The following is a 113,338-nucleotide window of genomic DNA, read 5'->3' as shown; positions in this document are numbered from 1 at the left end:
CTCCTCGACCGTGAAGCCGGCCGTGTTGCCCAGCATCCGGGAGGCCACGTCGTCGCCCGGCTCCGCCGCCTTCGCGGCGAGCAGGGCGAACATGGACTCCGCCAGGTGGCGCTGGCCCTCCAGCGCGCCCTCCTGGCCGTTGATCATGTCGTTCAGGGCGGTGACGAGCCCAGGCCCCTGCTCTTCGGAGAAGCCGTAGACGCTGGCGAGGACGCGTACCGGCAGCAGCATCGCGTACTCGGCGATGATGTCGCAGGACCCCTTGCCGCACAGTGCGTCGATCAGCTCGTCGGCGAAGCGCTCGGCCCGCTCCTTCAGCACGAACGGGTCGACCCCCTCCAAGGCCGTGGAGATGACGTTCGCGCGCTCGCGGTGCCGCTCCCCGACGGTGTAGAGGATGGATGGCTGCTTGCGGCCGATCATCGGCAGCAGCGGCCAGTCCGCCGGTATGGAGTCCCACTGGTTCCACAGGTCGGAATCGCGGGAGAAGAGGACCGGGTCGCTGGTGACCTGGTGGAGCTCGCGGTAGCCGAGGACCAGCCAGGCCGGTACGTCGCCGTCCAGCACGACGGGGGCGACGGCCCCGTGATCGCGCCGGATCTGCCGGTACAGCTCGGTGGGGTCGGTCTGGAAGCGCGGCCCGCTCAGGGGGACGGGCGGGTGCTCGGGGAGGGTCACGGGGCGGGCTCCGGGATCGGCTGCGGGTCCGGCCGCGTGGCCGGGGCGACGACGGTCCGCAGGTGCTCGACGAGCGAGATGAGGACCTGCTTGCTGGACTCCCGCGACCGGGCGTCGCAGAAGACCAGCGGAACCTCGTCGGCGAGGTCGAGGGCCCCGCGGATCTGGGCGGGGGTGTGGGCGGGACCGCCGAAGTCGTTGCAGGCGACGACGAACGGCGTCCCGTGGTGCTCCAGACGGTCGATGGCGTACCAGGAGTCGGCGAGCCGACGGGTGTCGACGAGCACCACCGCGCCGAGCGTCCCGGAGAACAGCCGGTCCCACAGGAACCAGAACCGCTCCTGGCCGGGCGCCCCGAACAGGTACAGGACGTTGTGGGTGTCGATCGAGATCCTGCCGAAGTCGAAGGCCACCGTGGTGGCCGACTTGGCGGCGACCCCGGCGGTGTCGTCGACGTCCTCGCCCGCCTGCGTCATCGTCTCCTCGGTGTTCAGCGGACGGATCTCGCTGACCGAGCGGACGAGGGTGGTCTTGCCGACTCCGAATCCGCCGACGACGACGATCTTCAGTCCGTTGTCGGCGGTGCTCTGCAGGGTCTGGCGCTGTTCAGAGGTTACGGAGTCCAACGAGCACCTGCTCCAGGATGTCGTGATCGGGAAGGCGGTACGACGCACGGGGATGCCGGGCGCTGATCCGGCCGGTGTCGTGCAGATCGGCCAGGAGGATCCGGGTGATCGACACAGGCAGGCCGAGCCCGGCCGCGACCTCCACCACCGCGGTGGGGAACCGGCACATGCGCAGGATCGCGGTGTGCTCGGACTGCATGCCGGGGACCGGGTCGCTCTCGGAGACCACCAGGGTCACCAGGTCGAAGGCGTCGGACCCGGCGCGGCTGCGGCCGCCGGTCAGGGTGTAGAGCCGGTCGGGGGAGTCGTCCCGGCCCGGCCTGCCGCGGCTCATCCCCGGGGCCTCGCGACCAGGTGCTCGCCCAACTGCTCCACCAGCTCGCTCATGTTGTGGCCCACGAGGCCGGCGTCGGCGTCCTCGTCGGCGACGACCGCGAGGTGGGCGCCCTCGCCGGCCTCCACGATGAAGAGGATGCCGCCGTAGAACTCGGCGATCGCGGAGCGGACCCCGCCGGTGCCGTCCCCGAACTCCACGGAGGCACCGTGCGACAGGCTCTGGATGCCGGCGGCGATCGCGGCGAGCTGGTCGGCCTGGTCGACGGAGAGCTCGGGGGTGCGGCAGAGCTTGAGGCCGTCACGGGAGAGCACCAGGGCGTGCCGGGTGCCCGGGGTGCGTTCCAGCAGGCCCTCCAGGAGCCAGCTGAGCTTCTCGTCGGTGGTGGAGCCGGTCATTACGAGGTGCCTTCCGGGTACGGGGGGTTCGAGGTCGGCGGCGGTGTCCGCGGAGCGGACGTCGGGCCGGCCGGATCGGTGGGTACGGAGGGGGAGCCGGGACGATCGGCGCCGGCGGTCGCGCCGGACACGGCGGGGTCGGACGCCGTCGCGGTCTCCGGCACGGGGCCGCCCTCGGGCTCGCCGTCCGGCCGGGCGGTGGTGCCGCGGACCGCGCGGCGGAACGAGCCGAACCGGTTCGCCGCACCCGCGGCCGCGCCCGTGCGCGGCCCCTCGGCGGGCGCCTTCTCGGCGGCCTGCGGCCCCTCGGGGTGGGCGGCGGCCATGGCCCGGCCGCGGCGGCGCTGGGGCAGGCCGCTCTCGCCGAACCGCGGGTGCTCGCCGGTGCTCTCGGCCGCGCTGTCGTGCTCGGTCTCGGGCTCGGGGGCCGTGGCCGGGGTGCCGGTCGTGGCGGGCGCGGACAGGCCGCGGCCCGAGACCGGCGGCAGAGTGTCCTCGGGCGTGGCCGCCGGCTCCGCGGGGGCGTGGCTGATGAGTTCCTGAGGCAGCATCAGGAGAGCGCCGGTCCCGCCGCGCGCGGAGGGGCGGAACGACACGGTGAGGCCGTGCTTGCGCGCCAGCCGGCCGACGACCGCGAGGCCGAGGCGGGTGCCGGAGAGGCCGGCCAGGTCCTGCGGTGCGGAGCCGACGGCGGCTTCCGCGCGGCGCTGCTGCACGTCGCTCATCACGAGGCCGCTGTCCTCGACGGCGATGATGACGCCGGCCGGGACCTCCTCGACGTAGACGTGCACCTCCGCGGTGGGCGGCGAGAAGTTCGCCGCGTTGTCCATGAGTTCGGCCAGGGCGTGCATGACGCCCTCGGCCGCGTGCCCGGCGACGGCCGCGTCGCTGCTGGAGTGCAGTCGCACCCGCTGGTAGCCGCTGATACGGCCCATGGCGCCGCGGAGTATCGACTCCATGACGATGGGGCGGGCCCAGCGGCGGCCGGACCTGGCCCCGCTGAGCACGGCGACGGAGTCGGCGAGCCGGCCCGCCTGCGCGGTGCGGTGGTCGAGGTGGAGCAGGTCGGTCAGGACGTCCTCGTCGGCGTGCCGGTGCTCCATCTCCCGGAGGTCGGCGAGCATGCTCGTCGCGAGGGCCTGCATGCGGCCGGCGGCGTTGGCCGCGGCGGCCATGGCGGCGGACCGGCCGGACTCGGCGCGACGCAGCCGGGTTTCGAGCCGCGCGGTCTCGGCGGCGCGTTCCCGGCCCAGCTCGGCGATCTCGGCCGCGTGGGACCGGGCGAGTTCCTGGGCCTGGGCAGCGTGGGCCGCTCGGGCGGCGGCTGTCTCCGCCTCCTGGCGGTCCTTGAGGGTGGCCGTCTCGCGCTCGGCGGTGGCCGCGAACCGGGCGACGTACGCGTCCTTGGAGGCGAGTTCGGCGGCGAGGGTCTCGGCCCGCCGGGCCAGTACGCGCGAGGTCCGCCCGTACCAGGTCACGGCGAAGGCCGCGGCCGAGAGCAGCAGGACGCCACAGGCGGCGAACCAGCCGAGCGGGGCACGGACTCCGCCCGGTGCCGCGGCGACGGCGGCCACGGCGAGCGCACCGCCCGCGGCGGCGGTCAGGAGCGAGGCGGTCAGGGCAGGACGGAAGGGGGTGGGTGACGCCGACATCAACCAGACTCTCGGGAGCGGGCACGCGGGGAAGGGAGTCGCAACGACGGCACTATAGATGCGTTGTTGATCAGTTCGGAACTCTTGTGATCGGATCGGCATTCAATGAGGGGAATATTCTTCCGGTACCGCGCCCAAGAAGCTCCGAACTTGGTGACCCCGCAGGAAGTACCGGTCGGCAAGCGCTTCCTGAGTGCCCCTCGGTTCCACGCTCCGTGGGGAACCCGCCGGTCGGCCGCAGCCCTCGACGGGGAACTCGACGGGGAACCCGACGGGGGAGACGAACGCCCGCAGGGCAGGCCGCTGGAACCGCTCGCGGCCTCCGACCCCCGTCCCGCCGTTCCGGCGCGGGAAATCGGTTTGTGCTCGGGCTGCGCCGCCGACAGGATCGGGAGCACCGATGAGTTCTTCCCGGCGCCGCCGTCTGCCAGTGTGAGCTGCCACGTGCGGAAGACACTCACATGACGGAAGGCGCCATGCCCGCACCACACACAACGCCCACCCTCCCGCCCACCCACGTCACCGCCGTGCTGCGGATTCTCGTCCTGTCCACGTTCGTCGTCCTCCTCAACGAGACGATCATGGTCAACGCGATCCCGCGGCTCATGCGCGAGTTCGAGGTCACCGCGGCAGCCGCTGGATGGCTGTCCACGGCCTTCATGCTCACCATGGCTGTCGTCATCCCCGTGACGGGCTGGTTCCTGCAGCGCGTGACGACCCGGACCGCCTTCAGCCTGGCCATGGCACTGTTCCTGGCCGGTACGGCGCTGGCCGCGGCCGCGCCCGCCTTCCCCGTGCTGCTGGCCGCCCGCGTCATCCAGGCCAGCGGCACCGCCGTCATGATGCCGCTGCTCATGACGACACTGATGACCCTCGTGCCCCCGCACGACCGCGGCCGTGTGATGGGCAACATCACCCTCGTCATCTCCGTCGCACCCGCGCTCGGCCCCGCGGTCTCCGGCGTGCTGCTGGAGCTGGGGACTTGGCGCCTGCTGTTCCTGGCCGTGCTGCCCATCGCCGGAGCGATGGCCATCTTCGGTCGGCGCAAACTGGTCAATATCGGCGAGCCGCAGGCCGGCCCGATCGACTGGTTGTCCGTCCCCCTGGCGGCAGCGGGCTTCGGCTCCCTGATCTACGGCCTGAGCGAGCTCGGAGCCGGAAAGGCGTCCCAGGCCCCCATGTCCCCGGTGGCCATGACCCTGACCGGCGCCGTGCTGGTCGGCCTGTTCGTATGGCGACAGCTGGCACTTCAGCGCACGTCCACGCCGCTGCTGGACCTGCGCGCCCTGGCGTTTCGTCACTTCTCCGTGGCCCTCGGCCTGATGTGCCTGTCCTTCATGGCCCTCATGGGTGCGTTCATCCTGCTGCCGATCTATCTGCAGGAGGTGCGCGGCCTGACCTCACTGCAGACCGGGCTGCTCCTCATCCCGGGCGGCTTGACCATGGGCCTGCTGGGACCACAGGTCGGCAAGCTCTACGACCGACTCGGCGCACCACGCCTGGTCGTACCCGGAGCCGCACTCACGGCGCTGTGCCTCGCGCTGTTCGCCCTCACGGACCAACACACCTCGCCGTGGCTGGTGCTCGCCCTTCACGTGGTCCTGAGCGCCGGTATGGCGTTCGTCTTCACCCCCGTGTTCACCTCGGGCCTGTCCGTGCTGCCGCCGCACCTCTACCCTCACGGCTCCGCCATCCTCGGCTCGCTCCAACAGGTGGCTGCCGCCGCCGGCACCGCCCTGGTCATCAGCGTCATGTCGGGACACACCGCCACGGCAGCCGCCGACGGCGCCGACCCGACCGGTGCCCTGGCCACGGGCATCCGATGGGGGTTCGGCGTCGGCGCCGTGATCGGCGCCCTGGCCGTACTGGTCGCGCTGCTCGTCCGCACCCCGCCCACTCCGCAACAGCCTCCTGTGTCGGAGGCCCAGGACGACGGCGGCACCACGACGAGCAAAACCGCCCCCACACCCACCTGACACCTGGACGGGAGGCCGCCCGCCCCTCGCTCCCGTACGGCGGGAACGGCGGGCGGCAGCCCGTCTTCAGGCGCCGGCGGGGCGGGGCGGGTCGTGGGCCTTGTACGGGTCCTCGGACCGCCGCCCCTTCCCCCGCCTGGACCCGCTCACTGGGCCGCTCCGTGGCCGTCGCCCTAGGGTCGAGACATGCGACGCCGACAGATGCACATGTCCCGCGAGGCCCAGGACACCCTGATCAAGGCACTGCAGCAGCTCCGGGCAGAGTTGAAGGCCTCTACGGAATTTCCCGCGCATGTGCTCGAAGCGGCGGAGGCCGCCAAGGCCGCGGTCCAGATGCCGGCCAAGGACGCCACTCATCTGCCGTTGTTCACCATCGACCCGCCGGCGTCGAAGGACCTCGACCAGGCCATGTACCTGGAGCGGCGGCCCGGTGGCGGGTACCGCGTGCACTACGCCATCGCCGACGTGGCGGCCTTCGTCAGGCCAGGTAGCCCGCTGGACGCCGAGGCGCACGACCGGATCGAGACGCTGTACTTCCCCGACCTCAAGGTGCCCCTGTACCCGCCCTCGATCTCCGAGGGACCGGCCAGCCTGCTTCCGAACCAGGTCGTACCCGCCCTGCTGTGGCAGCACGACCTCGACGCCGACGGCAACGTGACCGACTCGACCGTGAGCAGGGCCAAGGTCCGCAGCTTGGCCAAACTCAACTACAAGCAGGTCCAACAGGACATCGAGGCCGGAACCGCCGAGGAGTCCGTCGCCCTGCTGCGCGAGATCGGCAAGCTGCGGGAAGCCGTCGAGGCCGCGCGCGGCGGGGTGGCGGTGAACCTGCCGGACCAGGAGGTCGACACCCTGGAGGACGGATCGTTCCGGCTGAGCTACGTGGCGGCACTGCCCGCGGAGGGCTGGAACGAGCAGATCTCCCTCATGACCGGAATGGCTGCGGCCCGGATCATGCTGGACAGCGGTACCGGGATCCTGCGGACCCAGAAGGAGCAGGCCGACCCGGACGTGGTCCGGCGCGTTCACGACATCGCCAAGCTCCTGGGCATCGACTGGAAGTCCGGCGTCTCGTACGCCGCGCTGGTCAACTCCCTCGATCCGGCTGACCGCAAGCACATGGCCTTCCTCAGCGAGGCGACCGCCATGTTGCTCAAGGCGGAGTACACCACCTTCCGTGACCACCACATCCCGGAGCACACGACGCACGCGGCGATCGCGGCTCCGTACACCTACTGCACGGCCCCGTTGCGGCGCCTGATCGACCGATACACGGGTGAACTGTGCGTGGCCGCGTGCGCCGGCCAGGCCCCGCCGAACTGGGTGCTCGACGCCCTGTACTGCCTGCCGTGCGACATGGCGCGGGGGAAGGGGAAGGTGGCGGACCGGCGCGCGGTGGACCTGGCGGAGGCCGCGGTGCTGAAGAACCGGGTGGGCGAGGTCTTCGGCGGCATGGTCATCAACACCGACGCGGAGTTCGACGAACCGAAGAAGGGCACGGTGCACCTGGCGGAACCCGCCGTGATGGGCAGGATCACGTCCGGCGTCCCACTCGATCTGGGGGCGAGTGTCCAGGCCAAGCTCACACGGGCCGACCCCTTCTTCACCGGCCAGCACAAGATCCTCTTCAATACGGTGTAGCGGCCCGTCGCCTCCGGCGGGCCGGGCGCCCGCGCGGCCCGCACCACCGCGGCGAGGGCCGCCGACCACTTCTAGGATCTACGGCATGGCGACACGACTTGTGCAGATCAACATGAAGGCCCAGGACGACTCTGCGCTCGGCCGGTTCTGGGCGGAGGCACTGGGTTGGGGTGTCGACAGCGAGGGGCCGGGGGTGACCAACCTCGAACCGGTGGGTTTCGCCTATCCCGACCCCGTGGCCGTCTGCATCGACATCGTCGCCCGCCCGGAACCCAAAACGGTGAAGAACCGGGTACACCTTGATCTGGCCACCACCTCGACCGCGCATCAGGCGGAGTTGGTGGCGCGGCTGAAGGATCTCGGCGCGACGCTCGCCGACGTGGGTCAGGGCGACGTCCCCTGGACGGTCATGGCCGACCCGGAGGGCAACGAGTTCTGCGTCCTGGAGCCCCGTGCGATCTACCGGGACACCGGGCCGATCGCCGCGGTGGTGGTCGACTGCACCGACCCACGGGCGATGGCCCGGTTCTGGGGCGAGGCGATGGACTGGACGCTGCACGAGGTGGCCGACGACCACGCGTCCATGCGCTCCTCTCAAGGCGTCGGCCCCTACCTGGAGTTCATTCGCACCTCCGACACCAAGACCGTGTGGAACCGTGTCCACCTCGACGTCCGCCCCTACCCCGGTGACGACATGGCGGCAGAGGAAGCCCGACTGCGTGCCCTGGGTGCCACCGACCCCGGCATCGACCGGTCCGCCATCTCCTGGACGGTTCTGGCCGACCCAGAAGGCAACGAGTTCTGCCTCCTCACCCCCAGCTGACCTCGAGCAACGACTCCGGCCGCTTTCGGGCCGGCGGCGAAGACCGTGTCTCATGACCTTCACGGGAGCCCCCCGGCCGCCGGCGAGCCAGCCGCCTGCCGCGGAGGTCCATGGCTCGGGCACAATCAGGAGCCGTGCCTACGCCTCCCGATCCCGCTGTCCTGTACTCCGATGTCGCGGCCTCCGGCAGCCTCGCCGCAGCACTCCGGGCCGAGTGGGAGGGCTGCCTCGACGCCGTCCCCGTCACGGCCTCAGCCTTTGCCCCGCTGCTCGAAGCGACCGTCGCAACCACCTTGCCGCACCGCAAGCCACTGGAGATCAGCGCTTGGAGGCACGAAAGGCGGTGGTCGATCCGCGGCACGGAGCCGTTCCAGAACCTGGCCCTCATCGGCGGTCAGACGGACGACCTGGCGCAGGTCGCCAGGGCCGCCCGGGCCTGGCACGACGGAAAGTCCCTGGACGACATCCGCCGGGCGGCACCGTTCGTACACCCGACCGGCCGGTTCGAGGTACCGGACAACGATCCCGCGCGCCTGACGGATTCAGAATGGCAGCACCTGCGCCAGGAGGCGGGCGAACTGGACTACGCCTGGCAGGAGACCTACGAGGCCCTGATCGAGGCGGCGCACTCCGAGCCGGCGCTACGAGCCCTCTACCCGTTCACGAGCCACTGGACGCTGCGCTTCGCGACCAGCACCCGTCCGAGCCTGACCATCGTCGGACCGTGCCTGACCGCCCACAGCGACGGCACGTACGGGGTGGGCGCGGGCATGAGCAGCGATGACCTCGGCCGGTTCGCCACGGCACAAGACGCCGTGGCTGTGGCCCTGCGCAACCTGCCGTCCGACGTGGGCCCGCCCACGCTCGGCTGATGACTTCAGGCGGCAGGTACCAGGTGTATTGATCACGAGCCTTGCCAACGCTGTCTGGCCTTGATGATGGTGACCGCAGGCCGGCGCGGGGAGTCGCCGCAGTTCGAACCCGTGCTGGAGAAGGTCCGCGTGCCTCGCATCGGGCCGGGTCGGCCACGCGTCCGTCCCGATCGCGTGCGAGCTGACAAGGCGTACGCCTGGGGCCGGCAGCCCGGGGCGGAGTCTTCTGCGGGTGTGGCCCGGCGTCAGAGGGTGCCGTCCCCGGTCTCAGTGCGTAGAGCCCGCGCCACGCGCTCCTCGACGACGCGGGCGACGGCCCAGCAGGCCGCCGCGTCGAGCTGCTTGTACGTGGCCGCCGGACGCGCCTCCACGACGGCGGCCGTCTCCTTTGGTCCGGTCGTGACGCGGACACGCACGAAGACCGTCGAGGCCGACGGTCCGCGCAGGGTCAGGTCCAGGATGCCGTGCCCGAACGCGGTGACCTCGTCCACCCGCAGGACGGGGTCCTCCTCGACCACGTGCCGCACGCTGTCCGTCAGCTGGAAGGCGGTTCTGCCCTCGATGGTGGGCATCCGCACTTCGCGGACGGACGGCAGGGCCACGGCTTCGGGGCCGAGCGTGAGCCCGTACCGGCGAGCCGTGCGGGCGGCGCCCAGCACTGTGGTGACGGTCAGTACGGCGGCGAAGGCGAAGGCGACCGCCGCGCCCGCGGCCAGGGCCTCGGGAGCGGCCCCGCTCCACGGTGTGCCGTCGACCAGGACCAGCGCGGCGGTCATGGCTGCCGCGAGCACCGTGCCGGTCGCCAGCGCGGGCAGGGCCAGTCGGCGGACGACCGCCAGGCAGTAGCCGAGCATCGCATCGTTCCTCTCACAGGGGGTCGAACCACAGGTGCAGGGGCTGCCGCCGCGTCCACACCTGCGGACGACCCGGCTTGATGCCCCGCGGCAGCAGCGGCTCAAGCCGGGCCCGCCGGCCGTTCGTCAGATCCCCACGTCCCACAAGTGATCATCAAAGAACAAGATCCACTTTCGCAACAGACCTTAGTGGCGCAGGAGCGGACCGAGCACCTGACATGGCGAGCGGTGCCAATTGGGGTGCTCAGCCGCCCCGCGACGGACCTGAGCCTGGGCTGCCATCACACCCTCAGACGGAGCTGCGGGCCTCTTCGTGGTCCGGCTCCGGTGTCGACGCCTTCTTCCTTCCGGCAGCAGGCAGGGCAATCAGCAGCACAGCTGCTCCGAGGAGCGCGATGACCGCGATCCAGCCCGCGCCGACGTGCATGGCATGGATGAAGGCGTCATCAGCAGCCTGAGCAAGAGCGGGCCGGTGGATGGTGGTGGCGACGTGGCGGGCCTGTTCGGCGGACACTCGCGCCTGATCCTGCACGGGACCGGGTGCACCCTCCAGCGAAGGTTCGATCGCACGTCGGTACATGATCGACATGATCGTGCCGCCCACCGCGATTCCGATCACACTGCCGGTTTGTCGCACGGTGTTGGTGACGGCCGATCCTGCACCGGCCTGCTCCAACGGCAGGTTGCTGATCAGTGCGGCCGTGACGGGGCCGATCACCATGCCGATCGAGAGACCCTGTACCAACAACAGGATCTCGATCCAGACGAGTGGAGTCTGGAGTCCGAGGAACCCGTATCCGCCCATGGTCAGCGCAGCCACGGTGAGGGCGGGCACGGTGACAAGACGGAGCGGCAAGCGGCGAACCAGGCGTGAGGCAAGGGGCGCCCCCGCGAGCGCGCCGAATGCGGTCGGAATATTGGCCAAACCCGCCTTCATCGGCGAAAGCCCGAGCGCGCCTTGCAGGTAGAACGCATTGTAGAAGGTGATGGCGGCCACGCCGAAGAGCAGCAATCCAAGCGCTATATTGCCGCCACCGAATGTGCGCTGTGCGAACAGTCGCGGATCAAAGCTGGGCGCCTTGAGGCGGAGTTCGACGAGCACGAAAACAGTCAGCAGGACCAGACCGACAGCGATCGGCGCCCAGACGTCGATACGACTCCAGACCGCCACCTGCCCCGCCCGGATCAGCCCGAAGGCCAACGCCACGAGGCCACTGATCGACAGCAACATTCCAGCGGGGTCCAAGGAGCGCGGAGTGGGGCTGCGGAAATTCGGAATCAGCACGGCAAGCCCGACCAACGCCAATGCCGCGACCGGGACATTGATCAGAAAGACCGAGCCCCACCAGAAACGGTCGAGCAAGAACCCCGCCAGCACCGGGCCGGCAGCCATTCCGACACCGGCCGACGTCGAGAAAATGCCGATCGCGGCAGCCCGCGCGGGGCCGGTAAAGGTCCACATGAGGATGGCCATCATGGCGGGCGTGATCAGCGCACTGCCCACCCCCATCGCAGCTCGAGCCGTAATCAGCTGGCCCGTATCGCCTGCGTACGCCGCCCACAGCGAGGACCCGGCGAAGACCACCAGCCCGATGGAAAACACGGTCCGGTGGCCGAACCGATCGCCCAATGAGCCCGCGGTGAACATCAATGTGGCGAAGGCCAGCGTGTACGAACCCGTCGCCCATTGCAGCTGACCGGGATTGGCCCCCAGCCCGCGGACCGGGTCCGCAAGGGTCTCCAGGGTCGTGCTCAGGACGGTATTTTCCAGCCAAATCAGCAACGAACACAACATAAGAACGGCAAGAATCAACTGCTGCCTGAACTTCGGCAACGTTGGAGGCGTGGTCATGAATACCTTCGGCTATCGAGCGGCGGGAACCTGAACGACTGGACCATAAGCAAACTCCGCGACGCCGTCAAGCTTTAATTTTCCCGCCGATACTGTTGCGACTGGACGAGTCGTATGCCCTCCACCGGATTTGTAAACAGAACAATTTTGTGCCCTCGGGCGGATTTGCGAGTCGAAGGAATTCCTGACTTCAGGCGGGTTGCGACCGGACGGATTTCATGCCCTCCAATGAGCCGTCGCATCGCGCCCTGCGCCCCCGGCTCGGTGTGGCCACGCCACACCGCAGCTCCTGTCCGCCCAAGACCGCCGGAACACGGACGCCTACCCGAAGCTCTACCGCCACCATTTCCCCGACTCCGAGCTCGAGTGGCAGGAACGCAGGATCCTGGAGAGATGGGTGCGTCGATGGCCGTCCGCGGCTCCAGCCCGACCAGTAGACGTCAAGGCACCGCAGGCGGAGGGATCCTCGGCGTGGCGGCAGCGCTCGACCCCGCCTGCATCGCAGCGGCAAGCGGGGTCGTGGCGGATCCCCCCGACGGGGGTGGCGGGGAGGCCGTGGCCACAGCATGCACCTGGTATCAGCCACGGGGCTAGAGGTCTGGCGGAAAACGGCCGAGCGGCCCTGCCTGCTCATGGGGGCGCACCTGACACACAAGGGCGCCGACCGGTCGGCGCACCTGACCCACAAGGGCGCCGACCGATTCGTCACGACCTGGTGAAGACCGCTCACGCACTGTCCACGCGTGGTCTACCGTGACCTGCCTGTACCGGCACCACTCGGGGGGAACCCGTGCGTACCCGCGTCATCACCACCACCTTGCTCTGCGTCATGCTGGGCGGAGCCGTCGCCTGCCAGCCTGCCGACGACGCCAAGTCACCCGCCGTGAGCGGCCCGTCGGCAGCCCCGTCGCCGTCGACGCCCAAGGCTCCGGCGAGCAGTAAGCCGGCCAAGGGCGCGAAGGCCACCGTGCCGAACTTCGTCGGCATGGGCCTGCAGTCCGCCCAAGACGCCGCGCAGGAGCTGGGCTTCTACGCTCTCACCTCCCATGACGCGCTTGGTCGCGGCCGCGTGCAGGCGCTCGACCGGAACTGGAAGGTCTGCAACCAGAGCCTCCCTGCCGGTGCGTCCACGGCGGTCACCACCAGGCTCGACTTCGGAGCGGTGAAGCTGGAAGAGGCGTGCCCGGCGAAGGAAGCCGAGGCACCGTCCACCGCAGGCGGGAAGATGCCCGATTTCACAGGGAAGTCGGTGAAGGCCGCCCGCGGCGCGCTCGACGCGAGCACGTCGATCACCGTCACCGACGCTACAGCGGACGGTCGCATGGTCCTGATGGAGTCCAACTGGCAGGTGTGCGGCCAGACGCCCTCACCCGGGGCTGCACTGAACGGGCAACCCGTCGAGTTCACGGCCGTCAAGTTCGGTGAAGACTGCCCGTAGTTCCGAGCGCAGTCCCCGCAGGTCCCGCAGTCCCCGCCCCCGCAGGCCGCGCAGTCCCCGAAGACCGCGCAGTCCGCGCAAGCCATGAAGCCCAGACGCCCGGCAGCCCGGAATGAGACCAGGGCTGCCGGGCGGACGGGGGCCGAGCGTCGGCTTTAGCAGGGGGCCGGTGCCGCGGTCTGCGCCTTTTCGGCCGTACGAATTTCTCGACGGATCACCGGCTTGGGGCCGGCATCCACCTCTCCGGGGCGACAAGGTCACACGGGCGCGACCACCGGCCATGCGTCAACCAGGAGGCAGGGCGCGGACTTCAGTACCGGAAGGGACGAGTGCCCGTCAGGGACCAGGCGCGTGCGCACCGGTCGGAGCGCACCGTCAGGAGGTCGACGCCGCCGACGGAGGCACCGTCAGCCCTGGTTTCGGCCGTCCAGAGAAGCGCTACGTACCCCCGCGTGGGGTCGACGACGGGCTGCCGGTGGAACGTGATGGTGGGCGGGTCGTCGGTTTCGGCCTGTCGCTCGATCAAGTCGGCCAATTCGGAGGGGCCGTGCGCGTCGCCACCCGGCCCGGCGCCCGAGAACAGGGTGAAGTCGCCCGTGACCACGTCCGTGGCCAGCTCGGCCCGGCCGTTGCGAAGCTGAACCCAGCGGTGGCACAAGTCCTCGATCGTGGCCGCGTCGCTCCGACCGGCAGCCTGAGGTTCGGGATCGGATTGCTCACAAAGCCGCTCCGCCACGAAGGTCCAGTTCTCCCGTATGCGGTCGTCCTTGAGAATGTTGACGTCGATGCCGGTCAGTACCTGACCGTCGGCCTTTCTCACATCCCAGAGGTAGGCGAACCGATCACCGGCGTCGACGAGTACCCGCGGGCTGAAGATGTTCACATGCCGCGCGCGGTACCCGGCGACGAACCGTTCCTGCTCGTCCGGGCCGACCACCGAGTCCAGGCTGTCCACGTGATTCGACCACTGCACGCAGTCGTCGGACATCAGGTCGTACGCCAGGGAGGGGTCCTCGTTCCACATGCGGCACCACGTGATCATGCGCTTCTCGTTGTCCATGGTGAGAAGCATCGCGGCCCCTCGCGACACCGTCCTGTCGGTGTTTCAGATCACAGAGCGAACGGTTCGGCATCCAAGCGCTTCAGCTCGGCCCGCCACTGCGGCTCCCGGGGCGCCACTTGTTCGTCCGACGGTTTCAACGAGGTGATCCGGTCGAGCTGGAAGCCCCGGACAGCTGACCGCAGCCGACACCAGGCAGCCAGATACCATCCCTCCGGTCCCCACAGGAGCCCCAACGGCTCGACATCGCGCGTTGTCGCCGCACCTTCCCGGTCCGTATACGTGAGGTGCAGGACATGTCCGGAGACCACCGCCCCGACGATGATCTCGCTCAACTTGCCGCTTCCGACAGGGGTGTGGTCCCCGACTCGGTACACCAGCCGCGCGAGCGCCTCCTCCCGCTGTCTTACGTCGGCGGGCAGCACTGCCAGCACCTTCTGAGCGGCGCGGTGCGCTGCTGCCGCGAACGGCGTGGACGCCGCCGTGCGGAGCGCGACGCTGACGGCGAGGGCCTCAGCGGCGCTGAGCGTCACGGGCGGCAGCGTACGGTCCCGGTCAAGGCTGTAGCCACCAGCCCGACCGGCGTCACTGCGGATCGGCAGGCCCGACTGCCTCAACGCCTCGAGATCCCGCTCCACGGTGCGCACGCTGACCTCGAACCGCCGTGCCAGCCACGGAGCACTGCGTGGCCGGGGCGCCACCGCTCGAAGCTCCTCGACCAGCGCATACAGGCGATCGGTGCGGTTCATCGAACCAGCCTAAGGGCTGTCCGGCAATGATCGCGGCTCCGAGCACGTAGCTACCGGAGGAGCCCATGGGGTGCTCGGCCGGTGCTTGGTGGAGTGTCCAGGGATCGGGCGAATGCGGCCGCGTCGGCGCGGCCCGGTCTCGTCGCGGAGCCCCCGCCCCGGCTCTTCGAGTGCGGTGGCTGGGACGTTGGGGTGGCCTGGGGTCGGGCGGGCGGCGTGGTTCCTGTATCGGTCGGTGCTGATTCCTATGGTCGGGGAAGGTGCGGCACTGGGTCGGCCGCTCAGATCTGATGGGGAGTCATGGTACGTACGACGGCCGGGTCCGCAGCGGTGACGTTCGCGCTTTCGAAGGGGCGTGCCTCGCGCCGATGGGCCCGCCGGCTCGCCGCCGCGGTGGGTCTCGTGGCGCTGTGCACGCTGCCCACGACGACGGCAGGCGCGGCCCCGTCCCAGGACGGTCGGCCCTCCGCGCATGCGCCTCTGTACGTGTCCGACTACGGCAACAACCGCGTCGTCGCCCTGCCCGCGAGGGGTGGTGATCAGACGACCGTGCCCTTTGAGGGTCTCGTACGGCCGACGGGCATGGCCGGGGACGCAGCGGGTCGGCTCTACGTGTCGGACACCGGCAACAACCGCGTGGTCGTGATGGCGGCGCACGGGAGCGCCCAGTCCACCGTCCCCACCGACGGCCTGTCGCGCCCCCTGGGGCTCGCTCTGGACCGGGCGGGGAACCTCTACGTCGCCGACAGCTTCAACGACCGGGTCGTGAAGGTGTCCGTGGCCGACGGTACCCAGACGACCGTACCGACCGCAGGACTGCTGCACCCCTGGGGGCTGGCGCTCGATGCGGCCGGGAACCTGTACATCTCCGACTTCGTCAACGACCGCGTCGTCAAGGTGGCCGGTGACGGGAGCGGCCAGTCCACGATCCCCACCGTCGGGCTCTCCCAGCCGACCGGACTGGCACTCAACGCGAAGGGGGACCTCTACATCGCCGACAGTGGCAACAACCGCGTGGTGAAGATCCCGGAGGGCGGCGGCCAGACCACCGTCCCCACCAGCGGTCTCAGCAGCCCGCTCGGTCTCGCCCTCGACGGCTGCGGCGGCCTGTACATCGCCGACGGCTTCAACAACCGGGTGGTCCGCGTCCAGGAGACAGGCGGTGGCCAGACCACCCTCCAGGCCACCGGCCTGAACACGCCGACGGGCCTCGCCTTCCCGCCGATGGGCACGCGCCCCTGAAACACCACGATCCGGCGTCCCCGAGCCGAGCGCAGGAGCGGGCCCGGCGGGGCGGCGCGGACGCCGTGCCCGCCGGCCGATCAGGCGGGAACGACCGGCGGCTGCGTGCCGATGGATTCGGGCGGGGCCGTGAGGTCATGAAGACCGTTCGTGCGAGCCTTGGAGGGCTCACGAGGCGGCGGTGCCGCCGCCGAGCGGGTGGGTGCCGGACTCATCGCTCGCAGCGGTGCTCACGGCCGTGGTCGTGTCGGTGCGCCTGTCGAACCACGGGCTTTCGCCCGCTTCTCCGATACTCCCGACCTGCCGTCTAACCCCGCGCTCGGGAGCGTCGGTTCGGGCATGGCCGACCGCCAGGTCGGAGGACCGTACGAGAACACCTTCTTCGCCCCCACCGACCGGCGCATGCAGGCTGGCGACGACACCACCGGGGAACGCGCCCTGGCCCGTGCGTACTCCGCCTGCATGAAGCCGGTCGAAGGCGTCCGGCCGGAGCTGTGGAAGGCGTTCGGGAAACGCCTCCGTGCCGACCGCTGCCAGACGATCGACCCGACCCGCTGAGCACCGTGTTGCGGGTCAAGATCCGCGAGTACGAGCGCCGCTGGGGCGTGTGTCGAAAGTGCTCGTCATACGGTGGCGGTGGGCGGCCCCTCACCGGTTCCCCGTCATCTACCTGGGGAAACGACGTCTTCCAGCGTCCGTGGCAGGGGGTAGGTGCGCTCGACAGGAAACAGCCGATGAGCCTTGGCGGCGTGCCCGGTTCGTATCAAAGTCAAGGCTTTGCGGACCTGGGGGGTGAGGTCGGTGAGACTGACGATCCAGTCGTCGGTGAACGTGCGGATCAGGTGGCGACCGATGCCGACCTGGATGCTGTAGTGATTCAGTGCCGCTCCGCGCGGCGAGCGCTCCGGGTCCCACTGGACGTGGACGGCTGCCTGGGCCACCGCCGTCGGGTCGGCGGTCGTCAGCACGGCCTGGGACAGTGCCTCCTCCCAGCCCTCCCGAGCAATGCGCACCGCGAGAACACGTTCCTGGCCGGGCTTGCGGGCCCAGTTGCTGCGGTGCATCAGCCACATGAACGACGGCTTGATCCACGTCATCCGGTGGAACGAGAACGGCGCAACGAAGCGGCCCGCCCGCAGTGCCGCGTCAGCGATGGCAGGCGAGTACGCCTGATAGACCACGATCGTGCGAGCGTCGTAGTCGGCACGAATCTGATGCTGGGGCGTCATGCGCCGCACCCTGCCATCTGGTCCGCCGGCGCGGCGAGCCGATTTCGCCTTACCGCCCCGGGGTCGGTTCGAATGTGCCGCTCAAGGTCACTCGTTGAAGGCCGCGACGAGGACGGTCGCCGCGTAGCGAGCCGCGAGCTTGTCGTAGCGCATGGCCACGGCCCGGTGTCTCATGAGGCGGTTGATGCCGCACGCGACCGCGTGACGAGCCTGGTGATCCTGCGGGTCGAAGGTCAGACAGGACTCACAAACCGCCCGGCCGCCCCGTACGTACCGGAAGACGTCGCGACAGGTATTCCTGTCGCATTCATCTTTCGACAGGTAGACTTGTCGCATGAGTGATGTGAGTGTGGTTCCGACTCCCGACAGGAACGACGAGAATTTCTGGGCCGCTGCCTCGGTCCTGGTGGAGCCTCCCTGGAGCGAACCCGCTCAGGGCGACGCATTCACCATGGATGAGAGCGTCTATGAAGCTGTCCGCGCCCTGGCTGAAGGGATCTCGACCCGCGCATCGGCCTACCGTGCCGCCGGCAAGACCCTCGACCCCGTACTCATGGCAGCGCCCGATGTGCAGCTGGCACTCCTGCGCGCCCTGTACGAGGCCAAGCAGTCCGTCGAACGGCTGGCGGACAGCGCCGCCACCGTCGCCGGCCGCGGCGGAGCCAACTACGCCCAGCTGGGTGCCGCCTGGGGTGGCATCAAGCGTCAGTCCGCTCGTCTCAAGTGGCCCCACGCCGTCGTCAAGAAATCCACCAGCGAGTCCATCCCGCTCCACTACGCCGGTGGCACCGCCATGGTGCACCACGATGCCGACAGTGACGCCTGGTGGTACACCGCCACCGCCGCGGACCATCAGGACACGGAGTCCGAGCCTGTCCACCGCACGTACGCCGAGGCCATCGCCGGAGCGACCGAATACCTGCTCGCGCACTCGCTGCCCGGCCGGCAATCACCCGCGTGAGACTCACTGACCGCCAGCCGGTGAGAGGTGGCCCGCCGTTCCTCCGGGGCGCGGCATGCGCCTTTCGGGCGGCAGGGTAGGAGTGGACCAGAGGGGCAGAAGGGTGCTGTGGATCGCTCCGGAGGTCCGCCCCTGACCTTGCGCGAGCCTGCATCGCCAGGCACAGCGAGCAGCTCCCGGCCCCATGTCTCTCTACGCCCCGTCGCCCCCGTAGAGGCGGCTGGTGGAGCCCGCTCGTCGTGGCGGTGTGCCCCCTTCAGGCCCGGCGAGAGAGCAACCGTCAGGTCGCCGAATGCATCGTGGCGGCGGCCCAAGGGTGGCCCTCCAGCCTGCAGGCGCATGGAGAGCAAAGTCTGCTCTCCGCACAGGGATCGGAGGGCGCAGTGGATCACATCCAGTCGACGCCGGGGGACGACCGAGCAAGCATCACCACAGCCCAGGGACGCTCCGGCCAGGGCCGGTTCGGCCGGTCTGTCGCGGCCGGCAAGGCGCTGTCCAGGCGCTACGCCACGGGGGTCGTCTACGGTGCCGGCACGGCCACCGGGAGCATTCTGATCACCCTCATTGCGTGGTGGATCACGAACCGCTAGCGGCGTAGATCATTTGGGGCTCCGGGTGCACACGGATCCCCGTCGCTGTCTTCGGTATGTGGCCGGTCTTCCCCACCGTTGTTACGTCTCGGCCCCGAGAGTTCCGGCACCATGAGGTCAGTTGCTGATCCAGGGGGTACCGGTGGCGGAGCAAGAGTCTCCTCGAGTCCTGCGCATCACGATCGAGCTGCGAGTGCCCGTCGGCCTGCGCAAGAACGTTCGCTTCGAGCGTGTGAAGACCGCCGCGGAGGCGTTCAAGAGCGCCATCCAGGCCCTCGCGGGGCAGGTGTTCCCTTGGGCGAACGAGATGCGAGTACGTACGGAGTGGTCGTACGCCTGGTACGACGACCAGCCTGAGCCGATCCAGTTGCCGGCGACCGCGGAGAACTCACTGCCGACTCAAAGCGAAGGCGCACCGAAGTAGGCGACTGCTGGCGTCCCGATGCGGTGCTCCGCCGCCCGCGCGCTGACCACCAGGTCACCCGGGCAGGAGGCGCACGTAACGGGCGGAGAAGCCCGAGGCGGATATGCGGATGCACCCAACGACCCATGACACCCCGCCTGTGAGCCCCGAACCCGCCCGAACCCGCAGGACACGCTCATGACCACCCCAGCCCCACAGGACCTGGCGCAGTTGCTGCATGTGTGGCCGTTACGCCTCAACCCGTGGTCCTGAGAACCTGACCCGGCCTCACCGCAGCTCACTCGCGGGGCGGCCATCCAGGCTGCCGGAGTAGGCACAGTGACACGATGGCATCCCACAGTCGGCTGGTTGGTGGTTGGCATGATGGGGCGGCGGCAAGTTCTCAGGTTTTCGCGGGTGTTCGCAGGTGTTTCTGGAGGAGCGACCGTGGCGTTCGAGACCGAAACCGACTTCGACGTCGCCGAACGGGGTGAGTGGTCTTACTCGCCGGCGGTCGGCGTCGGACCGCTCCGGTTCGGTATGACCGTCGACGAAGTGGTCGAGGCGGCTGGGATGCTCGGCCAGACGGAGGTCAGCGATTGTGCACGGGACTACGCGGTCTTCTCGCCGACTTGGAAGATCGAAGTCCACCGTCGCGGGGTGGCTTCTGCTCCGCCTGCTGTCACGGCCTATGTGAGCCAGGCCGTGGGGCTGTTCTGCGTCGCTGCCGATGCGGTGCAGGGTCCCCAGGTCGCTCTCGACGGACTCCCGCTGGTCGGGAGAGACCTGCCGGAGCTGGAAAGCGAGGCAATCGCGTATGCCGAGGCGATGGATGTGCACCTTCGTTACACACCCGAGGGCTACGCAGGACCGGATGACCCCGGGGTTCTCATGCGCGGGCAACTGGTCGGGCAGGTTCTCCGCTCGCGTCCGCTGTTCATGGTGACGCGCGACGGCGCGAACACGGAATGGGACTCGATGCCCTCCGACGAGTATGAAGTCAAGGACAGGTCGTCCATGGTCTGACCGGGCAGTTCTGCCAGGACATCGGGAGCGGCTTCTCGCGTCGGCGCGGCCGCGTTGCTTCAGGTGGGTCCTGGCCGGGCTGGAACGTGACACACGGGCACTGATATCGGGCGCGCCTGAGGCCTCCCGTGGGGAGCCGGGAGGGAGGCGCGGGCCCGCCCACGCGAGAGCGGCGCGGGGCGGGTCCGGTGCGGATCGGGCGCTGCCGAACCGCGTGCCGTCACCCTGCCACCGTGCCGGGCAGGCGCACCAGAGGCGTGCGTGAACCAGTCTCCGGCATACGCGTTGGGGTGAGCGGCGACCTGCGAGTCCCCGGTCGTCGTACGAGCCGGCGCCGGTGGACACTGCGGTCGGGACGGCGAGTTCGTTGAGGGCGGGCACGAGCGCGTCGATCCGGTCTGGGGAGTCCATACCCGGGATCCAGGCGACGAGATGACCCTCCAGCCGCGGGTGCGCTGACCGGTGCCTGCCGGTGCCGCTTGGAGGGGTGGCTGCGCCATCCACATCACGTCGATACGCGATCACGTCGATGGGTGATCGCGTCGATACCGCGCCGGACCGTTACGCCGACGAATCCGGACAGGAGCGTCGCGCCTCCGGCGCCGCCCGGGCCCATCAGCAGATCGCCGAGCGCCTCGGTGGCGTTGTCGCCGCGCCGGGGCATGGCCCTGCAAGGCAGCGGGTCGTTCGGCACCGAGACCGTCGGCCCACGCCACCAGGCGCCGGTGATCCGATCCGCCTCCTCGTCGCGCAGCTGCCCTTCGTACGAGCCGAGCTCGGATTCGGGTTCGAGTTCGGGCTCGAATTCCTGCCTCTGCCACGATCAGCTGCACCCGCTCATCGAGGGCCCCCAGGACCACGGGCTGGCAAGCCGTCGGCACGCGCAGCCAGGCGATCCCGGGTGGCTGGCCGGTTGCTCCCTGCGGCAGCGGGGTGCCCGTGTAGCGGGCTACGGCGATGCTGATGGCGGAATCAGCCTGCTCCGGGGTTCCGACAGTGAGGACCTCGACATTGTCACCGGCTGCCACGCGCGTTCGAAGGTGGATGGTGGTCCCCTTCACCTCGATCGTTCCGTTGACATTGCCGGGGCCGCCTGGAGCGGAACCGAGTCGGATGCTGACCTCGTTGCCGCCTGCGGTTCCATCGGTGCATGCCCGGAACTCTTCCAGCGTCTGGGTGTCGTCTCCGTTCTCCACCACGAACTCCGCGATCTGCTCGCCTTCGTCAGACACGTAGCCGATGCGCTGGTCGGGCTCAGTGCTCACACGTGCGTAGGCCGGACACCCGGGAAATTCAGGCACAGCCTCAGGCCTGAACTCCGCCGGCGTGACCGGGCTTCCGAGGATCTGCTCGGCGTCTGCGTCCGAGATCAGCCCGCGCGGTGGCGGGCCTGTCACGGATGCCGAGGGAGAGGCCCGCGTTGTCGGCGAAAGCCCAGTGGCGCTTCCGCCATCACCACAGGCGGCTGCGAGTGAGACCGCACCTGCCACCGCAACAACCGCCACGAACCGACGTACCTGGCAGCGGCCGGGACCGGGAGGCGCGCTGGGGTGTTCATCCCTTCAGGATGGGCCGCTCCGGCGTGTCGAGCATTTCGCGAGGTCGGCGCTGTTCCGGTAAACCGCTGCCCGGGGGCAGCCTGGTCAGCCAGTTTCTTCGGCCGTACCTGCCAGGTTCTGCCAGGGCCGGGCTTGAACGCCCGCAGGAGGTCGCCGCGGCGGACGCGCTGCTGCGCCGGTCAGGCATCGGGCGAGGAGTGGGGCTGACGAAAGAGGCTCGGGATCTGCTGGGCGCGATGAACACCGTCCAGCGGTCCCGGGCCCGCACCACGACGCCCGGGCGCGGACAGCCGGGACCTCTGCAAGCAGAGTGCCTGGCAGTTCTGCCGGCATCGCGCCCTGCCGGCATCGCGCCCTGCCGACATTGCGCCCTGTCGGCATTGCATAGCCAGTCGACGTGCGACCGCCGAAACCGACGCCCTTTCTGCCTCTGGCCACCCTAGGTACCTACTAGGTACCATGCGGGATATGCCGTCTTTGAACGTCACCTTCACCGATGAGGAGCTGGAGGAAGTCCGCGCCGCCGCGGCCGCCGAAGGCAAGTCCCTCAAGCAGTACGTGCACGACCTGCCGTTGCGTGAGCGCCAGCGCCGCCAGTTCGTCCGCTACGCCGTCTCATGGGGCGATACCCACCGGACCGAGTTCGACGACGCCTTCCCCGACGAAATCCCGCCCGCCACCCGGGAACGCGGGGCGGACGCCGCCTGATGATCCTCCACATCGACGTCCCCTGGCTCCTGGACGTCCAGGAACAGGCTGTCCCCGAGGACGTCAGCGTCGCCGACTACTCCGCCCTCGTCGCCGCCGTCGCCCGCCACAAGACCCGCATCCCGCGCCCCACCACGGCCGACCCTGATCCGGCCTGGCGCGCCGCCGCGCTCCTGCACACACTGATCCGCCTGCAGCCGCTGCCGTACCGCAACAGCCTGTACGCCTGCCAGGTCACCGCCGCATACATGCACGCCTCAGGGGAGGGCATCGACCCTCCTTACGGCGCCATGGTCGATCTTGTCCGCGACGTCCAGTCCGGCAAGGCCACCGTGTACCAGGCCGCCGACCGCATTCGGACCTGGCGCATCTGACGCGGTTGTGCACGTTGGCACGTTGCGGAGGGGCACGGATGCCAGGGATGCATGGGGGTCTGCCCTAGTTCGTAGATACCTCCTGGCCGGAGTTCCGGCTAGCGTCCGCGAAGACGCTTGTGTCTGGCACTGTCATCCGGCGGGGCCGTTCCACGGACGGTGTCGGGTGGCTCCGATACCCGGGCCAGTTGCTTGGCGGGGCGGACCGGCCCTCGGACAGCAGCAGCTGGCCGGGAAGAGAGTTCTCGAGGGCATGGCGATGCCCGGATCACCGGGCACGGGGGGCCTGCTCGTCTCATGGACCTGTTGGTAGGCCGAAAGCGGCACTGGCAGCCGGCGGCGCCCGCCATCAGGCTTGTCCCGACCGCGAGCAGCAATGCCAGACCGCGCCCCGGCGCACCGCGCCGCACTGCCGAGCGATGGGCATGGAGCACCCGGGTGCTCACGTCGAGGGCTGGCAGACGGGCCCGCCTCGGGCATCACGTGGAGTCTCCCGATCCGCAAGACACCCTTAGCCTGGTGGTATGGCAGTGGTGCGGGTCGGTGGCGTCGATGTCGCGTATACGCGGAAGGGGCAGGGGCCGGTCGTGGTCCTCGCTCACGGGGCCGGGCTCGACGGGCGGATGTGGCAGCCGCAAGTCGAAGCGCTGGCGGACGAGTTCACAGTGGTGGCCTGGGACGAGCCGGGGTCCGGGCGGTCCGGTGCGCTGCCGACGGGCTACGGGCTGGAGGATTTCGCGCGTGCCCTGGCCGGCGTGATCGAGGACGTGGGGCTCGGGCCTGCACAGGTCGCAGGGCTGTCCTGGGGCGGGACGGTGGTTCTGGAGCTGTACCGGTGGCGGCCGGACCTGGTGCGATCCCTGCTGATGGTGGACACGTACGCCGGCTGGAAGGGCTCGCTGCCGCCCGGGGAGGTCGCGGCACGAGTCGAGGGGGCGCAGCGGATGCTCGCGGTGCCTCGGGAGGAGTTCGACCCGACGCTGCCCGGGCTCTACGCCGCCGGCCCGCCGGAGCGCTTCACGGTGATGCTGGACGCCATGAATCGGGACGTGCGACCGGAGACCATGGCCGCGCAGCTCTCCCTGATGGCCGAGGCCGACGAGACGGACCTGCTGCCCCGTATCACGCTGCCGACTCTGCTGCTGTGGGGCGAGGAAGACGCCCGCTCCCCGCTGGACGTCGCCTACGCCTTCCAGGACGCCATCCCGCATGCCGAGCTGGTTGTGATCCCCGCGGTGGGCCACATGAGCAACCTGGAGGCGCCGGAAGCCTTCACGGCAGCGGTTCGCGCCTTCTGCCGTGCGCACGCCTAGGGCTGCGTGCGACCGGCCGCAGACGAGACCACCATCGAGCTGAAGATCCTCACAGCCGCCGCACCGACCTCGTCCGCGACCGCACTCGTGCGATCAACCGTCTGCGCTTCGCGCCGACCGGCAATTTCCCCGCCCTGGAACGCGTCCTCGTCCTCACCGGCGCCGGCCCCTCATCCTCCTCGACGGTTATCCAGACTCCGGCCGCTATACGGCGCATGGGCACCGCCCGGTTGACCCGCTGGCTCCGGGCGGCTCCGGGCCCGGGGCGTCCGCACCCCGGAGGAGCACGCGGTCAAGCGGTCGAGGCCGCCGATCAGCAGCAGGCCGCAGTCCCGGTGAGTCGTTCATCGCTCAGGTAGTGCGGACCCTCGTCGCCGACGTGGGAGTGTCGAACGAGGTTCCGACTACCGTGCCCCGTCAGGTGGTGACCGGTCGTGGTGTCTGCCGCTGGCCACACTCACGCGACGACCCAGACGCGCGATGAGGGGCCCGTTGGGGGCGCGGCAGTGTCGTCCCTGGCCCGTTCCATCTCACGGCGACCTGACACCGGTCGTCACGAGGCGCCACACCGAACCCCATCGCGCAGCGCAGCGTCACGTGGGCATGATCCGCCCTGTCATTCCGCTGCGAGCCGCACGATTAAGGCCTAGTGCGGACGCGCCTTGCCGAAGCCTTGGGCCCGGGGTCCCGACCACGAACCCAGGCGCACCGTCCCGGGCGGGCAGGCTCGACTCGTCCACGCCAAGGAGCACTTGATGCAACTGACCCTCCGCACCCGCCCCGGCCTAGGTAGGAGCGGCTACGACCGGAGAGGGAGGAGCTCTCCGGCCCCGCGCAGCTGCTCCCTCATCGTCACCGCCGCGCTGGCCCTCGTCGCCGCCGTCGTCCCGTCGCTGGCCGCGCCCCAGGACGCGGCGGCCCTCGGGCCCTGTGGTGAGCGGCACGGCTGGGTGCCCCAGGGGGAGATCGCCCCCGCGATCCCGGGGATCACCGACCCTCACCTGATCCGCTTCGCCGATCTGGACGGCGACGGTGACGACGATCGCCTGCTACTGGGTCAAGATCGCTCGCAATGGCGCCCTCGATGCGTGGATCAACAAGGGCGGTGACTAGCGAGTGTCTCTTTGATGGGTTGGTCAGTCGATCGGATGTGTCTGTCCGATGAGTGATCACTGATGCGAGGTGGGACCGGATCGCGCCGTTGGTGCCGGCCGATCCGGTCCGCGGACGACGGTGGACCATTCCGGCCGTTGGTCGTGTCGGCCGACCGGGCCTTCTCCTCCCGCGCGATCCGCAGCCACCTGCGGCGCAGGGGAATCCGGGCCGAAGAGGTTCAGTCGGGCAGCGCCACGGTGAGGTCCACCTCGATGAGCTGCCCCGTGAAGCCGAGTTGCGCAACGCCCAACAGCGTGCTGGCGGTGGTGAACGCGAGCCCGAGAGCTGAGTCGGTGAGCCGACTCCAAGCGACGCCCAGAACGTCTCTGTCGTCGCTCCGCACGTAGATCACCGAGCGCACCACGTGTTGCGGCTCGGCATCCACCGCAGCCAGGGCGGCGAGTGCGTTCGCGACGACCTGGTCGACTTGCACCTCAAGCGATCCGGAACCGACGAGGGAACCGCTCCGATCGAGCGGGCACTGTCCCGCCAGGTAGGCCGTACGACCGGTCTCCACCACGGTGATGTGGTGATAGCCGGGCGTCTCATGCAGCTGCTCGGGGTTGATACGAGTGATCTTCGCAGTCATGCCTGCGAGTTTGACCGGCATGCTGCCGGTGCGCATCGCAATTTGTTCCACCGAGCAACACTCGCAGCAGCCAGAAGGTCAAAGAACAAGCTCAGCCCCCGCGTGCCGAGAGGCGGCACAGCCAACCAGTCGCCGAGCCGCCGTCCGAACCGGGAATCGTGGGGCCCACGGGCGGCGGCAGCGGCGCGATCACCGCCCACGCAGCGTCAAGAACGGTGGGTTCACGTGGGACCTGAGCGTCGACTCCACGGTGCGCCACCGCGCCTAGCTGCGCCGCCCCGGGATCCGCTGCACCATCCCGGACAAGGCCGACCAAGCGCGCAACCGCGGAAAACCAGGTTGCCGTGGCGGCCGACCGCCGCATTGCGACCCGGCCGACTATCGCGAGCGCCACGCGGTCGAGTGCGGGCATCGCCTCGGGCGGCAACCGGAGGGCGGCCCGCACGTCGGGTCTTGTCAGCGCCGGCAGAGCGGCGCAGTCTTGCGCCTCTGGCTGTCAGATGAGCCTGGCGTCCCGAACGGGGCCCGGGAGGGGGAGGATCGTATGAGGAAGCGTGATCTGGTCGGCTTAGTGGGCCGTCGGGCAGCACTCCGGTACCTGCTGGCGGGGATCGCCGCTTCCGCGGTGTCGGGGTGCGGGAGTCCGGTGGAGAAGGCGGTCACCGCGTTCGCCGAGGGCTCCTGGAGGTTCACGACCAACACGGGCATCGAAGGGATCCTGACCATCACCAGCGACGGACAGTGGTCGGAGACCCGGTTGGGACTCTCGGGCCGGTGGGAGTACGACGCCTCCCGCCTCACGGTCACCATGGACGGCGTCGACAGTGAGGGCGCGGAGCCCTACCGCATCCCGTCGGTTCCGGAGCCCGCCAAGGAGGCTCTGTCCCGGGAGTACTCCATGCAGGGCGGCTGGGCGGTCGGCCTCGGCGAGAAGGTGAAGGCTCGCAGGGACAAGGACGACGTGGTCCTGGAGTTCGCGGACTTCTCGGACGGCAGCGAGGGCTCACCCGAGCACGTCGAGTCCTTGGTCTTCACCCTCACCCGCCTGAAAGAGGCGCCCTGACCCTGGCTCACCGGCGGCTCGCAGTCGAACGACCGCTGCCTCTCAAGATCCATATTCGATACACGACCGAGGAGCTGACCGGCCGATCACTCCTGGCGCGTCAGGTCGAGAGACCGCTCAGGCCCTGGGCTCAGGCCTCGCTCCGTACGACTGGTACCTGGAGCTGACAGGGCTCAAGCAGGTCGACCGCGCTGTTGGGAGACGTTTCATCGTCCGGATCACGGGCGGCCTCAGCCCGCTTGAGAGCTGGGCTTCTCCGTCGCTCCGCTCTTGCGCCGGTCTAGGCTTCGGCTCGAACACGAGAGTGAGGGGCAGACGGATCAATGGGCGGCAATTGTTGGTGGCAGACGGGACCGTACGACGTTGACCTAGAGGTCGCGTTCCGCCGGACCCAGGAGGCGGAACTGGCCAAGGACGACCACGGCTTCCCGGGCCGCACCGTGACGGAGCTATGGGAGAGCGAGGACTGGGCCGAGTTCATCTTCACCGGTGGCACTGCCACCGTCCTGGACCAGGTCCACACGGTCGATGCGACGGAGCCCGAAAACGGCCCCTACATGCGCCCGGTGACGGAGGAAGAGCTTCACACCTGGTGTCCTCACGGCAGGCCCACCGTTGCGGAGTGGGAGGCTTCCCTGCAGGCCGACCACGAGCTCTTCCCTCGTCGTGGCCTCGGCCGTTGCACCGTCCTGTACGAGGACGGCGAGCCGTCGGCGATCGGCTACTGGGGGGTGACGGCGGACTGAGCGCTGTCCCACAAGGGGCCGCTCATGACTTCGGGCGCGGCAGGGTGCCGTCCATCACCTGCAGCAACTTCCGAGCCGGCGTCGCGTCCTCCGGCCGGACCGAGGAGGCGACGCCCTCGATGATTGACCGGCCTGCGTACACGGCTGTCCTTGCGGCTGCCTCCCAGCCGGATTGCCGCTGGCGACCAGCGTCGTGGTCACGGACCTGGGCCGCCCCAGCGGCGGAGTGCCATGGGTCGGTTTGGTAGATGCTTCCCAGCAGGTCCAGCAGCTCGGCCTTGCAGGCCACGTGCGGGGACCCGGCCAGTTCGAGAAGGAAGGGGACCGTGGGAGCTGTTGCCTCGCCGACGACGAATCCCAGCGCACAGATGGCATCGCCCAGGTCATCGATGGCGATGCGGGCCGTGGCTTCATCCCCATAGGCGATCCGCGACAGCAGAGGGGGAATCCCGTCAGCGGCAGCCCCTGTCGCATCGCGCAGTTCTCCCCAGCGGATCCCGGAGACGCTCCTCAAAAGACTCCCCACGCCCTGCTCCTCATCAGATCCTCGTGCCGGCCCCAGCGGTGCCCTGAGCATTGTGCAGTCAGAGCGAGGCCCCAAGGTGGTGACCGCGCTGCGCCCTGCGGCGGGGTAGGCCGTGGGGGCTGTCGCCGGAGGATCGGGTGCTGCCGGTCACGGCGTACGGGTGCACGAACTTGACGCTGCGTCAGCTTGCCCCGTCCCTTGGGGCATCGCAGGCTGCGGCCGACCGCGTCATCAGACACCTGGGCCCCCTGCTCGCGCTCCGGCCGCGCAAGCGGTTCCGCAAGGAGACTGTGCTCATCGTGGATGGAGCCTTGGTCCCTCTACGCGACCACACGGTGGCGGTCCCGCCCTGCTGCGGGCGGGTGCCCGCGGCCAGATCGCGGTACGCCGTGAACTCGCCCTTGGTCAACGCCAGATGAAGCGTGAGCAGGTGAGATTCCGGGCCTCCGGGCCAGGGCAGGGTGTCGCCGGCGGCCCGAAGGCGTCTCGCTCGGGCAACTCACCGGACCGCCTCGACGTCCCACTCCATGACGGACGGCTGCCGATCACACGGGAGAGAACACGTGGCGAAGAAGGACCGGACGACGGACGCTGCGGGAGAGAAGGACCGCGAGAAGTGGATGGCGCGTTTCCAGGTACGGCTCGCCATGCAGCCGGGCGTGGACCGGGCGGTCGTGCTCCGGGCGGTCAAGGAGGTCACGACGTACTGCGGGGAGACGGGTGAGCATCCGCGGGCCGCCTTCGGCGACCCGGACGCCTACGCCGTGCGAACCGCCGAACGGTTGGTTCCGGAGGACCGGGCGGCGCGCGCGAGGCGGCGCGACGGCGGGGTTGCCGCGCTCGACTCCGTGCTCCAGCGGGCCAGGGACATCACCGGCATGTGACCGGTGAAGAGAGCCGCACGGCGCGGACGGCCCCTTCCATGCCGCGCGCGAAGGGGTGGGCGAAGTCCGCTGCCCGGGCGGGGGCGTCCCGGATGAGCCGTCGCTACTCCTCAGTCCGCCCGCGGCCTCCTGCTCCTCCGGCTTCGCCGTCGTACGGTCCTCCGGTCAGCTCGGGGGCGCGGGGTCGACCGTGAGTGCGGCGGCGACGGTGAAGAGGCGGGCGCAGCGCCGGGTCATGGCCTCCGGTGTCTCCTCGGGATGCTTGACCCACCAGCGGACGAGGGTGCCGACCAGGTCCGTCCAGACGTGGCGGAGCACGTCGGCGTCCATGGGGTCGGTGGATCCGGCGGCGCGCAGCAGCTCGATGGTGCCGTCGGCCGCGAGCGCGTCGATGGCCGTCCGGTAGATCGCCGCCGTCCGGGCCGCCTCACCGCCGGGCGGCAGGGAACGGTCGTAGAGGACGAACCACGCCTCCCGGCGTCCCTCCAGTGCGACGAAGATGCCGCGGAGCACCCGCAGGGGAGTGTGGGGGGTCGTTCCCTCCTCGCCCATGGCCGTGCGGATCGTGTCGAGCAGGCTGTCCCCGACGGGCGCCAGGCAAGCGACGTACAGGTCTTCCTTGGTGCCGAAGTACTGGTGCAGCAGCGTCTTGGTGACTCCGACGCGTTCCGCGACGGCGGCCAGGGAGGCGGCTGCGTAGCCGCGGCTTCCGAACTCCTCCGTGGCGGCTTCCAGCATCTGCTGCCGGCGCAGGTGCTGGGGGACGCCCTTGGTGCCGGCTTTCGAACGAGGGGTTGCCATGCATGGATATTATCAGTAAGTAATTTACCCCTTGGTAAATTCACTCGCGGCCTCTGGAGCGCCCATGTCCGGCACGACGACGCAGCCGACCCCTTCCGCCCCCCTTCGGTCCTGGTGGGGCTGGGGGTGGGAGAGCGCCCACCCCGACGACGCCGAGTGCGTGGCGATGGGCGCCCTGCTGCCCGGAACCCTGGCCCGACCGCTCCCCGTACCCCGTATCGCCGATCTGGACATCGGGGCACCCGCCGTCCAGCCCTCCGCGAGCCTGGCGCGGCTGATCAGCACCGATCCGGGCGACCGCGCGGCCCACGCGATGGGCAAGGCGTACCGGGACATCGCGCGCGCCCTGCGCGGTCGTCCGGGCCGGATCCCCGACCTGGTCGCGTTCCCGACGGGGGAGCGGGAGGTGGCCGACCTCCTGGACTGGGCCGGCGAACACCGGGTCGCCGTCGTGCCCTTCGGCGGCGGGTCCTCGGTGGTGGGCGGGATCGAGTACCGGGGCGACCGCCATCGCGCGGTGCTCTCCCTCGACCTGACCAAGATGGACCGGGTGCTGGAGGTCGACTCCGAGGGCAGGGCCGCCCGCATCCAGGCGGGGACGCTCGGACCGAGCCTGGAGAACCAGCTGCGTCCGCACGGCCTGACGCTCCGGCACTTCCCGCAGAGCTTCGAGTTCTCCACCCTCGGCGGCTGGCTCGCGACCCGGGCCGGCGGCCACTATGCCACCGGCCGCACGCACATCGACGACTTCGTCCAGTCCCTGCGGGTGGTCACCCCGGCCGGCACCGCGGAGTCGTGGCGGCTGCCCGCCTCGGGCGCGGGTCCCTCGCCGGACCGGATGTTCCTCGGCTCGGAGGGCTCGCTCGGCATCATCACCGAGGCGTGGGTACGGCTCCAGGCCCGCCCGGTCCACAAGGCGTCCGCCTCGCTCGCCTTCGACGACTTCGCCGCCGCGCTCGGGGCGGTCCGCGCCCTCGCGCAGTCCGACCTCGCCCCCGCCAACTGCCGGCTGCTCGACTCCGGCGAGGCCGCGCTGGCCGGTGCCGCGCGGGACGGCTCGGCCGTCCTCGTCCTGGGCTTCGAGTCCGCCGACGCCCCGGTCGACGCCCGGCTCGCACAGGCCGTCGACCTGGCTCGCTCCCACGGGGGCCGACGCGAGCCGTCCGGGGCCGGTGCGGACGGTGCTCCCGTCGACGGGGCGGTGAACGCGTGGCGGTCGGCGTTCCTGCGCATGCCCTACCTCCGGGACGGCCTGGCGCGGATGGGTGCCGTCGCGGAGACCTTCGAGACGGCGGCCACCTGGGACCGTGTCCCCGCCCTCGTCGAGGACGTCCGCAGGACGGTCAACGAGGCGGCGCTCAAGATCTCGGGCCACCCGGCCACCGTCAACTGCCGTCTCACGCACGTCTATCCGGACGGCGCGGCGCCCTACTTCACGGTGCTCGCCGCGGGCCGCCCGGGGGACGAGGTCGCCTTCTGGGACGAGCTGAAGGCGGTGGTGGGGGAGGTGCTCCACCGCCACCGGGCCACCATCACCCACCACCACGCCGTCGGCCGCGACCACCGGCCGGGCTACGACCGCCAGCGGCCGGAGCCGTTCGCCCTCGCGCTGCGCGCCGCCAAGGGCGCCCTCGACCCTTACGGCATCCTCAACCCGGGGGTGCTGGTGGACTGAGGCGTCCTCGCCCCGTCAGGCGCGCGGCGGTGTGCGGCCCGGCCGGTGGCGGGCTGGTCCTGGTGCATGCCCCGGCGTGTCGGTCACCGCGTCACCGTGTTCCTGGAGACGAACCGGTCGTCATCGACTGGCGGGCTGCGGGGAGGTGCCGGCGGGGTCTCAGTCGCGGGCGTTCAGTTCCGCGACGATCGAGGCCGGCGTGTGGCCGCTCCCGTCGGATGTCCGGTGGAAGTCGACCGAGACGAAGTTCGGGTCGCGGTCGCCGGCCGCCGGGCGGCATTGCTGGTTGATGCGGTCCCGCAGTTTGGCCCCGTTGTCCAGAGCGGCGTTGATGACCGTGGGAACGTTCCGATGGTGGCTCATGGTGAAGAGCCGCCGGAAGCCCGGTTCCTGACGGTCCAGCGGTACGTCGGACCACCGGCTGACGCAGGAGAGGTCGTTGCCGAGGTCCCCGAGGCTCCAGAAGTTGCTGACGGTCCAGGCCTTGTCGTACATGACCCCCAGGTGCTCACGGTCAGGCGCGTCGCTGAAGATCAGCAGGCGCTTCCCCGAGCCGACGAGGTCGGTCATCCTCGGCCACCCCTGCTGGCGCACGTTCCACGCATCCGGCCGGAAGAGCATCTGGGCGAGGCCGGGTACCCGGCCGAGTGAGTTGCCCAGTTGCTGGGCGCTGACGTAGTCCTCCAGGAAGATGGTCACCACCTCCTGGGGGTTCGCCGCGAGGAAGTCCACCACGGTCTGCATGCTGCTCTGGAAGGACTGACGGGGCAGCGCGTACGTGACCCCGGCGAAGGTCTTGCATTCGCCGTGGCAGAGGTAGACGTCGCTCGGGTAGCAGTCGCTTCCGAAGCTGATGACGCAGAGCCACGTGCTGCGCTCGTACCAGTGGGTGTCCAGGCTCAGGCCGCGCACGCCGTTCTCGAGCTGGTGGCGTATGGACTCGGACTGGCCCACCGAACTCCAGCGGGAGTCCTCGTAGTTGGTGAACGCGTTGTGGGTTCCGAGGAAGGAGACCTGGTCGAGTCGCCGGTCGCCCCAGCGTGCCTGGGCCTGGGCCACGGCGGAGCCGTTCGCCGTGGCGGCGGCGGCCGTGACGGATCGGGCGGGCGGGGTCGTCGCCGCACTGGCCAGGGCCGGTATCCCGAGAAGGCTCAGCAGGAGTAGGAGGACGAAGGAGAACCGGACGGGTCTCGTCGAGGACGTGGTCCCGGCCGAGCACGGTCCGGACCGCGGGGCCGCGCCGAGACGGGGGCTCCGGGATGGCATGTTCATGGTCGGCATGAGGGGGAGCGTAGCGCGCCGACCTTCCATTCAACCCTGTTTGTGAGGCTATTAGTTGATATGGCGTGAAGGCTTCGCCCGTCTCCATCGTCGATAGGCGGAGCGGTGTGCCACGGCCGACCTTCGCGGGGCGCCCCGCTGCCCCTGGCGAACCCGGTGGTACTGAACTACCAGTCAGTCGCATGCATGGTGTGCCCTTGAATCGACTGGCGCAAGACTCCCGGCACACCCCGTGCCGGGAGTCCCGGGCCGTCGGTGGTTACGGTGGACCGTGGGTCGTACGAGGCGGCACTGAGGGCGCGTGCTTGACCTCCTCGGCGTCAGCCATTAGCTTGCGGTCAACGATCACCCATGGCGACCGAGAGGAGGCGACCGGCGGATGTACACCTGCTCCGATCTGAGTCGCCTCGCCCACACCACGGTCTGGGTTCCGGGTCGTATCGCGCACGGCTGCTAGTACGCCCAGTACGCCGTTCTGCTGTGCCCCTCCGCGGCACATACCGCTTCTTCCCCTACCGCCCCGGCCCCGGCACATCGCTGTCGCGTGCCGCTTCGCGCCCGCCTCCGTGGCGTGGCGCCCCCCGAGCACAGAAAGTTGCCGGAAAATTGGCGAACATGATGAATCGACCGATCTCGCACCGAATCGAAGGCCCGTCATGGTAGCCGCGCGGATCACCGTCAACGGGAAGGAAACACCCCTCGCTCCCGCCGCGCCCCACACCACGGCGCTGGACTTCCTGCGTGAACGAGGCCTCACCGGCACCAAGGAAGGCTGTGCCGAGGGCGAATGCGGTGCCTGTTCCGTGCTCGTGGCCCGGCCCGGGGTGCACAAGCCCACCGACTGGGTGGCGGTCAACGCCTGCCTGGTCCCGGCCGCGGCGCTCGACGGTCAGGAGCTCATCACCTCGGAGGGCCTCGCCACGGCGGGCAGGCCCGGCACGGCGCCCACTCTGCACCCGGTGCAGGAGGAGATGGCGGTCCGCGGCGGCTCCCAATGCGGCTACTGCACACCGGGCTTCGTCTGCAGCATGGCCGCCGAGTACTACCGCCCCGACCGCCGTGTGAACGCCGAGTCCCCCCAGGGCGTGACGGACGGTGCCCACCGCACCAGCACCGTCGACACCGCCCGCGGCCACAGCCACCGCGACAGCACCGACCACGAGCACGACCACGAGCACGGTCCGAACGGCTTCGACCTGCACGCGCTGAGCGGGAACCTGTGCCGCTGCACCGGCTACCGCCCCATCCGCGACGCCGCATTCGCCGTCGGTACGCCCATCGCCGAGGACCCTCTCGCCCAGCGCCGAGAGCAGTCCCCGCCCGCGCCGGTCGCCACCGACTACGTACAGGACGCCAATTCGTTCCTGCGCAGGAACACCCTGGCCGAAACGCTGCGGTTGCTGCGCGAGCGCCCCGAAGCGGTGGTGGTCGCCGGCTCCACCGACTGGGGCGTGGAGGTCAACATCCGTTCCCGCCGGGCCGGTTGCGTGGTGGCAGTCGACCGTCTTCCCGAACTGCGGGAGCTGCGGTTCGAGTCCGACGTCATCGAGATCGGGGCGGCGCTGACGCTCACCGAGATCGAGCGGCGCCTCGACGGCGGTGTCCCGCTCCTCGCCGATCTGTTCCCGCAGTTCGCATCCCGGCTCATCCGCAACGGCGCGACCCTGGGCGGCAACCTGGGCACCGGCTCCCCGATCGGTGACAGCCCGCCGGCACTGCTCGCGCTGGAGGCATCGCTGGTGCTCACCGACACCGACGGTGAGCGCGAGGTCCCCCTCGCGGACTACTTCACCGGCTACCGGCAGAGCGTGCGCCGTCCCGGCGAGCTGATCCGAACGGTACGGGTCCCGCTGCCGCTGTCTCCGGTCACCGCCTTCCACAAGATCGCCAAGCGGCGCTTCGACGACATCTCCAGCGTCGCGGCCGCCTTCGCGCTCGACATCGAGGACGGGATCGTACGCAAGGCACGCATCGGCCTGGGAGGCGTGGCCGCCACCCCGATCCGCGCCCTCGCGACCGAGTCGGCCCTGGAGGGCAGGCCGTGGACGGCGGAGACCGTCGAGGCCGCGGCCGAGGTGCTGCGGGTCGAGGGCACCCCCATGGACGATCACCGAGCCAGCGCCGACTACCGCTCCGCGATGCTCGGCCAGAGCCTGTTGAAGACGTACGCGCAGACCACCGAGGCGGTGTCGTCATGAGTCGACTGTCCCAGCGTCCGGAGAAGCCGGTCGTCGGCGTCCCGATGCCGCACGAGAGCGCCGCGCTGCACGTCACCGGCGCCGCGCTCTACACCGACGACCTGGTCCACCGGACCAAGGACGTCCTGCACGCCCACCCGGTCCAGGTCATGAAGGCCCACGGCAGGATCACCGCGCTGCGCACCGAGCCCGCGCTCACCGTGCCCGGCGTGGTCCGCGTCCTGACCGCGGCGGACGTGCCCGGTGTCAACGACGCCGGGATGAAGCACGACGAGCCGCTGTTCCCCGACACGGTCATGTTCCACGGCCATGCCGTCGCCTGGGTGCTCGCCGAGACCCTGGAGGCGGCCCGGCTCGGTGCGGCGGCCGTCGAGGTGGAACTGGACGAACGGCCCTCTCTGGTCACGCTGCGGGAGGCCATCGAGGCCGGCAGCTTTCACGGCGCCCGTCCCGTGATGCTGACCGGCGACGTCGACGCGGGCTTCGCCGACTCCGCGCACGTGTTCACGGGAGAGCTCCAGTTCTCCGATCAGGAGCACTTCTACCTGGAGACGCACGCGGCGCTGGCCCACATCGACGAGGCCGAGCAGGTGTTCGTCCAGAGCAGCACGCAGCACCCCTCCGAGACCCAGGAGATCGTCGCCCACGTGCTCGGGCTGCACAGCCACGAGGTGACGGTGCAGTGCCTCCGGATGGGCGGCGGCTTCGGCGGCAAGGAGATGCAGCCGCACGGGTTCGCGGCCGTCGCCGCGCTCGGTGCCAAGCTGACCGGACGGCCGGTCCGGGTGCGGCTCAACCGGACACAGGACCTGACCATGTCCGGCAAGCGGCACGGGTTCCACGCCCAGTGGAAGATCGGCTTCGACGCGGACGGCCGCATCCGGGCCCTGGACGCCACCCTGACCGCGGACGGCGGCTGGAGCCTGGACCTGTCCGAGCCGGTGGTCGCCCGGGCACTGTGCCACATCGACAACACCTACTGGATTCCGAACGCGCGCATCGCCGGTCGCATCGCCAGGACCAACAAGGTCTCCAACACGGCCTTCCGGGGCTTCGGGGGACCGCAGGGCATGCTGGTGATCGAAGACATCATGGGCCGGTGCGCACCGCTGCTCGGCCTCGATCCGATGGAGCTGAGGGAGCGCAACTTCTACCAGCGGGGGCAGTCGACTCCGTACGGTCAGCAGGTCGTCCAGCCCGAACGGATCTCCGCGGTCTGGCAGCAGGTCCAGGACGACGCGGGCATCGCCGACCGCAAGCGCGAGATCGCCGCCTTCAACGCCGCGCACCCGCACACCAAGCGCGCGCTCGCGATGACCGGCATCAAGTTCGGGATCTCCTTCAACCTCACCGCCTTCAATCAGGGCGGCGCGCTGGTGCTGATCTACAAGGACGGCTCGGTCCTGATCAACCACGGCGGCACCGAGATGGGACAGGGCCTCCACACCAAGATGCTGCAGGTGGCGGCGACCACGCTGGGCATCCCGCTCCACAAGGTGCGACTGGCCCCGACGCGTACCGACAAGGTGCCCAACACCTCGGCCACGGCCGCGAGCGCGGGCACGGACCTCAACGGCGCCGCGGTGAAGAACGCCTGCGAGCAGCTGCGCGAGCGGCTGCTGCAGGTGGCCGCCACCCGGCTGGGGTCGAACGCCTCGGACGTACGCATCGTCGAGGGCGTCGCCCGCACCCTGGGCAGCGACCAGGAGCTGGCCTGGGACGACCTCGTGCGCACCGCGTACTTCCAGCGAGTGCAGCTGTCGGCGGCCGGCTTCTACCGCACCGAGGGTCTGCACTGGGACGCGAAGGCGTTCCAGGGCTCGCCGTTCAAGTACTTCTCCCACGGCGCCGCCGCGGCGGAGGTCGAGGTGGACGGCTTCACCGGCGCGTACCGCATCCGTCGGGTGGACATCGTGCACGACGTCGGCGACAGCCTGTCCCCGATGATCGACATCGGCCAGGTCGAGGGCGGCTTCGTGCAGGGCGCGGGCTGGCTGACGCTCGAGGACATGCGCTGGGACGCCGGTGACGGGCCGAACCGCGGCCGGCTGCTGACGCAGGCCGCGAGCACGTACAAGCTGCCCAGCTTCTCGGAGATGCCCGAGGAGTTCCACGTCACGCTGCTGCAGAACGCCACCGAAGAGGGCGCCGTGTACGGGTCCAAGGCGGTGGGGGAGCCCCCGCTCATGCTGGCGTTCTCGGTGCGAGAGGCGCTGCGGCAGGCCGCTGCCGCGTTCGGTCCGAGCGGGGTCAGCGTCGAGTTGGCGTCGCCCGCGACGCCTGAGGCGGTGTACTGGGCGATCCAGGCGGCCCGCCGGAGCGACGCCTCCCGGAACGGTGACGTCCCGCACGGCCACACCCGCAACGGGCCGGCGGCCGACGGCACGACCCGCGCCGAGGCAGAAGCGCTGAGCGGTGCCTGACATGACATGGGTCGCCGCGGTCACCAGGCTGCGAGCACGCCGGGAGCCCGGCGTACTGGTGACCGTCGCGGCCGTGCGCGGCCACGCACCCCGTGACGCCGGTGCGAAGCTCGTGGTGGGGCGGACCGAGACATGGGGCTCGATCGGTGGCGGCAACGTCGAGGCGGTCGCGATCGACCGGGCCCGGGAGATGATCGTCTCGGCCGAACCCGATCCGGAACTGCTCGACTTCGCCCTGAACGACAAGGTGACCAACCAGCACGGCGTGCAATGCTGCGGCGGCACGGTGTCGGTGCTGCTCGAACCACTCCCGGTGGTACGAGCGGTGGCCGTCTTCGGAGTCGGTCACGTCGGAATGGAACTGGCGCGCATCCTCGCGCGCCAGGACCTCGACCTCCATCTGATCGACAGCCGCTCCGCCATCCTCACCGAGCAGCGGCTCGACGTGCTCGCGGACGCGGTGGCCCAGATCCACGTGCACCACACACCGCTGTTGCCCGAGGACGTGCTCGAGGAGTTGCCGCACGGGACCCACGTCCTGATCATGACTCATGATCACGCCGAGGACGCTGCTCTGTGCGACGCCGCCTTGCGCACCACCCATCTCGGCTCGATCGGGCTGATCGGGTCGGCGGCCAAATGGGGACGCTTCCGCAGACGCCTCGTCACCGAGGGCGGCCACGCCGAGTCCACGATCGACCGGATCAAGACCCCGATCGGGCTCGGCGACATCACCGGCAAGGAACCCGCGACGATCGCCGTGAGTGTCGCCGCCGATCTGCTGCGCACCTTCGAAACCGAGGGGAGCTGATGCGCCCACTGGGCCGACGAGGCACGGTTCGACGATGCGACGTTCTCCGAAGACAGCGTGAAATCGCACATTGTCGCCGCGGGGGATTCGCCGCCCCCGTCGGTGACGTGGTGTCGGCTGCCCCGTACTTCATCGGCTGTGGGGGCGCTGCTGGACCTCCGAATCCGGCGTTTGGGGGTTCGACCCCCGGAAGCGGGTGAGTGTCTTCGTGAGGGTCTTCCATGGTGAAGAGTCCTCCTTGGCCGTCGCCGGCGATGACGTCCGGGGGACGCCCTCGCCGCCGGTCGCCTCGGCGAGGGCGTCGAGCGCCGACTCGGCGGCCTCCCGGTACAGGTCGCAGGACGCCGTCATGGCTTCGAGTGCCTTGGCGTACCTGGTGACCATGGCCCGTGCGTGGTCCAGCTCCTCGGCGGGGGTGAGCAGGTGCCAGCCTTGACGCAGCCGTGTCAGTGCCTGTTCGGCCTCGGCCGGCAGCGGCTGGGGCCGTGAGGCGAACTCCGTGATCTTGTCCAGGAGTTGCGTGGGTTCCGTGCCGTCCAGGAAGACATTGCGTACCGTGAAGCGTTCCGCGTCGTAATCGACGGTCTGCGGTGTCGGGGGCAGAATGACAGCGCCGCCGCGCGGAATCCCCACACCCAGCTCACGCTTCATCACGAAGTCGGCGATCAGTGCCTGGTCCGGAGTGGCCCGGTGTTCGACCACCCGGTGCCGCAGGCTCGGCGGCAGGAACGCGGTGATCGGCCGACGGCCCAGGGTGTCCGGCGTCATCGCCTCGTGGACCACGACATGGATGAACCAGCTCTGCCGGGTGCAGGACCGCAGCAGGCGGCGCAACTCGTCGTCGTCCTTGGGCAGGTGGTTCGCCGCTCGCAGGCGCACGCCGTCCACCGTCTCGTGGTCCCACGCGATCTGGTCGCTGTCGGGCCAGAACACGGTGGCAGGCGAGGGCCAGCCCGCTTCCCACGCCCGCTCGGCCTCGGCGGCGAGGACCCAGTCGACACCTGCGCTCTTCGTACGGCGGGACTCGGTCTCGTAGGTGGTCAGTTGCGCGCGTACCGTGACGCCGTCGGCCACGCGCCAGCGGGCCTCGAAGAGGCGGCGGGCGGACGGGCCGGGGTCGGCGGACTCGTCCCGGGGGTACAGGTCGCTGGAACGCGCCGCCTCGACGGGGTCGAGGTCCAGGAATTCGTCGATCACCTGGGCCGCCTTGAGGGCGAGCAGGTTGCGCCGGACGTCCCGCTCGGGCTCGGGCCCGATGTGGCGTCCACGCCCGAGCCAGGCGGTGTCGGGGACGGTGGTCGATGCAGTGCTGTTCTTGTCCATGGAACCGTTCGGTGGGCGATCAGGGCCCGACCAGTATGGTGCGCAGCCCGAGCGAGGGAAGCCGTACCCCCTCCGCGCCCGATGACTCTAGCCGTGCCCAGGAGTCCCTGACAGGGGGGAGCCGGGGCGTCGTCGGGGCCTCTGCTCGTCCTCCACGTGGCGTCGGCTGATCGTCGCAGAGAGATCGAAGGGCCACGGGTGGCCGTACGCCGGCTGTGTTCCGGCGCTGTCGGGGATCGTGCACCACCGGGATCCGGTCAGAGTGGTGCGGGGCCGTCGACCGTGTAGGTCTGGCCTCCGGCGTTGAGGTTGGCGCGTGCCTTGCGGTAGGCGCGGCGGCTGGGCGGGTCGGCGCCGGCATTCTGTTCGTCGCGGCGGGTGGTCAACGCGGCCAGGGCCTCGCGGGCCTCGACGGTGGTCCAGGCCGGCAGGTCGATCTCGCGGTGCTGTCGGGCCGCCGTCTGAATCGACAGGTAGACGTTCGCCGCGGCGACGGCCTGACTCGCCCGCTGGGGCGCGTTCACCGTGGTGAGGACCGCGCCCAGGCCGGCCGACAGCAGCGCCAGGATGCCGGCGGCGGTCGCGCCCGTGGACTCCACGAGCGCGGTCGTCCCCGCGATGGCGGCCAGCAGGGTCGCGGGGAGGCCGAGAGCCCAGTGCGTCGCCCGCCAGCGCTTGCCCTCTTCGAACTGGCACTGCGCGCTCCACATGGCGCTCTCCTCCAGACGGCGGAACTCCGCGTCGAGGGCCCGGCGGCGGTTCGCCTCGCCGTCGGCACCGGTCTCCGACGCCCCGCCCGGAGGGGCGTCCGGGACGGGGGTCGAGGCGGGGGCTGCCGGGTGCGATGCTGCGGCGGTCGGTGTGGCGTCCACCCGCCCACGGTAGCCGGGCCGGGTACGTCGAGGGGTCGGAACGTCCGCTTCTACGTGTTCTACGTGGGGAGTTCCTCCTCGTACGCGGTCAGGGCGGCGTGCGCGGGATGACGGGGTGGCAACCCGTCGACCAGCTCGTGCCAACGGGCCGGGCCGATCCGTTCGTTGGCCCGCAGCGAGGCGAGCAGCTTCGCCGGAGACACCCGGTCGAGGAAGAGCAACGGCACCGGTGGCCCGTCCAGGTCCACGTCGAACTGCCCGGCCGGAGCGGGGGCGGCGATCCGTCCGTGGAGCACCGGGCCGACATCGTCGAGCACCATCCAGTACCGCTCACCTCCCGGCGCTCCGGCGGCCTCGCCCGCCGGCCCGAGCAGCACGGGCTGACACGGAGGGCCCTCAGCGGCGTCCGGCGCTCGCCCGCCACCGGTCGCGGCCGCCTCCGCCGCGACGATGTCGATCTCCATCTCGACGGTCACCCGTCCAGCGCGCGTGACGGTCACCTCGGCCTCGACGGGCCCCCGCCCGAGCTGCGCGGCCGCCGGCTCGTCGTCCTCCCCGTCGGCGGCGCGAAGGACGAAGGTGGAGTCCATCCGGGCGGTGAGCGCGAGGTCTTCGGCCTCGGCACCGGGCTCCGGGGCGGTCAGCCGGGCGGCGGAGAGCCGCGCACTGTGGTGGAGGGCGGGGCTCGCCCCGATCCGCAGAGCGAGTCCGGCCAGTGCGCCGCGGGCCGACGTGGGCAGCCGCTCCGGATCCACCGCGAGGAGCCCGGTGAGCAGGGCCGACGCCTCCCGGCCGAACCAAGGACCGGGGCGTACGGTGCGGAGCCCGGCCTCCAGGACCGAAAGGGGTCCCGCGAGCGAGGTTGCGGCCGGGGTGAACCAATGGCGCAGTTCACCGTACGGAGCGGGGCGCGGCTCCTGTCCTGTACGGGGCGGGTGTCCGGGTTCGGCTGCGTGTCCGGGCTCGGGTCCGGCGAGGAGGTCGGCCGCCGCGTGGGCGGCGGCCTCGACCCGGTGCCACGGCAGACAGTGGAAGAGGGCGGCCGGCGCCGCCGTCTCCAGTGCGAGACGGTGCAGCAGGAAGTACCGCAGCTCCAGGCTCTCGCCGGCGAGCCGGTCCACGGTCGCGGGGTCGGCGGGGACGTCGGCCCACTGTTCCTCAAGCAGTGCGACGAGTTCCGCGCCGTCCGTCGAGACTTCCACGGGGGCGCCCCGGTCGTCGAGCTCGACCACGAGGGCCCCGTTCGGTGCCCGCAGGGCGAGCGCCCGTACGGGGACACCGGTCGGCCGCCGTACGGCTGCGTCGACCCGGGTCCAGCCGGGAGCGCGAAAACGCGCAGCCGTTCTGGCGTCGGCGCGCTCGTCGCCGTCGTTGATGGGGCCGAGCCGACCGGGTGCACCGGGGGTGCCGCCCGGCTCGACCCGGGCGACCCAGCCGCTCAGGGGACGGTGCGCGGGGAGGGCGTCGGCTCCGGTCACCACGTGCCCCTCTCGTCGGGACGGGCCCGTTCGGCCGGGTGCCCGGGGTTCTCCTGTCGCGTCGGTGCGGCCAGCCGGTCGAGAAGGCCGGACATGGCCGGTCCGTATGCGCGGAGCGACTCCGCCTGGGCGGCCGTCGGCCCTCCCGGCACCCACGCCTCCCACAGGCCCGCGAGCCGCGGCAACCCCTCCGGGCCGCCGTCGAGCCGCGCGGCGAGGTCCGCGGGCAGGTCGGCGGCCCAGGCCCCCAGCGCGGTGTCGTCCAGGCCGGCCCGGGCGTCCCAGCGGATCCGGAACTTGGCTGCCCGCAGCAGGAGTTCGGCGCAGACGTCGGGCCGCTCCGGGGTTCCCGGCAGGGCGAGCCGGAGTGGACGTGGTGTGGCCTCGGCGTGGTGTCCGAGATCGGTGAGGGCCCGCCCCAGCGGGTCGAGGACGAGCCGCCGTACGGGGTCGTACAGCAGGGTGTTGACCGTGAGGTCGCGCTGCCGGGCGTCCTGGAGCAGGTCGGTCCCGGTCGCCGGATACGGCATGCCGGTGAGGCCGAGACCCCGGTACTCCAGGGTCCGCCGGTCGCGGCGGACGGCGAGCACGGAGCAGACGAGGGAGCGCGGGCTGAAGAGCCGGGGGAGTTCCGCGCTGTCGCCGTCGAGGAGCAGCACCTCGTCGACGATGGTGAGGAAGGCGCCGGCCGGTGCAGTGCCGGTCGCATCCAGGTCGTGTGCCGTGGCGGGGGCGGCTTCGGTCCGCGGGTCGTGTGGCGGGTCGGGGACGCCTGCCGTCCCCTCGATGCTTGCCGTGTCGGAGACGGCCCCCGTCACCAGGTCGCGCGGCACTCCACCGGCCAGCCAGACGCTGTGGCCGTCGGCGGTGAGCCGGTCGACGAGGACGCCGAGGTAGCCGGCGGCGTCCGGCCCGTACAGCAGCCTTTCGAAGGCGGTGACCAGACCGGGGGCGAGGTCGTCCGCGTGGTGCACGTGCCGGTCGTCGAGCTGGTGGTACGGGGGAGGTCCCGCCCGTTCCAGCGTGGGATGGTCGGCGGGGTCGGCGCTCCGTGCGGGCGGTCCGTCGGCGTGCTGGTCGCCGTCGAGCAGCAGCCGGTCCGCGAAGCGGGCGCCGGCTTCTTCGGCGCCGCTCGCGGAGGAGGCGGCGGACGCGGAGTACCTGGAGTCGGCGGAGGGCGCGGCCCCCTCGACATGTCCGAAGCCGAGCACCCGACGGCCGCCCAAGAGGTCGCCGGTCATGATGGGGCCGCCGCCCGGCCGCCGAGAGTCACCCCGGGCCTGCCCCTCAGGGTCCCCGACTTCCCGCTCCGGGACCCCGGCCTCCCGCATCAGGCCGCCTGCGTCACGTATCAGGCTGCCCGCCTCTCGCATCGGGACGCCCGCTTCCCGCATCGAACCGCCCGCCTTCCGCTCCCGGCCCGCGGTCTCTTCCTCCCCGTACTTCCTCGGCGTCGGAACCGCGGCGGAGTCCGTCACCGTCGGGTCGCTCATCCCGCCGCCAGGCCTGTCCACACTGCCGCCCCCTTCGCGTCGGTCCGTACGAGGAGCGGGACCATCGCGGCGCCGCCGCTCCAGCTGTCGTAGACGACGCCGCCGTAGTCGACGTTCCCCTCGTCGGGCCGCAGGCCGAGCAGGGCGACGTCCTCGAGCTGCTGCGGTGTACAGGTGATGTCCTGTTCGGGCTGGTCCACGCAACTGCCCAGCGCGGGGTACATCAGCCCCTCCGTGCCGTTGCGCCCGGGGTGCGCGCGGATGGCTCGCAGGACGGCCGCCGCACCGTCCTTCCCGCGGATCCACTGGTGCACCCCCGGCCGGCAGGTCCCGCACAGGGCGACGAGCCGCTCGGTGTCCCCGCGTGCGGCCGCCTCCTCGATCTGACGGGCCAGCCGGACCACGGCCTCGGGCAGTCGCGCGCCGTGGTCGTCCACGGTGGTCACGGCAGCGCCCGGGGGCTGCGGGGCAGCGGCGGGCGGCTGGGCCGCGGTGCTCTCGGCGGGGGTGAAGGCGAAGGCGGACACCCCCTTCCCCAGCGTCTGTTCCCGGCCGCCCGAGCTCAGGGTCAGGGTCCCGGTGTATCCGGCGACGCCGGACTGCGCCCGGGCGAGGCCGGTGGACGACACGTCCATGGCGAGTCTGGCCACGCGCCCGTCCCCGCCGAGCGCGATCCCGAGCAGGCCGGTGCCGAGGAAGGTGTGGACCCCGCCCCGCACGTAGTAGGAGACGAACCGCTCGGGGCCGATGACCTGGCAGCTCGCGAGAGGGCCGTAGGTGACGGTGAGTCCGTCGCCGGCCCGGGCGAAGGAGCCGAGGGAGCGTTGCCGGTCACCGATCAGGGCCCGCCGGAAGGCGGCATCGTCCGGCAGGTGCCGTACGGGCTCCTCGGCGGTGGCGCCGGAGTGGGTGAGCAGGGTCGACCTCGTCCAGCAGGCACCGCCACTGTCGGAGGTGCCCCAGGCGAGAGCCTTGCCGTCGGGGGCCCGCAGGGCGTCTCTGAACGTGGTGGGCTTCGTCGGCGGCAGGAGTCCGCGGACCGTGCCGCGCCGGTCGACGGCGGACACGGTGCCCTGGCCGCGGGTGACGCCCGGGCCCTCGGGCAGCACGGCGAAGACGATGACGTCGTCGGGCCCGCCGACGGCGAGCTGGGCGTACGCCCCCTGCGCCTTGCCGAGCGTGACGCGATGCGCGCGCTCGGCGGGGTAGCCCGGTGGGAAGAGCGCGAGGGAGGTGCCGTCCGCGGCCAGGGTCGCCACGTCCCGGCCGAGGAAACCGACACCATGGCAGGGGCAGGGCTCGGAGTGCACGGTGCCCTTGGCCACGTCGTAGATGTGGATCTCGCCGGTGCCGCTCGCGTTCGCCTCGTCGAGCCAGGCCAGGCGGCGCGCGTCGGGCGACCACACGACCTCGGAGGGCGGGGGCGCGGCGTCGGTCGGCGCGGCGCGCCAGGTACGACCTGCCGCGTCGGCCAGCATCACGGCCCGCTTCTCGGGCTGGACGAAGGCGAGGACCGGGCGGGTCCGGTCCGGCCCGGACCCGGCGGCGCCGGTGGGCGGGCGGGTCCCGGCCGGGGCGGCGCCGTCGTCGGTGGCTGTGCAGCCCACAGCGGCGATCATCCCCGCGAGGAGGAGGGCCGCCGCCCGGCGACCGGTCCGGTGCCCGAGGCCCGAGGACGGACCCGCCCCGCCCGCACGCCGTGCGCCCGCCCCACCCCCACCTCGTGCGCCCGCCCCGCCCGCACGTCGTGGGGCCGCCGCGGCCTCGCACGGCGGCCCCCCGTCGTACGGGCGGGCCGAGGGCTGTGCGGGCCCCGGTGCCGGTCCGGCCTGCCGGGCTGGTGGTGCCTCGGGTGACCCTCCCGCGCCCGACAGGCGGGCGGGAAGGAGACCGGGGAGACGGACCCATGGCATGGTGGCGGCCCTCATTTCTTCTCGGCGCAGAGATCGATGTAGGGCTCGGTGGGGCCGACGAGGTCTAGCCATTCCTCGGGGGTGAGCCCGGAGCCGGTCCATTGGCACAGCACCTCGCCCCAGTCGATGGCGCCCACCCGCCACAACTCGACCGGTCCGGCGGGCCGGTCGCCTTCGCGGCCGCGCGGGGACCGGGTGATTCCTGCCAGCACCTCGCCGGTCGGCGACCAGCGCAGGTGAAGGATCTCGTCCGTGCCGGAGACCCGCAGCTCGGGCAGGGCGAGGTCGCCGGTGGACGTGTCGCGTACGGTGACCCGGTCGGCGTACCCGACCGCGACCCGACCGCCGTCGGGCGACAGCGCGATCGAGGACGGCGTGGTCACGGCGCCGGTGAGGTGCAGCGGTCGGCCGGTCTCGCGAAGGTCGGCGTCGAGGAACCGCACGGTGTTGTCGAGGCCGAGGAGGGCCACCCGCGACCCGTCCCGGCTCCAGGCGAACCGGAGGACCCGCGGGGCGGCGACCGCCTTGGTGGTGCGTTTGTGCAGGTCCACGAGGACGAGACGGGCGTCGTCGGCACCGGCCCGCTCCAGGGCGAGGGCGAGCGGCCGGCTCTCGTGCAGGGTGAACCCGAGGCCTTCGCTCGCGCCGAGCGGGATGGCGCCCAACGGCTTCCACGTACGGGTGGACCACAGGTACAGGGGGCCGTCGACGTGCCGTGCCACGAGCAGGTCCTCGCCCGGCACGAACCCGACGCCGACGGCGATGCGGTGGGCGCTGGAGGGGGTGCCCTGGTCGGCGCCGGGTGGTTCCAGGTCACGTAACAAGGTCCCGTCCTTGCGCCATACGACGATCTTGGCGGCCCCCTTGAACTGTCCGGCCGAGGCCACGTACGTGGGGGAGGAGGCCGCGTCGTTGATGAACTGGCCCGCCGAATCGAACGTCACGAGGGCCGGGTATTCCGACATCGCCGGGTTCTGCTGGTAGGCGAGCGGCTGAGGGCGCACCTGACGGAGACCGTAGGAGAGTTTCCCGCTGACGCTGCTGAGCAGCAGCGATCCGTCCGTTGCGAAACTGGCGGCGCTCGACGCCCCGCCGGGCAGCAGGCCGAGCGGCCCCGGGCGGCGGTCCAGCACGCCGATCCAGCCGTCCCGGCCGGCCGCGACGACGGTGAACCGGTCGCCGACAGCGGCGGCGCTCGCCGCTCCGCCGCGGGGCCGTTCCATTCCCCGGCTCGTGGCCGCGTCGCCCCCGGTGCCCAGCGGGACCAGCGCGGTGCCTCCGTCGCCCGCGATGACGACGCTTCCGTTGTGTTCGATCATGGCCTTCGGGGGATCGGCCAGTCCGCCGACTGGGTAGTCGAGCGGGCGCCCACGCTGCCGGTCCCAGGCGAACACCCCGCGCGGGGTGGCGAGCACCACGAGCGCGTCGTTGGCCCCGACGGCGAAGGCCTGTCCCGGGATGTCCTCGTCCTTGATCTCGGACGCGACCTTGTGGGTGTCCAGGCCGACGGAGACCACCCGGTTCTCGTCGAGGAGGAGGACTGCCCGCTCCTCGCCCGGCAGTTGGCCGGAGGCCCACGGGGCCCGCGCGACCGCGGCGTCGAGGACCCGCCAACGGGCCTGCGGGGCACCCCCGGGTCCGGCCCGCCGGCAGTCGGACTCCTCTCGCGTGAGCACGTCGAACTGGGCGATGGTGCCGTCGTTGAACACCTCGATCAGTCGGTTCCCGGGCTCGGTGAACGCGGTCGCCACCCGGTACGTGCCCGGGGCCGCGCAGCTCGGCTCCGGAAGGGTTCCGAGGGGCGCGGGCACGGCGCCCTGCGCCGAGTAGAGGTGGATCCCGTCCTCGGCCTCGGCGGCGAGCAGCCCCGCCGGTGCGCTGTACACCAGGCGGCCGACCTCGGCCGGGATCCTGCCCAGAGCCTTGCCGGTCCGGAGGTCCCACGCCTTGAGGTAGGGGTCGTCCCCGGTGGTGTACACCCGGTTCCGTTCGTCGTCGACGGCGATGCTGTCGACGGTGCCGGGGCTCGCCTTCCAGGCGATCCGCAGACCGGAGTTGGTCTCCAGGACGTCCCGCATGGCCTGCTCGGCGTTGGGAGTGCCGGAGTCGATCCGCTTCCCGGCCAGTGCGAGGAGTCCCGCCAGCCTGGGCTCGGTGGCGCGCCGTGTCAGGGCCTCGGTGACGAGGTCGGCGGCCAGCGCCCGGCGCGCGCGCTCCTCGCCGCGGTCCCAGAGCCCGTACGCGGCCGCACCGCCGACCATGACCAGGGCGATCAGGATGCCGATGACCGATGCCCCGGACCGCACGAGGACGTGCATGTCGACCGTGCGGGCGGCCTTCGCGGCGTCGGGGACGGTATCGACGCCCTTCAGCCGGGCTGCCCGGTCGTCCTTCCACACCTCCCGGGCCTTCGGCAGGTCCCCCTCGGGGAGGATGACGGTCTGGCCGTTGTCGGCGACGCGGAGCTTCTTGTCGTAGCCGCCGACGCCGGTCAGCCGGCCTTCGGCGGTCCCGTCGAGCGCGCCGACCAGCGCGGTCCGCGGGTTGAGCCTCCGGACGGTCACGAAACGCCGTAGGCGACCCCTGCTCTGCCGCCGGACCTCGTCCAGGAGAACGGCGAAGGCGCAGCCCAGCGAGGGATCGGCTGCCATCGCGGTGACGCCCTCGTCGTCGGTGAGCGACCAGAGGACGGTTCCGCCGATTCCATCGTTCGCTGCCGTCCAGGCGTTCCGCAGGGAGTCGTGGAACTTCTCGTCGGCGCGGAAACCCGACATGGTGCGGGGGTCCGGAACGAGCGCGGGCGGTCCCTCCGGTAACAAGGTCACGCTCAGCGTGCCGCGCACCCCGATGTTCCCGCCGTCGAAGAGCACGCTCGCCGACGCCACGGGCTCCGGTTCGGGCAGGGCGCCGTCGAGTGTCAGCAGCCAGAGCAGGAGGGGTAGCGCCAGGTCCCGGTCCTCCGCACCGAGCCCCTCGATCAGGCGCCGGATCCGTGCCTGGTGCCCGACCGCCGCGCGCGGGGCGGGGCCGGACAGGAAGCGGTCGAGCAGACCGGACGCCGGCCCGTCGGGGGAGGGTAACTGTGCCCAGGAGTGCCGCAGCCAGCGCGCACCGGTGGCGAGCTCCTGCGAGGCACGGTCGGCATCGTCGACCATGGCGAGACCCATCGCGGCGGAGGCCCGCAGCGCCTGGGAGACGCCCGGTTCCGACTCTCTCGCCGGGCGGTACGGCGGATCGTCCGCCAGTGCGAGGACACAGGTCCGTGCCGCCGCTCGGGGCGTCAGGAGCGCGTGCAGCTGCGTCCTTCCGTCCCGGAGGACACGGAGGGAGGCCACGTCCTCGGCGGCCACCCGCGCACGCAGGTACCCGAGCGCGGGCTGCGCGGCAGAGAGGAGCGTTTGCCGGGCGAGGGCCCGGTCATGGCCCATCGACAGCCTCGGCCCGCTGACCAGGGCGCCGACGTCCAGTGGTGCGGACAGCCCGTCAGCCATCGCCATTCCCCCTCGTGCCCGACCCGCGGAGTGGTGCCACCGCCGGTCCAGGAGGACATAGTGACACCGGGAACGCCCTCGCACAGGGGAGTTGACGTACTACGGAGACACTTCGAAGGGGTCGGCTGTTCGGGAGTCGAACGGATGCTCCTGCGGTGGTCGCGGAGGACGGTCGGCTTCTGGAGCGGCCGCGTCGGCGCCGCGGCGCCTCGCGGGGCCGGATGTGCGTGGGGTGCGCCTCCTCGCCCGCAGTGCAGGGCTACCGATCCGACGGGCGACGGGTGAGGAGTGGGACGGCGGGTGACGGGTCACGGCCTGCTTGCGCGGAGGTGGAGCGGGCGGGTCTGTCGGGACGGGGGGGCCGTACATGTGTGCGTACGCACACAAGCCCGCCCCGGTCCAGTCGCCCCGCTCTGAAGCGCTATGTCCGTCTTGTGTGGATATTCTATCCGGTGTGATCGAGTCTGGACGGGTGTGGCTCCACCGCCGCTACAGCCCGGGCCTGCTTGTGCGGCTGTCGCCGGTCATTCTGACCGTCGTGATCGCCGCACTGGCCTACACCACTCCGCCGGAGCTGGCCTTCAGTCGGTTGCTGCCCGCCGCCCCGGCTCTGGCCGCCGCCATGTGGCCGGTCCTGCCCACCATCCTGCTCGGCACGGTCTGCCTCATCCTGATGATCGGCCTCAGCCTCGTCTTCCCCGACCTCGGAACGTGGTGGACGGTCGCGGGGATCATCGCCGTCACCGTGGCCGCGGCGTACGGAAGCCATGTCCGGCTCCAGCGGGAGCGCACACTCCTCCAGGTACGGCTCGTCGCCGATGCGGCGCAGCAGGTGGTGCTGGGCCCGATGCCACGCCGCTTCAGGGACGTCGAGATCGAGTCGCTGTACCTCGCGGCCGCGGCGGAGGCGCGCATCGGCGGGGACTTCTACGAGGCGATCGACACGCCGTTCGGCGTCAGGCTGCTCATCGGTGACGTACGCGGCAAGGGCCTGCCGGCGGTGGGAGCGGCCGCGGCCATCGTCAACGCCTTCCGCGAGGCCGCCTACAGCGAGACCGACATGATCGAGGTCGCCCGCAGGCTCGACGCCAGCTGCACCCGGTACAACGCTGCCTTTCCCCCCGAGGGAACGATGGAGCGCTTCGCCACCGCGCTGCTCGTCGACATCCCGAAGGAAGGCGGGCGGATCGACCTCCTCAACTGCGGACACCCGCCCCCGCTGATCCTGAACGGCACGACACTCCGCGTCCTCGAGACGCAGGCCCCCTCGCCGTTGCTCAGCCTGGCCGACCTGCTGGGTGATCACTACAACGTCGACAGCTGCGCCTTCGCCCCCGGTGACCTGCTGCTCCTCTACACCGACGGGATCGCCGAGGCCCGCGACCGCGGCGGCGAGTTCTTCCCGCTGGCAGCCTGGATGGGGCGGCAGCCCCTGACGCCACCCCGCGAACTTCTCGCGGCGCTGCACCGCGATCTCCTCCACTACACCAAAGGACGCCTCGACGACGACATCGCCGCCCTCGCCGTCCACCTGCGCGTGCCTGGAGCCGCCTGGTCCCGGTGAGCGCCTCGCCCTGCCGCCGCGCGAACGGGCTTGGCAAGGTGATTCGGGACGTGGGAACACTTCGGCATCAGGCACGGCGAGTGGCCCGTGGCACACTCGACCGGCTCGCCCTGCGGCTCGACCGAGGACCGCCCGGGCCCCCGCCGTCCGGCTGCCCCACGGTCGCCGGGGGCCCGGAGTGCGCGTCCTGGGCCGTCGGGGGCTCGGACCGCGCGTCCTGGGCCGTCGGGCGGCCCAGGTACCAGACGGGTCCGGGGTCGGGTACGTCCAGCTGCTCGAACCCCAGGCGGTCGTAGAACGCCCGGGCCGGTGTGTTCGACCGCACCATGCACAGGTGCACGGCGGGCACGCCGTGCACGTGCAGCGCCGCGAGCAGAGTGGCGATGAGGGCGCGCCCGTACCCCCGCCCCTGCCAGGCGGGCAGGAGGTCGATGTGCAGGTGCGCGGGATGTCCGGCCAACTCGGCGCGGACCATGCGCTCCGGTGTGTGGAGCAGGAACGCCATCGACTCGGCGGGCGTGGCGGCCGCGCCGACGGGCGCCGGGAACCGCTCCGCCGCCCGGGGAAGCCACTCCTCACGGAACCGGGCGGCGAAGCCCGCGGTGTCCGGCACCCCGAGGACATAGCCGACGGCCTGCCCGGCGCCGTCGTCCAGAACGAACGCGAAGTCGGGCTCGAGCTCCACGTACGGATAGGCGAAGATCACGGGCATCAGCTCGGGATCGGGGTAGAGGGCGGAGGAGTCACCGCCCTCGTGAGCCGTCTTGACACAGATGTCCGCGAGTTCGGCGCGGTCCGAGGTCCGGTAGCGGCGGATGAAAGGCGCTGTCGTCATTCGTCCGACGATCCCAGAATGGGAGCGCTCCCGCACGGGATTTGCGGCCGGTGAACGGTTCCGGGCCACCCGGGTGGATCCCGGGGCGGCGGTGGGGGTGAGGCTGACGTCGAGGGTGCGTGCCGGCCGCTCACCGTGGCGCGTTCAGCAGGGCGAGCTGGTCAGCGGCACTCCTCTCGATGGCGCTCGCCAGATCCGTCGCGGCGTCGGACTGGCCCGAAGCGCGTTCGCCGGCGCAGAGCGTGCGGGTCTGGGCGAGGTGGGCGCGCATGCTGTCGGTGAAGAGCCGGTCGAGCTCCTTGCCGGTCGTCGTGGTCACCCTGTCGAGGACGTCGAGGGAGACCATTCCCGGCATGTCGTGCCCCTCGTGCGGGCGGGTGTCCGGGACGCCCGAGAGCTTCAGGAGCGCGCGCAGGCGGGTGAGTTCGTCCTTCAGTCTGGCTTCCGACCCGGTCGCGATCCCGGCCAGGGCCGGGTCGGCGGTCCGTGACGCCGCGAGGGCCGTCAGCTGCTCGGCTCGCTCGTCCATGGGGATCATCAGCTGGATCCAGGCGGTGTCGGTGGCGTTGAACAGCGCTGTGCGTGGCGGGCCGACCGTCGGCTGCTGGGTGCAGCCGACGGCCGGCAGCGCCGCGAGCAGTGCCGCCGCCGTCCGCAGGATCAGAACGTGCCGGCGGAGTTGCACTTGGCGCTCTGCACGACGCAGTCCTTCACTCGCTGTCCCAGGGCCGCGTTGTCCCAGGCGTTGAAGAAGTCGCCGTGGATGGAGGACGCGAGGCCCGAGGACAAGGAGAACCCGGCCGGGCTGCCACCGGTCGGGTATCCGATGACGAAGGAGACGGAGGGAATCGCGACGGGGTGGTCGCCGCCGCACTTGCCGTTGTGGGTGAAGGCGACATGCGACTTGTGGTCCGGACTGTCGAGGTGCTTGCCGTCCCAGCAGTCAGGGAAGAGCAGCTGGTACACGAGCTTGGCGGTCGGGGCGCACACGGGCCAGTTGCCGTCGGCGCTGCGGCCGATCTCGCCGCCCTCTCCGGCGCAGTAGAACTGGTTGGCCGAGCCCGCCGGAGTGGGCACCTGCGACTTGGCGTTGCCCGCGATCATGCGGAAGCCCTGGGGGAAGGGCACCGTCGCCGAGGGATCGAGGAGCCTCGACCCGTAGTAGACGATCACGCCGTCGGGTTCGACGGCCTTGCCTCCTTCGTAGAGGGTCGGGATCCAGTAGGCGGACAGGTCCTCGGCCGGGGTGCAGCTCGTGCCGGTGTGGGCCTGCAGGCTCTGTGCCGTGGTGAACGCGTCGGTGCTCTTGTTGCCGAAGAAACTGTGCATGTGGGAGGCGCCCGGCAGGCCCGGGACGACGATCGGGTCGTCAGGCTTGGAGTGGCTGTAGGTGCACGTGGCGTTGAACTCGGGCACGCGGACCGAGTCGGCCGGCACCGCTGCCGGCGTCATCGCCCGAAACTGCGCGAGTTGCGCGTTCCACGCGCCCTGGTCGACGGCGACCCACCCGGGCGTTTCGCCACCGCCACCGCCCCCGAAGGAGAGCCAGTTGACGTTGACGAAGTCGCCGGGCGTGGCGCTGCGCAGTACGGCGAACACGGTCTGAGGCCCGGTGGGGTGCGTGGCGACGTCGGCGGTCAAGGTCGCCCACGTCTGCCAGCCGCCGGTGGGGGAGACGGAGAAGGTGGCGAGCACCGGTCCGGTCAGCGATCCGGTACGCAGCTCCACGGAGCCGGAGCCGGTGGCGGAGGCGACCCGGGCCGAGACCGTCAGGGGGCCGGCGGCGCCGAGGTCGACGCCGTCGAAACGCATCCAGTCGCCGTCGGCGAGGTAGGCGGCGTTCTGTCCGCCGCCGGAGTCCGCGGTCACCTCCAGGCCGACACCTGACTGGGCGGCGTACGACTCGGCCTGGACGACGACGGTCGCGGCCCAGGCGGGCCTGGTGGTGAGGGTGATGCTGAGGGCGGCGGCCAGGACGACCGCCAGCGCCCCCGCCAGGAGGGTGTAGAGGGGGACGGGATGTCTGCGCATGTCACTTCCTTACGGATGTGGGGTGCGGGGCGGAGGGGTCGGCTACTGGTAGACGCGCACGTAGTCGACGAGCATCTTCGACGGGAACGGCGTCGTGGCGTCGGTCGGGCCGGGCCAGGCGCCGCCGACCGCGAGGTTCAGGATCATGTAGTGCGGGTGGTCGAAGATCCACGGCCCGCGGCTCTGCTCGATCTGTTCCTTGTCGAGCGTGAGGACGGTCCGCCCGTCGAGGCTGTAGACGATCCCCTTGCTGCTCCAGTCCGCCGTCCACGTGTGGAAGTCGTCGGAGAAGTCCGCGTCCTGGGGCAGCCGGTACGGCGCACCGATCCCACCGCCGCCGTTGTAGGCGGGGGCGTGGACGGTGGAGTAGGCCGTCTTCACGTCCTTGCCGAGGATCTCCATGATGTCGATCTCCCCGTTGTACGGCCACGGCCGACCCGTCAGGAAGTCGCCGCCCATCATCCAGAAGGCGGGCCACAGCCCGTTGCCCTTGGGTACCTTGACGCGGGCCTCGATCCGTCCGTAGGTGAACTGGAAGGTCGCGCCCGTGTTCATCCGGGCCGAGGTGTACTGGCAGGTGGTGCTGCCGGTCAGCGGGTCGGGCGGGCACCCCTGGCCCGGGGTCGCCTCCTTGCGCGCCTCCATGACGAGGTGGCCGGCCCCGTCCAGGGCGGCATTGCGGTGGTCGGTGTAGTACTGCAGTTCGGCGTTCTGGCCGGTGCCCGGGTCGGCCCGCCACTTCGCGGGGTCGGGCCGGGCACCGACGGCGCCGTCGAACTCGTCGCTCCACACGAGCCGCGGCGGGTTCGCGGGATCGGCCGGGAGCGGCGGGGCGGGGATCGGCGCGCCACCGGTGCCGTACACCTGGAACTCCCACAGGGAGTAGCCGTAGGCGGTGGCGCGTTCCGTCCCGTACATCCGGACGTGGCGACCGGTGCCGGAGACGGACAGGGTCTGCTTGAAGCCGGCGCCGGTGGTGGTCGAGTAGATCGGGGTCCAGTCGGTCCCGTTCGGGGAGACCTGGATCTGGAAGGACTTGGCGTACGCCGGGTCCCACTGGAGGACGACCTTGTGGATCTGGGCGGTCGCGCCCAGGTCCACGGAGATCCAACCGGGATCGCTCCAGCCCGTGGTCGGGCTGGTGGCCCAGCGGGAGGCGGGATCGCGGTCGAACGCCCGGGCCGGTGTGCACTCCCAGCAGTTGGAGTCGGCCTGGGAGGAGGAGGCCGCGCCCGGTCGGCCGTACGACAGGAGGGTGTCCCCGCCGCCGGGTTGGTCGCCTTCGGCGGTCCGCACGGTGAAGGACCAGAGCGAGTAGCCGTAGGCGGTGCCGCGCTGGGTCGCGGCGAGCCGGACGTAGCGGCCGGTTCCGGCGACGGCCAGATCCTGGGTGCCGCCGGTACCGGTGGTCGTCTCGTGGACCGTGGTCCAGGTGGCGGCGTCGTTCGACACCTGGATCCGGAAGGCCTTGCCGTACGCGGCCTCCCAGGCCAGCCCCACGCCGCAGAGGTTCTTCGCGGAGCCGAGGTCGATCTGGATCCACTGGGGGTCGGAGAACTCGCTGGACCAGCGGGTGCCGGGATCGCCGTCGACGGCGTTCTGCGCACCGAACGGGCCTTCGGTGCTGGACGCGGTGGCGGGCCTGCCGCGCGCGGCGTCCGCACTGCCGCAGACGGCGGCGGCATGGGCGGGTGGGTCGGGAAGAGCGGTGAAGCTGAGCAGGGTGGCCGCGACGGCGACGAATAAACCGAGGCGGCGGAACAGTGGACGCACGGCGGCTCCTCAGGAAGGGGAGGGAAGTCGGGGGAGCGCTCCCTGAGGGGTGAGAATGGGCCGGTCCGCAACGGCTGTCAAGGGCTTGGTTCACACGCCGGAAACGGCGTGAACTCCGCCGCGTCGCACGGTGGAACGGTTTCTCGACGGCCCGTCATGCGGCTTCCTGGCGGGCGGGAACGGGCCCTGCCAGGGCAAAGAACTCCGTTGCGTCCATCGGTCGATCACTCGGCTCCCGCGCAACAGCCCACCTCCGTGTGGGCGTTGACATGGGTGCCGCTCGGACGTCATCCTCGTCAGAAAACGCTCCCCGGAAGCCCCTGGGCACCGCCGACCGAAACGGACTGGGATGAAACGACCCACGCTGGAAGTGGTCGCCGCGCGCGCGGGCGTGTCCAAGTCGAGCGTCTCCCGTGTCGTCAACGGCGAGGCGACAGTGGCGCCGGAGATCCGCGACGTCGTCATGCGGGCCGTGCGCGAGCTCGGATACGTGCCCAACGCCGCCGCCCGGAACCTGGTGACGCGCAGGACCGACGCCGTGGCCGTGGTCGTCTCCGACCCCCCACAGGGCGTCGTCTCCGACGATCCCCTGTTCGCCACCGTCGTGCGCGCCGTGAGCCGGGAACTGGAGGCCGCGGGCAAACAGGTCGTGCTCATGCTGGCCGAGTCCGACCGCAGCCGGGCCAGAGTCGAGCAGTACGTCGCCGGGGGGCACGTGGACGGCGTCATGCTGATCGCCCTGCACGGTACCGACCCGCTGCCGGCGGCACTGGCCAGGACCGGCCTGCCCACGGCCTCGTTCAACCGCACCAACGCACCGGACGTCCCGTACGTGGGCCTGGACAACGCGAGCGGCGCGGCCCTGGCCGTCCGGCACCTGCTGGAGCGGGGCCGACGCCGCATCGCCGTCATCACCGGACCACTGGAGCTCTACGAGTCCCGGGAGCGCCTCGACGGCTACCGGGACGCGCTGCGCGACACCGGGCGCCGGTCGATCGTCGCGCTGGGCGACTTCACCAGGGTCTCCGGGGCCGAGGCCATGCGTCAACTCCTCGACGACGACCCCGCGTTGGACGCCGTGTTCGCGAGCAACGACTTGATGGCGATCGGGGCCCTGCGCACCCTGCGGGAGGCGGGCCGCCGGGTCCCCGAGGACGTCGCCGTCGTCGGCTTCGACGACATCGAAGCCGCCTCGTACACCACTCCGGCACTCACCTCCGTACGCAGCCCCATGGCGGACCAGGCCAGGGCGACGGTCCGGCTCCTGCTGGGACTGATCGAAGGCGGTCCCAGAGAACCTGTGATCATGCCGAACGAGCTGGTGGTGCGCGAGTCGACCTGACCAGTCGCCGTGAACGAGGCAGGGCGGGGTCGGCTGCGGCGAGGGCTCGTACCTCGGGATCCGGGTGACCGATGAGGTGGCTCCGGCCGGTGCGGGGGAACGCCGGCAGGGTCGGCACGTGTGGACGGTGCACCGGACGGGTGACGAAGACGTCCAGGAGGAGGAGGGGCGGAACCGGCGGGTGGTGACAGGCGAGCCGGATCCGTACCTCCTCGTCGTCGTCCTGAGCGAGTGTCCCGACGAGTTCCGCGGCCAGGCCGGGCCAACTCGCCGCCACCCGGCGGAGCACCGGCTCCTCGGACACCGCGCAGGCGGCGAACCAGTCGGTCGCCGGCTCGGTGATCGGGCAGGTGCAGTCCGGGCCGTGCCGGGTCGACGTACTGGCTGAAAGGGCCCGCCCGGCTCTGTGCATCATGTGCCGACAGCCGCTGCCACAAGGGCCGTTCGACGTGCGGGGCGGGCGGTCCTGCGCGGCTGCGCGGGTCGACGTCGAGCCCAACGCGGTTCCGGCGTGCCCTCTGATGATCAGTCGGTGACGACGACGTCCTTGGCCGGCGGGGCTTTTGCCTCGACGGGCCTGTTGTAGTGCGAGTAGGTGGTCGTCCCCGGCGTCTCGCCGCGCGTTTTGACGATTTTCAGGAGGTACGGGGGGCCCTCCGCGGCGACGTAGACGGTGGTCGTCTCGTCGTCACTGCCGACCGGTTTCGCCAGCTTCAGCGCCTTCTGCCCGTCGACGGTGGTCGCCTCGGCCTTCGCGGAGTCGTCGTCCCAGCCGTTCTCCAAACCGGTGCGGGTCCTCTCCTCGCCCGGGGTTCTCTTCCCTCCGCAGAGCGCCAGTTCGTCCGGGGCATCGGGGCCGTCGAGGGGCGGCTTCGTCCAGCGGCCCCTGAGCTCGGAGATCAGGGCCTCCAGGTCCTTCGGGCTGCGGCGTCGCTCCTGCAGGCGCAGGAGCGCCTCGTCGCGGCGCAGGTACACGTCCTTGTTGTCGATCATGATCATTTCGGCCGTGCCCGCTGGGCCGTAGGACATCGTGGCGGTGCAGTTCCCCTGGCTGTCGTGGGAGAGGTAGCCCTTCATCGGTGTCCCCAACGAGAGTACGTCGGTGTGAACGGTCACGGACTTCGCCGACTCCGTCGCCCTGATCGCCCTGTCGAGAATCTCCACTTGGGGCAGGTCACCCAAGTGTGGACTGCAGGCGGTGACAGAGAGAGTGACGGCCACGCAGGCCAGGGTGGCGGCGGGGCGGTGGAGTGCTGCGAGCATGCTGTCAGTGTCTCCGAGGGGGGATGAACGGGGGAAGGGGCCTCGTAGACAAGGCAGTTGCCTTGAAGGCCGGGTGCTGAGCCCCCGGGAAGCAGGTCGATCACCTACCGGGCCCTCGCAGCCCTCAACTGAGGCCTGCGGTTCGTCCACTCCCGGCATCCGGCCCTGGAGACGCCGACCGGGCGACGACAGAGTTCACCTTCGTCATGTGCGGCGAGGTCCAGGAGGCCCTGGAGTACGCCGAGTTCCACCGAGATCGCCGCCCGGGCGCCATGCCCGATCATCCGACGAGCTCCGCGACGTGACCCTCATCTCCCTCCGCGTCCGAGGCCGGCAGTGCAGCCCGTACGTCCCCGCGAAAACCTGTGGAACGCCGGCACCGTCCGCCCGTACCGTGCTGTCGAGCCACGTCGTCGAGCCAAGGGCAGGCCGTTGTACACCGTTTGAGACCCCCGAGCGCTGAATCGTCGCGCGTCGCGCCCTGCGCGCCGCGCTCCTTCTTGCTGCGGATTTCTCACTGAAACCGGTGTACTCCTGTGCTCAACAGCTGGGTGGTCATGCCCACCTGCCTTCCTGTAGTCCTCCGCCGTTGCCACACCTGCGGATCCGAACGCTTCCGGGCGAACGGCAAGTTCCGCGTCAACGCGCACCACAAGCTCCTCGACGCCTGGCTCCTCGTGCTCTGCACCTCCTGCGGGGAGACGGCGAAGCTCACGGTCCTGGAGCGGGCGAACGTCCGCTCCGTACGACCTGAGCAGCTCGACCGGATGCACGACAACGACCCGCGCCTGGCAGCCGAGTTGCTCCAGGATCCGGGCCTGCGGCGTCGCAACCACGTCGCGCTCGACTGGGACGGCGCCTGGCGCCTCGACACCGGCGGATCGGATCACCTGAGCGGCGAGGCCGTCGACGTCTCGGTCCGCTTCGCCGCCCGGATTCCCGTACGGCCGGTGCGGCTGATCGCCGAAGGCTTCGGTCTGTCACGGGCCGAGGTCGAGAGACTGATCGCCGAGGACAGGCTCGTCTCGGCGGCCCGGCTGAGCGGCCGGCTCTCCGGCGACTTCACCTTCATGCTCAAGCGCTGAGCCGTCCATGGGACCAGGGGCCTGTCCGGCAGCATCCGCCGCCGGGCAGGCCCACGGCACCCCTGGGCACGGCAAGCCTTGCGACGTCATGCAGGACTTCGCAGGTGTCGCCGTGCACGTGAACGTACCCAGTCAGGTGCGGACGAGAAGGGGTCGGCTGCGAGGCTCGACGGGCATGTCGACAACGTATCCAGTGTGATCGCGCGGAATCCAGGCCATCACACGTTCAGCGACAGAGCCACTGAACGTGTTCAAGTCCGCAGCTCCGGATCAGTTCTTCCGCCGGTATACGCCAGGTGCGGTTCCGTGCGTGCGTTTGAACGCGTGGGCGAAGGCGAACTCGGACGTGTAGCCCGCTTGGGCGGCGATGGACCTCAGCGGTGCGTCCGATGTCCGCAGCAGGCGGGCTGCCGTGGTCATCCGCCACCAGGTCAGGTAGCCGAGGGGCGGTTGCCCGATCAGCATGGCGAAGCGTCTGGCGAAGGGCGCCCGGGAGAGTCCGGCTTCCGCGGCGAGTTTCGCCACGGTCCAAGGTGCCGCCGGGTCCCGGTGGATGGCATGGAGGGCGGCGGTGACAGGCGGGTCGTTCAGTGCGGCGGCCCACCCCGTGCTGTCTTCTCGGGCGGGTTGCTGAGTGAACCAGATACGCAGGATGTACAGCAGAAGTGTGTCCAGAAGCGCGGGGACGGCCGCGTCCGTGCCCAGGCGCGGGTTCTCCAGTTCGGCGGCCAGGAGTGCCACGGCTGAGCGCAACTCGGGGTGTTGGTGGGAGTCTGCCGGCAGGTGGATCAGGCCGGGGAGGGTCAGCAGGAGGGGGTGCGTGCGGGACGGGTTGAGCTGGTAGGCCCCGCAGAGTACTACCGTGGCCGGACCGCCGTCTCCGCTCCGGTCGACGCTGTCCGAGGCGTAGGCGTCGTACAGGTCGTGGCCGTCGGGGCCGCAGGCAGGGGTTGTCACCGGGGTCTCGGGGCTGTCGGCCAGGGTGTGCCCGTTGCCGTGGGGCAGGAACACCACGTCGCCCTTGCCCAGTTGGACGGGTTCCGCGTCGGAAGGCAACAGCCAGCAGGAACCCTCCAGGATCACCTGGAAGCCCGCCGATCCGGGGACGGGTGTGAACTGCTGTCCCCACGGGGCGTGCCACCGCACGTGCGCAGACCGGGGTCGGCCGGTCCGCGTCACCGCGACCACGTCGCTGAGTAGATCCATGTGCTGAGACTACGGGTGGGTGCAAGACGTACGCGTATGAATTGGGCGGTCTGACACATGGATCGTCTCCATGTGTGATCCGTAGATTCGCGGCATGACGATGATGAAGAGCTCGCGCATCCACGAGTACGGCGACCCTTCCGTGATCCGCTACGAAACTGTTCCCCGTCCGCGACCGGCCTTCGGCGAAGTGCTCGTCCATGTCGCGGCTACCTCTTTCAATCCCACCGAGGCCGCTCTGCGCGCCGGAATGCTGCAGGCGTTCCTCCCCGTGGCCCTGCCCTACACGCTTGGTTGGGACGTCTCCGGCACCGTGGCCGAGGTCGGCGCGGGAGTGGAGGGCTTCGCCGTCGGCGACCGGGTCATCGGGCGGCTCGACAGCGGTGGTGCGGCTGCCGAGTACGTCCGGGCGCGCGCCACCGAGCTGGTCGCGGCGCCGGCGTCCATCCCTCTCGCGAACGCCGCGGCTCTTCCCTTGGCGGGCCTGACGGCCTGGCAGGCAGTGTTCGAACACGGGAAGGTGAGAGCTGGTCAGCGGGTGCTGGTCAACGGTGCGGGGGGAGGCGTCGGAGGCTTCGTGACGCGGCTTGCCAAGCACGCGGGGGCCGAGGTGATCGCCACGGCCGGCCCGCGGAGCACCGCGGCCGTCCTGAGGCAGGGGGCGGACCAAGTGATCGACTACACCGCCAGGTCGGTGGCCACCGCGCTCGACGGTCCGGTGGACACTCTGCTCAATCTGGTCCCGCTGAGCCCGCCGGACGCCGCAGCGCTGGCGCCTCTGGTGCGGCCGGGCGGGAGGATCATCTCGATCGCCACCCCCATCGAACCGGCTGCCGATGCCCGGGTGAGCGCCATGCACATGGTCGCCCGCAACGACGTCGCACATCTCGCGGCGCTGGTGGAACTCGTCGACGCGGGCGCGCTCGGCATCGACATCAGCCGGCAACGTGCACTGGCAGACCTCGCCGACGTCCACCGCCTGAGCGAATCCGGTCAGATCCGCGGCAAGGTCGTCATCATCCCCTGAGTCCGACCGGAGATCCCGACTCCGGTTCGAACTGCACCGCCCCCCGCCTCCCTGCCGTGAGCGTGATCGACACGTGCCTTTGGTCCTGCTCACCGGCCAGGTGCAGCTTCACCGCCCGCGGCGTTCCTTCGTCAGTCCGAGGCACCGCTGCGTCGGGCGTAGGCGCGGGCGGCGCGGGCGCGGTCGCCGCAGCGGGTGGAGCACCAGTGGCGCCGACCGTGGGTGCGCATGAGGAACCGGTCGCAGGGTGCGGAGCCGCACGCGGCGAGGATGTCGGCGTCGGGACCGGTGAGCAGGTCGGCGGCGTCCGCGGCGAGGGTCGCCAGTGCGTGGTTGACGGCCCGGTCGGTGGGGTGCGCCTGGATGCGGCGCAGCCCCTGAGACCCGTCCCAGGCGAGGAGGGGCGCGGTGGGTACGGCCGTGAGTGCCTCGTTCACCGCGCGCAGGGATGCCTCGGGCGGGGTGGTGCTGTCGACGCGGGCGGCGAACAGTGCGCGTACGTGTGCGCGAAGTGTGCGCATCCGCTGGGCGCACACGTCGTACAACTGCACGTCCGGGGTGGTCAGGTCGTGGGCGGCCAGCCAGCGCATGGCGGATTCGGGGGCGGCGAGCAGGTCGTAGCTCTGGCCGGCAGGCAGGGTCGCGGCGGTATCGGCGAAGTCCAGGGAGCGGTACCGGTCGGCACCCGGAGCTGGAGGCAGAGGGGTCTGCGCCGTGTCGGTGGCCGGGGTGTCGTCCATGCCTCTCATGGTAGCGCTTGCGTTTTTCCGTGATGCCCGCCTAGCCTGGCATCACGTTAAACACATAATTTTTACGTGAGAAACAGGGGAGACGTCATGTCCCAGCTCAACGCCGATCAGTTCCCGGTCCGCACGCTCGGCGGCCCGACCGCCCTGTTCGAGTACGGCGGCCTGCGCTTCCTGACGGACCCGACCTTCGACGGCCCCGGCGACTACCCCTCGACCGGTCCGACGCTGACCAAGACCGCCCCCTCCCTCACCACCCCCGCCGAACTCGGCCCCATCGACGTGGTCCTGCTCTCCCACGACGAGCACGCCGACAACCTCGACACCTCCGGCCGCGGCCTGCTCGCCGACGTCCCCCTCACCCTCACCACCCCCGGCGGCGGCGAGCGCCTCGGAGAGCAGGCCAAGGGCCTGGCCGACTGGGAGACGGTCGAGTTGGAGCGCCCGGGCGGCGGCACCATCACCGTCACCGGTGTGCCCGCCATCCACGGCCCCGGCCCGCGCGAGGAGGTCGAGCGGTTCGCCGGCCAGGTCGTCGGCTTCGTACTGACCGGTGAGGGTCTGCCGACGGTCTACGTCAGCGGCGACAACGCCTCCCTCGACGCCGTCAAGGAGATCGCCAGGCGCTTCGCCCCGGTGGACACCGCCATCCTGTTCGCCGGAGCCCCTCGCTTTCCCATGCTCTTCGGCGGCGATCCGATCGTCCTGGACAGCGCGCAGGCCGCCGACGCAGCCCGGATCCTCGACGCCCGCCGTGTCGTCCCGGCCCACCACGACAGCTGGGCCCACTTCACCGAGGGCCGCGAAGAACTGAAGGCCGCCTTCACCGCCGCCGGCCTGGCCGACCGCCTGGACCAGGACTGGACGCGGCGCTCCTGAGCCTGAACCTCCGCCCAGGGTGCCGGTCGGGCATGGCCATGCTCTTGACTCAGGGCGAGTGACTCTCCGCTGCGTGTGCTTCTCCCGTTGGGGGCTCCATGCGCATGCCGAAGTCGAAGGCCGAGCTGTACGCGGCGATCAGCCGTGACCAACGTCAGGGCGGCATCTCGATGCGTGCACTGGAGCACAAGTACGGCGTGACCTGGCGGACCGTCCGCAGGGCTCTGGACGCCCAGTGGCCGGAGCCGCGCAAGAGATCCCGCAGCCTCACATCCCCGGAGCGGAGGCCGAGGTGGACTTCGGGGAGGTGTACATCGTGTTCGCCGGGGTCCCCACCCGCTGCTACCTCTTCTCCTTCCGCCTGTCGTACTCGGGCAAGGCGGTCCATCGACCCGTTGACCGCACTACCGGCGTGTCCTACGCCTCGGCGTGGTGAGGGCGAGGAGCCTCCGTTCGGGATGTTCCCGATGAGACGGAGACGCGATGCATCACGATGTGGTGATCGCCGAACGCGAGGTGTCCGGCCTGGTGGTGGCACGGGTCGGCAGGGCGGAGGCGACCAGTGCTGCCGCACTGCCCTGGGTGGTGCTCGATGGTGCCGGGCGGGCGATCACGCCGCCGGGCGAGTTCCTGCGGGAGTTGCCGGCCTGCGGCAACACGCTGGCTTCGTGCCGTTCCTATGCCTTTGACCTGCTGCGCTGGTTCCGGTTCCTCGACCGCGATGAACGTCGAATGGAGCCGTGCGAAGCGCGTGGATGTACGCGACTTCGTCCTTTGGCTGCGGACGTGCCACAACCCGGCGCGGGACCGGCGCCGCCCGGACGCGCCCGTTCCGCGGTCATTGAACGCGCGCACCGGCAAGCCGTACCTGCGGTCGGGCTATGCCCCGGCGACCATCAACCACGCGGTGTCGGTGCCGGCGGCGTTCTGTGACCACCATCTGCAAACCGGGCAGGGCCCGTTGGTCTCCCCGGCGCCACCGCAACCCCGTGACGGGCGCCGGCTGGAGGCGCATCACAACCCGCTGGAGCCGTTCCGGCTGCACCGTCGGGGCGCCTAACGGCAGAAGCCGGTCGATCGTGAGCCGCGTGCGGTCCCCGACGATGTCGTCGAAGATCTGTTCAACTCGCTGGGCTGCCGCCGCGACCGAGCACTGTTCTGCATGTTCTTGTACAACGGCGCACGGGCCGCCGAGATGCTGGGCATGACGATCGGCGACATCCACCCGGGCGAGGGCCGGATCTACGTGCAGACCAAGGGCTTGGGCGGCGCGAAGGAGGCGTTCAGCCGGTCGTACTCGGCCACCGTGGCCCGCAGGTGGTCGAGGTGCTCCTTCCAGAACTCGTCAAGGGGTGAGGAAGCCGCCCTGCCGACCCAGGCCACGCAACAACGTGTCGACCACGAGCGTTGCCAGTTCATCGACATCGTCGGCGTCATCCGAGCGATTCTGGGCGGCCTTCTCCACCGACGACGACGGTCTACTGGATGCTCGGTCAGGTGCCCGTTCCTCGCCCCAAGGTGTGCTTCATCCCTACAGCCAGCGGCGACTCACCCGCCTACATCGAGCAGTTCTTCGAGGCGTACCGGCCACGTTCGTGCGAGCCCAGTGTCTTGCAGCTGTTCCGGCGGGAGCTCGATGACGACGAACTGCGCACGTTCCTGCTCTCTCAGGACGTCGTCTATGTGGGTGGGGGCAACACCGCGAACATGCTGGCGGTCTGGCGCGCGCACGGCGTGGACCAGCTACTTCGCGAGGCCTTCGACCGAGGGACCTTGTTGTGCGGCATCAGCGCTGGTGCCAACTGCTGGGCCGAGGGCTCGCACACCGACTCATTTGGGCCACTGACCCACCTCTCCGATGGGCTGAGCCTGCTGCCCGGCTCGGTCTGCCCGCACTACGACAGTGAACCGGGCCGACGAGCGTCCTATCAGGCGGCTGTGGCAAGCCGCGCGCTTCCCGCCGGCTGGGCAGTAGAAGACGGAGTCGGCGCCCTTTTCATCAACGGCCATCTGACGGACTGCGTGACACTCACACCTGCGGCTCTGCTGTATCGGGTGGAACCAGACGCAGAAGGCGGGGTTTCAGAACAAGCCCTGCCATGCCGTCTGCTCGCCCGAACACACCAGGTCAATCAGCGGGCGTGAACGGGTGAGGGGCCCGGCGATACACGTCGAGTTCAATTCGTCAGTCGAACTCTGGCCTGACCAGGGTCTCGGACAGCTGCACAGCCCTGGTCAGAGGGCGGGCGCATGCGGCACACAGAAAAGTGATCACACGAAGTTCTAGCCCGCCGAACCCGCATCAGCAAGAGCCTCACGGCTAGGAGCTGTCCGGCCGATCATTGGTGGGTGCGCACGGTCGGTGGAGGTTGTCTGCGCGGTCCCATAGCCTGCGCCCGTGACCACCGAGGAGTACCTCTCGACGATTGACTCGCTGGCCGTGCAGCCGTTCCCGGAGGTGACCTATGTCGACGCCTCCGGGGGCGGTGGACCTGAGCATCATGTGCGCGAACTGCAGGTCAGTCGGGATTTCTGGGATGACGACGACGGGCACGCCTGGGTTGAGGCCGAAGCCGAACTGCAGGCCCGTCTCGACGACCTGGCGGCACGCCTGACGGATCGGTGGGGCAGTGCGTTCGTCGTGGACCTCGGACCGTATCTCAGCGCCAGCTGCGAGGGAGAGCCGGTGCCCGAGCCGCTCGACTACCTCAGCCAGCAGGCCGTGAGCATGCAGGTGTGGCCGCTCCCCGATAACGATCGTTGGCTCGCGCTGGCGATCGGCCAGGCCGACAAGGAGCTGCCTCTCATCCTGTTTGCCGCGGTCGGCCTCCGCACTCGACGTGAACGCGAGTGGGCGGTCATGAGCGGAGCCACACGATGACAGCTGCGGCTGAGACGGTGCCGAGGAACACGTAGCCGCGCTTGTCATACCGCGTAGCCACCGCACGGAAATTCTTGAGCCTATTGACGGCTCGTTCGACGGTGTTGCGCTTCTTGTACCGCTCCTCGTCGAACCCCGGTGGCCGTCCGCCTCGTGATCCCTTGCGCAGGCGGGCTGCCCGGCTGTCGGCCTTCTCCGGAATCGTGTGCCGGATGCCGCGCCGCCGCAGGTATTGACGGCAGGGACCGTTGCTGTAGGCCTTATCTGCTGCGACGCTGTCCGGCGTCTTGCGGGGCCGGCCCGAACCGCGCCGGGGAACCCGGATCTTCTCCAGCACCGGCGCGAACTGGGTGCAGTCGGCCCGCTGCCCCGGTGTAACGATCAGGGACAGCGGCCGGCAGCGACCGTCCGCGCTCAGGTGAATCTTGCTCGTGAAGCCGCCGCGCGAACGCCCCAGGCCCTCGCCTCCTGCACCACCTCCACCAGCCGGCTGACGAGGCTCTGCCACGGAGCTTCGTCCTGGTGTTCCACCGTCTCGTCCCCCTTTGAGCCGGCGATGGCCGGCGGAGGGTCGGTGCGGGCGCCGGCCGCGTGCTGGTGCGCGCGAACGATGGTCGAGTCCACAGAGACGTCCCAGTCGATCTCGCCAGCCGCATCGGCCGCCGCTTGGACCTGGTGCAGCAGAAGTTCCCAGGTGACGTCGGCCGACCAGAGCCGGTGGCGCTCGTAGACCGTCTTCCACGGCCCGAACCGCTCCGGCAGATCGCGCCAGTGAACCCCGGTCCGAACCCGGTGCAGAATCCCGTCGATTACTTGCCGGTGATCACGCCACCGCCCGCACCGACCATTGCTCACGGGCAGGAACGGCCGCAGCCGTTCCCACTCCGCGTCCGACAGATCACCGCGTTCACCCCGCCCCATACACAGGACAACGATCCGACCAGGCGACAGTCACATGATCGGCCGGACAGCTCCTAGTGCATGACCAGCACCATCGTCGTCCGCCGCCGACCACAGCAGTGAACGGGAGGAACCTGAGGGAGCGTCACTTCCGGTTGTCAGGTGACAAAGCGGACGCCGTCTCGCACGAGCCTGACTCCTCGTAATCGAACACCGAGGTAACGCTCCGCGACGGCTCCCCAAGATCTGTGCCAGAACCCAAAACTCGATGTTGATCAACTTTCCGGCGGCCAGGTGACTCCCGAAGTCATCGACGAACGCCTCCCCGGGAGGCTGACATAACCAGCAGGCTGAGGGGGAAGGGGCAGCCGCCACCTCTCCCTGCGTTGCACAACTTGGGTGTGTACGTTTCCGCGTCCGCCCTGGGCGCACTCTCGCGCGAACGCCGACACCCGCCGAGGACTGCTGGCGGGGGAGTGCTTGCCCCGGCCCGATCAGTAGTGCGTGGAGCGGCCCGTTCCCTGGCCGACCGACCTGGCCGTGGACGGTGCCGCGCCATGCCGAAGCGTAGTAGCTGTCGGCATGCCGCTTCTTCTTCGGGGCGGTGCTGCGGCAGGAGAATCTCCTCGCGGCGCGAGAGGGCGAGCGCCGCCTCGCCGGTACGGGGCTCCGTACGCGTACCAGCCATCGTGACGGGTGCAGCGCGGCCGCGGCCGCCGTGGAGGTTGCTGTGCCGCACGCCCCCCGAGGGGGAGCGCTCGGCCGCCGAGCAGCGGCTGCACCATGCAGTGACGGCCAAGGCGGAGGCGGAGGCCCGAGAGTTCGAGTGGGAGCAGCTTCGCGCCGGGCGCACCACAGTGCCCGCCCGCCCGTGCCGCATACGCCTCGGGGCGGGTTCCGTGCGGATCCCGCCCGAGGCTGGTGCGTGGCTCAGCGCGGCCAGGCGCAGTGGACGTGGCGGCCGTGGCCGGCGTCGCCCGGGCCGAGTACCTCCTTCGCGCCGAGCTGCCGGCAGGCCGCCATCAGACCTCGGTGCGGGGCGCCGTCGCCCACGTGTCGGCCGTTGATGTGACTGATGTCGATGGCCAGACCCGCGTAGTGCTTGGAGTGGGAACTGTGGTCGCCGCCGACGAGTTCGGAGACGGAGACCCGGTAGCCGAACTGCGTGCGCAGCTTCAGCAGGCCGTTCAGCATCCGGGTGTCGAGGACGACCCTGCGATTGGGCTTGTCGCCCCACGGGCTGGTGAGCGCGCCCTTTGCGTTGGCCGTGTCGACGACGTTCTGCTTCGCGGTCGATCCGGCGTGCCGGCCACCGGGGTGCACCGTGGCCAGGGTGATGCCGGACGTGCCGAGGATCTTCCGCGCGGTGGTGGCCCGGGAGCCGACCGGAGCCGCGGGCCGGGCGGAGAGGAGGGCCGCCCAGGTCTGCCGGCCGACGACGCCGTCGGCGGCGAGACCGCGGGACTTCTGGAAGGCCTTCACCTTCGCCGCGACGGCCGCCGTCAGAGTGCCGTCGACGGTCACCTTCTGGCCGCGCGCTGTCAGCAGGGTCTGGACGGCCTTCACCGCCGGGCCCCGGCCGCCCTCGCGCAGGGTCGGCACGAGCTTGCTCCACGTGGCAGAGCCGACGACGCCGTCGGCGGCCAGCCGCTGGGCCCGCTGGAACGCGGTGACGGCACGGCCGGTCGACGGGCCGAACGCCCCGTCGACGGCCACGGAGTGGCCCCGTGCGACCAGCAGGTGCTGCAGCGCGGTGACCTCCGCGCCCCGGGACCCGGACTTCAGGGTCGGCCAGGACACGTCCGCCGCTTGGGCCACGGAAGCGGACACGGAATCGGACAGGGAAGCGGCGACGGGGGCGGCGGCCGGGGCGACAGAGCCGGCTGCGGCAGGGACGGCGCCGGCTGTGGCACCGGAGGCGAGCCCCGTGCCGGTGAGTGCGGCCACGGCGAGGACGGAGGCGATCAGACGAGTGGTGGTCTTGGGTGCCGCGGCCTTACGTGCGGTGGACGAGAACATGCGTGACTCCTTGGTCCGCGAAGGGACGAACAGGGGATGGGTGCGGCGCTGCCGGATGCAGGCGGAACCACGCCCTGACAGGGCGTGAGAAGAAGGGATGCGTTCCGCTCCGGCGGCCGTGACCTCACTCTGCACGACGTCGTACGACACCGGCCAGCGTTCCGCCCCCGCTCCCTCATGCACCTATGCACGGCGACCTATGCATGGCTCTGACCAGCGCTTATGTAACGGGGGCGGGGTGTGGCTCAGCGCGACACCGGCACCGTGGCGCACACCTCGCCGCGCGGGGTACGGGCGCAGGCCTTCGCGTCGTCCGGGTTCAGCGCCTCGACCATCGTGCTGTGGGCGTCATGGCCCCACTGCTGCGTGTAGTGCCTCGAACGCCCGGCATTGTTCGTGACCCGAACGACGTCACCCTGCGAGGTGCCGCTCATCTTGGCCCATGCGGCCTGGCACATCGCGCTGAACCGCAGCTCCACGCGGATGCCGTGCCCGCTGCCCGTGTAGTAGGTGACGGCGTCCTCCCGGCAGACGGCGTACTTCGGATCCACGCCGAAGCAGGACGCGCCCTGGCACTCGGCGGTGGACGTCGGCGCGGCGGAGAAGGGGAAGGAGGAGGAGAGGGAGGAAGCCGGCGGCCCGGCGGGCGGCTGCGCCTCCTTGCTGCGGTCCCTGTCGCTGTCCAGAACGACGGCACCGACCACGGACATGCCGACAACGACGCACGAGGCGAGCACGATCCAGAGCGTCCGGGCGACACGCGATCCGGAGGTGCTCGACGCGGCAGGCGCGAGTACCGCCGTGGAAGCAACCACGGGCTCAGGAGACGGAGCGGACACCGAACCACGATCGTCGGGGACCGCCGGGACAACCTCGTCCTCCGCTTCGCCCGGTACCTCGGGCACCACCGCACCCTCAGAGGCAGGCACAACTCCAGCCGCAATCGCAGGCGCTTGGGCCTGCGCAGCCGCAGCCGGATCCGCAGCAGCGGGCGCAGGCGGAGACGGCGGCGGAGACATGGCCGCCGGCGCCGATCCGGGCGCCTCCGACGCCTCGTCGTGCAAGGCGAGCGCCGAGGCCAGCTCCTCCTCCGCCCGGCCGAGGACCTCGTGCATCGCGCGGATCACGTCGGTCCGGGCCAGCGTGGGACGAGTCCGGTGCAGATAGCGGGACAGCATCTCCTGGCTCGTACGGACTCCACGCTCCGTGATCCGCCGGGCCAGCGCCTCCTGGGTGACCTTCCCCGGGTGCTGCTCCCACCAGCCTCGCAGGAGCCGGGCGAGCCGCTGCTTCGCGTCCGCCGCGGGTGCGCCGCCATCCACGCCCATTGATGCGCTCCCCCCTGAACCGGCTGCATAAGGCCAGCTCAACACCCATGCATGGCACATGACCTGTGCATGAATCAGCTGACGGCCTGAAAGTCTAGGACCCGCTCGACCAGTGGGCGCATTGTTGAGCCAACCCCCTCTCCCGATCGATCGATCGCCTCTTCCAAGGAGACATCTGTGTTCAGCCATGCCCGCACCGGCCGCGCATCGCACGCCGTCGTCGCCGCCCTGGTCACCGCAACCCTCGCCGTCGGCGGGGCACTCGCCGGCGCGCAGCCGAGCGCCGCCGCCCACCCGGGTACGTATGCCGTGAAGGGAGTCGACACCAGCCATCACAACCATGACGGGACCGGGAAGGCCATCGACTGGAAGCGCGTCGCACGGAGCAACTCCTTCGCCTTCCTCAAGGCCACCCAGGGCAGCAGCTACCGGGACCCCTGGTTCGCCCGCGACTACAAGGCCGTCGCCGCGACAAGCCTGATGAGGGCGCCTTACCACTTCTTCGACCCGAAGGGCACCCGCGACGGCGCCGCGCAGGCCGACCACTTCGTCCGTACCGCCCGCGCGGCCGGCTACACGGGCAGCAGGGCCGGGGAACTGCCGCCCGTCCTCGACGTGGAGAGCGTGTGGGTCAAGGGCAAGGAGGTCTGTCCGAAGGCCCTGCGCGCCGATCAGCTGAGGACGTTCCTCCAGCGTGTGAGGACGGCGTTCAAAGTGACCCCGATCGTCTACACCCGGGCCTCGTTCGTGCACGACTGCATGGGCGGCAACGGCAAGGTCTTCCAGGGCTATCCGCTGTGGCTCGCCCGGTACGGAAGTGGCGCGAAAGAGCCGCAGAGCGTTCCGGGCGCTGGAGCCTGGACGTTTTGGCAGTACACAGAGACCGAGCGGGTGCCCGGCATGCCTGGCCGCAACGGCACCGACGGCAGCGCCGACCGCAACGTCTACCGGGGCACTCTCGCCCAGCTGCGCGCCCTGGCCCACCTGGGCGGCGGCGCCCCGCAGCCCCGGCCCGGTGCCTCCTGGCCGACACTGAAGGCGGGGCAGCGTGGTGCGGACGTGACCACGGCCCAACTCCTGCTCGGGGCGAGGGGATACGCGACAGCTGCGGACGGAGTGTTCGGCGAGGGTACGCAGCGGCAGGTCAAGGCTTTCCAGCGGTCCCGGAGCCTGACCGCCGACGGCATCGTCGGGCCCGCCACCTGGGCCCGTCTCGTGGTCACCCTGAAGTCCGGGGCGAAGGGGCACGCGGTCACCGCGCTCCAGCGTCAGCTCACCGACAACGGCCACGCGGTCACCGCTGACGGCGTGTTCGGCGCTGGTACGGAGACGAAGCTGAGGACCTTCCAGAGGACCCGAGGCCTGACAGCCGATGGAATCGCCGGCACCGCCACCTGGGCGGCGCTGGTGGGCGCCGGCTCAGGCCGCTGACCGGTAGCGCCGGGTCTCGCTGGGCCGACCGCTGACCGGTAGCCCCGATCCCCCCGGTCGAATTCCAGACCGTCTGCCTTCCGCTCTGCAAGAACTACTCGGGGCCGTTCCCCTCTCCGGACCACTACCGGGCGGCCACGGATCTGTTCTACGCGGCGGACGACTACGATCCGACCGCTGTACGTGCCCACCCGGGCACGCTCACCGAGGACGAACTCCGATCGACCGCACAGAGCATCGCCGCGCGGATGAGGAAGCTGCTCCAGTAGGCGGGGAGCGGCGAGTTCTCACGGTCCTGGGCTTGCCGAGGTGTCCCTACGCGGTCGGCCTCGGCACGCCGAACATGTCGGCGACCTGTTGGAGGGCCTTCTCTCCCCCCCGTCGGAGGGACGGGGTGGGTGAGCAGCAGGTCTCCCACAGCGCGGGACACCAGAGGGAGAGCCGCAAGCGAGCGGTCAGGCTCACACAGCTGTGGTCGTCTTGAGCTCAGCGACGCGACCCACTTCGCGGGTCGCTACCCAGCAGCCACAACCGGGCCGGCGGTGACCTGAGGACCGTTGGGGAGCAGCGGCGCGAGGTTGTCCCTGACGAAATCCGCCGCCTGCCTGATCGACTCCTCGGCCCCGGATCGGTCTTCGAAGACGCTGGTGGAGACCATCACCCCGTCCCCGGCGTCCACCCAGTAGTAGGCCACGAAACCGGGGACTCGGCGCAGGAGAGGCACGAAACCCTCGTCGACTCGTCGTCCTGCCTCGGCAGAGTCGACCACTCCCTCGTAACGTCGAATCACTGCGTACATGGCCGATCTCCTCATGGATCACAGGGGCACCTTGCGCGAAACGACATACCCCCACGGAGCGTTTCTCGCTCAGGAGATGTCCGGAGGTGACCTGTATAGGCGCACGGCGAAGCGAACCGGGGTACCCCGTCCGGGTCAGCTGAAAGCGACTGTCGTGGCGTCGTGGCCCAGGCGTTTCCCAGCGGCGAGGCGTGGGCGTCTTCGCGGTCGAAGGCCGGAACGTCTGCTGAGCTGTCGTCCGGCCTGGTGGGAGACCGGCGGGACGTCCGATCGGGCGGAGGTCCGGGACCCGCAGGCGTGGGTCCCGGACCTCCGCCAGATCGGCCCATACGCTCGCTGGCGACCAAGGAGGTTGGATGCGGTACCGGATCGTCTGCGGCGCGCGCGCCGCGGTGCTCGCTCTGCTGATGCTGGTCGGCATGTCAGTGCTCACCGCCTGCGATCCCGATGACCCGGACCCGGCGACCACGACCGCGCCGACCGAGGACACGGACGCTCCACCGACCGAGGACACGGACGCTCCACCGGCCGAAGACACAGACGCTCCACCGGCCGAGGAGAGGCAGGAGCCGACGAACGCGCCGTCTGAGGGCTATGTCCCTCCCGCGCCTCTCCCGCCGACGGAGACCGAGGACGAAACGACTGACCCGCCCTTCGAGCCGAGCAGGTCGCCCGTCGCGCCGACGCCTGAGGAGAACTCACCGGGGAACCCCGAGCTTCCCCTACCGCCGGCTCCCGACGCCACGTGAGCGAGCCTTACGCGCACGGGACGGAGCAGGACCCGCCCGGCGCCGAGAAACCTCGGCGCCAGATCGTGGGCGATCTCGACAGCCCGTCCGCCCTCGTCAAATTGGTCGTCGCCCAGGGGACATTCATCGCCGCACTGATGTTCTATATCGGCGCGATCTACACCAGCACGTACTACGACTACTTCAATCTCCACTGGGGATCGATGAACCTGGGATTCAGCCAGGTCGCGTTGGAGAGCCTGAATCTGCTGAACCTGGACATCATGGTGGCGGCCGGGTGCGTGGTCCTGCTTGCCTGCGTCCCGTGGAGCCGCCGACCCCGTCGCGCGACGCGGATCGAGGCCGCCGCAGCGCGTTGGTACCCGCTCGTCGTGGTCACCGGGATCGTGCTGCTCGCGCTCTGGCACGAGATCCAGCCGTACGGCTGGGCCGGACCGCTGACCATCGCCGTCGGGCTCCTACTGAGCCAGTGCCGGGATGCCGAGGGACAACGCCCTCAAGGTTTCCGCCGCCAGGCCGTGCCGGTTTTCGCCGCCGGCATCTTCCTCTTCTGGACGGTGACCAACATTGCCTGGCAGCAGGGCAGGCAGGACGCTCAGGCACACGCAGCGGCCGTCACCAGCTGGACGGGAGTCCTGGTGCTCAGCACCAAACCACTGAGCTTGCCGACGGCTTCGGTGAAGGTGGAGAAGTTCTCGAACGACCACCTGCACCCTTACCGGTACTCGAATCTGCGTCTACTCGCAGAACACGACGGCCGCTACTTCGTGGTGACGCGCGACTGGGACGCGCAGGTGGACGAGATCTACGTGATCCGGGAGAGCGCGGCCACCTGGATCGCACTGACCCCCGGCACGCGGCCCCGGCTGGTGGACTGAAGGGCCTGGGGTACTCACCGATCAGCCAGTGGCGTGTACGTCCCCGTCGACACGGCCATGCTCACCCGCCCACGACCGGGCATCAACCAATACCCCACCAACGGACAGACCCACGACTCACCTGCCCAACCGCCACGGCGAAGACCGTTGCAGTACTAGTCCTGCCAGTAGAAGAGCAGCGTGTCGACCGTGAGGGGGTTCCGTCCGCCGAAGTGGTAGACACACAGGTCCGTGACCCGGATCGCGCCCGTCTCCCCGTCGATCCAGCCGAAGCCCGCCGATTCGAGCGCACGGCAGGCGGCGTCGGGAGCGTCCTCCTCGGCGGTCGCGAACGGGCCGAGGGTGCTGATCAGCAGCCGGTCCCCGCCGACCTCGATCACGTAGTACGTCCCGTCCCCCTGCTGGTTGTCCTCGCCGCAGGAGACCGGGGGCTTCGGCTCCAGGCCGGCCACCGCGAGGGCGGCCGTCGCCCGGCGGAGCAGGTCCTCCACGTCGGGGCGGGCGGGCGGCTCGGCGCACACGGCCTCGATGCGCCACCGAGGGTCGCTCGCGCGCTGACAGCCGAGACCGTACTCGTGCACGATCGCACGGCGGAGTTCCTCGTCCAGGCCCTCGACCTCGACCCTGGGGTGTCCCAGGCGTTCGTAGACCGCCTGGGCCTCGGCCCTGTCCTCGGTGAGGCGGTACAGCGCGTACGCCGCCCAGACCTGCGCCTCCGTCGTCGGCGCTTCGTCGAGGTAGGCGCGCAGACGGTCCGCGTCGGTCGCGAGCGACTGCGCGGCGTACGCGACCCGCCGATCAGGGTCTGCGAGCGCGTAGGTCACGTCCTCGTCGGCGCGGTACCGCATCCATACGCGGAACTCCCGGTCCTCGGGGCGCTCCTCGCCGAGTTGGGCCAGGATCGCGTCCGCTCCGTACCGGTCCACGAGACCGTCCAGACCGGCATCGCCCGCGTCGCGGTCTCTCCGCCCCGGCGAGGCGGCGAGGGTCGCCAGTTCGCGCGCGGCCGAGCGGTCGCCGAGCAGACCCCGCGTCTTCAGGAAGGCCGCGCCCATGCCGTACAAGGTGTCGGACGCGCGGTCCTCGTGCCGCAGCCAGGGCAGCAGCTCAGTCCGGTCGGCGAGCAGGTCGAGGAGGGCTCGGCGCACCTCGGGGGTGTCCCCGGGGTCCTGGACGCACGCGATCAGCCCGGGGACGTACCGCTCGGGGACCCGGCCGGTCAGCGCGATCACGCACGGCCTGCGGCGCCACCACGGGTGCCCGGGGTCGGCCACGTAGCGGGCAAGTTCCTCCGCGCCGACCTCCCGAGGCCTGTGGTGTCGTCGAATCCGGCCTGCGGTATCAGGGCCTCGATGCTTCGCATCCGGGAATGCTAAGGCCCCGGCAACGCGCTGAGCAGGCGAATCTCACGCACGCGCGCACGGTCTGCCGGATGGGGACACCATGGACGTATGACGCTGCCCACGCTGCCCGGCGAGCGTGGCCTCGCCGTCGTCGAGGCGCCGTCCGTGCTCGGGTTGCGGCCGTCCGGGGTCCAGGAGCTGCCGGAGGCCGTGCTCGGTGGAGTGGCTCGGGTCGCGCGGGTCGAACCGCCCGCGTACGACCCGGCGCGGGACGTCGAGACCGGGGTGCTCAACCCGGATGGCATCGCGCGGTACTCGGCAGAGCTGGCGGACGTCGTCGGCGAAGTCCTCGACTCGGGGCGCTTTCCCGTCGTCCTGGGCGGCGACTGCAGCATTCTGCTCGGGAACCTGCTCGCTCTGCGGCGCAGGGGGCGGTACGGGCTGCTGTTCCTCGACGGACACACGGACTTCTACCAGCCGTCCGCCGAGCCCGCCGGCGAGGTCGCGTCGATGGAACTCGCCCTGGCCACCGGGCGCGGCCCCCGGCAGCTCGCCGATCTGGAGGGCCGGGGACCGCTGGTGCGGGACGAGGACGTCGTCGCGTTCGGGTTCCGTGACGCCGAGGAGTCCGCCGCGGCGGGGAGCCGGCCGCTCCCGCCGGGGCTGTACGCCCTCGCCCTCGACGACGTGCGCGCGGCCGGCGTGGGCGCGGCCGCGCGCGGCGCCGTCACCCGGATCGCCGAGCGGGACGGCTACTGGGTCCACCTGGACGTCGACGTCCTGGACGACGCGATCATGCCCGCGGTCGACTACCGACAGCCCGGCGGGCTGAGCTGGGCCGAACTGGAGGACGTACTGAGGACGGCCCTGGGCCACGAGCGTGCTGTCGGCTTCGACGTCACGATCTTCAACCCGCGGCTCGACCCCGGCGGGACGATCGCCGACCGCCTGACCGAATGCCTCCGGCGGGCCCTGGCGGTCGAGGGCCCGCCGGTCTAGCGCTCTTTCGAGCATGGCGCGGCGGCCCTGACGCCGTCAGCGCCGCCCTCCCCGCCTGCGTCGTATCCAGATCCCGGCGGCGGCTCCGGCCGAAGAGGCGACTGCGAGCCCGACCGTGGTCAGCCACGGACCCCAGGTCTCTTCGTCTTCGTCTTCGACTTCGGCCGCGGAGCGAGACGTCGACGGGGACCGGGAAGCCTCCGGAGCCGACGATGTCTCCGGCATCCCTGCAGGCGTTTCGGTCGGGGTGGCTGCGGTCCCGCCCGGAACCGTCGAGGCACCGGCCGACGACGCGACCGCGGCAACCGTCAACTGCCGCTCTGCGTGCCCCAGCGCGGGCTGTCCGGCCGCCACCGTGACCTTCCAGATGCCGGTCGGTAGGGCCTCGGTCGTGGTCCAGTCGGTCGGGCGGGCGCCGCGGACGAGTTTCCAAGGGCCCGCCGTACGGCGGCCGTCCGCGCTGACCGCACTGACCAGCGCGGCGACCTGCTCGTCGACGGCGTCGCCGTCGTTCTCCCAGGTCACCTTGGTCAGGACGTGGCCGTCCCGGTGACCGGTGATGACCACGTCCAGGTTGTCGCCGTGCGCGGCGGCGGGCTGCGGTACGGCGAGGCCGAGGCCGAGGCCGAGCGCTGCGGTGACGACGCGTGCGGGTCGGGTGGCGGTGTGCATGGCGGTGCTCCGGTCCGGTGCTTGAGGGAAGGCGTGGGCTTGCGGGGCGTGGGCCTGCGCGGCTGGGGCTGACGAGGCGTGGAGCCCGCGACGCGCGGGGGCCCGCGAGGGCGGGCCGCCGATCGGCGGCCCGCCCGACGTGCGACGCGGATGCGACCTTCGGGCCGACTCAGCCGGCCCGGCGGGCTGTCCAGATCTGCGCCTGCCGTCCGTCCACGCGCTGGAGGTCGAGCAGCCAGGACCCGTAGTACGGGCGGCTGCTGACGGTCAGGGCGTAGGACCCGCTCCGGTCGGTGAGCGTGACCGCGCCGTTCGCGACGGTCATCCGCCACTGCTGTGCGGAGGAACCGGCGGCACAGGGCTGCTGGGCCACCCACATGCCGGGGGCCGGCGTGCCGCCGGGCTGCAGGCACTTGGCGGAGGCCGCCGACCGGACGCGCACGAGACCACTTCCCGCGTCGTCGAAGTACCACTGCTGCTGTTCGTACCCGTTGCTCTGAGCACCGACCAGGACCGTGCCGTCGGCGCTCCGGCCGCCCCACAGCTGGGCGCTCAGCCCGGTGCTGCCGTTGGAGAGCAGATAGCGGGTGCCGGGGGTGGTGGTGCCGCCCGCCCCGGCGGTACGGAAGCTCGTCGCCCGGCCCGGTCCGCTGTCACGGCCCTGGCCGTCGCGGACGGAGACGGCGGCGGTGTGCGAGGTGCCCGGCCGCAGGTTGTAGATCCGCAGTGCGGTGCCCTGCACCCAGGTCAGGTGCCTGCCGTCGAGGAGCACCTGGTACCAGGACGCTCCGCTGACCCGCGGCCAGCTCACCACGACGGAGTCCGCCTGGATCTGGCCGACCGTCACGTCCGGCCCGGTGCCGGGCCTCGGCCCGGTCGGCGTCGGCGTGGGCGTCGGCGTGCGGGTGGGGGTGGGGGTGGATGTCGGGCTGGGTGTGGGGTTCGGTGTGGGGTCCGGTCCGGTGCCGCCGCCCTTGGTCCGCATGAGGAACTGGTTGTCGGCGATGTTCCAGTGCGTGGCGAGATAGCTGCCGGCCCGCGGGCTGGTGTGGAAGTAGTCGTCGTGATTGCAGTCGAGGATGTTCTCGGAGGCCCGGTTGGTGCAGACGTTACGCATCTGCGGGTAGTACGGGCTGTCCGAGTAGCACATCACGTCCCACTCGTCCGTACAGTGCGCACCCCGGCTGGTGTTGGGCGCGCTGTTGTTGACCGCGCCCAGGTTGTGGCCGAGTTCGTGGGCCGCGGTGTGCCCGCCCCAGCAGCCGCTGTCCGTACGCCCGTACGAGGGGCCGAAGTTGCTCTGGTTGGACTGGCCCGGCCGCTCGTCCCCGGCGAAGGTGCCGATACCGCAGTACACCTGTGCTTCGGCGAAGATCATGTACTTGCGGTCGCGTCGGTCGAGGCCCTTGGCGGCGAGCGCGCGGTTGGTGGCGCTGAACTCGGACAGTGCGGAATCGGTGAGTTCGATGTTGAGGACCGTGGGCGTGCAGTCCGCGGCCGTCACGTACCGGATGTGGCGGACGCCGCCGGTCTCCTCGGCGCTGACCGAGTAGATGAGGTCGGCGTCGGCGGCCCACTTGCGGAAGGAGGCGAGGTACTCGGAATACCGGTCGCGTCCCGGGCCGTGGACGTACACGACCTGGACTCGGTTGCCGGAGCTGCCGTCGCTGTCGCACTGGACGGTCTGCCCGGCGGGCCCCGCGGCGGTCGTGGTGGTCCCGGTGGCGGCCGGAGCGGCGGCGGTGGAGGGGCTCGGCGACGCGGCGGCGGCCGTGGTGCGCGGGGCCTGCGCGTCGACGGCGGGCGTGTCCCGCGAGGGTCCCTGGCTCTTCCGGGGCGCGGGCTGCGTCGCGGCCGGTTTGGCGGGATCGGCCGCAGGGGTCACGGACTTGACCGCGGGGGGAGTGTCCTTCTTGATGTCGACGCCCTTGGGTGGCGCGTCGGGGCCGTGGGTGCACAAACCGGTGGCTGTGGCGTAGACGCCCGCGCAGCGGTCTCCCTCGGGGGCCACCTTGAGCCCGTCGTACACCATGCCCTTGGCCGGCTCGTTGGTCGGCTTCTTCTGGATCGGCTCGGGCTCCACGCTCCTGGCCGGCGCAGCGGCGGGGACGGCGGTCTCGGCGACCTCCGCGATGTCGGTGGCGGGGGTCTCGAGGCGGGCGAGCGGAGCCTTGCCCGAGTCCGCGCGTCCCGCCCCGTAGGCGATCCCCCCGGCTATGACCGCCGCGATGGCCATCGCGGCGGTCACGCCTATGAAGGGTCTGCGGGGCCGTGCCCCGCGTGCCTGACTCTCCTTCGGCTTCCTATGTCTAGGCATGCACACCTCAACTCTTTGGTCAGAAGACTGGGTGCGCGGAAGCCTGTCAGAACCTCCCGGTGAAGAATTCGGACAAAGGGGAGAGCACTCAAAGAATCCATTCCGTTACCTACGCTTCCGTATCTGATGAACACTCAATTAACTTTAGAATAAGGGTAGTTGGCTTTACTGGGGAGGCTTGGTCCAGGCCTTTCCGGCGGCCCCGTTATGTAATTGAAATAGAACGCTGGTGGCTATTGACGCGAATTCAGTGAAGGATTCACCTAATTTCTCACCTCGCGAATCCCTTCGATCACCACCTGTGATCACCTGGCCCACGCGGCTTTCGATCCTGCCCGGCTCCTGGCCCGGCACGGCCGGCGACGAAGCCATCGACGTGACGCGCCCGCAGGCTGGCGCCGCCACGATCCGACGCCCGCGACGGAGACGGCAGGACCCTCCTCCGCAATGTCCGACCGCTTCGCCCAGGGTCGTCCCCAAGGCGGCCGGGCACCTGGCACACCTCGACGCCTTCACCGCCGCACGTGGAGGCGTTTGCACATGACCGCCCCGGCGGGAGCGGCGTGATGAGCCCGGACGGGCGACCGGCACAGCGAGGACGTCCCTGGACAGTGGGACGAGTGGGAAGGAACGTGCCGCCGAACGGGGCGTTCTCGCGTGTCCCGTCACCACTGTTCACCGGGCAGGCGCCGGGGTGGACAACCCTTGCTGCAGGTTCCTCGAAAGGCTGGCCCGGTCGGGCGGCCGACCGGGTGCCGTCTGATGGCTGTGGAGAGGGCGGAGGTGGGGGAGTTGCCCAGGGGGCCGCTCTTGTCCCTGCGGGGGATCACCAAGCACTTCGGCGGGGTCGTCGCTCTCGACTCGGTCGATCTCCAGGTGGACCGGGGGCAGGTGCTCGGTCTGGTGGGTGACAGCGGAGCCGGCAAGAGCACACTGGTCAAGGCGCTTTCCGGAGTGGTCCCGCCGGATGGCGGGACTATCGAGTGGCAGGGCGTCCCCGTCGAGCTACGCCGGCCCGCCGATGCCCAACGGCTCGGCATCGCCACCGTCTACCAAGACCCGTCGCTGGTCGACCGCTTGGACGTGGTCGCCAACCTCTACCTCGGCCGCGAGCTGCGCAGGTTCGGGGTTCTGCGGCAGATCGAGATAGAGAAGCGGTCCATCGCGCTGTTCGAACGACTCGCCATCAGCCTTCCCGGTATCCGAACCCCCGTGAAGGCTCTCACCCTGGGCCAACGTCAAACGGTCGCCATCGCACGGGCGATGCTGGGCAGGCCTCAGCTGGTCGTCCTCGACGAGCCGACCGCCACACTCACCGTGGGACAGACCTCGCGCATGCTCGACCTGATCGGCCGACTGCGGGACCAGGGGCACGCGGTGATCATGGTCAGCCACAACCTCGACGACGTTCAAGCAGTCGCTGATCGCATCGCCGTGCTCCGGCTGGGCTGCAACGGAGGCGAGTTCGAATCCCGGTACACCAGCCAAGAGCAGCTCGCGGCCGCCATCAGCGGCGGCCATCCGCTCGCGGTGACTCTCCAGCAGAGCCTGCTGCCGCGCGGGCTACCGGCACAGGACGCCGTCGAGGCCGCCCACCGGTACCTTCCCGCACATTCGGGGGTGGGCGGAGACTGGTTCGACGTGATCCCACTGTCCGGAGCCCGCGTCGCACTCGTGGTCGGTGACGTCGTCGGACACGGCCTGCACGCCGCAGCCACCATGGGACGACTGCGTACCGCCGTGAACAACCTCGCCATGCTCGATCTGCCGCCCGACGAACTCCTCACCCACCTCGACGAGGTCGTTGCCCGCATCGACGATGAGCAGACGGCCGGCGGCCGAGAGGACGCTGTCGTCGGCGCCACCTGCCTCTACGCGATCTACGACCCGGTCACCTGCCGCTGCCAGCTTGCCCGCGCCGGGCACCTGCCGGCCATGCTGGTGAGCCCCGACGGCACCACGGACATCCCCGAAACGCCGGTCGGACCGCCTCTGGGGTTGCGCGGGCTGCCCTTCACCACGGTCGAGTTCGACGTCCCCGAGGGCAGTCAGCTGGTCTTCTACACCGACGGGTTGGTGGAGTCACGGACCCACGACATCGACGTGGGCCTGGAGCGGCTGCGCACGATCCTGTCGCACCCCGGGCGCAGTCCGGAGGAGACCTGCCAGGCCGTGCTCAGAGGGATGCTTCCGGCGGATTCGGCCGACGACATCGCCCTGCTGGTCGCGCGTACCCGCGCGTTGCCCGGCGACAGGATCGCCGAGTGGAACGTCCCGCCCGACCCTGCGGCGGTGGCCGCCGGCCGGGCCGCCGCCACGGCCCAACTGCGCCGCTGGGGTCTGGAGGAACTGGTCCTCGGTACGGAGCTGATCCTCAGTGAACTGGTCACCAACGCCATCCGGCACGGTGGCAGTCCGATCGGCGTGCGTCTGGTGTACGGGCGGACGCTGATCTGCCAGGTCGCCGACACCAGCAGCACCTCGCCGCGAGTGAGGGTGGCCGCGGACACGGATGAGGGCGGGCGGGGTCTGTTCCTGGTCGGGCAGATCGCCCAGCGCTGGGGGACGCGGTACACCGAGACCGGGAAGATCATCTGGACCGAACAGCAGTTGCCCTGACGGCAAGGCCGCGCGTGTCGGCGGCTCGCGGTGATGCAGTCCCGAAGCCCGAAGCCCGAAGCCCGCAACTCGAAGCCTGAAGCCTGAGTCCGCAACCCGCAGCCGGGTCGGCGTCCCCGTGCGGCCTCCACAGGGGTGGGCGACGACGATGCGGCGCACGGCGTCGGTAGGGCGAGTCGGGGTGCAACTGCCACGACCGCCCGCCACCAGTGCCCCGACAACGGCGCCCGCGGGTCGAACGTCTGACTCCCGGCCGCCTGCCCGAAAGGATGAACGGCGCCCGTCGACGGCGTTTCGCCCCGGTGCCGCCGTCACCCTGCTGACGTGCGCAAGGAGCTCGATTTCACGGTCCCACCCCAGCGGCCGTCCCGTACCGCGGCCGTCCCGGCCCCGCCTACCCCCGGCTCGCCCCGACACCGGCCCGCGCCTTCGCTGAGGGACCGGACGCGGTACTGGGTGGACCGGACCGTGGTGAAGGGCATGACCACGGTCGCGGGCTGGCTCGCGCTGGCCTGCCTGGCCGTGGTGGCACCGGCGAGCGCCCTCCTCGTCTGGACCGACAGCCGCTCGCCCGACACCGTCCAGGGCAAGGTGGCGACCGTCTGGCGGACCGTCGGCCAGACCCTCCGGCTCGGCGGCGAGGTCGGCCCGCCGCTGCGGATGGTCCTCTCCGTCCTGCTGGCTCTCGTCTCCCTGCTCTACGTCTCCACCCTCGTCGGCCTCGTCACCACCGCGATCACCGACCGGCTGACCGAGCTTCAGCGGGGACAGTCGACGGTCGTGGAGCGCGGCCACTCACTGGTCCTCGGTTGGTCCGAGCAGACCCCGACGCTCGTCGCCGAGCTGCTCGCCGCTCATGCCCAGCGGCGGAACAGTGCGGTCGTGGTCCTCGCCGACCGTGACAAGCTCGACATGGAGCGGGAGTTGCGGGCGGTTCTCACCGCCGTCGGCGGCCGACGCGTCCGGCTGCTCTGCCGCCGGGGCCGCCCTGCCGACCCGGCGGCTCTCGCCCGTGTCAGCCCGGCTGCCGCCGGGGCGGTCGTGGTGCTGCCGCCGGACACCCCCGAGGCCGACACCCAGGTCGTCAAGACGCTGCTCGCGCTGCGGGCCGTGGTCGGCGACGCCAGCCCGGTACGTGTCGTGGCGGCGGTCCGGCAGACCCGGAACGTCGCTACCGCTCGGCTCGCCGCCGGGCCCGGCGCGGTCGTCCTCGACGTCGACGGCATCGCGGCCCGGACCCTCGTCCAGTGCGTCCTCGAACCCGGACTGTCGCGCGTCCTGGAGGACCTGCTCGACTTCGCCGGTGCCGAGCTGCACGTCCACCGAGTCCCCGGGCTCGACGGCCGGACCTTCGCCGACCTGCGGGCGGCCTGCGCGGACGCGTGTGTGGTGGGCCTCGTACGCCCGGACGGCTCGCCGCTCATCAACCCGTCGCCGCAGACAGCCCTCGGCCCCGGCGACGCCGTCGTCGTCCTGGCGGAGGACGAGACCCCACCGACCTGGACCGCGCCCCCGGCAACACCCCTCCAGCCGACCTCGTACGTGAAGGCAGCGGAAGCGGCCGACATCCACACAGCCCCCCGCCGCGTCCTCGTCCTCGGGTGGAACCGGCGCGGCCCGGAGATCGTCGACGGCCTCGCCCGCAACGGCTGGGAGGCGGTCCGTGAGACGGCCCTCCCTGCGCCCGACCCGGCCCGCCGCGTCCTCGTCCTCGGCGGCCCCGACGGCCACCCCGACCCCGACGAGCACACCCTCGTCACCCTCCTCCGGCTCCGCGCCGCCGAGCGAGAGTCGGACCTGCGGAGCCCGACCGTCGCCGAACTGACGGACGCCCGGCACTGCCCCCTCGCCCCGACCGGCCCGCACACGGACCTCGTGGTCGGCGGACGGCTCGTCGGCCTGCTCATGGCCCAGGTCTCGCAGACCGTTGAACTCGCGGGCGCCTTCGACGAGCTCTTCTCCCCGGCGGGCAACGCGGTTCGCCTCCGCCCCGCCACCGACTACGTCCCCGCCGGGACCGAGGCGCCCTTCGCCACGCTCGTCGAGGCGGCCGGACGGCAGGGCGCCACCGCCCTCGGCTACCTCTCCGGCGACTCCCGGATCCCGCTCCTCAACCCGCCGAAGACCGGAACGCGCCGTTGGTCGCACGAGGACACCCTGATCGTCGTCACCACGTCCGGAACCCTCCAGCCCCAGGAGGGCCCTGCCAGGCCGGCCGACACACGGGTCTTTCCCTGAGACGGCACGGAAAGGCGCGGCGGCGCTCAAGACGGCGTCGGGACGGCCACCGACACGGGGGTGACGTCGTGGAGGACTCGGGCGTCCTCCACGACGAGGCTGTCCAGCGGAAGGCGGAAGGCGGAAGGCGGAAGGCGGAAGGCGGAAGTCGGTGGCCGTGAGCGGTGATCCGACCTCCGCCGCGCAGAGGGTGGTGCGGCCGCCCGTGACGTTCGCCCGTGACGCTCGCCCGGCCGACGTGGTGGAGCGCCACGCAGTCGATTCCGTCGCGGTGACGTTCTTCGGGGGACGGGTTGCCCGTGGGCGTCGGCACGCGCGGTGACCCGGACCAGGGGGGCGTCGACCGACCGGTCAGAAATCGAGAAGCTCCGGCTGCTGCCCGGCCCCTAGCGTGATGGTCATGGCAACCACCACTTCCACCGCAGCCCACACGTCCCTCGCGTACGTCACCCTTGAGGTGGCCGACCTCGACGCCGCCCGCCGCTTCTACAGTGCCTTCGGCGTGGACACCCACATACGCCTGCGGGCGTCCGACGCGCACTCCACCGGATTCCGTGGCTTCACCCTGGCACTCACGGTGTCCGGGCCGGCCACGGTCGACCACTTCGTCGGCGCCGCCCTGGAGGCCGGCGCCACGGTCCTGAAGCCCGCTGCGAAGTCGCTGTGGGGCTACGGCGGCGTCGTACAGGCCCCGGACGGGACGATCTGGAAGATCGCGACCTCGGAGAAGAAGGACACGGGCCCCGCCATCCGCGAGATCGACGAGGTCGTCCTGCTGCTCGGCGTCGAGGACGTGAAGGCCACCAAGCAGTTCTACGCCGGCCGGGGCCTGAGCGTGGCCAAGAGCTTCGGTGGCAAGTACGCCGAGTTCGCCCCCGCCGAGTCCAGCCCCGTCAAGCTGGCGCTGTACAAGCGCCGCGCCCTTGCCAAGGACCTCGGCGTCCCGGCTGACGGTTCCGGCTCGCACCGCATCGTCCTGGGCGGCACCGCCGACGCCCTCACGGACCTGGACGGGTTCGCCTGGGAGGCTGCCGCGTCGATCGCCCCCACGCCGTCCTGACCTCCGGCCCATCCCTGCCGATCGACCGGCGAACACGCGCCGATGTGACATCCGAGCCCTGGCCCGGATGCCAGGCACCAGGGGCGAGCCGTCGGAACAACAGGAGCAAGATCATGAAGTTTTCGGCCTACGTCGAGCCCCCTGAGCCCATGCGGGGCCTGGAAGTTCCCTCCGAGGTGGTAGCAGCGCTCGGCGGGGGCCCACGGCCTCCGGTGACGATCACAGTCAACGGGCATTCCTGGAAGAGCAGGGTCGCCCTCCTGCGAGGCCGCCACCTGCTCGGCCTCAGCCGTGCCAATCGGCAGGCCGCGGGTGTCGCGACCGGCGACGAGGTCGAGGTCGAAGTGGAGCTCGACGCCGAGCCGCGCGTCGTTGTCGAGCCGGAGGACTTCACCCGCGCCCTGGACGACGACCCCCTCGCCCGTGCCGCGTACGACAACCTTGCGTACAGCCACAAGCGCGAACATGTGCGCGCCATCGAGAGCGCGAAGAAGCCCGAGACGCGCCGGCGGCGCATCGAGAAGGCCATCGCCACCCTGCGGGGCTGACCCCCGAAAGCAAAGACTCCGGCGGCACTGCCATCGCCGTGCGGAGACCTGACTCTGCCCACTTCCCCCTGAAGGGACACGCATGTCGAAACGCCTCATGACCGGTCTGTACTGGCTCATGGCCTGTGAGTTCGCGCTGGGCGCCGCGACCAAGTACTGGCCGGGCGACACGGTATTCAGCTCGGCGTACTCCGCGAAGTTCGTCGATTGGGGTTACCCGGCCTGGATGCGCTTCGTGGTCGGCGCCCTGGAAGGTGCCGCAGCGGTCCTGCTGGTCATCCCCGACAGGCGAGCACGCTTCCTGGGTGCCACGACGCTGATGTTCGTGCTCACCGGCGCGGCCACCACCCACATCGTCAACCACGACCCGGCGGCGGAAAGCTGGGCCGCACCGACCCACCTCGTCATCATGGGCATCCTCGCGCTGGCCAATTGGCCCGCCGACTGGCGAGACCTCCTGCGTGCTCCTGCCGCGCCGGCAGCCCAAGCACCACGTCGATCCCACGAAACGACAAGGGCGCGGCACCTCGAAGCCGGTTCTTGACCTGCACCGGCCGGCTTCCCGAACCGCTTGCGCGGGTGAAGGGCGAGTATCGCCCCAAGGCGATCGATGCCCCGTTCTGCCGCCGACGTGGAGAAGCGGTCGTTGTGCCAGTGCAGGACGTCTACACCTTCCAGGTGACACAGGGCGGATGTCTTGCCGTCGAGAGTGAGAGTCACAGGCGCGTAGCCGATTTCCGCGGCCTGGCCAGGGACGGCGGCTGCGCCCAGTACTCGTGCCATGAGCTGGGCTCCCGGACAGATATCCAACGTGGGGTGCCGGGCCTCTCTCCGCGTGGCGCGTATGGCCGTTGCGGTCAGGTCGGTCGAGGTCACGCGGCAGTCTTCTCCCGGGTCGGCCGGTGTCAGGTACGCAGGTGGGAGGCGCCGTTGAGGTCGAGGATCGTCCCCGAGGCCCATGTCGCTCCCGGTGAGGCGAGGTAGTGCACGGCGCTGGCGATCTCCTCGGGGGTGCCGACCCGGCCGAAGGGGCTCTCGCTACGCAGTCCGTCCCCCTGGGGACCCGCCAGCTTGGGGCTCTGGCGCTCGGTGGCGACGAAGCCCGGCGCCACAGCGGTGACGCTGATCTTGTACGGGGCCAGGGCGACAGCCATCGACTGCCCGAACGCATGCAACGCAGCCTTGCTCGCTCCGTAGGCGGGGTACTCCGGTTCGCCCCGGAAGGCCCCCCGTGAGCCGATGTTCACTACGTGACCGGCGTTCCCACGGTCGATCAGGTGCCGGGCCACTGCCCACGTCAGATCTGCGGCAGCCAGGAGGTTGACGTCGATCATCTGGCGCCACACCGTGCGCCATGCGTCGAGAGAGACCGTATCGACAGGGTGGTGGGTGGTGAGCGACGGCGCCACGGCGGCATTGTTCACCAGGACGTCTACCCGGCCCAGTCCGGACACCGCCTCATCCACTACCTGCTCGGCTGCGCCGGCCTCGCTCAAGTCGCTGCGAATGAGAACGTGGCCGCTGCCGGGAAGCAGGCGCAGGGTCTCCTCGGCGTCTTCGCGGCGGCTGGCATATTGCACGGCCACACGATCGCCCGCCGCCGCGAACGCCAATGCCACGGCGCGGCCGATGCCTCGCGAGGCCCCGGTCACCAGGACGCCCCTCACAGCGCGAACACCGCCGACTCGTTGGTGAACGCCTTGAATTCCAGGGCGTTGCCTGCAGGGTCACGTAGAAACATCGTCCACTGCTCCGCCGGCTCTCCGGCATAGCGCAGATAGGGCTCGATATCGAAGACGACCCCTGCAGCACGCAGCCTGTCGGCCAGGTCACGGAATCGGCCATGGGACAGCAGCAGGCCGAAGTGGGGCACGGGAACCGAGTGCTGCTCCACAGAGCTGAGCCCGGCTGGGATCGACGGCCGAGCAGCCAGGTGTGTCACGAGCTGATGTCCGTCGAAGTCCCAGTCGATCCAGTGGTCGGTCGAACGGCCTTCGGACAGACCCAGGATCTGCCCGTAGAAGGTGCGGGCGGCGGCCAGGTCGTCGACAGGAACTGCAAGATGGACGGCAGGACGATCGGTCACGGCGGGTATCCCTTTCTCGCGGAAGCGCTGGCAGCGGGCCGAGGCGTTGCGGGGCCGCATGGCACGAATCGAGCGGCCCGCGCCTCTCGTGGCGATCTGGCTTGGCACGATCCGCCCTGCCGCGAGTCCCGTAGGGGAGACAAGCGAGGAGCCGTTCTCTCCCCGGGTTCGCAGCGCCCGAGCACCTCAAGCGTGGAACCCCGGCAGATGAATGTCAACATTCGACATTGACGTCGTCGAGTGGTCGCCGAGACACTGGAGGCGGCCCCCGCGCCAGGCTTGCCGCGCGCGATCCCCAAATGTCAACATTGGGACATGAGTGCCTCCGTGCTGCCCAAAGCCATACGACGGGGACTTGCCGACGAGGCAGCCGACCTGGTGCGCGATGCCATTTTCGCGGGCCGCTTCCCTCCTGGTGCGCAGTTGCGGGAGGTCGGTCTTGCCGAGGAGCTAGGCATCAGTCGCGGTTCCGTCCGTGACGGTCTTGCCCAGTTGGAGAAGGAAGGCTTGGTCCGCAGCGGCTGGCACCGCAGCACCACTGTCATCGATGTCAACCCTCAAGACGTGCAAGAGGTCTACGACCTGCGCGCGGCACTCGATCGCCTCGCAGCGATCACCGCACGTCGGGAAGCCACCGAAGCCGGCCTCGACGAGCTGGACAGTCTCATCGAGGGAATGGAGGAGAAGGCCCGCGGCGGCGCGAGCGACAGCGACCTGGCGGCAGCAGACCTCGCCTTCCACGACCAGATCTACCGCATGGCCGACAACGCCCGCCTCACAGCCGCGTGGCACACCATCCGGTCTCAGATTCGCCTCTTCCACCTCTGCCGCATCGCTGACGCCGCAACCGACTACCGTGCACGCGTCGTCGAAGAACACCGGAGGATTGCCGACCTCCTGCGCGGCGACGATGAGCCGGCCTTGGCCGAATACGTTCAGGAGCACGTGGACATCGCACGCCGTGCACTCCTGGCCGCCATGGAGTGACGGGCTGGGTACTCGGCAGCCGAATGGCAAGCCGTACCTCAACACCCGGTTCGCCGAGAGTCTCGGTGAGGCCAGCGGTAGCCACCTCTTCCTGGAGATCCAGGAGCGCGGCTACCGAGGTAGTCGCCAGGTCGTCCGCAAACACCTCGCCGCCCTTCGCGCCGGCAACGCCGAACCCGTCCGCGCCGACATCCCCAGCCCTCGCAAGATCACCGGCTGGATCATGCGACCGCAGGACACACTCCCGCCCGAACTCGACCGCCGCCTGCTCGAAGTACGCATCGCTTGCCCCGACATCGCCCGTGCCTGCGGCCTTGCCCGAGCCTTCGCCGAACTCCTCCGCCACCGCCGCGGCCTCCTGCTAACCGAGTGGATCCGCCAGGCCGAGCGAGACGCACCGAAGCCAATCAGCGGCTTCGCAGGCTTCCTCCGCCAAGACCTCGACGCCGTCACTGCGGGACTCAGCCTGCGCTGGAGCTCATGCGTCGTCGAAGGCCACGTCAACAGGGTCAAGACGATCGAGCGGGCCATGTGCGGCCGAGCTTCGTTCACGCTTCTTCGGACCCGGATTCTCACGCTTTCCTGAGTCCATCGACGCGCTATGCGTGATGAGAATGCTGGCCAGACCTGCGGATCGGAGAGCCCAGGATGTCATCGATCTTCGCAGATGCGACATCAAGGAGACCCTGACCGAACAGGCACAGTGACCCCTCCCAGGGGTGACCGAAGCTGCCGGTCAGGAAGTCCTCTGACAGGTAGATGTAGTAGTCGCCATCGGGGTACGGGCTCAGGGGCCACTGCTCCTGTTCGGAGCCGCGAACGAGATGAGGCGAGAAGCGGAACGAGGCGTGTTGCCAGTCCAGTGCGAACAGCGTGCCTTGTGGAGGTACGCAGGCTGTAAGGCCCTGCTCGACGACCTTGACGAGCCGGTCCAGCCGCTCATATTCAGGGTCGTCGTCCAACGAGGCCAGGCTCCAGGTGACGGAGTCGAGCGGCTCCTTGATCGCCGGCCATGTGGCCGGGTTCATGCCGGGCCGAAAGGCGAACTCCGCGTAGAAACGGTCCCAGACGCTGCGGTACTCCGCTTCCGAAAGTTGGACCACAGGCTTCTTCATCACCCGCAGATCCTACCGACCAGCCCTCTTTGGTCAGCTCGCGAGCAGCCATTCACGGAACTCCGGTCACAGCCGTGGAATCGGCTGTGACCGCGCTTCCGTGATGACTACGGCTGGATGAGGATTCGGGCTCTCAGCACGCGGAACGAGGCTCGACCGTACATCTGCCTCTTGATCGTCTTGATCCGGTTGACGTGGCCTTCTACGACGCCGGAGCTGTACTGCAAGGTCAGGCCCGCGGTGACGGCGTCGATGTCGAGCTTCATGAACCGGGCGAATCCGCCGATCGGCAGAGGTGCGTCACGCTCCACCTCGCTCATCCAGTCGGGCAACAGGTGGCCCGTGCGGTCGCGGACCAGGGCGGTGTACCGCTGCGCGATCTCGCGGGCGCGGGCGATGTCCGGGCAGGCCAGGCAGACGTCGTTGAGCCGGACCTCATCGACTTCGCTCAACGACTCACGACGACGCATGATCCAGGACGTGATCGCGCGAGGGCTCGGAATCGGCGCCGGCGCGGGTATGGCAGTGGCCCGCGACATGCACCCGCTCGATCCCCGCAAACAGGACGTCCGCGCAACCCCATAGAGAAGTTGTGCCGCGACGAAACGATCCGGTATGCGAGCCTCTCTACGCGCGCGGTCCGTAGGGCCGCTCAATGCCGTGAGCTTCCAACGCGCTCTCGTAGCGGGCCAGCAGTTCATCAAAGTTGGCCAGGAGGATGGTGGCAGCCTCGTGGGCGTCATCGACATCGCCCTGGGCGCAAGCCTCCACGATCTCCGCAACGTCGCCGCGGATGATCGAAAGTGAGTCACCCTGGATCAGAACCCCGGGGAAATGGCGTGGGGGCAGACGGACAACCGCGTCGCTGCCTGGATCCGTGAACAGCTCAGCCTCAATGAGTTCCATCGGGCCATCCAACAGCAGACGCCAGACCTCATCCAGCCGTAGTCATCACGGAAGCGCGGTCACAGCCGTGGAATCGGCCAGTGCTGCTCGTCGTTCCTCAGTCGGTTGCCGTCGGCAACGAGGGCCGGGGTGCCGCAGAATCGCACACGGGCAGGCAGCTGTTCAAGATCACCGCCCAGGCCCCCGGGCTCCGCTACGGATGTGCGGGTGCGGCCGGTAGAACCGAGCCCACCAGCCGACTGACCGCTGTCCTGACTGCCAGTACGCCGAGCACATCGAGGCGGTGAGCGGGGCGTGAACCGCACCCCGCTGCCCGCCCTGGTAACCGCGGGGCAGCGTAGCCTCGGCAGCTACGGCGACCGCCTCTCACGGGCTGACTCCACCTCGGAGCAACTGGCCATCGTCGTCCAGACCGTGGAGGAGGCACGCCGCCTGCTCGCCACCGCGAGGGGTCCGGCCTCCACCACCGCGTCCACCGCCCACCCCACCGGGCCGGTCGACATCACCCGGTGTCCGCACACGAAGCCGCACGGCCGCGCGTACGACGGGCCGGGCTGTAGCCCGGTGTTGGTCGCGTCAGTTCCGGTCTTTGGCCGCCTGCATGGCAGTGAGTTGGCGGACGTACCTGGCGGCGACGACCGCTGCCGGTACGGCCAACACGTGCAGGACCAGGATGAGCCAGGTTTCCGGGTCGAACGCGTACTCGTAGTAGTTCGTGTAGCCCCAGGTCTCTCCTGGCGGGGCTGCGACGGTGATGAACTCGCGATCGAGGAAGGCGGTCCACGGAGTCAACACGAGCGGCCCGGCCACGACGGTGACCAGGCATACGGCCCACCAGCCTTGCAGGAGACGAGAAGCCGGAGCTGTGCCGTCGCTCCGACCGGGTGGGCTGGAGGCGTGCCAGACGTCGTTTGCAATCTGCTTGGGAAGGAAGAGATTCGCGACGGGGATGAACCATCCCACCACTGCCATGGACGGGTGGTAGCGCAGCCGGCCGGGTGTGAACCGCTCGGCGACGGCACGCACCCGGGCGAACCAGAGAACCCAGATCACCACCAGCCCTGCGGCGAAGAGGAGCTGGGCGGCGAACAGGACGTGGAACGGCCCGCTGTACCAGGCCGTCACGTCGGCGACGCCTGCCCAGGCATTGCCCCAGTCCGGGTAGAGCTCGTCCTCCTGCCTGCGCCCTTGGACGGTAGCGAGGACGACGAACTGATGGACGGCCGTGAGTCCCGAGACCAGGGCCGACAGCCCGAGCAGCCAGTAGACGGCGGCCCGGTACCCGTCGGCCGTTTCCGTCCTCCGGCGTGCACGGCGGCGCTCGTCGGCCAACAGCGGCTGCGGCTCCTCCACATGCCCAGTTCTATCGGGCCGGTCCGCTTCCCGCGCCTGGCCGACTGCGGTGGGCGGGTGCAACGACTGAGCCGGGCCCTCCGATGTCGCCGCGTCGGCAAGGCCCACGTCGAGAGCGACGTCGGCGACCGGACCCATCCGGGTGTGCGGATCCTCCTGGTCGAGGAGTTGGACGGCTTCCTGTCCGAGCCGGGTCAGTACCTCCAGCGGCAACCAGGGTCCGAGCGAGCGGTACTGCGTCTCCTGCCGTTCCCGCAGCTCGGCCAGAGGTGGTCGATCCGCCGGGTCCTTGGCCAGGCAGGCCGCGATCAGCTCCCGCAGCGGCTCGGGCACACCGGCGAGGTCCGGTGCCTCGTGCACCACCCGGTACATCAGGGCGTGAGCCTGGCCCTCCGCCACATCGAACGGGAGCCGCCCTGAGGCGGCGAAGGCCAGCACCGTGCCCAGCGAGAAGGTGTCGCTCGCCTCGGTAAGCCGCTCACCGCGGATCTGCTCCGGCGACATGAAGCCGGGCGACCCGATCACCACCCCCGTACTGGTCAGGCCGCCAGTGGTGGAATTCAAGGCACGGGCGATGCCGAAGTCGATGACCTTCGGCCCGTCGATGGTCACCATGACGTTCGACGGCTTCAGATCACGGTGGACGAGACCGGCGGCATGAATGTCACCCAGAGCCCGGCACAGTCCCGAGGCCAGACCACGCACCGAATGCTCGGGCAGCGGCCCGTACTGCTCCGCCACCACCTGTTGCAGTGTCGGACCGGCGACGTACGTCGTGGCGACCCAGGGCAGTGCCGCCTCCGGGTCGGCCGCCAGCACGGCGGCCGTCCAGTCCCCGCCGACCTGCTGCGCCACGGCCGTCTCCTTGGCGAACCGGCGCCGGAAGTCCGGTGCCGCCGCCAGCTCGGCGCGGATGGTCTTCACCGCCACCACCCGGCCCCGCGGGGACCGGGCCAGGTAGACGACCCCCATGCCGCCTTCCCCGAGCCGACCGAGGAGCCGGTAGTCGGCGACCCGGTCGGGGTCCTGTTCCTGCAAAGGCTGCACGACAACTAGCTCCCCTGGAAGGCCACTTCGGTCGATCAAGACTAGCCAAGGCTCAACAACCATCACCGGTGCATGACGCCTCGCAGACCTTTTGAAATACGGCTTGTTACGGCTTGGTCGGGTCAGGCCACGGGATCTTCCGGGCGTAGTGGGACCAGGCGACCAGCGCCATCAGCGCAGCGGCCGTGCCAGCGAGCGTCATGACCATGGATGGGGAGGAGTGGTCAACCACGACACCTCCGACCAGCGCCCCAATGGAAATGGTGGCCTGGAACGAGGCGGTGAAGAGCACGGAAGAGGCTTCGGGCGAATCGGGTGAGGCCTTGGTGAACCAGGTCTGCGCGCAGACAGGCACGGCCCCGTAGGCAACGCCCCACAGAACCAGCAGGGCCGCGGCGCCGAGATCATCCTTGCCGAGCACAGGGAGCAGCACGGTCGCACCGGCGATCATCAAGGCGGCTGCTGCGAAGGTGCCCCTCGGATACCGGGCCACAGCCGATCCGCCCAGGAAGTTCCCGGCAATTCCTGCAGCTCCGTACACGAGCAGATAGACCGTGATGAGCCCGGCGCTGACATGAGTCACCTGCTCCAGGAACGGAGTGACATAGGTGTAGGCACCGAAGTGGGCGAGCACCACAAGGAACGTCATCACCAAGGCAAACCGAGTACTGACACTCCTGAGCATGCCCGTGAGCGCACTCAGACGAGTCGGCTCTTCGGCCGGCAGCGGCGGGACCACCAGGAGCAGCATGACGAAGACGCAGAGAGTCAGGATCCCCATGATCAGAAATGCGGTACGCCACCCCGCGACGTCTCCGATGAACGTACCCAGCGGGACTCCGAGCACGGACCCGAGAGGCACCGCGGAGAAGATCACGGCGGTTGCCCGGCCCACCGATTCGGCAGGAACCAGCCGACTGGCCAGCCCCGCGCCGATGGACCAGAAACCACCGATGGCGATGCCGACCAATACACGCGAGACAAGGACCAGCCAGTAGCTCGGCGCAACCGCGGCCAGGAAATTCGCCAATGCCAGCAACAGAACAAAAGCACCCAGCATGAGCCGACGATCGATGCGCCCCGTGGTGACAGTTACCACTGGCGCCGAGACCGCGGCCAGAAAACCAGGCATGGTCATCATCAGACCAGCCATTCCATCGGAGATGGTGAAAGTCGAGACAATCGAGGTCAAAAGGCCGATCGGCAGGATTTCGGTGGTGACGATCGAGAAGATCCCCAACATCACCGAAATCACTGCCAGCCACGAGACCAATGGTGATCGAGACGGTAATGAAGGCGAGCTGATGGAAGTGGTGGTTGCTGTGGACATGAATCCCGTCCTGTGTTGGGCATCACATGAAGTGTGAGAACTATTTCAGCAGGAATAGGAGCCACCTTCTGGCAGGTTTGCGACGTCAACAACGACTTCCGCGTCGGACACGTCCGAGGGGTATCGGCGCACCCGGTCCGGATGGTCGGCAGCGTTGCCGTACATGTGCGCGAGGAAATCACACGATGGAGCTGCCGAGTTGAACTGAACGGGCTCGGACTTGACGGTTCGCAGTCGTCCGCGCTCGTCCGCCATTGTTCGTCGGCGTTGTCGAGCAGTTGGACGCTCGCCTGGGGTCGCCGTCACTCATCCCCTGAGGATTCCCGATGGCTCGGATGCGTGAGGGGCACCGGGGGCGGCCTCTAGGATTCGTCGTTGGCAGTGCAGATCTACGTAAAGGGGCACTCGTGGACCAAGTCTTGTACGTCCGGTTTCAGGGAACAGTGAGGCACCCGCGAGGACACTTTCCGGGCGTCTTCGTGCTCGCAAACGAACTTGCGGCACGGGGCAAGCTGACCGAGGATCAGCACCGGTTTTGGAGGTCGAATAACGACTGGTACGACAGCAACTACACCAATCCGACTGACGTTGACCCAGATGTATACAACCCTGAGGTGCATCCAGGGGCCGTGGCTTGGTTCAAATCGTCCGCCGTCGACCTCATCAAACGTGTTGACGGATACTTGGGCCTTCTTGCCGCGCATGGTGTGGAGTGCTGTCGCCTGGAGTCTTCGAACCCGGGCAGAATCATCTACGAGGACGAGAACCAGATCGTTGTTGCACCGCCAGGAGAGCCGGGCGGCGTTCGACCGGAGTGACGGTCAGCTGACCTACTTCAACAACCCACCACTCGGCCTCAACTCCCATCCCGTCTGCCGTCGACCCACATGCATGTGGAGCGGGCGCGGTGCCGACCGTACGCCGGTGAGGCCGACCCGTCCTCGCATCGCCGCGCACTGGAACTGTTCGGCTGTCGGAGGCCGTTGTGTGGGCGATGATCGGCCCGCTGGGGACGGGCGGGGCGAGCACGGGGAGGTTCGGCGCGTGGGTGGACGTACAGGCGCAAGGTCTTCTTCTCCATATCTGTGCTCACCGGTGCGGGGCTGGTGGCCGTAGGGACCCACGGAGAGGGCTTCGGCAGGACCGACGACACGACAAGTGCGCGGTCTACGTCGTCGGCATGTCGCTGGCAGTGGTGGGGCCGCTCGGGACCTTCGTGGAGAACCACCTGGCCGAGCGAGCCCGCTTACGGGCACGCGAACGGGCGATCAGGGCCGAGACCGAACTGGCCCTGCTGAGTACCACGGTGCTCCCGGCGATCGCCAAGAGCCTGGACGCCCTCCGCCGGGACCTCCGCATCCGCTGACCGGCGCGAAGAGGACGACGGGGGCGGCGCGTCGGCCACCTGGGCCGACGCGCAGCACCCCTGCGCGCTGACGGGCCGGGGACGTGCCCGTCGCCGTGCTTCGCCCTGGAACGCCGGGGTGGCGGACCCATACCCCGTACCGGTTCATCGGAGATCGCCCGCCGTGCCGTGCGGCTCCGCACGATCTGGCGCGAGCCGTTCGCGCGGTGTTCTCGACGCGGAGAGCGTGACCGCCTCGTGTCCGGCAGTCCTGGGGTCAAGCGCACGCGCCCGGACGGCTCCGTGAGGAGGACCAGGCAGCCCGTCACGTAGTCCTCCGGCAAGTTCCCCTCCACCACAAAGCCCCGCACGCTGAAGCCCCGCACGCCGAAGCGGCATCCGTCGGCCGGCCCGACACGGGACAGGCGCCGGCTCTGCCAAGAGGTGCAGCGCGTGAACGCCCCCATGGGCGTCGCCGGTCTCTGCCGCAGTGTGTACGGCCGCTGAAACGAAGCAGCGCGGGGCGCTTGGACCCTCTGGGTGGAGGGCCAAGACCTTTGTGACGCTCCCTCAGGAAAGCTGGTGTGAAACGGACTTACGCGCATCGTGCTCGCGCCCTGCCCTGAGCTGTTTCGAAGAATGATGAAACGTCTCCCGTGGTTCGGCGCGTCAATGGGGTGAGAGCACGTACGACACCCGACTCCTGCGAGGAATCCCGTCATGAAACTTTCCCTGCCCCGTGCGGCCACCGCCGTCGCCGTCGGCCTCGCCTCGTTCGTCGCCGTCGCCGCGGCCCCCGCCGCCGCGGAGACCCAGAACTGGCGGAACGTCAGCCCGCCGGGCAGCAACGGCACCGTGCTGTTCGACGTCGAGAGCGCGGGCGGTGCGACCTGGGCCGTCGGCAAGCACGACGACGCGACCACCCGGCCCTTCGCGCCGGTCGCGCTGCGCTGGACCGGCACCCGCTGGCAGGCGCCCCCGCAGCCGGCCGAGCACGGCCGCCTGGAGGACCTCGCCGTCGGCGCACCCGATCAGGTGTGGGCCGTGGGCACCCGCCACGAATCCGTCGGCGAGAACGACTGGGACCAGGGGCGCGCGTTGCTCCAGCGCTGGAACGGCAAGGTCTGGAGCGCGGTCGAGCTGCCCTTCCCGAAGGGGGCGGAGGGCACGTCGCTGTCGGCCGTGGACGTGGACGCGCGCGGTGCCGTCTGGGTGCACGGCGGATACACCGACGCGACCGGCGAGTACCGGCCGGCCCTCTTCCGTGGCAGGGCGGACGGCAGCGGCGGCTGGACCCGGCTGCCGGCCGACACCGGGCTCGCCTGGGTCTCCCAGCTGGAGGTGGGACCCGGCGGGGTCGTCCTCGCCATCGGCGACGGCGTCTCGCGGTTCGACGGCACGTCGTGGACGAAGCAGCAGCTGCCGAGCGAGCTCGACGGCGCCATGTACGACGGCATCGAGCGGCGGTCGGCGAACGACATCTGGGCCGTCGGTCACATGCGGGACGAGAACCTGTGGCGCCGTCCCGTCGTCGTGCGTTTCGACGGCCGCGCCTGGTCCACCGTCCGCACGCCCGCCGAGACGGGCCAGCTGTTCGACATCGCCTTCGACGGCTCCGGCCGCCCGGTGATCGTGGGGGAGACCATGAACCCCGACGTCAACCCGGCCGGGAACTACGTCCTGACGCTCGGACCCGACGGCCTGCTCAAGCGCACGGAGAACCCGCGCGGAGCCGGGTACCTCTACGGCGCCGCGACCGACGAGGCGGGCCGGGTCTGGACGGTCGGCGGCGCCCAGGGCGCGGAGGGTGGAATCTCCCCGTCGGCGTACGCGGGCATCCGCCGCTGACCCCACACACCAGGGGAGCCGCTTCGGCCTCGTGGACGGCAGCGACGGCGTGCGGAGGTGCCGTGTGCTGACCGTCCTCGGGCCGAACGGCTCCTGACCGGGGCGGCCCGTTCCAAAGCCTTTGATCTGCAGCTCATCAAACCGAATCGGTGATGCCAGAGGAACGCAACGAGCTGTTCGGCAGAGCGAGAGCCGCTCAGCCTGCCGCCTTGGCGCTGTGACTTCACGTGACCGACACCGAGATCGAGATCACTGCAGAGCTGATCCTGACCCGCTGCAGGAGCAACATCCAGACCTCGCGGGGCTGGCCATCCGCGAGGTGGCGGGAGGCTGGGGCAGCCAGATGCGGCGCCTCGGGGACGAGTTGGCGGTGCGCATGCAGCACATGGACCCCGCGCCGGAACTTCAACTCAAGGAGCGGCGTGGCTATCCGTGCCGGCCCCGCGCCTGCCGCTCCCGGTGCCGACCCCGGTGCGGTTCGGCGAAGTGTCCGAGCGCTTCCCCAAGCACTGGACGGCCCGGCGAGCCCCTGGACCACGGCTCGATCAGCCGCAGCATCCACACGGCTGAAACGCGGGCGGGCTTCCTCCGGGCGCTCCATGGAGAGGAGCCCGCCGAGGCGCCGATCACTACGGACCGCGGCGCCCAGCCCCGAGTCTGCGCGGACGGCTTCGATGACAACATCCAGGCCGATTCCCCCGACGGCATCGCTGCCGACGTCCGGGCCGTCTGGGACGACGCCGTTGCGGCCCAGGAGTGGGAGGACCTGCCGGTGGGGTGCACGGCGGCGACCTCCATCCCGCGAATGGCCTCGCATGGCGCCTGGACGCGCTGGCCCGCGATGGCGTCGTGGCGCAGTGGCTTCATGCTGCGGCCGATGTACCTCGACACGCAGCCTTGAAGACCTGAGTCGGCTCTTCCAGGTCACCGACTGGCACCCTGCCGAGGGGCTGAGTCCGAGCTGGAACGTCGCGCCTACCCAGGAATTGCGCCGTGAGCTGCGGGCACTGCGGTGGGGTCTGATGCCGTCGTGGGCGAAGGACCCGAAGGTCGGCTCCCGGTTGATCGACGCCCGTGTGGAGACCGTGCACGAGAAACCCGTCTACCGACGCGCCTTCGCCAAGCGCCGCTGCCTGCTGCCGGCCGACGGGTTCTAGGACGCTCGGCCGCCCCGTGTGGCCGACTGCCGGCCTTTGGTGCCTACGGGGCGGGGCCGCGTCAGGCCTGCGGGGTCTGCTGCGACGACGGAGCGGCGAGGCCGGCGATCATGAGGCTGAATGCTCGGGCGGCGCGTTCGTCGAGTTCGTCGAGGGGGATGCCGGTGTCGCGGGCGTAGGCCTCGCGGAAGATGACGTAGCCCATTTGTGCCGCGGCGGTCATGACGTGGGCGGCGACGGCGTCGGCGTCCTCGGGCAGCGAGCCGTCGGACTTGTCGCGGGCCAGGCTCTGCAGGGTCTGGGGGAATCGAGGCAGCGGGCTGAAGTTGTCGTCGCGATCGAGCGCCAGGAGCGCTTCGAGCGTGACCAGTTCGGGTTCGTCGAGGCGGTGGTGGAACATCGCGAGCCGTCGGTCGGCGAAGGGCTGTTCCCAGTGGCCGTCGTGGTCTTCGGTCTGGCGCTCGACGAGGTCGGCGGCCGCGGCTCGCAGCAGGGACTGACGGCTGCCGAAGTACTGGTAGATCTGCCCGTGGTTGACCCCCGCTTCGGCGGCGATCTCCCGGAGGTTGACCCCGGCGAGGACTCCGTCGCGCTCGAGCAGGGTGCGTGCCGCGGCGAGAAGGTCCGCCTCCGTCTCCTCACGGCTGCGCCGGCGCCGCCGCGTCTTTCCGGTCCCGCCGGCCCCGCTGTCGGTCATGTGCTGCTCCCTGATCGTTCTGGATCTTCCCGTCCCGGCTCTTGCCGCGCCGCAGGGACCACTCTATGGTCCCACTAACAACGTTTCGTTAATAACGAAACGTGAATAACGTGAACGTTCGAAGGGGCACCCATGTCGACACTTCCGCTGGCGGGCATACGCGTCCTCGACCTGTCCACCGTGCTGGCCGCTCCGGTCACCGCCACGTTCCTCGGCGACTTCGGCGCCGAGGTCGTCAAGGTCGAGGATCCCGGCCGCGGCGACTTCACCCGTGGCACGACTCCGGGCGCCCGGTCCCCGTACTGGGCCCAGGAGGCCCGCAACAAGAAGTCCGTCACCCTGGACCTGCGCACCGAGGCCGGGCAGCGGGTCGCGCGCCGACTCGTTCCGCACTTCGACGTCGTGATCACCAACTACCGGCCGCCGACGCTGAAGGCCTGGGGGCTGGACCCGGACACCTTGCAGGAGCTCGCACCGGACACGGTGCTCGTGTACGTGACGGGGTACGGGTTGACCGGTCCGTACAGCGACCGCGGTTCCTTCGACCGGATCGCCAGTGCGTTCGCCGGCCTGACCTACGTCACCGGAGACGCGGACCGTCCGCCGGTGCGTAGCGGGTACTCGACGATCGACTACATGGCCGCCTACCTGGGCGCGTTCTCGGTGGTCACCGCGCTGTACCACCGGGACACCGTGGGCGGTGGCGGGCAGGTGATCGACCTCGCGCTGTACGAGGCGGGGTTCAGGGCCTCCGAGGACGCGCTCGCCGCGTACGCGACGACCGGCAAGGTCAGGGAGCGCCTGGGCAACCGGAATCCGCAGATCGTGCCCGCCAGTGACTTCACAGCCTGCGACGGGCGCCGCGTGTCGATCCACGCCGGCACCGACGCCCTCTTCGGCCGGCTGGCCGCCGTCATGAGTCGCCCGGAGCTGGCGGAGGACCCCGCGTACGCGACGCGGGCGGCGAGGGCGGAACACGCCGATGCCCTGTACGCGCTCATCGCCGACTGGGTCGCGGGGTATTCGGCGGACGAGGTGACGAAGTTCCTGAGCGACACCGGCATTCCGGCCTCGCCGCTGATGAGCATCGCGGACATCGCGGCCGACGCGCACTACCGCGAGCGGGGCACGCTCGTCACGGTGGACGACCCCGACTTCGGGCCGCTGCCGATGGTCGCGCCGCTGCCCAGGATGTCGAAGACGCCCGGCAGCATCCGTTCCACCGGCCCGTCGCTCGGCGAGCACAACACCGACGTCTACACGGGTGTGCTCGGCCTCGGCCCGGACGAGCTCGCCTCGCTGCGCGCCGACGGCGTGATCTGACCTTCCCTCCCTCAACCCCCTCATCCTCCGGGAGGTCACGCGCCCATGGCCGTCACCCTGCACACCGCCGCACTCGGGACGCGTCTCGACCGGCTCCCGCTCAGTCCTTTCCACCGCCGCCTGGTCGTCGCCCTGGCCGGAATGATCCTCTTTGAGTGGGTGGAGACCTACGCCTTTGCGTTCGTCGCCCCCGCCTTGCGCGAACAGTGGGACATGCCGCTGTCGACCGTCGCCGTCGTGGCCGGTGTAGGTCAGCTCGGGGCCTTCGCCGGCGGCGTGCTCGCCGGCTACCTCGCCGACCGAGTCGGCCGCCGCCGCACCATGCTGGCCTGCGTCATCCTCTATTGCGTCGCCACCGTCGGCTGCGTCCTGGTCCAGAACCCCTGGCAGCTGATCGCCGCCCGCACCGCCACGCACCTCGGCGCACAGGGCATGGCCGTGGTCGCCATCGTCGTTCTCACCGAGTTCGTACCCGCCACCGCGCGGGGGCGCCTGCAGACGTACAAGGTGGCGATCGGCTCGCTCGGTATCCCCATCGCCGCCTGGGCGGGCTACTTCCTGGTGCCCCAGTGGACCTGGGGCTGGCGTCTCGTCTTCGGCCTCGGCCTGTTCGGTGTCGTCTTCGCCGTACTGATCCATCGCTGGGTCCCGGAGAGCCCGCGCTGGCTCGCCTCCCGCGGCCGGATCGCCGAAGCCGACGCCATCGTGCGCCGTGTCGAAGTCCAGTGCGGCGTCGAGTTCCCGGTCGACGGGCCACCCGCTCCTGCCATGACGGCATCGGGTCCCACCGAGACCCCGGACCGGCCACGTATCAGTGAGTTGTGGACCGGCGCCCACCGCCGCAACTTCCTGGTCGTCACCACGATGTGGGTGACCGGACTGCTCGCCTACTCCGCCTACAACACCTGGACACCCACACTCCTCGCCGAGACCGGGCTCGATCTCGACGACACCCTGCTGCTGTCCGCTGCCCTGGCGACAGCAGCCCCCCTCGGCGCACTGGCCGCCGTACCTCTCATCGACCGCTGGGACCGGCGCCGCACCCAACTCGTCCTCGGCGCCCTGTCCGCCACCGCGCTGCTGCTGTTCTCGCTCGTCCGCGCCCCTGCGCTCGTCCTCGTGCTCGGCTGCCTGGTCAGCCTGCTCTTCCAGATGGCCGTGCCCTTCCTCCAGGTGTACTCCGCGGAGATCTTCCCCACCCGGATCCGCGCGCTCGGCTCCGGCACCGCCAACGCACTGTCCCGCATCTTCAACTTCGCCGCCCCGATGCTTGTCGCCGCCGTCTACGCCGGCACCGGCTACACCGCCGTCTTCGTCCTGCTCGCCGCACTCAGCGCCACCGGAGGCCTGGTAGCGGTCCGCTTCGGCCCGCGCACCACCGGCGTAAGCCTCGAAGCCACCTCCACCTGTCACCCCGCCTCGACCCGCAAGGAGCCCCACACGCCATGACGGACCTGTCCTTCGCCTCGGCCACCGAACTCACCGCTCTCATCCGCCGCCGGGAGCTCTCACCCACCGAGCTCATGCACCACACCCTCGACCGAATCTCCGTCGCCGACGCGACCGTCAACTCCGTCGTCGCCCTCGACCCGGAGGGGGCGCTCGCCGAAGCCGCCGCCCTCGAACAGCGCATCATTCGCGGCGACAACGCTGGGCCGCTCGCCGGCCTGCCGATCCTCGTCAAAGACCTCGAAGACGCGGAAGGCCTCCCCACCGCCCGCGGCACCCGCGCCTACCAAGGCCGCGGGCCCGCCGCCCGCGACAGCATCCACGTCGCCCGGCTGCGCGCGGCCGGTGCCCTGGTCATCGGCAAGACGAACACACCGCCACTCGGCGCCGCCGTCCACACCACCAACGACGCCTTCGGCACCACCCGCAACCCCTGGAACCCCGAGTGCACGCCCGGCGGCTCCAGCGGCGGCGCGGCCGCGGCCGTCGCCGCCGGACTCGTCGCTCTGGCCACCGCCGGAGACGGCGGCGGCTCCACTCGCATCCCCGCCGCGCTGTGCGGAGTCGTCGGCCTCAAGCCATCCCGCGGCCGCATCCCGCACGGCCCGGTCCGGATGCCGATCTGGCCCCAGCACGCCTGTCTGTCAGGCATGGCCCGCACCGTACGGGACACCGCACTGCACCTCGACGTCGCCGCCGGCCACCACCCGGCCGATCCCAACTCGTTGCCCGCCCCCGGCCTCTCCTACCGCGACACCCTCGACAAGCCGCTGCCCGCCCTGCGCGTCGGCGTCCTGCGCACCCTCGGCATTGCCGCACCCCGCTCTGAGATCCTGCGCGCCCTCGACCACGCCGCAGCCCTGCTGCGAGGCCAGGGCCACGACGTCCGGGACGACGAGTCGCCCCTGCCCGGCGCCGACGACTTCCCCGCTCCGTTCCAACTGCGGCAGAGGGTCCTGGCGTACGCCAGGCTCCTCGACGTCCTCGACGACTTCACCACCCGTCGCGACACCTTCGAGCCGTGGTTCGCAGACCTCCTCGACGCAAGCCGCTCTCTCACCCCAGCGGACCTCGCCGCCTACTGGGCCCACCGCGCACGCCTCGACCAGTGGGCGGCCGACCTCTTCGACCGCTACGACCTCCTGCTCATGCCGACCACCCCCACGACCGCATGGCCGGCCGAAGGCCCGGACGTGGCCGCGGCCGTGCACGAGCGGGTCCTCCCCATCTCCTACACGGCCGTCTTCAACGACACCGGCCACCCGGCCGTCAGCATCCCCTCCGGAATCGCCCCGGACGGCCTTCCCCTCGCCGTGCAGCTCATCGCCGCTCACCACCGCGACGACCTCGCCCTCGCACTCGCCCACGCGCTCGAGAAGTCCCTTGGCACACAGCACCCGCCAATCTTCCGCACCGAGCGATGACTGGTTTTGCGGCCTGGGCCCAGACCAGGCGGCGGTGTATGGGCGGGGCGTTCCGGCCGGCCGTAGGGCGGTGCCTATGGGCAGGTTGAGCGGCGGCGCTCTCCCCGGGGGAGCCGGCGGAGGCGCGCCGGGCAGCCCGGCTGTATGTCACGTGACGAACAGCCGGGCAGCCCGGCTGTTCGTCACGTGACATCGGACGGCGCACTCTGCTCGGCTCGGCCGCCTTCGGTGGGCAGCCAGCAGCCGTGCAGGCCGAGCGGGACCCGGACGGGGACGCGGGCGCGCGCCATCGGCCCGGAGGCCGGGTCCCCGGCGGGCACGACCAGGAACCAGCTCGACCCGTCGGTGCGGTCGGTGGCGAAGGTGAGCCAGTAGCCGCGCTCCTCGGAGCCGGTACCCGGTTCGGGAGCGAAGACCGGTTCGCCGACCGACAGGTCCCCGGCGTCCCAGACGACGGCGGCCCCCGTCCGCACGTCGTGGAAGCGCACGGCGTCGTACTCGCCCGGCAGCAGGTCCGTCCGGCCGGTCGAGCCGGCCAGAGCGGTGTACCGGTGGCGCCGGCCGATGAGGCGGTCGTCGATGCGAGGGAATTCCACTCGGGCGTCGTCCAGCAGGGTGCGGGTCATGGTGCCTGCCGCGGGGTCGATGCGCGCACGTGTCAGACCGCCGCTGACCGGGTCCTGCACCGCCCCCGGTGCGCTGCCGACGGTCAGCCGGCTCCACTGCACGTAGTCCAGTACCACCGGGGCGTCCGCGCCGGGGCCGTCGTCGTAGGCGTTCACGGTGTGCCACAGCCAGAACGCCTCGTCGGCCGCCCAGCGCGGCGGTCCGCCGTCGCGGGGGATCAGGACCACCCGGGTACCCCGCTCGGGCCGCCAGGCCAGGAACGAGCCGCCCGCCATGGCCGCGTCCAGGTCGAAGAAGGCGGGCGCGAGGACCAGGACGGCGTACCGGCCGGTCAGCGCCATGTCGTGGATCATCATCGGCTCGTCCACGCCGTCGACGGGGGTGGGCCCGCTCGTGACGGTGCCGTCGGGGCCGATGACCGACCAGGTCAGGTACGGCGGCTCCAGGCCGTAGCAGAAGACGACCATCTCGCCCGTGACCGGGTCGGTCTTCGGATGGGCGGTGATCCCCGCGGGCAGGGCCCCTTCGAAGTCCTCGCGGCCGAGGGTCTCCAGCCCGGCGCCGATCCGGTACGGGCAGTCCGACTCGGCGAGGGCCAGCAGCCGGCCCCCGTGCCGTACGACGTTGATGTCGGGCAGCTCCCGGAAGGTCCCCGCGAGCTCCGGTCCGACCTGCTCGGCATCCGGCAGGATCATCGACTCCAGGCCTCCCCACAAAGCCCGCCCGGCCCGTTCCTCGGCCTCCAGGGCAGGGGTGCGCACGAAGCGGTTGCGGTAGCGGGCGCGGCCCTCGGAGAGCCATACCCCGTGCAGCATTCCGTCGCCGTCGATGGGGTACAGGTACGAGCCGATCGGTGTGAAGCGGGGATTGGGACCGTTGCGCAGATACAAGCCGTCCAGGGAGGCCGGGATCTCGCCTGTCACCTCCAGCTCGGCAGCGTCGACCTCCTCGGTCACCGGCGCGAACATGCCCAGCAGGTGGGGGACGCGGGTGGGGTCGAAACGGGGCGGTGTGTGCGTGTTCACGGAACCTCCCGGAGCGGGGGTGCGGCACCTTCCAGCACCTTCCAGCACCTTCCAGTGAAACGCGGCACGGACCCCGGTGCCAGCGGCCCGGGAGGCCACCGGAGTACGAGGAGTACGGCTTGCGCGCGCCTCCGGCCGGCCGCGACCGGGAACCCCCTCCGCACTCCACAGGAGGGTGAATCCATGGCCGCGGAGCGTCTCGGTGGTCTCCTCGGCACCCCCGCCCAAGCCCCGGGTGCACTGAATGCGTCTCGCACTGGACTCCCGATGCGTGCCCCATCCTGCGCCCGCACTGCCGCAGATGACGACGCGCCGCTGGAGAGGCTTCACGCCCTCGCATGGGGTGCCGGAAGTGTGGTTCCCCACCCCACCGTCATGCCGACTGAGCCTTTCCCTCCGATGGCTGTGGCTGAGCCGGAGCGCACGGAACGGCAGACGGTCGACCACCCAGTCCTGCTCTACGAGGCCGACGGTTGGGAGCCGGACTGGGGGCGGAACCTCACGACGGCCTGAGTTACGTAGCGTCGTCGCTGCGCCATCGGCTCTGGACCCGGGCTGACGGGGGCAACGTCTGGGACGCAGCGCTGCAAACGATCAGCGAGGACTGAGCAGCCCACAGACGGTTCGGCTCGGATCAACGTGCTGTGGCGTCTGTCCACGCCGAGATGGCTGTGGCACCCTGCCGGACGGCTTCTTCCGGGTCCCGGGCGAGCTTCCTGCAGACCACAGCGACTTCCAGCCCCGATTTCGAGTCCACGAGCACGTCATGCACTCCGGTCTGCAGCCAGTCAGCCTGGTTGTCGTCAGCTTCGGCAACCGCGAGAGCGATGAGCCTTACGGCGGCCACCGTTCCCACCTGGGCCAGGGCCTCTGCCGTCTCTCGAGTCACCGCGGTGTTCCCGACGTCCAGCAGTAGCGCCAGCAGCGCTTCCGCAGCCTCGGGGACTTCGGCGAAGGAAGCAAGGGCACGCCCGGCACAAGCGCGTTGCGTCCACGAAGGAGATGACGCCTCAGCCAAGGCCGTCCCCAACCCACTCATCATCTCTGGCACAACCAGACGGTCTCATGCCCAGGAAGAAGATCGAACCCGGGCCGAAGCGTTCGTAGAGGCATGGCCGTGTGGCGATGCATTCACCCCGATGGCAGGCGGCACGTCCGGTCTCCGTGACTGGCCAGGCTCATGATCGTTACCCGCAGTGGCAGCTCCGAGGGCAGTGGTACAACCGCCCTCTCGCGCCCTGAACGCGTGTCCGACGTCAGGTCGTCACGAGGAGGAATGACGAGTGGGTGGCTGGATCAGTGTCGGTCTCGGGGCTGCGGCGGCGTTGTGCCCGCTGCCGCACCACGGAGACGTGGCCGTCGTCATGGACCAATCTCCCACCCACGGTCACCTGGTGGTGTGTGCCCCGGACGTATGGGTCGACATGGGCTACGGCGCCGGAGTGACGGAAGCCCCGCGCCCCACGTGCGCTCCGACGACCCGGTCGCCCATGGCGCCGTCTCCTCCGTCACCCACGGCGCCGCCTCACCCGTCGCGGCCGTCATCACCGCCTCCGTCCCTGTCGGTCCCCGAGTCGGCGCCGCCGAGGCCGCCCGCGCTCTCGCCACCGGAAGTCGCTCCGGAACCCGCCGCCCCGGCATCCGCCGCCCCGGCACCCCCGGCACCCGGCCCCGCGTGGGCACCACCAGCGCCCTCGGCGCCGAGCATCACGACCCCCGCTCCGGCGGGGGCGCCCAAGGGGTTCCGGTGGGAGCCGCGCTCGCACTACACGGGGGGTCCGTCCCGTCCCGCTCCGGCCAAGCTCTCGATGACCATGTCCACGGTCGTGATCACCCTGCCGGCTGTTCTGGCCGTGGCCGCCTTGCGGCCCGGGTCGCGTCGCCGCGGCCGCGGCTGATCGTCCGCCTCACGTCCGGCCGCCGGGCCCTTGACCGGCTGACCGCGTCCGCCCCCCGTATCTCAATCTCATACACATCGCCTCGCGCGTCATGGAGTTGTGCAATGCCGGAATGGCTCGTCTACGCCCTGGCCTCGGCCCTGGTCTGCGTTCTCGTCGTCACGGCGACCGTCCTGCGGCACCGCCGCGTGGACGTCGACGAAGACACCTCCGAGACACCGGACGTGCTGGAGTACATGGTCATGATGGTTGGCGTCGTCTACGCCATCGTGCTCGGACTGGCGATCGCCGGCGTGTGGGAGGCCCGTACCGCGGCCGAGGACACCGTCCAGCGCGAGGCCCAGGCCCTTTACGAGATCGATCAGCGCCTGGACGTCTACCCTGCCGCCTTCCGAACACAGATCAAGGAGCACATCGACGCCTACGCCCGGCACGCGGTCACCGCCGAATGGCCCGCTCTGAAGGACGACCTGCCCGTCGACGGCACCGGCGCCGAACTGCTGGGCCGTATCCGGAGCGACATCGCTCATCGCACCCCGGCGGACGAGCTTCAGGCCCAGGCCTACCAGCCGCTCCTGGACCAGGTGGCCGCGGCGGACGACGCCCGTCACCAGCGCCTGGATACCTCCGGCACCACCCTGCCCGCAGCCCTCTGGTTCGGCCTCCTCGCCGGTGCCCTGGTCACCCTCGGCCTGCTCTACACCCTGCAGATCCGCCGCTCCGCGCGCGAACTGCTGCTGGCCACCACCTTCAGCGCTCTGGTGGTCTTCCTGCTCTTCCTCGTCTGGAGCTTCGACGCCCCCCTCGGCCACTCCGGAACGGACTCCGCCCAGCCCTTGAGTGACCTCGTCACCGCCGGGGTCTGACCGGGGCTCACGAAGGAACGCGACACCGCGTGTCGTGAAGCCGGGCCCATCAGCGGCGGCGGGCTGGTACGCCACGGTGGCGGGTACCGGTCCGGCGCCACTCATCGGCCCGATAAACGAGTTCGGCTTGTCTCATCCTGGGCGCCCTCGCCGTCGCGGGCGTCGAGCTCGCCATCCGGGACTGGCCCCGGCGTGACGCAGGCCCGCATGAATGCGCGAGACGGCGGAAGGCACGAGCATGGTGACGCCTGGAGGCGCGTGTGGACAGTCTTGAGTCAGCGGGGACGGTGTGTACTGCTGACCGTCGGGTGGTTGCAACCTGCACAGGCGTGCCCGCGGGCGGAGTGAGGCCGCGGGCACGCGAGGGCGGGTGGGGCGTCGGCTTCAGCGGCCGGTGGCGGCTGCGACCAGGTCTCGTCCGGGGTCGGCGAAACGGCCTTCCAGCAAGGGGGATTGCTCCACAGGATCCGGTGAGCGGCCGGCGGCCGCGGAGCGCCCGGCGAGACCGGCCGACGGGGGCGGGAGCGGGACCGAGACGCAACCGGACCGGTCCGACTCCAACGCGCCGTTGAACGCGGAGACGCAGAACTCGAAGTTCCAGTTGCCCGGGAACAAGAAGGCGATCTCGTGCGAGTTGGTGTCGGTGGAGGACTGGTCCGCCGTGAACGGGCCGCCCGTGGTGGCGTTGCGTACCCACACCCGGTATCCGGCCGCCTGGGCCGAGCCCTGCCAGGTGAGGCGGACGGTCGTGGCGTCGAGGGACTGGATGCTCACGTCCGCCGGCACGGGGGGTACGCCCGCGCCGACCGTCACGGACCTGGCCACGATGGGCATCCCGCCGCCCGCCTGGTTCCAGGTCGCCACCGCTACGAGATAGTGGTGGCCCGGTACGAGGCCGTCGATCCACGCGGATGTGCCCTTGACCGCCGTGCTGTTGATGTAGGAGCCCGGCACGTCCTTGTCCCAGGTGATGATCTCGTACCGGTCGATGCTGTCCGTGTGCGCGCCGGTCGGCGCGTCCCAGTACACATCGAGGCCGGTGGAGGAAGGGCGGGTGGAGACGTTCGTGGGCGGGGCGGCGGTCTCCGGGTGCGCAGTCGCCGAGACCGTCTCGGACCACACGGACACGCCGTCGGTGCCGTTGTCGGTGTTGACCTGGTACTCCCAGGTCCAGCCGTCCTCCGTCCAGGTCGTGTCGTAGCGGTTGGTCGAGACGTGGGTCTCGTTCCAGTTCGCGGCGCCCGCGAGCCGGTACCGGACCGTGTAGCCGCGCGCCCCGAACACCGGTGACCAGGTCACCTTCACCCCGCTCGGGACGGACTCTGCCACGACGCTGTTCACCGGGTAGATCGGCCGCCGGGGGATCGTGGTGGGGATGCCGGGCACGAACTGGCCGATGCCGTAGTCGTCGTGGAGGGTGCGTTCGAAGGCGGACGCGATCTGGAACTCTCCCAGGGCGTTGGGGTGCAGATTGTCGTAGCCACCCGGGCAGGTGTTCGTGTCGCAGCTGTACGCCGCCTCCCAGTCGACCAGCTTCACGGGGGAGGAGAGGGTGCTCCAGGACGGGATCGCGTTCTTGAGCATCGTGTTGTACTGCCTGGTCTTGACGATCAGGTCCTGCCGGCCGTCGATGAGCGGCCGCATGGGAACGTTCGCCACGGCGAAACGGATGTCCCCCTTGGCGGCGCGGGCCCGGTCGACGAGGGTCTTCATACTGTCCAAGGTGCCCGTCGCGTCACTGACCAGCCATCCCATGTCGTTGAACCCGATGCCGAACAGCACAAGGTCGGGCTTGTACTGGGCCACCATGGGCCCGATCAGGTCCTTGTCCTGGGCGGCTTGCCGTCCCCACACGGCGAAGTGATCGCTGTCGAAACCCGCCCGCACACCCTGCGCGTACGCCCCCGTGACGGGAGGATTCGCGACGGAGGGGTTCTCCAGTACCTCCCCCTGGAGACGGGGCGGCGCGGGGGGCCCGGTGGGGTCCGCCTGCTGCTTGGTGCCCTGGTACGGTCCGACGAAGTCGACGTCGACGTGCTGGTCGCGGAACCACTCCCACAGCCGGTACCGCCAGGTCCAGTCACCCTCCATGCCCTGGGTCATGGAATCACCCACCACCATCACCCGCAGGGGGGCGTCGGTGCTGCCGACACCCCGCTCGAGCCGGTGCACCGACGCCAGCAGCTTCGGAGCCAGGTCCTTCATCACGCCGGACATGTATGTGGTGACCGACCCCAAGTACTTGATCTTCGTCCCGAAGTTGCGCAGGGCTTGCTGCACCTGGGCGATGGCCTGGGCGCCGCGCTCCGAAGTCCACGCCAGCAACGCTCCTTGAAAAGCCCCCTTCACAGTCGGCCAGAACGAAGCGGCCAGCGCCCCCGCCCAGACATCCGCGTCGCCGAGCGACCTGTCGTCGTAGTAGGCGTTGAGCAACTCGCCGACAAGCGTGCCGAATCCCTCGGAGACGGCGCCGCACACCGGAGCGGCGGCCGGCGCGCCGACGTTGAACGACGCCATGCACCCGCCCCAGACCAGGCCGGTGACCGCCCATGCGACACCGCTGGCGATGAATTTCTGCATAGGGGTCGCGCCGAAGCCGACGGCATCGGTCGCAGCGACGATCACGAGGCTGTCGTCCACGACGTGCACCGTGCCCTCGAAGTCCCCGCTCCCCTCCTGCGGCGGATAGATCCCGACACTGTGCTCCTGGGCCCGCTTGGTGAAGGCGGCCCCCAGCGTCATGCCCGCGGCCTGATCGGCACGGGTCCGGTCGACCAGCGCCTGCATGAAGTCGCGCACGTGCTGGCGACCCTCGGCAGTGGGCAGGAAGTCGATGGCCATGACCAGGTCGTCGTCCTTCACCGCGAGCGAGCGGAGACCCCCCGCCTCCTTGGCGCAGCCCAGCCGCACCGTCACCGGCGTTCCCTGGTCGCCCTCGGTGGCGAAGGACGTGGCGTGGGTGGCGCACAGGGGCGAAGGTTCGACCGCAAAGCCCGGGGGCGCTGCGGGCCCGGCGATCGTGCCGAGCAGCAAGCTCAGTGAAACCATCAAGGTCACTGCGACGCTGCGGCGCCTGGTGGATATCCTCGCCCCACGTCGCTTGCGGACCGTTTCTGACGTACGTCGCCATAAACGCATGTCGTTCCGTGTTCCCTTCGAGATTTCCGCAGCACCGTGGTCGCGCTGGCGTGTGAGCTGACAGCGGCTTGAACAGTCCGGTGATGAACGGATGGCCGTCGGCGTGAGCGCCAGGGACCCCAGTCAGTGGGTTGGCCGCCGCACCTGCATGGTTGTTCCGGATCTGCACGACCCCTTTGTCGCGTAGATCCCCATCGCATAGCCGCAATGGCAGCTACAGCATCGCACCACTGTCCGAGACGGAATCATGCCGGTGAGCAGTCCGGGTCCGAACCTGATCCCGAACTCGTAGTCGGCTTCAGCACTTTGCCGCCGGAGCCCGTCCCCGTCACGAGGTCCGCCCGTCCGGGTACGGGAGGAGAGGCGGGCATGGGTGGTTGCGGTCATAGCCCCCACACTGCGCTGCGCCACCGGGCCGCCCCTGGGGTAGAGACGTCGGTCACTTCCCCCGAGACCCCTCGGCAGGCCCACTCGGCCCCGAGAGTCTCAAGAGCCTCGCGTTGTAAGGGCGGACGGGGGTCGGAGACGTACGGAACACCGCGGGAATCCCGGCGTGCCTTTCTGCGCGCTGGTGGTTGTCTGGAATTGGCCCTGCGGTGATCGTCATGACGAGGGGTGAGTGCCCCCGGTCAGTAGGCCAGTGCGGTCAAGTGGTCGGGGTGGTGGGCGGCGACGTCGTGGGCGGCTCGGACGAAGGCGGCGACGGCTGCGGATCGCGAGGTCTCCGGCCAGGCGACCATGACCGCGCTGGGGCTGAGGCCGGTGACCGGCCGGTATGCGATGTCCGGGCGCTGGTGCCGCTCGGTGGTGGAGAGTGACAGGAACGCCACCGCCTGGCCCAGCGCGACCACCTCCAGGAGTTGCTCGACGCTGGCCACGAGCGGCCCCTCAGGAGTGTCGGCCGGCGCCAAGCCTGTGTGGCCATCGCCTGCTTCCCCTCCGTCGCATCCTGTGTAGTAGGCGGTGGCGGAGGGGGCGGCGCCTTTCCAGCGTGGGATCGGTTCGCCCTTGAGGTCGGTCAGCCGCAGTCGCGGGTGTCCGGCCAGGCGGTGCGTGGCGGGGAGGACGGCCAGTCGCGGCTCGACCACGAGCGTCTGGGAATCCAGCCCTTGACCGTCGAACGGGCTGCGCAGCAGCGCTACGTCGGCACGGCCGTCCCGCAGCATGGCGATCGGCTCTCCGCTGCCGCCGACGACGACTTCAGGCGGCGGCAGATGCGGACCCGCTCCCCGGTAGGCGGCGAGGATCTCCCGCAGCAGCCCGCCATCGCCTCCCGGTTTGACCGCCACGACGAGCTGGGGTGTCGGCTGACCGGCCCGGCGTGCTCGCCGGGCCGCCGCGTGCACCGCGTCGACCGCGATCCGGGCCTGGTCGAGCAGCACCTGACCGGCGGTGGTCAGCCTCACCTGCCGGGTGGTGCGCTCCAGCAGGCGTACACCGAGCCGGGACTCCATCTGAGCGATCGCCTTCGACAGCGGGGGCTGTGCCATCCCCAGACGTTGCGCGGCCCGGCTGAAGTTCAGTTCCTCGGCGACGGCGATGAAGTACCTCAGCTCCCGCACCTCTAGCTCACTCATATCTGTGGACTATAGATCCAGAGTCTTCTGGTCTTTCCCTGCCGCCCGTGGGTGAGGGGAGGCTGGGTGCCATGACGACTTCGCAGAAGACTGCTCTGATCACCGGTGCGAACAAGGGCATCGGAAAGGAAACGGCGCGCAGGCTCGCAGCTCTCGGCATCACCGTGCTGATCGGCGCCCGCAACGCCGAGCGTGGCGAGGCGGCGGCCGAGGAGCTTCGCGCCGACGGCGCCGACGTACGGTTCGTTCCGCTGGACGTCACCGACGAGATCTCGGTCCAGGCCGCCGCCAAGCACATCGACGCCACGTTCGGCCGCCTCGACATCCTCGTCAACAACGCCGCGATCGCCGCCGGACCGCAAAAGCCGAGTGAAACCCCAGCCGCCACCGTCCGGCAGGTCTACGAGACCAACGTGTTCGGCGTCATCGCGGTGACCCACGCCATGCTCCCCCTGCTACGCCGGTCCGCCGCCGCACGCATCGTCAACATGTCCAGCGAACTCGGCTCCCTCACCCATCTGGCCGACC

General features: G+C 70.4%; 97 protein-coding genes and 5 pseudogenes (2 of these 102 running past the window's edge). 52 read left to right on the top strand and 50 right to left on the bottom strand.

The window, feature by feature from the left end; translation table 11 throughout:
- The 5 genes in view from OG259_RS00795 to OG259_RS00775 are tightly spaced (each overlapping or abutting the next) and all read right to left on the bottom strand, a layout consistent with a single transcriptional unit that may run on beyond the window.
- Positions 1-678, bottom strand: the 5' portion of a protein-coding gene (locus OG259_RS00795) for a cytochrome P450 (protein ID WP_328940376.1). 552 nt of this gene lie to the left of the window's left edge; only the first 678 of its 1,230 coding nucleotides appear in the window; it begins with the start codon at positions 676-678; its stop codon lies off the left edge, out of view.
- Positions 675-1,304, bottom strand: coding sequence for a GTP-binding protein (locus OG259_RS00790; protein ID WP_328940375.1), 630 nt, complete (start codon positions 1,302-1,304; stop codon positions 675-677). The genes OG259_RS00795 and OG259_RS00790 overlap by 4 nt, the downstream gene beginning before the upstream one ends.
- Positions 1,285-1,638 (bottom strand): DUF742 domain-containing protein, encoded by a 354-nt coding sequence (locus tag OG259_RS00785; protein WP_328940374.1) that lies wholly within the window; start codon positions 1,636-1,638, stop codon positions 1,285-1,287. Before OG259_RS00785 ends, OG259_RS00790 begins: the two co-directional genes overlap by 20 nt.
- The gene (locus OG259_RS00780; RefSeq protein WP_017236514.1) at positions 1,635-2,036 is read right to left on the bottom strand and encodes a roadblock/LC7 domain-containing protein; all 402 of its coding nucleotides are present in this window, start codon (positions 2,034-2,036) and stop codon (positions 1,635-1,637) included. Before OG259_RS00780 ends, OG259_RS00785 begins: the two co-directional genes overlap by 4 nt.
- Positions 2,036-3,688 (bottom strand): sensor histidine kinase, encoded by a 1,653-nt coding sequence (locus OG259_RS00775; protein WP_328940373.1) that lies wholly within the window; start codon positions 3,686-3,688, stop codon positions 2,036-2,038. Before OG259_RS00775 ends, OG259_RS00780 begins: the two co-directional genes overlap by 1 nt.
- Before the next feature lie 476 nt (positions 3,689-4,164).
- Here OG259_RS00775 and OG259_RS00770 point away from each other — a divergent pair, with 476 nt between their 5' ends.
- From OG259_RS00770 to OG259_RS00755, 4 genes are all read left to right on the top strand, one after another.
- Entirely contained in the window at positions 4,165-5,664 is a 1,500-nt protein-coding gene (locus OG259_RS00770) for a DHA2 family efflux MFS transporter permease subunit (protein ID WP_328940372.1), read from the top strand.
- A gap of 186 nt (positions 5,665-5,850) precedes the next feature.
- The gene (locus OG259_RS00765) at positions 5,851-7,305 is read left to right on the top strand and encodes an RNB domain-containing ribonuclease (RefSeq protein WP_328940371.1); all 1,455 of its coding nucleotides are present in this window, start codon (positions 5,851-5,853) and stop codon (positions 7,303-7,305) included.
- Positions 7,306-7,390: 85 nt separating this feature from the next.
- Positions 7,391-8,128, top strand: coding sequence for a VOC family protein (locus OG259_RS00760; protein WP_328940370.1), 738 nt, complete (start codon positions 7,391-7,393; stop codon positions 8,126-8,128).
- A gap of 134 nt (positions 8,129-8,262) precedes the next feature.
- Positions 8,263-9,000, top strand: coding sequence for a DUF6193 family natural product biosynthesis protein (locus tag OG259_RS00755; RefSeq protein ID WP_328940369.1), 738 nt, complete (start codon positions 8,263-8,265; stop codon positions 8,998-9,000).
- A 245-nt stretch (positions 9,001-9,245) separates the two neighbouring features.
- Here the strand turns inward: OG259_RS00755 and OG259_RS00745 are convergent, their stop codons facing one another.
- The gene (locus OG259_RS00745; protein WP_328940368.1) at positions 9,246-9,854 is read right to left on the bottom strand and encodes a hypothetical protein; all 609 of its coding nucleotides are present in this window, start codon (positions 9,852-9,854) and stop codon (positions 9,246-9,248) included.
- Positions 9,855-10,143: 289 nt separating this feature from the next.
- Positions 10,144-11,706 (bottom strand): MFS transporter, encoded by a 1,563-nt coding sequence (locus OG259_RS00740; RefSeq protein WP_328940367.1) that lies wholly within the window; start codon positions 11,704-11,706, stop codon positions 10,144-10,146.
- Between the two features lie 790 nt (positions 11,707-12,496).
- Here OG259_RS00740 and OG259_RS00735 point away from each other — a divergent pair.
- Complete coding sequence (locus OG259_RS00735) at positions 12,497-13,144, top strand: hypothetical protein (protein WP_328940366.1); 648 nt, start codon at positions 12,497-12,499, stop codon at positions 13,142-13,144.
- A gap of 310 nt (positions 13,145-13,454) precedes the next feature.
- On the opposite strand, the gene OG259_RS00730 is transcribed toward OG259_RS00735, so the two are convergent.
- Both OG259_RS00730 and OG259_RS00725 read right to left on the bottom strand, forming a co-directional pair.
- Positions 13,455-14,204 (bottom strand): hypothetical protein, encoded by a 750-nt coding sequence (locus OG259_RS00730; RefSeq protein ID WP_328940365.1) that lies wholly within the window; start codon positions 14,202-14,204, stop codon positions 13,455-13,457.
- A gap of 50 nt (positions 14,205-14,254) precedes the next feature.
- Positions 14,255-14,953: a helix-turn-helix transcriptional regulator gene (locus OG259_RS00725; protein WP_328940364.1), complete on the bottom strand. Its 699-nt coding sequence runs from the start codon at positions 14,951-14,953 to the stop codon at positions 14,255-14,257.
- 300 nt (positions 14,954-15,253) lie between these two features.
- On the opposite strand from OG259_RS00725, the gene OG259_RS00720 reads away from it, so the two are divergent.
- Entirely contained in the window at positions 15,254-16,195 is a 942-nt protein-coding gene (locus OG259_RS00720) for an SMP-30/gluconolactonase/LRE family protein (RefSeq protein ID WP_328940363.1), read from the top strand.
- Between the two features lie 339 nt (positions 16,196-16,534).
- A complete protein-coding gene (locus tag OG259_RS00715) occupies positions 16,535-16,753 on the top strand; it encodes a hypothetical protein (RefSeq protein ID WP_328940362.1) in 219 nt (72 codons plus the stop codon).
- A gap of 104 nt (positions 16,754-16,857) precedes the next feature.
- Here OG259_RS00715 and OG259_RS00710 read toward each other — a convergent pair whose 3' ends face one another.
- The gene (locus OG259_RS00710; protein ID WP_328940361.1) at positions 16,858-17,424 is read right to left on the bottom strand and encodes a DUF4291 domain-containing protein; all 567 of its coding nucleotides are present in this window, start codon (positions 17,422-17,424) and stop codon (positions 16,858-16,860) included.
- An 87-nt stretch (positions 17,425-17,511) separates the two neighbouring features.
- A complete protein-coding gene (locus tag OG259_RS00705) occupies positions 17,512-17,760 on the bottom strand; it encodes a hypothetical protein (protein WP_328940360.1) in 249 nt (82 codons plus the stop codon).
- On the opposite strand from OG259_RS00705, the gene OG259_RS00700 reads away from it, so the two are divergent.
- The 3 genes from OG259_RS00700 to OG259_RS00690 all read left to right on the top strand — a co-directional run bounded on the left by OG259_RS00700 (position 17,759) and on the right by OG259_RS00690 (position 20,404).
- Positions 17,759-18,385 carry a hypothetical protein gene (locus OG259_RS00700; RefSeq protein WP_328940359.1) on the top strand — a complete coding sequence of 209 codons (627 nt, stop codon included), beginning with the start codon at positions 17,759-17,761 and terminating at the stop codon, positions 18,383-18,385. The two genes, OG259_RS00705 and OG259_RS00700, sit on opposite strands and share 2 nt — an antisense overlap.
- A 732-nt stretch (positions 18,386-19,117) precedes the next feature.
- On the top strand, positions 19,118-19,399 hold the full coding sequence (locus OG259_RS00695) for a hypothetical protein (protein ID WP_328940358.1): 282 nt from the start codon (positions 19,118-19,120) through the stop codon (positions 19,397-19,399).
- 426 nt (positions 19,400-19,825) lie between these two features.
- Positions 19,826-20,404, top strand: coding sequence for a hypothetical protein (locus tag OG259_RS00690; RefSeq protein WP_328940357.1), 579 nt, complete (start codon positions 19,826-19,828; stop codon positions 20,402-20,404).
- 505 nt (positions 20,405-20,909) lie between these two features.
- Here OG259_RS00690 and OG259_RS00685 read toward each other — a convergent pair.
- A complete protein-coding gene (locus tag OG259_RS00685) occupies positions 20,910-21,068 on the bottom strand; it encodes a hypothetical protein (protein WP_328940356.1) in 159 nt (52 codons plus the stop codon).
- Positions 21,069-22,431: 1,363 nt separating this feature from the next.
- Here OG259_RS00685 and OG259_RS00680 point away from each other — a divergent pair.
- The 4 genes from OG259_RS00680 (at position 22,432) to OG259_RS00665 (ending at position 25,467) form a co-directional block, all read left to right on the top strand.
- Positions 22,432-22,671, top strand: a complete 240-nt coding sequence (locus OG259_RS00680; protein WP_328940355.1) for a hypothetical protein — start codon at positions 22,432-22,434, stop codon at positions 22,669-22,671.
- A complete protein-coding gene (locus OG259_RS00675) occupies positions 22,671-23,045 on the top strand; it encodes a toxin Doc (RefSeq protein ID WP_266900648.1) in 375 nt (124 codons plus the stop codon). Before OG259_RS00680 ends, OG259_RS00675 begins: the two co-directional genes overlap by 1 nt.
- A gap of 524 nt (positions 23,046-23,569) precedes the next feature.
- A complete protein-coding gene (locus OG259_RS00670) occupies positions 23,570-24,358 on the top strand; it encodes an alpha/beta fold hydrolase (protein WP_328940354.1) in 789 nt (262 codons plus the stop codon).
- Between the two features lie 755 nt (positions 24,359-25,113).
- The gene (locus OG259_RS00665) at positions 25,114-25,467 is read left to right on the top strand and encodes a hypothetical protein (RefSeq protein ID WP_328940353.1); all 354 of its coding nucleotides are present in this window, start codon (positions 25,114-25,116) and stop codon (positions 25,465-25,467) included.
- 224 nt (positions 25,468-25,691) lie between these two features.
- Here the strand turns inward: OG259_RS00665 and OG259_RS00660 are convergent, their stop codons facing one another.
- A complete protein-coding gene (locus OG259_RS00660; RefSeq protein WP_328940352.1) occupies positions 25,692-26,102 on the bottom strand; it encodes a RidA family protein in 411 nt (136 codons plus the stop codon).
- Positions 26,103-26,646: 544 nt separating this feature from the next.
- Here OG259_RS00660 and OG259_RS00655 point away from each other — a divergent pair.
- Positions 26,647-27,165, top strand: a complete 519-nt coding sequence (locus OG259_RS00655; RefSeq protein WP_328940351.1) for a hypothetical protein — start codon at positions 26,647-26,649, stop codon at positions 27,163-27,165.
- A 323-nt stretch (positions 27,166-27,488) separates the two neighbouring features.
- Entirely contained in the window at positions 27,489-27,911 is a 423-nt protein-coding gene (locus OG259_RS00650) for a hypothetical protein (RefSeq protein WP_328940350.1), read from the top strand.
- Positions 27,912-27,933: 22 nt separating this feature from the next.
- Here the strand turns inward: OG259_RS00650 and OG259_RS00645 are convergent, their stop codons facing one another.
- Complete coding sequence (locus OG259_RS00645) at positions 27,934-28,437, bottom strand: hypothetical protein (RefSeq protein WP_328940349.1); 504 nt, start codon at positions 28,435-28,437, stop codon at positions 27,934-27,936.
- Between the two features lie 92 nt (positions 28,438-28,529).
- Between OG259_RS00645 and OG259_RS00640 the strand changes: the two are divergent.
- Together OG259_RS00640 and OG259_RS00635 are read left to right on the top strand one after the other, a co-directional pair.
- Positions 28,530-28,778: pseudogene (locus tag OG259_RS00640) on the top strand (IS5/IS1182 family transposase); the annotation flags it as partial.
- A gap of 222 nt (positions 28,779-29,000) precedes the next feature.
- Complete coding sequence (locus OG259_RS00635; RefSeq protein WP_328940348.1) at positions 29,001-29,321, top strand: hypothetical protein; 321 nt, start codon at positions 29,001-29,003, stop codon at positions 29,319-29,321.
- A 165-nt stretch (positions 29,322-29,486) separates the two neighbouring features.
- Here OG259_RS00635 and OG259_RS00630 read toward each other — a convergent pair whose 3' ends face one another.
- Positions 29,487-30,122, bottom strand: a complete 636-nt coding sequence (locus OG259_RS00630) for a TetR/AcrR family transcriptional regulator (protein WP_328940347.1) — start codon at positions 30,120-30,122, stop codon at positions 29,487-29,489.
- Positions 30,123-30,186: 64 nt separating this feature from the next.
- Between OG259_RS00630 and OG259_RS00625 the strand changes: the two genes are divergently transcribed.
- The gene (locus OG259_RS00625; protein WP_328940346.1) at positions 30,187-31,797 is read left to right on the top strand and encodes an FAD-binding oxidoreductase; all 1,611 of its coding nucleotides are present in this window, start codon (positions 30,187-30,189) and stop codon (positions 31,795-31,797) included.
- Between the two features lie 159 nt (positions 31,798-31,956).
- Here OG259_RS00625 and OG259_RS00620 read toward each other — a convergent pair whose 3' ends face one another.
- A complete protein-coding gene (locus OG259_RS00620; protein ID WP_328940345.1) occupies positions 31,957-33,078 on the bottom strand; it encodes a PI-PLC domain-containing protein in 1,122 nt (373 codons plus the stop codon).
- A 656-nt stretch (positions 33,079-33,734) separates the two neighbouring features.
- On the opposite strand from OG259_RS00620, the gene OG259_RS00615 reads away from it, so the two are divergent.
- Genes OG259_RS00615 through xdhC form a run of 3 tightly spaced genes read left to right on the top strand, consistent with a single transcriptional unit; the run spans position 33,735 to position 38,510 of the window.
- Entirely contained in the window at positions 33,735-35,276 is a 1,542-nt protein-coding gene (locus OG259_RS00615) for a xanthine dehydrogenase small subunit (protein ID WP_328940344.1), read from the top strand.
- Positions 35,273-37,699 (top strand): xanthine dehydrogenase molybdopterin binding subunit, encoded by a 2,427-nt coding sequence (gene xdhB / locus OG259_RS00610; RefSeq protein WP_328940343.1) that lies wholly within the window; start codon positions 35,273-35,275, stop codon positions 37,697-37,699. The genes OG259_RS00615 and xdhB overlap by 4 nt, the downstream gene beginning before the upstream one ends.
- Position 37,700: 1 nt before the next feature.
- Positions 37,701-38,510, top strand: coding sequence for a xanthine dehydrogenase accessory protein XdhC (gene xdhC / locus OG259_RS00605; RefSeq protein WP_328946953.1), 810 nt, complete (start codon positions 37,701-37,703; stop codon positions 38,508-38,510).
- Positions 38,511-38,639: 129 nt separating this feature from the next.
- On the opposite strand, the gene OG259_RS00600 is transcribed toward xdhC, so the two are convergent.
- From OG259_RS00600 to OG259_RS00575, 6 genes are all read right to left on the bottom strand, one after another.
- The gene (locus OG259_RS00600) at positions 38,640-39,833 is read right to left on the bottom strand and encodes a hypothetical protein (protein WP_328940342.1); all 1,194 of its coding nucleotides are present in this window, start codon (positions 39,831-39,833) and stop codon (positions 38,640-38,642) included.
- Positions 39,834-40,090: 257 nt separating this feature from the next.
- Complete coding sequence (locus OG259_RS00595; protein WP_328940341.1) at positions 40,091-40,705, bottom strand: SLATT domain-containing protein; 615 nt, start codon at positions 40,703-40,705, stop codon at positions 40,091-40,093.
- Positions 40,706-40,764: 59 nt separating this feature from the next.
- Positions 40,765-42,183, bottom strand: coding sequence for a hypothetical protein (locus OG259_RS00590; protein WP_328940340.1), 1,419 nt, complete (start codon positions 42,181-42,183; stop codon positions 40,765-40,767).
- The gene (locus tag OG259_RS00585; protein WP_328940339.1) at positions 42,180-43,697 is read right to left on the bottom strand and encodes a hypothetical protein; all 1,518 of its coding nucleotides are present in this window, start codon (positions 43,695-43,697) and stop codon (positions 42,180-42,182) included. Before OG259_RS00585 ends, OG259_RS00590 begins: the two co-directional genes overlap by 4 nt.
- Positions 43,673-45,295, bottom strand: coding sequence for a hypothetical protein (locus tag OG259_RS00580; protein WP_328940338.1), 1,623 nt, complete (start codon positions 45,293-45,295; stop codon positions 43,673-43,675). Before OG259_RS00580 ends, OG259_RS00585 begins: the two co-directional genes overlap by 25 nt.
- 305 nt (positions 45,296-45,600) lie before the next feature.
- Positions 45,601-49,080, bottom strand: coding sequence for a WD40 repeat domain-containing protein (locus OG259_RS00575; RefSeq protein ID WP_328940337.1), 3,480 nt, complete (start codon positions 49,078-49,080; stop codon positions 45,601-45,603).
- Between the two features lie 454 nt (positions 49,081-49,534).
- On the opposite strand from OG259_RS00575, the gene OG259_RS00570 reads away from it, so the two are divergent.
- A complete protein-coding gene (locus tag OG259_RS00570) occupies positions 49,535-50,644 on the top strand; it encodes a PP2C family protein-serine/threonine phosphatase (protein WP_328940336.1) in 1,110 nt (369 codons plus the stop codon).
- Between the two features lie 67 nt (positions 50,645-50,711).
- Here OG259_RS00570 and OG259_RS00565 read toward each other — a convergent pair whose 3' ends face one another.
- The 4 genes from OG259_RS00565 to OG259_RS00550 form a co-directional block, all read right to left on the bottom strand.
- Entirely contained in the window at positions 50,712-51,479 is a 768-nt protein-coding gene (locus OG259_RS00565) for a GNAT family N-acetyltransferase (protein ID WP_443051895.1), read from the bottom strand.
- Between the two features lie 130 nt (positions 51,480-51,609).
- Positions 51,610-52,164, bottom strand: coding sequence for a DUF305 domain-containing protein (locus tag OG259_RS00560; protein ID WP_328940335.1), 555 nt, complete (start codon positions 52,162-52,164; stop codon positions 51,610-51,612).
- Entirely contained in the window at positions 52,140-53,510 is a 1,371-nt protein-coding gene (locus OG259_RS00555) for a DUF1996 domain-containing protein (protein ID WP_328940334.1), read from the bottom strand. Before OG259_RS00555 ends, OG259_RS00560 begins: the two co-directional genes overlap by 25 nt.
- A gap of 42 nt (positions 53,511-53,552) precedes the next feature.
- Positions 53,553-55,283: a discoidin domain-containing protein gene (locus OG259_RS00550; protein ID WP_328940333.1), complete on the bottom strand. Its 1,731-nt coding sequence runs from the start codon at positions 55,281-55,283 to the stop codon at positions 53,553-53,555.
- A gap of 349 nt (positions 55,284-55,632) precedes the next feature.
- Here OG259_RS00550 and OG259_RS00545 point away from each other — a divergent pair, with 349 nt between their 5' ends.
- Positions 55,633-56,625, top strand: coding sequence for a LacI family DNA-binding transcriptional regulator (locus OG259_RS00545; protein ID WP_328940332.1), 993 nt, complete (start codon positions 55,633-55,635; stop codon positions 56,623-56,625).
- On the opposite strand, the gene OG259_RS00540 is transcribed toward OG259_RS00545, so the two are convergent.
- Complete coding sequence (locus tag OG259_RS00540; RefSeq protein ID WP_328940331.1) at positions 56,588-57,040, bottom strand: hypothetical protein; 453 nt, start codon at positions 57,038-57,040, stop codon at positions 56,588-56,590. The two genes, OG259_RS00545 and OG259_RS00540, sit on opposite strands and share 38 nt — an antisense overlap.
- 110 nt (positions 57,041-57,150) lie before the next feature.
- Positions 57,151-57,888: a hypothetical protein gene (locus OG259_RS00535; protein ID WP_328940330.1), complete on the bottom strand. Its 738-nt coding sequence runs from the start codon at positions 57,886-57,888 to the stop codon at positions 57,151-57,153.
- 536 nt (positions 57,889-58,424) lie between these two features.
- Here OG259_RS00535 and OG259_RS00530 point away from each other — a divergent pair.
- Positions 58,425-58,973: a DUF1062 domain-containing protein gene (locus OG259_RS00530; RefSeq protein WP_328940329.1), complete on the top strand. Its 549-nt coding sequence runs from the start codon at positions 58,425-58,427 to the stop codon at positions 58,971-58,973.
- Positions 58,974-59,243: 270 nt separating this feature from the next.
- Here the strand turns inward: OG259_RS00530 and OG259_RS00525 are convergent, their stop codons facing one another.
- Entirely contained in the window at positions 59,244-60,179 is a 936-nt protein-coding gene (locus OG259_RS00525; protein ID WP_328940328.1) for an AraC family transcriptional regulator, read from the bottom strand.
- A 94-nt stretch (positions 60,180-60,273) separates the two neighbouring features.
- On the opposite strand from OG259_RS00525, the gene OG259_RS00520 reads away from it, so the two are divergent.
- On the top strand, positions 60,274-61,206 hold the full coding sequence (locus OG259_RS00520; RefSeq protein WP_328940327.1) for an NADP-dependent oxidoreductase: 933 nt from the start codon (positions 60,274-60,276) through the stop codon (positions 61,204-61,206).
- 131 nt (positions 61,207-61,337) lie between these two features.
- On the opposite strand, the gene OG259_RS00515 is transcribed toward OG259_RS00520, so the two are convergent.
- The gene (locus OG259_RS00515) at positions 61,338-61,946 is read right to left on the bottom strand and encodes an ABATE domain-containing protein (RefSeq protein ID WP_443051894.1); all 609 of its coding nucleotides are present in this window, start codon (positions 61,944-61,946) and stop codon (positions 61,338-61,340) included.
- A gap of 96 nt (positions 61,947-62,042) precedes the next feature.
- Here OG259_RS00515 and OG259_RS00510 point away from each other — a divergent pair, with 96 nt between their 5' ends.
- From OG259_RS00510 to OG259_RS00500, 3 genes and pseudogenes are all read left to right on the top strand, one after another.
- Positions 62,043-62,831, top strand: a complete 789-nt coding sequence (locus OG259_RS00510; RefSeq protein ID WP_328940325.1) for an MBL fold metallo-hydrolase — start codon at positions 62,043-62,045, stop codon at positions 62,829-62,831.
- A 104-nt stretch (positions 62,832-62,935) separates the two neighbouring features.
- Positions 62,936-63,222 (top strand): annotated as a pseudogene (locus OG259_RS00505) (hypothetical protein); the annotation flags it as partial.
- 92 nt (positions 63,223-63,314) lie between these two features.
- Positions 63,315-63,764 carry a hypothetical protein gene (locus tag OG259_RS00500; RefSeq protein ID WP_328940324.1) on the top strand — a complete coding sequence of 150 codons (450 nt, stop codon included), beginning with the start codon at positions 63,315-63,317 and terminating at the stop codon, positions 63,762-63,764.
- A 309-nt stretch (positions 63,765-64,073) separates the two neighbouring features.
- On the opposite strand, the gene OG259_RS00495 is transcribed toward OG259_RS00500, so the two are convergent.
- Positions 64,074-64,268, bottom strand: a complete 195-nt coding sequence (locus tag OG259_RS00495) for a hypothetical protein (RefSeq protein WP_328947330.1) — start codon at positions 64,266-64,268, stop codon at positions 64,074-64,076.
- A 20-nt stretch (positions 64,269-64,288) separates the two neighbouring features.
- Between OG259_RS00495 and OG259_RS00490 the strand changes: the two are divergent.
- Positions 64,289-64,976, top strand: a pseudogene (locus tag OG259_RS00490) (Type 1 glutamine amidotransferase-like domain-containing protein); the annotation flags it as partial.
- Between the two features lie 253 nt (positions 64,977-65,229).
- Positions 65,230-65,712: a hypothetical protein gene (locus OG259_RS00485; protein ID WP_328940323.1), complete on the top strand. Its 483-nt coding sequence runs from the start codon at positions 65,230-65,232 to the stop codon at positions 65,710-65,712.
- On the opposite strand, the gene OG259_RS00480 is transcribed toward OG259_RS00485, so the two are convergent.
- The 3 genes from OG259_RS00480 to OG259_RS00470 all read right to left on the bottom strand — a co-directional run bounded on the left by OG259_RS00480 (position 65,690) and on the right by OG259_RS00470 (position 69,959).
- Positions 65,690-66,633 (bottom strand): IS5 family transposase gene (locus OG259_RS00480; protein WP_328940322.1). Its coding sequence is split into 2 segments (ribosomal slippage): positions 65,690-66,241 and positions 66,244-66,633, totalling 942 coding nucleotides; the frame shifts between segments, so codons are not numbered across the junction. The two genes, OG259_RS00485 and OG259_RS00480, sit on opposite strands and share 23 nt — an antisense overlap.
- A gap of 909 nt (positions 66,634-67,542) precedes the next feature.
- On the bottom strand, positions 67,543-68,631 hold the full coding sequence (locus tag OG259_RS00475; RefSeq protein WP_328940321.1) for a peptidoglycan-binding domain-containing protein: 1,089 nt from the start codon (positions 68,629-68,631) through the stop codon (positions 67,543-67,545).
- 245 nt (positions 68,632-68,876) lie between these two features.
- Positions 68,877-69,959: a DUF2690 domain-containing protein gene (locus OG259_RS00470; protein ID WP_328940320.1), complete on the bottom strand. Its 1,083-nt coding sequence runs from the start codon at positions 69,957-69,959 to the stop codon at positions 68,877-68,879.
- A gap of 177 nt (positions 69,960-70,136) precedes the next feature.
- Here OG259_RS00470 and OG259_RS00465 point away from each other — a divergent pair, with 177 nt between their 5' ends.
- Positions 70,137-71,390: a GH25 family lysozyme gene (locus tag OG259_RS00465; RefSeq protein ID WP_328940319.1), complete on the top strand. Its 1,254-nt coding sequence runs from the start codon at positions 70,137-70,139 to the stop codon at positions 71,388-71,390.
- A 514-nt stretch (positions 71,391-71,904) separates the two neighbouring features.
- On the opposite strand, the gene OG259_RS00460 is transcribed toward OG259_RS00465, so the two are convergent.
- On the bottom strand, positions 71,905-72,189 hold the full coding sequence (locus OG259_RS00460; protein ID WP_328940318.1) for a hypothetical protein: 285 nt from the start codon (positions 72,187-72,189) through the stop codon (positions 71,905-71,907).
- Positions 72,190-72,545: 356 nt separating this feature from the next.
- On the opposite strand from OG259_RS00460, the gene OG259_RS00455 reads away from it, so the two are divergent.
- Positions 72,546-72,938 carry a hypothetical protein gene (locus OG259_RS00455; protein ID WP_328940317.1) on the top strand — a complete coding sequence of 131 codons (393 nt, stop codon included), beginning with the start codon at positions 72,546-72,548 and terminating at the stop codon, positions 72,936-72,938.
- Positions 72,935-73,816, top strand: a complete 882-nt coding sequence (locus OG259_RS00450) for a hypothetical protein (RefSeq protein WP_328940316.1) — start codon at positions 72,935-72,937, stop codon at positions 73,814-73,816. The genes OG259_RS00455 and OG259_RS00450 overlap by 4 nt, the downstream gene beginning before the upstream one ends.
- A 155-nt stretch (positions 73,817-73,971) precedes the next feature.
- Here the strand turns inward: OG259_RS00450 and OG259_RS00445 are convergent, their stop codons facing one another.
- Positions 73,972-75,090, bottom strand: a complete 1,119-nt coding sequence (locus OG259_RS00445; RefSeq protein ID WP_328940315.1) for a hypothetical protein — start codon at positions 75,088-75,090, stop codon at positions 73,972-73,974.
- A gap of 177 nt (positions 75,091-75,267) precedes the next feature.
- On the opposite strand from OG259_RS00445, the gene OG259_RS00440 reads away from it, so the two are divergent.
- Entirely contained in the window at positions 75,268-76,158 is an 891-nt protein-coding gene (locus tag OG259_RS00440; RefSeq protein ID WP_328940314.1) for an arginase family protein, read from the top strand.
- Between the two features lie 36 nt (positions 76,159-76,194).
- Here the strand turns inward: OG259_RS00440 and OG259_RS00435 are convergent, their stop codons facing one another.
- Entirely contained in the window at positions 76,195-76,830 is a 636-nt protein-coding gene (locus tag OG259_RS00435; protein ID WP_328940313.1) for a hypothetical protein, read from the bottom strand.
- Between the two features lie 169 nt (positions 76,831-76,999).
- Positions 77,000-79,078 carry an RICIN domain-containing protein gene (locus OG259_RS00430; RefSeq protein ID WP_328940312.1) on the bottom strand — a complete coding sequence of 693 codons (2,079 nt, stop codon included), beginning with the start codon at positions 79,076-79,078 and terminating at the stop codon, positions 77,000-77,002.
- An 831-nt stretch (positions 79,079-79,909) separates the two neighbouring features.
- On the opposite strand from OG259_RS00430, the gene OG259_RS41680 reads away from it, so the two are divergent.
- The 5 genes from OG259_RS41680 (at position 79,910) to OG259_RS00400 (ending at position 86,156) form a co-directional block, all read left to right on the top strand.
- A complete protein-coding gene (locus tag OG259_RS41680; protein ID WP_443051893.1) occupies positions 79,910-81,766 on the top strand; it encodes a SpoIIE family protein phosphatase in 1,857 nt (618 codons plus the stop codon).
- Between the two features lie 480 nt (positions 81,767-82,246).
- Positions 82,247-84,004 (top strand): CASTOR/POLLUX-related putative ion channel, encoded by a 1,758-nt coding sequence (locus tag OG259_RS00415; RefSeq protein ID WP_328940311.1) that lies wholly within the window; start codon positions 82,247-82,249, stop codon positions 84,002-84,004.
- Positions 84,005-84,398: 394 nt separating this feature from the next.
- A complete protein-coding gene (locus OG259_RS00410; protein WP_328940310.1) occupies positions 84,399-85,064 on the top strand; it encodes a glyoxalase in 666 nt (221 codons plus the stop codon).
- 113 nt (positions 85,065-85,177) lie between these two features.
- Positions 85,178-85,612 carry a YdeI/OmpD-associated family protein gene (locus OG259_RS00405; protein WP_328940309.1) on the top strand — a complete coding sequence of 145 codons (435 nt, stop codon included), beginning with the start codon at positions 85,178-85,180 and terminating at the stop codon, positions 85,610-85,612.
- Between the two features lie 82 nt (positions 85,613-85,694).
- Positions 85,695-86,156: a DoxX family protein gene (locus OG259_RS00400; protein WP_328940308.1), complete on the top strand. Its 462-nt coding sequence runs from the start codon at positions 85,695-85,697 to the stop codon at positions 86,154-86,156.
- 361 nt (positions 86,157-86,517) lie between these two features.
- Here OG259_RS00400 and OG259_RS00395 read toward each other — a convergent pair whose 3' ends face one another.
- Positions 86,518-87,264 (bottom strand): SDR family NAD(P)-dependent oxidoreductase, encoded by a 747-nt coding sequence (locus OG259_RS00395; protein WP_328940307.1) that lies wholly within the window; start codon positions 87,262-87,264, stop codon positions 86,518-86,520.
- An 11-nt stretch (positions 87,265-87,275) separates the two neighbouring features.
- Positions 87,276-87,698 (bottom strand): VOC family protein, encoded by a 423-nt coding sequence (locus OG259_RS00390; protein ID WP_328940306.1) that lies wholly within the window; start codon positions 87,696-87,698, stop codon positions 87,276-87,278.
- A gap of 315 nt (positions 87,699-88,013) precedes the next feature.
- Here OG259_RS00390 and OG259_RS00385 point away from each other — a divergent pair, with 315 nt between their 5' ends.
- Together OG259_RS00385 and OG259_RS00380 are read left to right on the top strand one after the other, a co-directional pair.
- Entirely contained in the window at positions 88,014-88,685 is a 672-nt protein-coding gene (locus tag OG259_RS00385) for a GntR family transcriptional regulator (RefSeq protein WP_328940305.1), read from the top strand.
- Positions 88,660-89,271 (top strand): transposase, encoded by a 612-nt coding sequence (locus OG259_RS00380; RefSeq protein ID WP_328940304.1) that lies wholly within the window; start codon positions 88,660-88,662, stop codon positions 89,269-89,271. The genes OG259_RS00385 and OG259_RS00380 overlap by 26 nt, the downstream gene beginning before the upstream one ends.
- Before the next feature lie 13 nt (positions 89,272-89,284).
- On the opposite strand, the gene OG259_RS00375 is transcribed toward OG259_RS00380, so the two are convergent.
- The 5 genes from OG259_RS00375 to OG259_RS00355 all read right to left on the bottom strand — a co-directional run bounded on the left by OG259_RS00375 (position 89,285) and on the right by OG259_RS00355 (position 94,436).
- Positions 89,285-89,800 carry a DUF2716 domain-containing protein gene (locus OG259_RS00375; protein WP_328946952.1) on the bottom strand — a complete coding sequence of 172 codons (516 nt, stop codon included), beginning with the start codon at positions 89,798-89,800 and terminating at the stop codon, positions 89,285-89,287.
- A 107-nt stretch (positions 89,801-89,907) separates the two neighbouring features.
- The gene (locus OG259_RS00370; protein WP_328940303.1) at positions 89,908-90,270 is read right to left on the bottom strand and encodes a transposase; all 363 of its coding nucleotides are present in this window, start codon (positions 90,268-90,270) and stop codon (positions 89,908-89,910) included.
- Positions 90,271-90,427: 157 nt separating this feature from the next.
- Positions 90,428-90,706: a DUF6959 family protein gene (locus OG259_RS00365; RefSeq protein ID WP_328940302.1), complete on the bottom strand. Its 279-nt coding sequence runs from the start codon at positions 90,704-90,706 to the stop codon at positions 90,428-90,430.
- A gap of 576 nt (positions 90,707-91,282) precedes the next feature.
- Complete coding sequence (locus OG259_RS00360) at positions 91,283-93,106, bottom strand: protein kinase domain-containing protein (protein WP_328940301.1); 1,824 nt, start codon at positions 93,104-93,106, stop codon at positions 91,283-91,285.
- Positions 93,107-93,212: 106 nt separating this feature from the next.
- Positions 93,213-94,436 carry an MFS transporter gene (locus OG259_RS00355; RefSeq protein WP_328940300.1) on the bottom strand — a complete coding sequence of 408 codons (1,224 nt, stop codon included), beginning with the start codon at positions 94,434-94,436 and terminating at the stop codon, positions 93,213-93,215.
- A 407-nt stretch (positions 94,437-94,843) separates the two neighbouring features.
- Between OG259_RS00355 and OG259_RS00350 the strand changes: the two genes are divergently transcribed.
- From OG259_RS00350 to OG259_RS00330, 5 genes and pseudogenes are all read left to right on the top strand, one after another.
- Entirely contained in the window at positions 94,844-95,254 is a 411-nt protein-coding gene (locus OG259_RS00350) for a hypothetical protein (protein ID WP_328940299.1), read from the top strand.
- Positions 95,255-95,616: 362 nt separating this feature from the next.
- Positions 95,617-95,802, top strand: coding sequence for a hypothetical protein (locus OG259_RS00345; RefSeq protein ID WP_328940298.1), 186 nt, complete (start codon positions 95,617-95,619; stop codon positions 95,800-95,802).
- Positions 95,803-96,501: 699 nt separating this feature from the next.
- Positions 96,502-97,629 (top strand): hypothetical protein, encoded by a 1,128-nt coding sequence (locus OG259_RS00340; protein ID WP_328940297.1) that lies wholly within the window; start codon positions 96,502-96,504, stop codon positions 97,627-97,629.
- A gap of 227 nt (positions 97,630-97,856) precedes the next feature.
- A pseudogene (locus tag OG259_RS00335) lies at positions 97,857-98,436 on the top strand (aminoglycoside phosphotransferase); the annotation flags it as partial.
- Positions 98,437-98,444: 8 nt separating this feature from the next.
- Positions 98,445-98,783 (top strand): annotated as a pseudogene (locus OG259_RS00330) (SOS response-associated peptidase family protein); the annotation flags it as partial.
- Positions 98,784-98,847: 64 nt separating this feature from the next.
- Here OG259_RS00330 and OG259_RS00325 read toward each other — a convergent pair.
- Entirely contained in the window at positions 98,848-99,483 is a 636-nt protein-coding gene (locus OG259_RS00325) for a TetR/AcrR family transcriptional regulator (RefSeq protein ID WP_328940296.1), read from the bottom strand.
- A gap of 132 nt (positions 99,484-99,615) precedes the next feature.
- On the opposite strand from OG259_RS00325, the gene OG259_RS00320 reads away from it, so the two are divergent.
- Genes OG259_RS00320 through OG259_RS00310 form a run of 3 tightly spaced genes read left to right on the top strand, consistent with a single transcriptional unit; the run spans position 99,616 to position 103,679 of the window.
- Positions 99,616-100,806, top strand: a complete 1,191-nt coding sequence (locus OG259_RS00320; protein ID WP_328940295.1) for a CaiB/BaiF CoA transferase family protein — start codon at positions 99,616-99,618, stop codon at positions 100,804-100,806.
- A 45-nt stretch (positions 100,807-100,851) separates the two neighbouring features.
- A complete protein-coding gene (locus tag OG259_RS00315) occupies positions 100,852-102,255 on the top strand; it encodes an MFS transporter (protein WP_328940294.1) in 1,404 nt (467 codons plus the stop codon).
- A complete protein-coding gene (locus OG259_RS00310) occupies positions 102,252-103,679 on the top strand; it encodes an amidase (RefSeq protein ID WP_328940293.1) in 1,428 nt (475 codons plus the stop codon). The genes OG259_RS00315 and OG259_RS00310 overlap by 4 nt, the downstream gene beginning before the upstream one ends.
- Before the next feature lie 182 nt (positions 103,680-103,861).
- On the opposite strand, the gene OG259_RS00305 is transcribed toward OG259_RS00310, so the two are convergent.
- Both OG259_RS00305 and OG259_RS00300 read right to left on the bottom strand, forming a co-directional pair.
- Positions 103,862-105,274, bottom strand: coding sequence for a carotenoid oxygenase family protein (locus tag OG259_RS00305; protein ID WP_328946951.1), 1,413 nt, complete (start codon positions 105,272-105,274; stop codon positions 103,862-103,864).
- Between the two features lie 691 nt (positions 105,275-105,965).
- Positions 105,966-106,373 (bottom strand): hypothetical protein, encoded by a 408-nt coding sequence (locus OG259_RS00300; RefSeq protein WP_328946950.1) that lies wholly within the window; start codon positions 106,371-106,373, stop codon positions 105,966-105,968.
- 960 nt (positions 106,374-107,333) lie between these two features.
- Between OG259_RS00300 and OG259_RS00295 the strand changes: the two genes are divergently transcribed.
- Entirely contained in the window at positions 107,334-108,095 is a 762-nt protein-coding gene (locus OG259_RS00295; RefSeq protein WP_328940292.1) for a bestrophin-like domain, read from the top strand.
- 384 nt (positions 108,096-108,479) lie between these two features.
- Here the strand turns inward: OG259_RS00295 and OG259_RS00290 are convergent, their stop codons facing one another.
- Together OG259_RS00290 and OG259_RS00285 are read right to left on the bottom strand one after the other, a co-directional pair.
- The gene (locus OG259_RS00290) at positions 108,480-111,143 is read right to left on the bottom strand and encodes a fibronectin type III domain-containing protein (protein ID WP_328940291.1); all 2,664 of its coding nucleotides are present in this window, start codon (positions 111,141-111,143) and stop codon (positions 108,480-108,482) included.
- Between the two features lie 719 nt (positions 111,144-111,862).
- On the bottom strand, positions 111,863-112,810 hold the full coding sequence (locus OG259_RS00285) for a LysR family transcriptional regulator (RefSeq protein ID WP_328940290.1): 948 nt from the start codon (positions 112,808-112,810) through the stop codon (positions 111,863-111,865).
- Positions 112,811-112,881: 71 nt separating this feature from the next.
- On the opposite strand from OG259_RS00285, the gene OG259_RS00280 reads away from it, so the two are divergent.
- On the top strand, positions 112,882-113,338 hold the 5' portion of the coding sequence (locus OG259_RS00280) for an SDR family oxidoreductase (RefSeq protein ID WP_328940289.1). 278 nt of this gene lie beyond the right edge of the window; 457 of the gene's 735 nt are visible here — the first part of the coding sequence; the start codon lies at positions 112,882-112,884; its stop codon lies off the right edge, out of view.

This window comes from Streptomyces sp. NBC_00250, from assembly GCF_036192275.1.
Classification (GTDB): Bacteria; Actinomycetota; Actinomycetes; order Streptomycetales; family Streptomycetaceae; genus Streptomyces.
This window is presented reverse-complemented; position numbering and strand designations above follow the sequence as displayed.

What these genes read in the sequence shown, in the direction of transcription:
- OG259_RS00325 (WP_328940296.1), bottom strand. Translation starts at nt 99,483, where the DNA reads ATGACCGACAGCGGGGCCGGCGGGACCGGAAAGACGCGGCGGCGCCGG.
- OG259_RS00725 (WP_328940364.1), bottom strand. Translation starts at nt 14,953, where the DNA reads ATGAACCGCACCGATCGCCTGTATGCGCTGGTCGAGGAGCTTCGAGCG.
- OG259_RS00620 (WP_328940345.1), bottom strand. Translation starts at nt 33,078, where the DNA reads ATGCCGACCATGAACATGCCATCCCGGAGCCCCCGTCTCGGCGCGGCC.
- OG259_RS00760 (WP_328940370.1), top strand. Translation starts at nt 7,391, where the DNA reads ATGGCGACACGACTTGTGCAGATCAACATGAAGGCCCAGGACGACTCT.
- OG259_RS00305 (WP_328946951.1), bottom strand. Translation starts at nt 105,274, where the DNA reads ATGTTCGCGCCGGTGACCGAGGAGGTCGACGCTGCCGAGCTGGAGGTG.
- OG259_RS00660 (WP_328940352.1), bottom strand. Translation starts at nt 26,102, where the DNA reads ATGACTGCGAAGATCACTCGTATCAACCCCGAGCAGCTGCATGAGACG.
- OG259_RS00535 (WP_328940330.1), bottom strand. Translation starts at nt 57,888, where the DNA reads ATGCTCGCAGCACTCCACCGCCCCGCCGCCACCCTGGCCTGCGTGGCC.
- OG259_RS00720 (WP_328940363.1), top strand. Translation starts at nt 15,254, where the DNA reads ATGGTACGTACGACGGCCGGGTCCGCAGCGGTGACGTTCGCGCTTTCG.
- OG259_RS00470 (WP_328940320.1), bottom strand. Translation starts at nt 69,959, where the DNA reads ATGGGCGTGGATGGCGGCGCACCCGCGGCGGACGCGAAGCAGCGGCTC.
- OG259_RS00290 (WP_328940291.1), bottom strand. Translation starts at nt 111,143, where the DNA reads ATGGTTTCACTGAGCTTGCTGCTCGGCACGATCGCCGGGCCCGCAGCG.
- OG259_RS00625 (WP_328940346.1), top strand. Translation starts at nt 30,187, where the DNA reads ATGTCCGGCACGACGACGCAGCCGACCCCTTCCGCCCCCCTTCGGTCC.
- OG259_RS00510 (WP_328940325.1), top strand. Translation starts at nt 62,043, where the DNA reads ATGTCCCAGCTCAACGCCGATCAGTTCCCGGTCCGCACGCTCGGCGGC.
- xdhC (WP_328946953.1), top strand. Translation starts at nt 37,701, where the DNA reads ATGACATGGGTCGCCGCGGTCACCAGGCTGCGAGCACGCCGGGAGCCC.
- OG259_RS00455 (WP_328940317.1), top strand. Translation starts at nt 72,546, where the DNA reads ATGCGGTACCGGATCGTCTGCGGCGCGCGCGCCGCGGTGCTCGCTCTG.
- OG259_RS00285 (WP_328940290.1), bottom strand. Translation starts at nt 112,810, where the DNA reads ATGAGTGAGCTAGAGGTGCGGGAGCTGAGGTACTTCATCGCCGTCGCC.
- OG259_RS00435 (WP_328940313.1), bottom strand. Translation starts at nt 76,830, where the DNA reads ATGCACACCGCCACCCGACCCGCACGCGTCGTCACCGCAGCGCTCGGC.
- OG259_RS00740 (WP_328940367.1), bottom strand. Translation starts at nt 11,706, where the DNA reads ATGACCACGCCTCCAACGTTGCCGAAGTTCAGGCAGCAGTTGATTCTT.
- OG259_RS00545 (WP_328940332.1), top strand. Translation starts at nt 55,633, where the DNA reads ATGAAACGACCCACGCTGGAAGTGGTCGCCGCGCGCGCGGGCGTGTCC.
- OG259_RS00765 (WP_328940371.1), top strand. Translation starts at nt 5,851, where the DNA reads ATGCGACGCCGACAGATGCACATGTCCCGCGAGGCCCAGGACACCCTG.
- OG259_RS00340 (WP_328940297.1), top strand. Translation starts at nt 96,502, where the DNA reads ATGAAACTTTCCCTGCCCCGTGCGGCCACCGCCGTCGCCGTCGGCCTC.
- OG259_RS00680 (WP_328940355.1), top strand. Translation starts at nt 22,432, where the DNA reads ATGCCGTCTTTGAACGTCACCTTCACCGATGAGGAGCTGGAGGAAGTC.
- OG259_RS00770 (WP_328940372.1), top strand. Translation starts at nt 4,165, where the DNA reads ATGCCCGCACCACACACAACGCCCACCCTCCCGCCCACCCACGTCACC.
- OG259_RS00400 (WP_328940308.1), top strand. Translation starts at nt 85,695, where the DNA reads ATGTCGAAACGCCTCATGACCGGTCTGTACTGGCTCATGGCCTGTGAG.
- OG259_RS00630 (WP_328940347.1), bottom strand. Translation starts at nt 30,122, where the DNA reads ATGGCAACCCCTCGTTCGAAAGCCGGCACCAAGGGCGTCCCCCAGCAC.
- OG259_RS00385 (WP_328940305.1), top strand. Translation starts at nt 88,014, where the DNA reads ATGAGTGCCTCCGTGCTGCCCAAAGCCATACGACGGGGACTTGCCGAC.
- OG259_RS00310 (WP_328940293.1), top strand. Translation starts at nt 102,252, where the DNA reads ATGACGGACCTGTCCTTCGCCTCGGCCACCGAACTCACCGCTCTCATC.
- OG259_RS00730 (WP_328940365.1), bottom strand. Translation starts at nt 14,204, where the DNA reads ATGGACAACGAGAAGCGCATGATCACGTGGTGCCGCATGTGGAACGAG.
- OG259_RS00460 (WP_328940318.1), bottom strand. Translation starts at nt 72,189, where the DNA reads ATGTACGCAGTGATTCGACGTTACGAGGGAGTGGTCGACTCTGCCGAG.
- OG259_RS00415 (WP_328940311.1), top strand. Translation starts at nt 82,247, where the DNA reads ATGACCACGGTCGCGGGCTGGCTCGCGCTGGCCTGCCTGGCCGTGGTG.
- OG259_RS00675 (WP_266900648.1), top strand. Translation starts at nt 22,671, where the DNA reads ATGATCCTCCACATCGACGTCCCCTGGCTCCTGGACGTCCAGGAACAG.
- OG259_RS00370 (WP_328940303.1), bottom strand. Translation starts at nt 90,270, where the DNA reads ATGCGTCGTCGTGAGTCGTTGAGCGAAGTCGATGAGGTCCGGCTCAAC.
- OG259_RS00775 (WP_328940373.1), bottom strand. Translation starts at nt 3,688, where the DNA reads ATGTCGGCGTCACCCACCCCCTTCCGTCCTGCCCTGACCGCCTCGCTC.
- OG259_RS00300 (WP_328946950.1), bottom strand. Translation starts at nt 106,373, where the DNA reads ATGATGAGTGGGTTGGGGACGGCCTTGGCTGAGGCGTCATCTCCTTCG.
- OG259_RS00410 (WP_328940310.1), top strand. Translation starts at nt 84,399, where the DNA reads ATGGTCATGGCAACCACCACTTCCACCGCAGCCCACACGTCCCTCGCG.
- OG259_RS00565 (WP_443051895.1), bottom strand. Translation starts at nt 51,479, where the DNA reads ATGACGACAGCGCCTTTCATCCGCCGCTACCGGACCTCGGACCGCGCC.
- OG259_RS00580 (WP_328940338.1), bottom strand. Translation starts at nt 45,295, where the DNA reads ATGATCGCCGCTGTGGGCTGCACAGCCACCGACGACGGCGCCGCCCCG.
- OG259_RS00405 (WP_328940309.1), top strand. Translation starts at nt 85,178, where the DNA reads ATGAAGTTTTCGGCCTACGTCGAGCCCCCTGAGCCCATGCGGGGCCTG.
- OG259_RS00555 (WP_328940334.1), bottom strand. Translation starts at nt 53,510, where the DNA reads ATGCGCAGACATCCCGTCCCCCTCTACACCCTCCTGGCGGGGGCGCTG.
- OG259_RS00670 (WP_328940354.1), top strand. Translation starts at nt 23,570, where the DNA reads ATGGCAGTGGTGCGGGTCGGTGGCGTCGATGTCGCGTATACGCGGAAG.
- OG259_RS00320 (WP_328940295.1), top strand. Translation starts at nt 99,616, where the DNA reads ATGTCGACACTTCCGCTGGCGGGCATACGCGTCCTCGACCTGTCCACC.
- OG259_RS00440 (WP_328940314.1), top strand. Translation starts at nt 75,268, where the DNA reads ATGACGCTGCCCACGCTGCCCGGCGAGCGTGGCCTCGCCGTCGTCGAG.
- OG259_RS00650 (WP_328940350.1), top strand. Translation starts at nt 27,489, where the DNA reads ATGGGCGGCAATTGTTGGTGGCAGACGGGACCGTACGACGTTGACCTA.
- OG259_RS00575 (WP_328940337.1), bottom strand. Translation starts at nt 49,080, where the DNA reads ATGGCTGACGGGCTGTCCGCACCACTGGACGTCGGCGCCCTGGTCAGC.
- OG259_RS00520 (WP_328940327.1), top strand. Translation starts at nt 60,274, where the DNA reads ATGACGATGATGAAGAGCTCGCGCATCCACGAGTACGGCGACCCTTCC.
- OG259_RS00785 (WP_328940374.1), bottom strand. Translation starts at nt 1,638, where the DNA reads ATGAGCCGCGGCAGGCCGGGCCGGGACGACTCCCCCGACCGGCTCTAC.
- OG259_RS00705 (WP_328940360.1), bottom strand. Translation starts at nt 17,760, where the DNA reads ATGCGACAAGTCTACCTGTCGAAAGATGAATGCGACAGGAATACCTGT.
- OG259_RS00745 (WP_328940368.1), bottom strand. Translation starts at nt 9,854, where the DNA reads ATGCTCGGCTACTGCCTGGCGGTCGTCCGCCGACTGGCCCTGCCCGCG.
- OG259_RS00525 (WP_328940328.1), bottom strand. Translation starts at nt 60,179, where the DNA reads ATGGATCTACTCAGCGACGTGGTCGCGGTGACGCGGACCGGCCGACCC.
- OG259_RS00475 (WP_328940321.1), bottom strand. Translation starts at nt 68,631, where the DNA reads ATGTTCTCGTCCACCGCACGTAAGGCCGCGGCACCCAAGACCACCACT.
- OG259_RS00715 (WP_328940362.1), top strand. Translation starts at nt 16,535, where the DNA reads ATGGCCGACCGCCAGGTCGGAGGACCGTACGAGAACACCTTCTTCGCC.
- OG259_RS00375 (WP_328946952.1), bottom strand. Translation starts at nt 89,800, where the DNA reads ATGAAGAAGCCTGTGGTCCAACTTTCGGAAGCGGAGTACCGCAGCGTC.
- xdhB (WP_328940343.1), top strand. Translation starts at nt 35,273, where the DNA reads ATGAGTCGACTGTCCCAGCGTCCGGAGAAGCCGGTCGTCGGCGTCCCG.
- OG259_RS00515 (WP_443051894.1), bottom strand. Translation starts at nt 61,946, where the DNA reads ATGGACGACACCCCGGCCACCGACACGGCGCAGACCCCTCTGCCTCCA.
- OG259_RS00665 (WP_328940353.1), top strand. Translation starts at nt 25,114, where the DNA reads ATGCAACTGACCCTCCGCACCCGCCCCGGCCTAGGTAGGAGCGGCTAC.
- OG259_RS00355 (WP_328940300.1), bottom strand. Translation starts at nt 94,436, where the DNA reads ATGTCCACAGCAACCACCACTTCCATCAGCTCGCCTTCATTACCGTCT.
- OG259_RS00600 (WP_328940342.1), bottom strand. Translation starts at nt 39,833, where the DNA reads ATGGACAAGAACAGCACTGCATCGACCACCGTCCCCGACACCGCCTGG.
- OG259_RS00295 (WP_328940292.1), top strand. Translation starts at nt 107,334, where the DNA reads ATGCCGGAATGGCTCGTCTACGCCCTGGCCTCGGCCCTGGTCTGCGTT.
- OG259_RS00345 (WP_328940298.1), top strand. Translation starts at nt 95,617, where the DNA reads ATGTCGCTGGCAGTGGTGGGGCCGCTCGGGACCTTCGTGGAGAACCAC.
- OG259_RS00685 (WP_328940356.1), bottom strand. Translation starts at nt 21,068, where the DNA reads ATGCCCCGGCGCGGCGACAACGCCACCGAGGCGCTCGGCGATCTGCTG.
- OG259_RS00315 (WP_328940294.1), top strand. Translation starts at nt 100,852, where the DNA reads ATGGCCGTCACCCTGCACACCGCCGCACTCGGGACGCGTCTCGACCGG.
- OG259_RS00700 (WP_328940359.1), top strand. Translation starts at nt 17,759, where the DNA reads ATGAGTGATGTGAGTGTGGTTCCGACTCCCGACAGGAACGACGAGAAT.
- OG259_RS00540 (WP_328940331.1), bottom strand. Translation starts at nt 57,040, where the DNA reads ATGATGCACAGAGCCGGGCGGGCCCTTTCAGCCAGTACGTCGACCCGG.
- OG259_RS00710 (WP_328940361.1), bottom strand. Translation starts at nt 17,424, where the DNA reads ATGACGCCCCAGCATCAGATTCGTGCCGACTACGACGCTCGCACGATC.
- OG259_RS00615 (WP_328940344.1), top strand. Translation starts at nt 33,735, where the DNA reads ATGGTAGCCGCGCGGATCACCGTCAACGGGAAGGAAACACCCCTCGCT.
- OG259_RS41680 (WP_443051893.1), top strand. Translation starts at nt 79,910, where the DNA reads ATGGCTGTGGAGAGGGCGGAGGTGGGGGAGTTGCCCAGGGGGCCGCTC.
- OG259_RS00780 (WP_017236514.1), bottom strand. Translation starts at nt 2,036, where the DNA reads ATGACCGGCTCCACCACCGACGAGAAGCTCAGCTGGCTCCTGGAGGGC.
- OG259_RS00655 (WP_328940351.1), top strand. Translation starts at nt 26,647, where the DNA reads ATGAGGAAGCGTGATCTGGTCGGCTTAGTGGGCCGTCGGGCAGCACTC.
- OG259_RS00495 (WP_328947330.1), bottom strand. Translation starts at nt 64,268, where the DNA reads ATGACGCCGACGATGTCGATGAACTGGCAACGCTCGTGGTCGACACGT.
- OG259_RS00365 (WP_328940302.1), bottom strand. Translation starts at nt 90,706, where the DNA reads ATGGAACTCATTGAGGCTGAGCTGTTCACGGATCCAGGCAGCGACGCG.
- OG259_RS00500 (WP_328940324.1), top strand. Translation starts at nt 63,315, where the DNA reads ATGCATCACGATGTGGTGATCGCCGAACGCGAGGTGTCCGGCCTGGTG.